The organism is Polynucleobacter sp. MWH-Svant-W18 (genome assembly GCF_018687495.1).
Classification (GTDB): Bacteria; Pseudomonadota; Gammaproteobacteria; order Burkholderiales; family Burkholderiaceae; genus Polynucleobacter.
In genome coordinates, this window is sequence record NZ_CP061293.1 from 1 (window position 1) to 112,982 (window position 112,982).

Consider the following 112,982-nt stretch of genomic DNA (forward strand, 5'->3'; position numbering starts at 1 on the left):
ATGAGCAACCTACAAAATCCTCCCGCCTTGAATTCAATTAGCCCCTTGGGTTTTTGGGATGGTGCCATTGGCACCCTTTCCCGCGAGCTGTCGCCCCAACAGTTTAAAACCTGGATACAGCCATTAACCCTTGTATCTTTCGATGAGAGTGATCACTCACTAACTGTTGGCGCCCCCAACAGATTTAAGTTAGATTGGATTAAAAAAACTTTCTCGGATCGTTTTCAAGAGCTCGCCTCCCAATATTTTGGTCTACCCATTAATGTCAATTTTGTGCTCGACGTTGAGGTGGGTGCGCCATCAACCACACTCCCAGCTGAGCCAGTTAGCCCCCCAGGTGAAGCCAGTGAGCTTGTTGAACCAAATCCCTTAGTTTCCGCCGAGGGCGACGCTTTTGAGATCGAGGATCACTCAAAACTCAACCCCAACTTGACCTTTGAAACCTTTGTTACCGGCAAAGCAAACCAATTGGCCAGGGCAGCATCGATCCAGGTGGCCCATAACCCCGGCAGCTCCTACAACCCCATGTTCCTTTACGGCGGGGTTGGTTTGGGCAAAACCCACCTAATTCATGCTATTGGTAACCATCTACTCAAAGAAAAACCCAACGCCAGAATTCGCTACATCCACGCAGAGCAGTATGTATCTGATGTGGTTCGAGCCTACCAACAAAAGGCGTTTGATCGCTTCAAGCGCTATTACCACTCCCTTGATCTATTGCTGATTGACGATATTCAGTTTTTTAGTGGCAAATCGAGGACCCAAGAAGAGTTTTTCTATGCGTTTGAGGCCCTACTAAGCAATAAGTCCCAGGTCATCATTACTAGCGACACCTACCCAAAAGAGATGGCGGGGATTGATGATCGCCTGATATCTCGCTTTGATTCTGGTTTAACAGTCGCTATTGAGCCGCCCGAGCTAGAGATGCGGGTCGCCATTTTGATGAAAAAAGCAATTAGCGAAGGCATCCCAATGAGTGAGGATGTGGCTTTTTTCGTGGCCAAGCATTTGCGCTCTAACGTCCGAGAGCTGGAGGGGGCGCTGAGAAAGATTTTGGCTTTTGTTCGTTTCCATGGCCGTGAGGTAACTATTGAGGTTGCTAGGACCGCCCTTAAAGACCTGCTATCCATCCAAAATCGTCAGATTTCGGTTGAAAATATCCAAAAAGCGGTTGCAGATTTCTACAGCATCAAGGTGGCCGACATGTACTCCAAAAAGCGCCCAGCCAATATTGCAAGACCAAGACAAATTGCCATGTTTATGGCAAAGGAATTAACCCAAAAGAGCCTTCCGGAGATTGGTGAGTTATTTGGTGGCAGAGACCATACAACTGTTTTGCACGCGGTTCGCAAAATAGCAGATGAGCGTTCCCACGATAGTCAACTAAACCATGAAATCCATGTGATTGAGCAAACCTTGAAGGCATGATTTTTGCCTGTGGATAAGTTTGTGGACAACCCTAAGGATAAGTTTGGGGATTGTGTGTGGATAAATTGTGGAAAGGTTCAGCTTCATGCAAAAATAGGGTATTGAAAAAAAGTTATCCCCGTTTTATGCAAGATTTATACAGTAGTTTTCCACAGGTTTTTTGTCTTCCAATGTGTTGATTTATAAGGTGTTTTTGAGTTATCCACGGAATTTAGAAGCCTTATTACTATTACTACTAAGATATATATAAAGGATTTAAAAGCAATGCAACTCGTTAACACTTCACGCGATAGCTTACTAAAACCCCTTCAGGTTGTTAGTGGAATTGTTGAGCGTAGACACACCCTGCCAATTTTGGCAAACCTCTTATTTAAGAAGGTGGGTGAAAAAGTGTCTTTCATTTCAACGGATATTGAAATTCAAATCACAACCAATGCAAATTTCGGTGTTGGAACGGAAGACGTAACAACCACCGTTGCTGCTAGAAAGCTACTTGATATCTTGCGCGCTCTTCCTGAGGGTCCAGTTTCTTTAAACCTAAAAGACAACCGCATGGTTGTTCAGAGTGGAAAAAGCCGGTTCTCACTGCAAACCTTATCTGCAACAGAGTTTCCAGTAATGCAAAGCGTGGGTGAGGTTACCGCTGCCTGGAAAATGTCTCAAAAGAGTTTTCGTCAATTGGTCAGTCAAGTGCACTTCTCCATGGCCCAGCAAGACATTCGCTATTACTTAAATGGGATGCTTTTGGTTGTTGAAGGAAAAGAGGTTGTTGCTGTTGCAACGGACGGCCATCGTTTGGCGTTTTCTCAAGTTGAATTAACTGAAGCGCCATCTGGTTCCGGACAAAGACAAGAAATTATTATTCCTCGCAAAACAATCCTAGAGTGCCAGCATTTATTAGAGGATTCTGATGAACCTCTTGAAATTAGCTTAACTGCAAATCAAGTGAAGTTTGCATTTGGTGATATCGAATTAATTTCCAAATTGGTCGAAGGTAAATTTCCAGACTTCCAACGTGTAATTCCAAAAGGACATAAAAATACATTGGTTGTTGGGCGTGACGTGTTGCAAGCAGCGCTCCAACGCGCAGCTATTTTGACCACCGACAAATTCAAAGGCGTTCGCTTCTCTTTATCACCTAATCGCATCACAGTTCAATCTACTAATGCTGAGCAAGAAGAAGCTCAAGAAGAAATCGAAACCGAGTACAGCGGCGATGCTGTCGAAATTGGTTTTAATGTCAGTTATTTACTGGATGTTTTATCAAATCTAAAGAATGACAAAATTCAAATTAGTTTGGGTGATGCAAATAGTAGTGCTGTGATTACTCTGCCTGGCTCAGAGAGCTTTAAGTATGTTGTGATGCCAATGCGTATTTAACTTAGAAAAAAATGACAGAAGAAAAAAAGGTAGTAGAGCAGTACGGCGCTGCATCGATTCAAATATTAGAGGGTCTCGAAGCTGTTCGTAAACGCCCAGGCATGTACATTGGAGACACTTCCGATGGAACGGGTTTACATCATTTGGTTTTTGAGGTCTTGGATAACTCCATTGATGAAGCTCTAGCTGGGTATTGTTCTGAAATTACCGTAGTTATTCAGACAGACAACTCCATCTCGATTGTTGATAACGGGCGCGGAGTACCGACCGGCATTAAATACGACGATAAGCATGAGCCGAAACGCAGCGCAGCTGAAATTGTCATGACTGAGCTACATGCCGGAGGCAAGTTCGATCAAAACAGTTACAAAGTCTCCGGTGGTTTGCATGGCGTAGGCGTTAGTTGTGTAAACGCGCTATCAAAGTGGCTGAAATTAACTATTCGCCGTGATGGTAAGACGCACTACATGGAGTTTGAGCGCGGCGTAATTAAAAACCGCAACATTCAAGAGGAAAACGGCGTTGCTACCTCACCAATCACTGTTACTGGCGATACAGAGCTCTCTGGAACTGAAGTTCACTTTTTGGCTGATGAGGATATTTTTGGAAATGTAGAGTTTCATTATGAAATTCTGGTGAAGCGGATTCGCGAACTTTCTTTCTTAAATAATGGCGTACATATTAAGTTGATAGACCAGCGTACAGGCCAAGAAGAAGACTTTGCATTCTCCGGTGGAGTTAAAGGATTTGTTGAGTACATCAATCAAACCAAAAATGTTTTGCATCCCAATATTTTTTATGCAGAAGGCGTCCGTCCGTCTGATTTGGGTGGGCAAATTACTGCAGAAGTTTCAATGCAGTGGAATGACAGCTTTAGTGAGCAAGTGCTTTGTTTCACCAACAACATTCCCCAAAGAGATGGCGGCACTCATTTAACAGGCTTGCGCGCAGCAATGACTCGGGTTATCAATAAATATATTGATGAGAATGAGGTTGCCAAAAAAGCGAAGGTTGAGATCTCTGGCGATGACATGCGCGAAGGCTTAGCTTGTGTTTTATCTGTCAAAGTTCCTGAGCCAAAATTTTCAAGCCAAACAAAAGACAAGTTGGTCTCCAGCGAAGTTCGCGGCCCAGTAGAGGAGATTGTTGCTGAAGCTCTGAGCGCATATTTGCAAGAGCGCCCAGCAGACGCCAAGATTTTGTGTGGAAAGATTGTTGACGCAGCGCGCGCTCGCGAGGCTGCGCGCAAGGCGCGTGATATGACGCGCCGCAAAGGCGCATTAGATGGCCTAGGCCTTCCTGGAAAGTTGGCGGATTGCCAAGAAAAAGACCCAGCCAAATCAGAATTGTTTATTGTTGAGGGCGACTCCGCAGGCGGTTCTGCAAAGCAGGGTCGTGATCGTCGCTTCCAGGCAATCCTTCCCTTAAAAGGAAAAATTCTCAACGTTGAGAAGGCGCGCTTTGACAAGATGTTGGCAAGCCAAGAGGTGGTTACATTAATTACCGTTCTCGGAACGGGTATTGGCATCGAAGAATATAAGGCTGACAAGCTTCGCTATCACCGCATCATCATCATGACCGACGCGGACGTAGACGGCAGCCACATTCGCACGCTTTTATTAACCTTCTTCTATAGGCAGATGCCAGAGTTGATTGAGCGTGGGCACATTTACATTGCGCAACCACCGCTTTATAAGGTGAAGTTCGGCAAGAGCGAGCAATACATTAAGGATGATGCTGAGTTAAATCGGTTGTTACTAAAAATTGCTCTCGAAACAGCATCACTACAAACACCATCAGGCGAGATTATTGAGGGTGTGGCACTCAATGAGCTGGCTAAGCACTACCAAGTTATACAGTCAATTGTGGATCGCTTATCGCGCACCATAGACGAAGACGCATTGCGAGCCATTGCCTCTGGCACACAACTGAATCTCGATACAGAAAAGTCTGCAAACGAGTCCGCTGACCGTTTAAGACAAGCTCTAGCAGACTCTTTAAATCCTTTGGCTTTACCGCCAGAGATTATTGTGCAAAAAGAAGATCGCACAGAGCGGTTTAGGTTGTTGTTGTCTCGTAGAATTCATGGAAATCTGAAGCTGTCTTCAATCAACTCAGATTTTGTGCACGGGGATGATTATCAAAGCCTGGCAAATGCGGCCGCTGTTTTGTCAGGCAAGGTTTTGCCGGGCTCAAAAGTACGCCGTGGTGACCCCGATAAGAATCCTAAAGAACAAACCATTAATGATTTTAGGGCCGCCTTCTCTTGGTTGTTATCTGAAGCAGAGCGTGTTCTCAGTCGTCAGCGCTACAAAGGTTTGGGTGAGATGAATCCATCTCAGCTTTGGGAAACCACCATGGATGCCAACTCCCGCACCTTGTTGCAGGTAAAGATTGAAGACGCGATTGCTGCTGACCAGGTGTTCACCACACTCATGGGCGATGAGGTTGAGCCTCGCCGTGCCTTTATTGAAAAGAATGCCCTTATTGCACGCAACCTAGACGTTTAAATAATGAAATCCAAAAAATTGTCTCCCCCGAAGGTGGACCGCTCCGCCATAGTTGTTAAGTCTTCACCCATTCATGGCAAGGGCGTATTTGCAGCAAAGCCAATTAAAAAGGGCCAAGCAATTATTGAGTACAAGGGTGAGCGTATTAGTTGGAAGCTCGCTGAAAAGCGTCATCCACATGATCCTAAAGATCCAAACCATACTTTTTATTTTTCATTAGACGATGGTCGCGTAATTGATGCCAAGTATGGCGGGAACGCAGCCCGCTGGATTAATCATTCTTGCAAACCCAGTTGCGAAACGCGCGAAGATAACTACAACGGCAAACCACGCGTATTTATTTATGCAAAGCGTTCTCTTAAGGTTGGGGAAGAGCTGTTTTACGACTATTCCTTAGATGTTGAGGGGCGCGTTACCAAGAGCATGAAAAAAGACTACGAGTGTCGTTGTGGCGCAAAAAAATGTCGCGGCACAATGCTTGCAGTTAAAGAAAAGTAAGCCTCTTGTCCCCCATGTTGTATGTCAGCATCCAAGAGCTTGAGGCCGCAATTAACTACTGGCGCAGCCAATCACCTGCAGAGGGTGAGGAGTTAAGTTTGTGTCCCGAAGCATCCGCTTTAGCAAAGCCTTATGCCCTCATGATTGTTCAGGGCGCCCAAAGAATTCCCATGGATGTTTTGGATGAGCTGGCCAGAACCGCAATTCAGACTTTTTCGAAAACAAATCAAAACAAGTAAACCACTTTAGGGTTATCGCTATACAGGGTGAAACCTTCTTGGGTTATTCTCAAAGTCTTGCCTCAGTTTGGGGTTAGAGGGCGTCAGATTGCAAGAAACAATATTAAAAACAATTGGGCTCGGGAAATCTTTTAAAGGATTTTCTGCGGTTACTGATGTGAACCTGGATGTGGCTAGGGGCACTATTCATGCATTAATTGGCCCCAATGGTGCAGGCAAGACAACCTGTTTCAACTTATTAACCAAATTTTTAGAGCCCAGCAGCGGCCAGATTTTGTTTAATGGTTTTGACATTACCAAAGAGGCGCCAGCACAGATTGCCCGTCGCGGCATTATTCGCTCATTCCAGATTTCAGCCGTCTTTCCGCACCTTACGGTTTTAGAGAATGTGCGTGTTGCACTGCAGCGAGGTTTGGGTACGGAGTTCCATTTTTGGAGATCCGGAAATTCTCTAAATGTTCTGAATGAGCGAGCCCATGAGTTATTAAATGAAGTGGGTTTAGAGGGTTTCGCCAATGAGGAAACCCTGAATTTGGCCTATGGACGTAAGCGGGCGCTGGAAATTGCTACCACCTTGGCGATGGAGCCCGAGTTAATGCTCTTGGATGAGCCTACACAAGGCATGGGACACGAAGATGTAGAGCGCGTTACTGAATTAATTGATCGTGTTGCTAAGGGCCGAACCATCTTAATGGTTGAACATAATATGAAGGTGGTTTCTTCAATTGCGGATCGCATCACCGTTTTGCAGCGCGGCTCCGTTTTAGCTGAGGGCTCCTATCATGAGGTGTCAAATAATCCTTTAGTAGTTGAGGCCTACATGGGTAGCCATGGAGGAGACGTATTATGACCATGGCACTCGAGGTCAAGAATTTAGAGTCTTGGTATGGCGAATCCCATATATTGCACGGCGTTAATTTTGCTGTACGCGATGGCGAGGTAGTGACCTTGCTAGGTAGAAATGGTGCGGGTCGAAGTACCATCTTAAAAACAATTTTAGGATTAACAAGTAAGCGAACCGGATCGGTCCAAGTGTATGGGGCCGAAACCATTTCAATGCCTACTTATAGGATAGCGCGCCTTGGCGTTGGGTTTTGCCCTGAAGAGCGCGGTATTTTTGCTAGCCTTAGCGCCGAAGAAAATCTATTGCTATTGCCGGAGATCGCACCTGGTGGCATGGGCTTGGATGAGATCTATGAGATGTTTCCCAACCTTTACGAAAGACGCAATAGTCCTGGCACTCGTCTATCTGGCGGCGAGCAGCAGATGCTGGCAATGGCTCGCATTCTTAGAACGGGCGCCAAACTGCTTTTATTGGACGAGATCACCGAGGGCTTGGCGCCAGTAATCGTGCAAAAGCTAGGAGAGGTGGTGACCAGCTTGCGCAATAAGGGCTTCACGATTGTCTTGGTTGAACAAAATTTTCGCTTTGCTGCACCTTTGGCTGATCGCCATTATGTGGTTGAGCACGGGAAGGTAGTTGAGGTTGTAAATCAAAATGAGCTTGCTGAAAAGGCGGCGCTATTAAATGAGTACCTTGGTGTTTAGTGGTTTTCTATAGGAGATAGAAATGAAGTTAAAGCAAATAACCGCTTGTCTGGTCGCGGCAACCATGTTCGGTTCAAATCCAGTTTTTGCACAAAGTGGCTCTAAAGTCAGTGGCGATGTTGTAAAGATTGGTGTGTTGACCGACCTTTCTTCAACTTATTCTGACTTGGCTGGTCCAGGCGCGGTGATTGCTGCCAAGATGGCAATTGCCGATTTTTCTAAAGACGGCACTGTTATTGGCAAAAAGATTGAGCTTGTGAGTGCCGATCATCAAAACAAAGCAGATATTGCGGCAAACAAGGCGCGCGAGTGGTACGACAAAGACGGTGTAGACGTGATTGTTGAGTTGGTGTCGACCAACGTTGCGTTGGCTGTGATGGAGGTTGCAGAACAAAAGAACAAAATTACTCTGGTTTCTGGTGCTGGTTCACTAACAATTACCAATGAGAAATGTACGGCCAATAACGTACATTGGGCTTATGACACCTATGCTCTTTCCAATGGCACTGGCAAGGCGGTAGTGAAGCAGGGCAAAAAGAATTGGTATTTCATTACTGCCGACTATGCTTTTGGCGCAGCGCTTGAGAAAGATGCTACTGCCGTTGTAACGGCCAATGGCGGTAAGGTTTTAGGCACTAGCAAGCACCCATTCCCCAACAGTGATTTCTCTTCTTACCTTCTGAAAGCGCAGGCTAGCGGAGCTGATGTGGTTGCTTTGGCTAATGCTGGACAGGACACCATTAACACCGTTAAGCAAGCTTCAGAGTTTGGAATTAACAAAAAGCAAACGGTTGTGCCATTGTTAATGTTTATTTCTGATGTGCACTCTTTGGGTCTCCCAGCAGCGCAAGGAATGTATCTTACAGAGGGTTTTTATTGGGACAAGGATGACAAGACTCGCGCATTTTCAAAGCGCTTTATCTTGCAACATAAGCGTATGCCAACCATGGTTCAGGCAGGCGTTTATTCCTCTGTTCTTGCGTACTTAAATGCCGTTCAAAAGGCTGGCACTGACGATACTCAGGCTGTAATGAAGGCGCTCAAGTCAACCAATATCGACGATGGACTCTTTAAAGGCAAGATTCGTGCTGATGGCAAGTTTGAGCACGATATGTATTTGCTTGAGGTGAAAAAACCAGCGGACTCTAAGAGCCCTTGGGATTACTACAATGTGCGCGCTACGATTCCAGCAGCCGAAGCCACTTTGCCGCTTTCCCAATCAAAGTGCAAGCTGGTTAATAAGTAAGTTACTTAGAAATTAAGAATGTTTGAACTTCTCGGAATTACCCCTCAAGGGCTGGTAGCCCAGCTCTTGGTGGGGCTGATTAATGGCTCGTTTTATGCCATATTGAGTTTGGGATTGGCCATTATTTTTGGCCTTCTCAACATCATTAATTTTGCCCACGGTGCACAGTACACCATGGGTGCATTTATTGCGTGGATTGGTCTAACGCAAATTAGTCAGTGGCTGGGCTTTCCAGGTTTATCGATTAACTATTGGTTTGCTTTAATTATTGTGCCGCTAGTATTGGCGGGCTTCGGTTTAATTCTTGAGCGCACCATGTTGCGTCGCCTGTATCACTTGGACCACTTGTATGGCCTATTGCTGACCTTTGGTTTGGCTTTAATTATTGAGGGCATGTTCCGCCATTGGTATGGGATTTCTGGTGAAAGCTACCCGGCCCCAGAGTTTCTTCAAGGCGCAATTCCCTTAGATTCCATTGGCATCATCTTGCCGAAGTATCGTGTTTGGGTGGTGGTAATTTCTTTGACAGTATGCTTTTCGACTTGGTATGTGATTGAGCGAACCAAGCTTGGCGCTTATCTGCGCGCGGGCACTGAGAACCCAAAATTACTGCAAGCATTTGGTATTAATGTTCCTTTGATGATTTCTTTGGCCTATGCCTATGGCGTTGGTCTTGCTGGGTTTGCTGGTGTTTTAGCGGCCCCAATTTTCCAAGTAAACCCATTAATGGGCTCTAACTTAATCATTGTGGTTTTTGCTGTGGTTGTGATTGGTGGCATGGGCTCAATCATGGGTGCCATTTTGACCGGTCTAGGATTGGGCTTAGTTGAGGGCCTGACCAAAGTGTTTTACCCAGAAGCTTCTGGAGTAGTGATTTTTGTGATTATGGCAATCGTTTTATTGCTCCGGCCCGCTGGGCTCTTTGGGCGGGAAAAATAATGATGAATCCAAAAATAAAACTGCTTTACGGCATCTTGGTTTTAATCGCCCTTTTATTGCCTTTCCAGGATTTCATTTATTTGGTGTTTGCAATGAAGGTGTTGTGCTTTGCCCTTTTTGCTTGTGCCTTTAATTTATTGCTCGGCTTCACCGGCCTCTTGTCCTTTGGTCACGCTGCTTTCTTTGGAGCTGCCGCTTACATCACTGCCTATCTTTGCAAAGAGTCCGGCCTTTCCCCCGAGCTTGGAATTCTGTTGGGTGTATTGGGGTCGGGCGCACTCGGCTTTTTAATCGGCGCTCTTGCGATTCGTCGTCAGGGTATTTATTTTGCGATGGTGACATTGGCACTTTCACAAATGATTTATTTCTTGGCTGTGCAGTTGCCATTCACCGGTGGTGAAGATGGAATTCAGGGTGTACCGCGAGGAATGCTGTTTGGTCTCATAGACCTCAAAAATGATGTCGCTATGTACTACTTTGTTTTGGCAGTCTTCTTATTTGGCTTCGTACTGATTATGCGTGCCGTCAATTCCCCATTTGGTCAGGTTTTGAAGGCCATTCGTGAAAACGAACCGCGTGCAATTTCCTTGGGTTATGACGTTGACCGCTTCAAACTAATGTCCTTTGTGATTTCAGCTGCACTAGCAGGCTTGGCGGGTTCTATGAAATCACTCGTCTTCCAGTTGGCTACATTGACCGATGTTCATTGGCATATGTCTGGCGAAGTGGTCTTGATGACCCTGCTTGGTGGTATGGGAACCATTCTCGGTCCAGTAGTGGGCGCTGGCATTGTGGTTGGTCTGCAAAACTATCTTGCCAACATTGGCTCTTGGAGCACGATCGCAACAGGATTTATTTTTGTGATTTGTGTTTTGGCATTTCGTCGTGGTGTGGTTGGTGAAATTGCTGCGCACTTCAAAAACAAAAACTAATATTCTTTCCCTTTTTATTATTTGGGTTTAGTGCTACGTGAATTTTCAATACTGCACACGCATTTAAACAAAAGAGACACTCATCGAATTTTCTATTTTTATCTGGCCCTTGCTTTTGGCAACGGCATTCTTTGCCGGTCTAGTGGATGCAGTGGCCGGCGGTGGCGGACTCATTCAGGTGCCTGCCTTGTTTGCGGCCTATCCTAATGCGCAACCGGCAACCCTGTTGTGCACCAATAAAGTAGCTTCTATTGGCGGAACTCTAAATGCCGCCCGAAAATTTTTGCATCACGTTTCTTTGCCTTGGGCAATTGTGTTGCCTGCAATTATTGCTGGATTTTTTGGCTCGCTTTTGGGCGCGAATGCCGTTAGCAATTTTCCTGCTGAGCCTTTACGCAAAGCTCTGCCATTTGTTCTTTTACTCCTATTGCTTTACACCTGGTTTCAGCCATCTCTTGGAGAGGCGCATGCGCCCCCTCTTGGCAAAAGCCGCTTTCAGCAATGTAAAGGTGCTCTGCTCGGATTAACTATTGGTTTTTATGATGGCTTCTTTGGTCCGGGAACAGGAAGTTTTTTGCTGTTTGGTTTTGTAAGGTTGTTTGCATTTGATTTTTTGCATGCGTCTGCCGCGACCAAGTTGGTCAACATTGCAACAAACCTAGCCGCAATTTTGATGCTGGCAAGTCTGGGTCAAATTAACCCTCCCCTTGGGATCGCCATGATGGTTGCCAATATTGCTGGCAGTCAGCTTGGTAGCCGCTTGGCAATTCAGCATGGCAGTGGTTTTGTTAGAAAGGCTTTTTTGGTAGTGGTTAGTCTGCTGATTCTGAAGTCTGCATGGAACGCCTATTTTCTGAATTAAATCAGTAGCTTAGAAAAGCTCCCTGGTACTTCATGGCTTTTTTGCCACTTTTGTTTCACGTGAAACAAACAAAATGCTATGATCATCGCCCTATCTGAGGGAATTCATGCGTTATTCCAAAAGTTTCGATGTCATCGTAGTGGGCGGCGGTCATGCTGGGACTGAGGCCGCCCTCGCATCGGCACGCATGGGTTGTGAGACCTTATTAATTACCCATAGTATTGAGAATTTAGGCGCCATGAGTTGCAATCCCTCTATTGGAGGCATTGGCAAGGGGCATCTCGTTAAAGAAATTGATGCCATGGGCGGCGCAATGGCGGCTGCTACTGATGAGGCAGGCATTCAGTTTCGTATTCTGAATTCGAGTAAAGGCCCTGCGGTGAGAGCAACTCGCGCCCAAGGCGATCGTATTCTCTATAAGGCGGCAATACGCCGCCGCCTTGAAAATCAACCCAATCTCACCTTATTCCAGGCTGCGGTAGATGATTTGCTAGTAAAGGGTGACGAGGTTCAAGGTGTGCTGACCCAAATGGGTCTGGAGTTTATGGCCAAAAAAGTGGTTTTAACGGCTGGAACTTTCTTAGACGGCAAGATTCACGTTGGTTTGAATAACTATGCAGGTGGCCGTGCTGGCGACCCTGCGGCAGTTTCTCTGTCGGCGCGCTTAAAGGGGCTTAAGCTACCCCAAGGTAGGCTTAAGACTGGTACTCCACCTCGCATTGATGGCAGAACGATTGACTTCTCTGTCATGCTCGAGCAGCCTGGCGTTTTGGATCCTATCCCCGTATTTTCTTATTTGGGGCGTCCTGAGCAGCACCCCAAGCAAGTGCCTTGCTGGATTTCCCATACAAATGAAAAGACCCATGACATTATTCGTGGCGGTCTAGACCGCTCTCCTATGTATACGGGCCTTATTGAAGGGGTTGGCCCACGCTACTGCCCTTCTATTGAAGACAAAATTCATCGCTTTGCCTCTAGAAATAGCCATCAGATCTTTCTAGAGCCGGAGGGATTAACAACCAATGAGTTTTACCCCAACGGAATTTCTACCAGCCTTCCTTTTGATGTCCAGTGGGATTTGGTGCGGAGCATTCGTGGCTTAGAGTCCGCGGTAATCGTTCGCCCAGGCTATGCCATTGAATATGACTTTTTTGATCCACGCCAATTACGCCATAGCTTAGAAACTCGGGCCATTGGCGGTTTGTATTTTGCTGGCCAAATTAATGGAACTACCGGCTATGAGGAGGCGGCCGCCCAAGGAATGTTGGCAGGAATTAATGCCGGATTGGCCGCACAAGGCAAGGAGCCATGGTTACCCAAACGTAGCGAATCCTATATTGGCGTGCTCGTGGATGATTTAATCACCCGAGGGGTACAAGAGCCCTATCGGATGTTCACCAGCCGAGCAGAATACCGCTTAAGTTTGCGCGAAGATAACGCTGATATGCGCCTTACTACTATTGGTCGTGAGCTTGGCTTGGTGGACGACTATCGTTGGGAGGTTTTCTGCAGAAAGCAAGAGGCTGTTTCACGTGAAACATCTCGTTTGCAAGATATCTGGATTGGCCCTAAGCATGAGGCTGCACCATTGGTTGCAGAACTTTTGGGCCAGGATTTATCCCACGAGTGCAATTTAACTGAGCTGTTACGACGCCCAGGCGTCACTTACGAGGCAATCACCTCTTTAGGCGGTGGGTTGTGGTCACCTGGAAGCTTGGATGACGATATTGGGCTTGCCTCTCAGATAAGCGATCAAGTAGAAATTTCAGTGAAATATCAAGGCTATATTGACCGCCAAGCGGTTGAAATTGGACGCCAAGCCCATAATGAGGCCTTCCCTCTCCCTGAGTCCTTGGATTACACAGAAGTGTTAGGTTTATCTAAAGAGGTTCAACAAAAACTCAATTTACATAAGCCTGCCACCTTGGGTCAGGCAGGCAGAATTTCTGGGGTAACTCCAGCTGCATTGTCGCTGCTTTTAGTGCACCTTAAAAAGGGTTTGGGTCGCACCCAAGAAACCGCATGACCGAGGCCCTACTTTCTTTGGGAATAGAAGAATTAGGCCTCAATTTAAGTGGTGCCAATATTGCGGATTTAGAGCTTTTTTTACAGGAAATGGGGCGTTGGAATCAGGTCCATAACCTGACCTCAATTGAGAACGAGCAAGACTCCGTACGACTACATCTCATTGATTCTATTGCAGTTTTGCCTGTTTTAAGACGCTTTCTAAAAATGCCTGATCCTAAAATTGCCGATCTTGGATCGGGCGGCGGCTTGCCGGCGATTCCTATTGCGATTGTTCAGCCGGAGTGGCAAATTTCGCTGATTGAGGCCATCCGTAAAAAGACAGCATTTCTGCAGCATGTGCGCGGCAAACTGAAGCTTAAAAACATAGAAGTATTGAGCGAGCGAGTAGAAAATGTTGCGTTGCAACAACCTGCTCAATTTGATGCAGTGATTTCACGTGCATTTACTAACCTCGCACGGTTTTTAGAGCTCTCGCTACCTTTAATTAAACCGGGCGGCCTGGTATTCGCAATGAAATCTAAGCGAGCTGACGAAGAAATGGCTGATGTATCTATGGATGATTGGCAGTTGCTTGCTGATGAAGCCTTAGTTATTCCCAATCTCTCTGCGGAGCGACGCCTATTGGTGCTGACCCCCATGAGAAAATCCATCCCTTCCTTTTAAGCAAAATCCAAAGTACCCATGGCAAAAATATTCTGTATCGCAAATCAAAAAGGTGGCGTTGGTAAGACCACTACTGCAGTGAATTTAGCTGCCGGATTGGCTGGGCTTGGGCAAAGAGTGCTATTGGTGGACTTAGACCCTCAGGGCAATGCCACTATGGGCTCTGGGGTTGAAAAGGCAGATCTGACTCAGAGCGTTTACCAAGTATTGATTGGTTTGGCTGCGGTGAAGGATTGTGCGCAACGTTGCGAAAGTTCTGCTTACGATGTGCTTCCTGCAAATCGAGATTTGGCTGGCGCTGAAATTGAGTTGGTGGATATAGATGAACGCGAGTCTCGCCTGAAAGACGCGCTTGCAAAAGTTGCCAACGATTACGATTTTATTTTGATTGACTGCCCGCCTGCTTTATCTCTATTGACGCTCAATGGATTGTGCGCAGCAAACGGCGTAATTGTTCCAATGCAGTGCGAATACTTTGCGCTTGAAGGATTGTCTGATTTGGTGAACACCATCAAACAAGTTCACGCAAATCTTAATCCCGACTTAGTCATCATCGGTTTGTTGCGCGTGATGTTTGATGCGCGCATGACACTGCAGCAACAGGTCTCCGATCAATTGCTCGAGCACTTTGGAGATAAGGTATTTAAGACCATTATTCCGCGCAATGTACGCCTTGCAGAGGCCCCATCTTATGGGCTCCCTGGGGTAGCTTTCGATAAGTCATCGCGTGGTGCAAAAGCCTATTTAGAGTTTGGTGCCGAGATGGTTGAGCGCATTAAACAAATGTAATTTTTAAGAAGATAAAAGATCATGGTTGCTATCAAGAAAAAAGGTTTGGGCAGAGGATTAGAGGCGCTCTTGGGGGAAAAACCTCAGGAAGCAAATTCCTCAACAGAAATCAATCGTTTGCCCTTAACTGCACTACAGGCTGGTAAATATCAACCACGACAAAAGATGGAGGCGGGCGCACTTCAAGAGCTAGCCGACAGCATTCGCGAGCAAGGCGTTATGCAGCCCTTATTGGTTCGCTTGGTGAGCGTAGGCAAGTACGAAATTATTGCTGGTGAGCGCCGTTTTCGCGCAGCCACAATTGCAGGATTAAAAGAAGTTCCAGTATTGGTCTCTGAGGCTGATGATCAGGCAGCGGCTGCGATGGCCCTGGTTGAAAACATGCAGCGTGAGGATTTAAACCCGCTCGAGGAGTCGCAGGGTTTGGCGCGACTGATTGAGGAGTTTGGTTTTACGCATGAGCAGGCTGCAAAGGCGGTTGGCAAGTCGCGCAGTGCCATCACCAATTTATTGCGCTTAGCCCAGCTCGCAAAACCAGTGCAAGCAATGCTTTTAGCGGGCGATATCGATATGGGCCATGCCCGTGCCTTATTGCCATTGCCTGGGGCTAGCCAGGTTGCCTTAGCCCAAAGAATCGCCGCGCAGGGCTTGTCGGTCCGTGAAGCAGAGAAGATGTCAGCAGCATTGGCTATTGCTGGCGGGCAGATTGGAGATAAAAAATCTAAATCCAAGGCTGGTGCTAGCAGCCCAAGTCGCGACCCCGATACGCGCCGCCTTTCTCAAGAAATCGCGGATTTAATTGGTTTAAACGTGGAATTTAAGTTCAAAGGTAAGGGTGGCGAGATTCGAATTGGCTTTAGTCAGTTTGATGAGCTTGATTCCTTATTAAAAAAGTTGGGTATTGAGTCCTAAATTGTTCAGAAATATCCCCCCAAACCCTTTGACATATTGCAGTGCACACACTAAACTTTCGAGGCTAAATTGATTCCTACAAAAAATCAATTTTCCGAGGTAAATGAATGGGATGAGCCCGAAGAAGAGGTGTATCGGGCAATCAGTAAAGAGGAAATGATTGCGCTGCAGCAAAGCAACGCAACAAAGTACCCCGCCCTCTCCCCTTGGAAAATTGTTTTAGTCCAAATCGCTGTTACGGCAGTCAGTATGGTGGTTTGGTCAATTTTTGGGGGGCCGGTAGGGGTAAGCCTTTATACTCAGTCGGCGTTTTTAGGTGGTTTAATTAGCGTCTTGCCTACAGCATTGTTTTTAACAAGACTAGAGCTGGCAAAAAAATCGCAAAGATTGAATCCAGGAAGATTTTTGGCGGCATTAGTTTCAGGCGAATTTATCAAAATTGTCGTGAGTCTGATGTTGTTTGTAGGGATTGCATATTCTTTCCCTGGCGTGCTTTGGGTCCCTTTGCTGGTGACTTATCTGCTTGCCTTGAAGTGCGTATGGCTAGCGTGGTTGTGGCGTTAAGAAGTGAAAATTGTGATTGAAACAAAGGACTAGTTAAGAGATGTCTAGCGAAGTAAACCAAGCCCACGGGGCAGCCGAGCCAATGACGCCGACAGCGTACATTTCTGAGCATTTACAAAACCTCAACAATAGTGGTGGAGCACAGACATCCATCATCGATTTCAGCATCATCAATTTAGATACTATTTTTTGGGCCTCCCTTATGGGTTTGCTCGCTGTATTCATTTTGTTAATCGCAGCGCGTCGCGCAACCCCGGGTGTGCCAGGTCGTTTCCAGTGTTTCATTGAAATGATGGTGGAAATGGCTGAGACACAATCCAAAAGCATTGTTCATGGCGACCGTTCATTTATTGCGCCACTCGCCCTTTTCGTATTCTTTTGGATCATCCTCCTCAATACCTTGGACTTAATTCCAGTGGATTGGGTGTTAGGTGTAAATCAATTCATTGAGAGTTTCGGTGTACATGTGCCTCATCACAAGGTTGTACCAACGACAGATCTCAATGCCACCATGGGTTTGTCGCTTTCTGTATTGCTGCTTGTGTTTTATTACAGTTTCAAGGTCAAGGGTTTTGGCGGTTTCTTGCACGAGCTGATTTCTGCCCCGTTTGGCGCGAAGTGGTACTTGGCCCCATTTAACCTTGCTTTGAACATCATCGAATATCTTGCTAAAGGCGTTTCATTAGGAATGCGACTTTTCGGCAATATGTATGCGGGTGAACTGGTCTTCTTATTGATCGCATTGCTCGGTAGCGTATGGACATTTAGTTTTGATTTATCCCTGTTTGGATTGGTGGGTCACGTTATTGCTGGATCAGCTTGGGCCATCTTCCACATTTTGGTTATTTTGTTGCAAGCCTTTATTTTCATGATGTTGACCTTGGTTTACATCGGGCAGGCGCATAGCCATCACTAAGATTTTTATTTTTAACTTATCTCTTTAACTTCAGGAGTCAGCAACATGCAAGCATTTCTCGCAACTATTCAAGGTTCAACAGCTATCTGTATCGGCATCATCATCGGCCTCGGCGCGATCGGCGCTTGTTTGGGTATCGCATTGATGGGTGGTAAATACATCGAAGCTTGTGCACGTCAACCAGAATTGATGGAGCCACTCCAAACTAAGATGTTCCTTTTGGCTGGTTTGATCGACGCGGCTTTCTTGATCGGCGTTGGTGTTGCAATGTTGTTTGCTTTCGCAAACCCACTGCTCGCAGTTATTAAGTAATTGTTTTGGCGTGGATGACCATCAGGTCATCCAACTGTTCTCAACAATACTGAAAGGAATATCGTGAATCTGAACGCGACCCTATTCGCGCAAATGATCGTTTTCTTCGTCTTATGGTGGGTTGTTGCACGTTTTGTGTGGCCACCGCTAGTTAAGGCGTTAGATGAGCGTTCAAGCAAAATTGCCGATGGCTTGGCTGCTGCCGAGCGCGGAAAAGAAGCACTCGCATTGGCAAGCAACGAAGCAGAGCAAGAATTAACTAAAGCACGCCAAGAAGGTGTTCAACGAGTTGCTGAAGCTGAAAAACGTGCACAAATGTCGGCCGATGAAATTCGTGCTAACGCACAAGCTGAAGCAGCGCGCATCATTTCTCAAGCAAAGCAAGATGCAGACCAGCAAGTTACCCGAGCACGCGAAGTATTGCGTGCCGAAGTAGCTGTACTTGCTGTTAAGGGCGCTGAGCAAATTTTGCGTCGCGAGGTTGATGCAAAAGCGCACGGCCAATTACTTGATCAATTAAAGGCAGAACTTTGATATGGCTGAATTAGCCACAATTGCACGTCCTTACGCCGAAGCGCTGTTTCAAAGTGCCAAGCCATCTGAGCTTGCTAGTTGTTTGGAGCAATTAAACGAATTGGCTCAGCTTGCTGCTTTGCCGGAAGTTGCTGCTTTATCAAACAACCCAAAAGTATCTGCTGATGATTTGAGCAAGTTGTTGTCTGGCATGGTGAAGAGCAAACTTGATCCTAAGATTGCAAGCTTTTTGAATCTTGTGAATCAAAATCACCGCTTGGCTGCCGTTCCAGAAATTGCACATCAATTTGAGGCAATGAAGGACAAGAGCGAAGGTGCAGCAGAAGTAATGATTACCAGTGCATTCCCTTTAGAGGGTTCTGCACTTAAAGATTTGTTGTCAAGTTTGAAGAAGCGCTTTGGGGGTAAAGAATTGCGCCCAACTATTCAAGTTGATCCAGCATTGATTGGCGGTGTCCGCATTCAAGTTGGTGATGAAGTAATGGATAGTTCTGTGAAGGCACAGTTAGCTCAAATGCAAGCAAGTCTTGGCGCATAAGTTATCCCTATTAAGAACATACGAAATAAGACCCAGGAGTAAGTAATGCAACTCAACCCTTCCGAGATCAGCGAACTGATCAAAAGCCGAATTAGCGAAATGGGCGTTGACTCCCAAGTTCGCAACGAAGGCACTGTAATTTCAGTGACCGACGGTATTTGCCGCGTACATGGTTTGTCTGGTGTGATGCAGGGCGAAATGTTGGAGTTTCCTAACAACACCATCGGCCTCGCCTTGAACCTTGAGCGCGATTCTGTTGGTGCCGTAGTGTTGGGTGAATACACCCACATTAAAGAAGGCGATCCAGTGAAATGTACTGGCCGCATTTTGGAAGTTCCAGTTGGACCAGAGTTGCTAGGTCGCGTTGTAAATGCATTGGGTCAGCCAATTGATGGCAAAGGCCCAATCAACACCAAGTTAACTGACTTCATTGAAAAAGTCGCTCCTGGCGTTATCGCCCGTCAATCTGTTAGCCAGCCAGTACAAACTGGTTTGAAGGCGATTGATGCGATGGTTCCAATTGGCCGTGGTCAGCGTGAGTTGATCATTGGTGACCGTCAAACTGGTAAGACAGCAGTTGCGGTTGACGCGATCATTAACCAAAAAGGTAAAGGCGTTTATTGCGTTTATGTAGCGATTGGTCAAAAAGCTTCTACGATTGCAAACGTTGTTCGCAAGCTCACAGAATTGGGCGCGATGGATTACACCGTGGTTGTGGCAGCAAGTGCTTCTGAATCTGCAGCGATGCAATATCTTTCTGCATACGCTGGTTGCACCATGGGCGAATACTTCCGCGACCGCGGTGAAGATGCTTTGATTGTTTACGATGACTTGACCAAGCAAGCGGTTGCTTATCGTCAAATCTCCTTGTTGCTCCGCCGCCCACCAGGCCGCGAAGCTTATCCTGGCGACGTGTTCTACCTCCACTCACGCTTGCTCGAGCGCGCTGCTCGCGTAAATGCTGAGTACGTTGAGAAGTTCACCAACGGTGCAGTAAAAGGCAAAACAGGTTCATTGACTGCATTGCCAATTATTGAAACTCAAGCTGGTGACGTTTCTGCATTCGTTCCAACCAACGTGATTTCGATTACTGACGGTCAGATCTTCTTGGAAACTGACTTGTTTAACGCTGGCGTACGTCCTGCGATTAACGCCGGTATTTCTGTTTCCCGCGTTGGCGGTGCTGCACAAACTAAAGTGATTAAGAAATTGTCTGGCGGTATTCGTACCGACTTGGCGCAATATCGTGAATTAGCAGCATTTGCTCAGTTCGCTTCTGATCTTGATGAAGCAACCCGCAAGCAACTTGAGCGTGGTCGCCGTGTTACTGAATTGTGTAAGCAAGCTCAATACAAGCCACTCCAAGTTTGGGAAATGGCTGCTTCACTCTACGCCGTGAATAACGGTTACTTCGATGACCTCGAAGTAAAGAACGTATTGGCCTTCGAAAAAGGTTTGCAAGATCATTTGAAATCTAAGTACGCTGACTTGGTTGGACGTATCGAAGAGACCAAAGACTTGAGCAAAGATGACGAAGCTGCTTTGCGCGCTGCGATTGAGGATTACAAGCGTTCTGCCTCTTTCTAAGAGGGTTCGCATAAATCATGGCAAGCACAAAAGAGATACGATCTAAGATCAAGAGCGTGCAAAACACGCGCAAGATCACGAAGGCAATGGAAATGGTCGCCGCATCCAAGATGCGTCGCGCCCAGGAGCGTATGCGCAATGCGCGTCCATACGCTGAAAAAATTCGTGAGATTGTTGCCAACCTTTCTAAAGCCAATCCTGAGTTCCGCCCTGCTTATATGGCAACTCGCGAGGTTAAGAAGGCCGGCACGATTTTGGTAACAACAGACAAAGGCTTATGCGGTGGATTGAATACCAACGTTTTGCGTTTGATTGCTAACCAAGTGCGCGATTTTCAAGAAAAAAATATTGAGGTTGCGTATACCGCAATTGGTTCAAAAGGCCTGCAATTTTTGAATCGCTCAAAAGCGAAGTTGATTTCTCAGACCATTCAAATTGGCGATACACCGCATTTGGATGTTTTGATTGGCGCAATTACCGCCCAGTTAGAGGCGTTTGAGCGCGGTGAAATTGATGCAGTGTATTTGGCATACACCCGCTTTGTAAATGCAATGAAACAAGAGCCGGTTTTAGAAAAGCTGTTGCCTTTGGAGCCAGCTGATCTGACTCCTGAAGATAAATCAGGACCATCTTGGGACTATATTTACGAGCCGGACGCAGAGTCTATTTTGAATGGCCTTTTAAAGCGTTATGTGGAAGCAATGATTTATCAAGCGGTTGCTGAAAATATGGCTTCTGAGCAATCTGCGCGCATGGTCTCAATGAAGGCCGCTTCAGATAACGCGAAGAACGTGATCGGTGAATTGCAATTGGATTACAACAAAACACGACAGGCTGCTATTACCAAAGAGTTGTCAGAAATTGTTGGTGGAGCGGCTGCGGTTTAAGCGGTCTGCATATTAGAAATACGAAAGAATTTAGGAATTAAAAGCGGAGAAAGCGATGAGTAACGGAAATATCGTGCAATGTATCGGTCCTGTTGTGGACATTCAGTTCCCACGCGACAAAATGCCAAACATTTATGATGCGTTGACATTAGTTGATAGCGGTGAAAAATCATTTGCTGAAAAAGGTTTGACCTTTGAAGTTCAGCAACAAATTGGTGATGGCGTAGTTCGCGCGATTGCTATGGGCGCAAGCGATGGTCTGCGTCGTGGCATGGAAGTGAAATCTACAGGTAAGCCAATTTCTGTTCCTGTTGGGCCAGCGACTTTGGGCCGCATTATGGACGTTTTGGGTCGCCCAATTGATGATGCAGGTCCGATTGCTACTGAAGAGCGTCGCGCTATTCACCAGCCAGCACCAAAGTTTGATGAGCTTTCACCTTCTGTTGACTTGTTAGAGACCGGTATTAAGGTTATCGACTTAGTTTGCCCGTTTGCTAAAGGCGGTAAGGTTGGCTTGTTCGGTGGCGCGGGTGTTGGTAAGACCGTGAACATGATGGAATTGATTAACAACATCGCTAAGCAACACTCTGGTTTGTCAGTGTTCGCTGGTGTTGGTGAGCGTACTCGTGAAGGTAATGACTTCTACCACGAGATGAAAGAATCTAACGTTATTGACAAAGTAGCAATGGTGTTTGGTCAGATGAACGAGCCTCCTGGTAATCGTTTGCGCGTTGCCTTGACTGGTTTGACAATGGCAGAAGCATTCCGTGACGAAGGTCGTGACATTTTGTTCTTCGTTGACAACATCTACCGCTATACATTGGCTGGTACTGAAGTTTCTGCGTTGCTCGGTCGTATGCCTTCTGCTGTGGGTTACCAGCCTACATTGGCTGAAGAGATGGGTAAGTTACAAGAGCGTATTACCTCTACAAAGACCGGTTCCGTTACCTCTATTCAGGCCGTTTACGTTCCTGCAGATGACTTGACCGACCCGTCTCCAGCGACAACCTTCTTGCACTTAGACTCCACAGTTGTGTTGTCACGTGACATCGCTGCATTGGGTATTTACCCAGCGGTTGATCCATTGGATTCAACTAGCCGTCAGCTCGACCCACAAGTGGTTGGTCAAGAGCACTATGAAGTTGCTCGTGATGTGCAGATGACATTGCAACGCTACAAAGAATTGCGCGACATTATTGCGATTTTGGGTATGGATGAATTGTCACCAGAAGACAAATTGGCTGTATCACGTGCTCGTAAGATTCAACGTTTCTTGTCACAGCCTTTCCACGTTGCAGAGGTGTTTACTGGTTCACCAGGTAAATATGTGCCATTAAAAGAAACCATCCGCGGCTTCAAGATGATTTGTAGCGGTGAGTTGGATCACTTGCCTGAGCAAGCGTTCTACATGGTGGGTTCAATTGATGAAGCCATTGAGAAGGCGAAGAAGCTTTAATCGCTTCAATCTAGGGAAATTATGTCAAGCATACATGTCGACGTAGTGAGTGCCGAGCAGTCCATTTTTAGTGGAGAGGCTAAGTTTGTAGCCCTTCCAGGTGAAAGTGGTGAGCTCGGTATTTTGCGTGGCCACACCCCACTCATTACACGTATTCGTCCGGGCTCTGTTCGTATTGAAAAAGCGGATGGCGACGAAGAGTTTGTGTTTGTTGCGGGCGGCTACCTAGAAGTTCAGCCAGATCGCGTTACTGTATTGGCTGACACAGCTATTCGTGGTCACGATCTCGATGAAGCTAAAGCATTAGAAGCAAAGAAACGTGCAGAAGAGGCCATGCAAAATCGTGGCACTGACTTTGATTTGGCCCTGGCCCAATCTGAGTTTGCAATGGCCGCTGCGCAGCTGGCTGCAATTGCCCGTTTCCGTCGTAAAAAGTAAAAACCGGTCATCTCCTTGTTGTTAAATGATCGGTTTTTAAAGGCCTGCCTGGGCGAAGCGGTTGATCAAACACCGCTTTGGCTCATGCGCCAAGCCGGTCGCTATCTCCCTGAATACAACGCCACTCGCGCTAAGGCGGGAAGTTTTTTGGGGCTCGCAAAAAATCCTGCATACGCCACTGAAGTAACACTTCAACCTTTGGATCGCTATCCATTAGATGCAGCGATTTTGTTTTCTGATATTTTGACTATCCCAGATGCAATGGGATTGGGCCTCAAATTTACCACTGGAGAAGGACCGAGTTTTGACCGCCCTTTGCGTACAGAGGATGAGGTTAAAAAATTACGCGTTGCTGATATGGGCGAGCTCAAGTATGTATTTGATGCCGTATCAGAAATTCGTAAAGCGCTGATTCAAGATGGTAAGCAACGCGTTCCACTGATTGGCTTCTCTGGGAGCCCATGGACATTGGCGTGTTACATGATTGATGGTTCTAGCTCGGATGATTTTCGTCATGCTAAAACCATGATGTTTAGTCGCCCTGACCTCTTGCAACATATTTTGGATATCAATGCTCAGTCCGTTGCAATGTATTTAACTGAGCAAGTAAAAGCTGGTGCACAAGCGCTCATGATTTTTGATACATGGGGAGGAATGCTTCCAGATGGTTGGTATCAAAAGATGTCTTTAGCTTCTATGCAAAAAGTGATCGCGCTATTGCCGCGTGAATATGAAGGCAGAGAAATTCCTGTGATCATGTTTACCAAAGGCGGTGCGATTTGGTTAAACGATATGGCCCAAGTAGGTGCCGATGTCATTGCAATTGACTGGACGATATCGCTTAGCCGCGCTCGTAAACAATTGCTTGAATTAGGCAAGCCTTTGGCCCTGCAGGGTAACCTGGACCCCCTTATTCTGTTTTCTGAGCCAAAACAGATTGCCCAGCAGGCAAACCTCTTGCTTGAAGATTTGGCCGGCGCTCCAAGCCTAAAACTAGGCTTGCATCCACTTGATGGACATGTCTTTAATTTGGGGCATGGAATTTCTCAATTTACCCCTCCTGAAAGTGTGACCGCACTAGCTGAAACAGTGATTGAGAGATCGCGAGCACTTAGATCAAAGCAATAATCCCAAGTGTTTGCTAACTTAGTCTGAAATTTTTCATGAAAGTTATGCACAGACAGCTGGGAAATTCAAAATTCATGAGGATTGCGAATAAAGGTAAACATTAACTTTCGAAAAGCACTATAAGTTACTGATTTATATAATAAATATCAAAAAAGCTCAAAAAGAGTGCAGAAATAGATCGCTGTTAAATTAGCTTATAAATCAGAATCATTGGATGATATCCACAGACTTATCCACAAGCAAAATAGAAGATTGAAGTAAAAAATGCCTTCACCGATAGTGGTTCAAGTAGTTATCGATAAGCCCTTGGCTCAGGGCTTTGATTACTTGTGGGATCCTCAGGCTCTTGGGCTATCCCCAGAGATTGGTCACATCGTCGAGGTACCCTTTGGGCGCTCAACTTTGGTGGGAGTAGTTATAAAAGTAAGTACTCACTCTGATTTTGAAATAAATAAATTAAAGAGCGTAATTCAGGCAGCGCCACTTCCTCCGTTAGATTCCTCGGCATTGAGGCTAATGGGCTTTGCAAGCCAGTATTACATTCATGGGCTAGGTGAAACCATCATTCCCACTATTCCAAAGATGTGGAAAACGCCGGCAGGCTGGCAAAAAAATATCGAGAAGCTTGCGCCAAGCGAATCCAAAAAAATAAAGAAAAAGAAAAATGAAGAACTTAAGCGTAGCGAAGGATTTATTAGCGAATCCGAATTAAACGAAGCCCAAGAGTCTGCATTAAAAACCTTGCGAGCCAATTTGGCTGATGGCGAATTTAAGGCTGCCCTACTTCAAGGCCAAACCGGAAGTGGAAAAACAGCAGTATTTTTAAATTGGTTGAGTACTGCGCTCAAAGACGAAGATGCCCAAGCGCTCATCTTAGTGCCAGAAATTAACCTAACGCCTCAATTAGAGCGCAGAGTACGCGCATATTTTCCAGATAAGAAAATGGTTGTACTGCATAGCGGCGTCAGCGAGAAGAAACGGGGTATTGCATGGTTTGAGGCGGTAACCGGCAAAGCAAAAATTATATTGGGCACACGCTTGGCAGCGTTGACACCGATACCAAACCTTCGGGCCATCGTTGTTGACGAAGAGCATGACCCATCCTATAAGCAACAAGATGGAATCCGTTACTCTGCTAGAGATTTGGCAGTCTGGCGCGCGCATGATTTAAAGATTCCAATACTACTGTCTTCGGCAACACCATCGCTTGAAACCTGGATGGCTGCTAAATCGGGGCGCTATCAACATCTTCGCCTGGATCAGCGAGCCCAAGGTGCTGGTTTGCCAAAAGTGCATTTAATTAATATGCGAGATCCACAAAATCAATTTAGCCCTGGAGATCAAGATAAGCCTATAGCCAAAATTTCACTAAGTAAGCCGCTAGTGAATGCAATTAATAGAAATCTGCAAGATAAAAAACAAAGCCTCGTATTAATTAACCGCCGAGGCTATGCACCGGTATTGAGTTGTAGCGCTTGCTCCTGGCTATCAAAATGCCAGCAGTGCAGTTCTTATATGGTGATGCATAAGGCTGGAGCTTTAAGCAGAAAGCCACTATTGAGCTGCCATCATTGTGGTCTTGTAAAGCAAATTCCCGGTCATTGCCCCGATTGCGGGAATGCCGATTTAAAGGCGCTCGGACAAGGGACTCAAAAGCTTGAGGATGCTATTGAAGAGGTCTGGCCAAGCGCGAGAGTGCTGAGGGTTGATACAGACTCCAGTCGAAGAGGTAAAGGCGCAGAAGAGCTATTCCAAGAAATTCATGATGGCAATGTGGATATCGTGGTTGGTACCCAAATGATTGCCAAAGGTCACGACTATCAAAACATTGGATTAGTCGCAGTGTTAGATGCAGATAGCCGGCTTTTTTCTCAAGACTTTCGTGCGGCCGAAAGATTATTTGCACAGCTTGTTCAGGTTGCAGGACGGGCTGGCAGAGCAAGTAAAGATGGTGAAGTCAGTGGAGACATTTATATAGAAACGCAGTTCCCCGAATCAGCCGTTTTTCAATATTTATTACGTCATGATGTCGATGGATTTTTATCCCATATTGCTAGTGAGCGGGATGAAGCTAAATTGCCCCCATTCTCATACCAAGGCCTTGTTCATGCAGAAGCAAAGAGCTTAGATAAAGCCATCCAATTTTTAACTAATCTAAAAGGCCGATTAAAAGCTCGAGGCCTTATTGCATCTAGATTGCGAGTTTATGACCCTGTTCCAAAAAGCATGGTGCGAGTTGCTGGAGTAGAGCGCGCTCAACTAGTGGTGGAGTCAGATGATCGTAGGCAATTACAGGACGTACTGGAGGCGATTGATCTTGATTTACGAGACGGCTCGCAGGGGCGAATTAGCAAGGTGGAGCGTATTCGCTGGTTGATTGAGCGAGACCCAATTTCAATTTAACGCTCAGGCTCCTGGCCCAGAGGTGTATTGATCCAAACTCAAGAGTTGATTGAAGTCTGCTGCAAGGCTTTCGTCAGATGCCGGCTTGATTTTAAATAACCATACTGCATACGGTTTTTCATTGACCAACTCTGGTGATACGTCAACTTGCTCGTTAAGCTCAACAATTTCGCCGCTAATGGGCGCATGAATATCGCTGGCAGCTTTTACGGATTCAATCACAGCAATCGCTTCACCTTGCTTTACTTGTTGACCCAACTTAGGCGCTTGAAAGAACATCACATCACCTAGGGCTTCTTGAGCGTGATGACTAATGCCAACCCATACCAGGCCATCATCTTCCGGGTCAGCCCACTCATGAGTTTGTGCAAACTTAAATTTGTCTTGAGTATTCACGATGGGTATTTCAATAAGGATTGAAACAAATACCAATACAGTTGAGAGCGCTCATGTGCGCTCGCTGCAAATTAGGCTTTGGCTGAGCCGGTGCGATGTGTGCGATTGTATAAGCAGCTAGCACAAATCCAGCGTTGCTTACGATTGCTCGTTGGAATCCATGTGCCACCTTCAAGTCGTTTTTCCCGACTGCAAGAAGAGCAAAATTTAAGGCTCTGTGAGGTTTCTTGGGTAGGGGCTGGAGTCGAGGTAGTCATGGGCAATCCGGGTAAGGCAAATCTTGTACAGAAGATCTATTTTACCCGTTTTGTCCCGCTGGGGCTGGGCTCAGGACAACTTTGACCGATTCAGCCGTTTTATTGCCATCAAAATCGAGCCAAGCCTTATTTTCAAAGTCATAGAGTTTGCACTTGCGAGCAGTATCGAAATACCAGTCCCAAGAGAACTTTTGGACAAAAATACGCTCTGGAAGGATGGTTTCAAGGGTATTTTGGGCTTCTTGGAGGCGATAGAGGGGAACGCTCATATCGACGTGATGGGCAGTATGCTCCATGATGTGGTGCATCAAAGAACCCCAAATCCAGTTAAAAGTCAGGTGCACGGTGGTTGATACAAAAGGCTGGGCGCGTAGCCATTCAGACTTTTTGTCATACCAAGATACTGATGGATGGGTGTGGTGAACGTAGACCACAAATCCAATCATGCCGTTCCAAAACAAGAAGGGCACTGCAAAGCCTGTAATGAGTCCAAGCCAAACTGATTGGCCAGTTGCGATAGCGCCAGCGATAAGGCAGCCAATCCAAACAATCGCGAAGGCAGTAACCAGTAAGTTATCTTTTAAGAAGATCGGACGATCGCCCGGCTTATTTTTGGCATTCGGAAAGTACTCGCGTCTCCACCAAATTTCAATAAGGTAATAGAAAACAGGTCCCCAACCGCTACGATAGAGGCGCTCTAGGGCCTTGCGCCATGCAGGGAGGGCGTCATACTCTGCTTTGGACAAAGGCGCCCAAACAAAGTCAAAACCTTTTAAGTTGGTTTGTCCGTGATGCACCACGTTATGGCCTACATCCCACAGGCTATATGGTGTGAGTGATGGCAGAAATGCTATGCGACCTAGAACTTTGTTGAGTTCGCGATTCGGTGTAAAGCTTTGATGGCAAGCATCGTGACCCAAAATAAAGATGCGGCCCGTTACAAAACCAGCAACAAGTCCAAAAATGATTTTTAGCAGCAGGTTTTCAACAAACACGGTTCCTGCAATGCAAGCAAGCCATAAGCAGGCATCAACGATGAGAAGCATGATGGCGCGCCCTGTCTCACCTTGTGCCATCGGAATTAACCAGCTCCGAATAATTTTTCGGTGTGGCAATGGTGCCTCTGGAGGGAGGGGATTAGTCAGGGATGGCTCTGAAAGGGCTGAATTTAGATGTGTAGACACGATAAGAATCAATAAGTTAGAACCAAATGATAGTGGGTTTTGTTTTTTTATGCATGACGTAGGTCAAAAACCCCTTTTGTTTTGGTGCGCCCGGCAGGAATCGAACCTGCGACCCTTGGCTTCGGAGGCCAATACTCTATCCACTGAGCTACGGGCGCTCGCGAAAACTGCTTACCCCTCTATTGTAAGTGCCTAAGCCCCTACTCTCTAGTTATAATCTCGTCAAAACAACCCTAAAACCCGTCAAAAGATAAATTCCTATGAGCAATGAGCACGGAAATCTAATTAAGTCCCCAAAACAACTAATCATCATGGTGTTTGCCAGCTTTTTTGTGCCCCTGATCATTATTTTGTTGTTAATGGTGTTTGTGAACAACGGTAAACGTGGCGATTCAACAGCTTCTGCAGATGAATTGATTAAGCCAGTTGCGCAGTTAAATGTGCAAGATGCGAGCGCTCCAGCAGATCCTAAAGCTCCGGATGCCAAATAAACACTTTTAGTGTTCAAAAAAAGCTGGCTATATGCCAGCTTTTTTATTCCTAATCTTTAGCTTCTTTCGCATCCAAAGCAATTTGATAAGCCTCTTTTTTGCTAAGACCTAAGACTTGAGATAGTACGGCTGCAATTTCTTTGCTGCCTAAGTGGGGACTCAAAGCACTTGCCCACAACATCAGTGACGCTTGCTCTAGAGGCTCATCAGGGCTGGCTTGGCGAGCCGCAACAAGAATGACAAACTCTCCCTTGAGGCTTTCTGCGTTTTCTAACCATGTGGCAATTTCACCCGCCTGAAGCGCAGCAAGCTGTTCAAATTTTTTGGTTAATTCACGACAAATAAACACCTGACGATCGGCCTCGAGTGCATTTGCAAGTATTAATAGTGTTTCGCGAATGTGATGCGGTGATTCAAAAAAGATACTGGTTTTTTTGCTTGTAGAGATATCCTGCAGCCAAGCATCTCGCTCTTTAGTTTTGTACGGCCAAAAACCTAAAAATTGAAAGCGCCCTTCTGAGTTCAGCATGACCGAGCCTGATGCAGAGATCGCACAAGAGACTGCGCTTGCGCCCGGAACAGGGATTACCCGAAAACCTGCCTTTTGAACTTCGTGTACTAGACGTGCGCCAGGATCAGATACGCCTGGAGTGCCTGCATCTGAAATATAGGCCCAGCGTTGACCCTTATTCAGAGACTGAATGACGGTTTGGGCGCCCCCTACTTCGTTGTGCTCATGTAAGGCCAAGCATTTTTTATGAATGCCGAATTGCTGTAACAGTGCCGCACTGTGCCTAGTGTCTTCACAGGCAATACCGTCAACCGCATTCAATACATGTAATGCGCGCAAGGTGATATCACCCAAGTTACCAATGGGTGTTGCGACCATGTATAGGGCTCCAGCAGGCAAATCCTGCTGTTTCAAAAAATCAAATGAGCCTATTTCCATGGGGCTATCTTCTGCGTAAGATTCATCATAGGTAAGAGGATACGTTGCTTTAGAAATTACAACTACTTTGGCGCATAATATTGCTATGGATAAAGACACTATTGAGCGTTTACGGCAGCGCGCATCCCAGCATTTTTTAGACAGCATCGCCGTTAAGCAAGAGGCGGAGAAGGTTCTCCCAGAATCAGTTGCTCGCGGAGTTTTAGCAATTGCGGAATGCTTGCGTTCTGGCGGTAAAGTGATGGCGTGCGGCAATGGTGGGTCTGCTGCAGATGCCCAGCATTTTGCTGCTGAGCTGATTGGTCGATTCGAGCGAGAGCGTGAAGAGTTAGCGGCTATTGCGCTGACAACAGACTCATCGATTTTGACGGCAGTTGGAAATGATTACAGCTATGACGACATTTTTAGTAAGCAAGTCCGCGGCCTTGGAAAAAAAGGCGACATTCTTTTAGGAATTTCAACCTCAGGAAATTCTAAGAATGTAGTTAAGGCAATCGAGGCAGCCAAGAAAATTGGCATCAAGATCATTGCATTTACTGGCAACGGCGGCGGAAAAATTGCCACGCTCTTAGATCAAGATGATGTTCATTTGTGCGTTCCATCTACACGCACTGCACGCATTCAAGAAACCCATTTGGTTTTATTGCATGGTCTGTGCGATGGTGTTGATCACGTTTTATACGACTAAATATTTTTTCAATCCATTTTAGAAATTTTACAAATGCACACACGCGCCTTTCTTAAATTATTCTTCGTAATTACCATAGCCGCACAATTATCTGCTTGCGCCGTGATCGCAATTGGAGGTGTTACAGCGGGTGCAGCGGTGATGGCTGATCGTCGCAGTCCGGGTGTGCAAGCAATTGATAAAGGTATTGAGTTGGAGGCGAGCAGTGCTTTAAGTAAACGTTTTGGAGATAACGCCCATATCAATGTTGCCTCATTTAATCAAAAAGTATTGCTTACTGGTGAAGCGAAAGATGCTGACATCAAGAATGAGGCCGGCGCTTATGTGAAGGCAATGAAGAATGTGCGCTCTGTCTATAACGAATTAGTCGTTGGCCCTAATAGCAGTTACTCAGAACGTGCTAACGACTCTTACTTAGAATCTAAGATCAAGACACAAATGATCTTCACAGAAAAATTGCCATCAAATTCAATGGACATTGTTGCCGAAGGAAGCAGTATTTATTTGTTGGGAATCTTGACTCAGAACGAGGCGGACCTAGCAAAGAAAATTGCTAGCAATGCGAGCGGCGTAAAAAATGTTTATGTCTACTTTGATATCATTTCTGAGGCTGAAAAAGTCCGCCTAGAAAAACAAGGCAAGGCAGATCAATCACAACCTGACAGCCCGCCTAAATACCAATAATTTTTTTTCTGAAAAGAATTGATGTACACGTGGAGTAAATGTATTCGTATGCTGCTTTCATGCGCAGCATTCGTGCTGTTTTTGCAAAAAGCATACGCAAGCAATGAAGATCAAAAAGCATATGCTGTTGCCAAACAAAATGCCTGCTTAGGCTGTCATGCAGTCAACAAAAAAATTGTTGGGCCTAGCTTTGAATCGGTCGCACAAAAATATCAAAGTCATTCGAATGCACAAGCATTTTTGAAAAATAAAATTGCTAAGGGCGGTGCTGGTTCGTGGGGTGTGGTGCCCATGCCCGCGAATGCGAAATTAAGTGATGCTGATCTATCGCTATTGACAGGCTGGATACTGCGGGGCGCTCCAGCTAGTAACTAAAAGTAACTAGGGTGCAAGCCCTGGTCGACCCAAGAACCACCACCAGGCTTGATTTGAGCGCTTGAGGTTTGCTTTCCATGCGTAATCTAGGTCTGCCCACTGTTCATTTGCAGCTTCTTGAACAATGGTTGCAGGGCTTGCTGGAGGCAATTTTAGATAGGCATCTGCATCGCCGTAAGCATATTCAACGGCCATTCCGGCTTTTTGTGCCAAATGCATCATTGCTTTGTTATTTGACAGGCAATGAACATAAAGGATTTCAACGCGCGTATTGCGTGAATGAACCGCTGAGCGTTGTAAGAGCGCAGTGCCAAGGCCTTGTGCTCGCCCTTCTGGCAAAACAGAGACACCAAATTCCGCAGATCGGGTTTTGCCTTTAACATGAGGCAGATACGCCAGGTGCGCCATACCAATGAGCTTTAAATTTAAATCAAAGATTCCAAAAATAGCGTCTTTGTTGAAATTTAGACCCGCTACATAGCTGCGAATCACTTCATCTGGTGTTTGGGTGCCGAAACGTAAGCGACGATCTTCGTCGTCAAGCTGTAGAAAGTGCTGCAGAATTTCTTCCCTATGTCCTGCATGGAGTTCACGCACAGGAACAGCTTGCCCAGCCAAATAGGGCTTAAGGGGTAAGTGCTTGCTCGCTAATTTAGTGTGCATAGCAACATTTTAGCAGAATTAATGAAAAGTTTCAGGGTTTTCCCTAGGGTGTGGCTTATATGCAAATACAGCATCGAAAATGCGGTTTTGGGTTTTTCTCCCTCACAAAAATCTTCCAAAAACTCAAATTTTTTTAAAAAGAGCCAATTTTTTTTAAAATTTATCCCATTGATTTCATTGCATTTATTTTCAATGTCAGAAAAAACTTCCGCTTTTTTAGGAAAAAGAGTGCGGAAGGTGTTGACAACCCTATTCGGGTATGTCATAGTCTCGCTTCTTCGCTGAATGTTTTTGAAAAACGATTCAGCCCTCTTTAAAAATTAGTCAACCGATAATTGTGGGTACTAGGCGAAAGCATCCAGTCCTTCGGGACAGATGTAAACAAATAGTACTCATAGACAGTAAAAAGATTTGGTTTTATTACCAAGTCAATTTCTTGAATGAGTGCGACGATCCGCAAGGATCACAGGAATTGAACTGAAGAGTTTGATCCTGGCTCAGATTGAACGCTGGCGGCATGCCTTACACATGCAAGTCGAACGGCAGCACGGGTGCTTGCACCTGGTGGCGAGTGGCGAACGGGTGAGTAATACATCGGAACGTACCTTATCGTGGGGGATAACGCAGCGAAAGCTGTGCTAATACCGCATACGCCCTGAGGGGGAAAGCGGGGGATCGAAAGACCTCGCGCGATTAGAGCGGCCGATGCCTGATTAGCTTGTTGGTGGGGTAAAAGCCCACCAAGGCGACGATCAGTAGCTGGTCTGAGAGGACGATCAGCCACACTGGGACTGAGACACGGCCCAGACTCCTACGGGAGGCAGCAGTGGGGAATTTTGGACAATGGGGGCAACCCTGATCCAGCAATGCCGCGTGAGTGAAGAAGGCCTTCGGGTTGTAAAGCTCTTTTGTCAGGGAAGAAACACCGGCTCTAACACAGTCCGGGAATGACGGTACCTGAAGAATAAGCACCGGCTAACTACGTGCCAGCAGCCGCGGTAATACGTAGGGTGCGAGCGTTAATCGGAATTACTGGGCGTAAAGCGTGCGCAGGCGGTTATACAAGACAGGCGTGAAATCCCCGGGCTTAACCTGGGAATGGCGCCTGTGACTGTATAGCTAGAGTGTGTCAGAGGGGGGTAGAATTCCACGTGTAGCAGTGAAATGCGTAGATATGTGGAGGAATACCAATGGCGAAGGCAGCCCCCTGGGATAACACTGACGCTCATGCACGAAAGCGTGGGGAGCAAACAGGATTAGATACCCTGGTAGTCCACGCCCTAAACGATGCTGACTAGTTGTTCGGGATTTACATCCTGAGTAACGTAGCTAACGCGTGAAGTCAGCCGCCTGGGGAGTACGGTCGCAAGATTAAAACTCAAAGGAATTGACGGGGACCCGCACAAGCGGTGGATGATGTGGATTAATTCGATGCAACGCGAAAAACCTTACCTACCCTTGACATGTCACTAACGAAGTAGAGATACATTAGGTGCTCGTAAGAGAAAGTGAACACAGGTGCTGCATGGCTGTCGTCAGCTCGTGTCGTGAGATGTTGGGTTAAGTCCCGCAACGAGCGCAACCCTTGTCTTTAGTTGCTACGCAAGAGCACTCTAAAGAGACTGCCGGTGACAAACCGGAGGAAGGTGGGGATGACGTCAAGTCCTCATGGCCCTTATGGGTAGGGCTTCACACGTCATACAATGGTGCATACAGAGGGTTGCCAACCCGCGAGGGGGAGCAAATCTCAGAAAATGCATCGTAGTCCGGATCGTAGTCTGCAACTCGACTACGTGAAGCTGGAATCGCTAGTAATCGCGGATCAGAATGTCGCGGTGAATACGTTCCCGGGTCTTGTACACACCGCCCGTCATACCATGGGAGTGGGTTTTGCCAGAAGCCGTTAGCCTAACCGCAAGGAGGGCGACTGCCACGGCAGGGTTCATGACTGGGGTAAAGTCGTAACAAGGTAGCCGTATCGGAAGGTGCGGCTGGATCACCTCCTTTCTAGAGAAAAGATGCTGAAGCTATAGTGCCCACACTTATCGGTTGACAATAAAAGCCACGGGTCTGTAGCTCAGCTGGTTAGAGCACTGTGTTGATAACGCAGGGGTCGTAGGTTCAAGTCCTACCAGACCCACCAATCAGCAGTGATATGGACTTAGTGGACGTTGGGGGATTAGCTCAGCTGGGAGAGCACCTGCTTTGCAAGCAGGGGGTCGTCGGTTCGATCCCGTCATCCTCCACCAACATCTAAATGTCAAAACTAAGCGATTTAACGATTGTTTAGTTTTGCCATTTATGGCTGTTCTTTAAAAATTTGAGTAAGCAAAGTGTCAAATGTTTCTTTGAGAGGACATTTGATAATGTAATAAGGGTAAAGATTGAATCATCAATCAGTAATATCAAACGAGTTTTACAAAGTTCTTAACAAGTACTTACAGTTTGGATTACGGCAAACATGTCAGAAGTAGAAGTAAAACCTGTAACAGGTACTAGCAATGGTGCTCGTTATAGGATCAAGTGAATAAGTGCACATGATGGATGCCTTGGCGATTACAGGCGACGAAAGACGTTATAACCTGCGATAAGCCCCGGGGAGCTGGTAAATAAGCTTTGATCCGGGGATTTCTGAATGGGGAAACCCACCACTTTTGTGGTATCCATACCTGAATACATAGGGTATGAGAAGCGAACCTTGTGAACTGAAACATCTAAGTAGCAAGAGGAAAAGACATCAACCGAGATTCCCAAAGTAGTGGCGAGCGAAATGGGAAGAGCCTTCTAGTGATAGCTCAGTAATTAACAGAATGGAATGGAAAGTCCAACAATAAAGGGTGATAGTCCCGTATGTGAAAATTATTGAGTGGTACTAGGCTAGAGACAAGTAGGGCGGGACACGAGAAATCCTGTCTGAATATGGGGGGACCATCCTCCAAGGCTAAATACTCGTAATCGACCGATAGTGAACAAGTACCGTGAGGGAAAGGCGAAAAGAACCCCGGGAGGGGAGTGAAATAGATCCTGAAATTGTGTGCATACAAACAGTAGGAGCCTCGTAAGGGGTGACTGCGTACCTTTTGTATAATGGGTCAGCGACTTACATTCAGTAGCAAGCTTAACCGAATAGGGAAGGCGTAGCGAAAGCGAGTCCGAATAGGGCGCTAGTTGCTGGGTGTAGACCCGAAACCAGTTGATCTATCCATGGCCAGGTTGAAGGTGCGGTAACACGTACTGGAGGACCGAACCCACTAACGTTGAAAAGTTAGGGGATGAGCTGTGGATAGGGGTGAAAGGCTAAACAAAACTGGAAATAGCTGGTTCTCTCCGAAAACTATTTAGGTAGTGCCTCGTGTATCACTGTAGGGGGTAGAGCACTGTCATGGTAGTGGGGTCCATTGCGGATTACTGCGCCATAGCAAACTCCGAATACCTACAAGTGCAAGCACGGGAGACAGACATCGGGTGCTAACGTCCGGTGTCAAGAGGGAAACAACCCAGACCGCCAGCTAAGGTCCCTAATATATGCTAAGTGGGAAACGAAGTGGGAAGGCTAAAACAGTCAGGAGGTTGGCTTAGAAGCAGCCATCCTTTAAAGAAAGCGTAATAGCTCACTGATCGAGTCGTCCTGCGCGGAAGATGTAACGGGGCTAAGCATATAACCGAAGCTGCGGATCACAGCAATGTGATGGTAGGAGAGCGTTCTGTAAGCCTGTGAAGGTGTCTTGTAAAGGATGCTGGAGGTATCAGAAGTGCGAATGCTGACATGAGTAGCGATAAAGGGGGTGAAAAGCCCCCTCGCCGTAAGCCCAAGGTTTCCTGTTCAACGTTCATCGGAACAGGGTGAGTCGGCCCCTAAGGCGAGGCAGAGATGCGTAGCTGATGGGAACAAGGTTAATATTCCTTGACCATTGTTAGATGCGATGGGGGGACGGATCGCGGAAAGTTGTCCGGGTGTTGGAAGTCCCGGTTCTTGCGTTGGAGATGGCTATTAGGTAAATCCGGTAGCGTAATTCAAGGGCGTGAGACGAGCGAATTTATTCGCGAAGCAATTGGAAGTGGTTCCAAGAAAAGCCTCTAAGCTTCAGTCTAACAAGACCGTACCGCAAACCGACACAGGTGGGCGAGATGAGTATTCTAAGGCGCTTGAGAGAACTCAGGAGAAGGAACTCGGCAAATTTGCACCGTAACTTCGGGATAAGGTGCGCCCTTGTAGTTTGACCGTGAACAACGGAAGGACGAAAGGGTTGCAATAAAAAGGTGGCTGCGACTGTTTAATAAAAACACAGCACTCTGCAAACACGAAAGTGGACGTATAGGGTGTGACGCCTGCCCGGTGCTGGAAGATTAAATGATGGGGTGCAAGCTCTTGATTGAAGTCCCAGTAAACGGCGGCCGTAACTATAACGGTCCTAAGGTAGCGAAATTCCTTGTCGGGTAAGTTCCGACCTGCACGAATGGCGTAACGATGGCCACACTGTCTCCTCCTGAGACTCAGCGAAGTTGAAATGTTTGTGATGATGCAATCTACCCGTGGCTAGACGGAAAGACCCCATGAACCTTTACTGTAGCTTTGCATTGGACTTTGAATCGGTCTGTGTAGGATAGGTGGGAGGCGTTGATAACAGGATGCTAGTTCTGTTGGAGCCAACCTTGAAATACCACCCTGATTTATTTGAGGTTCTAACCTTGGCCCGTTATCCGGGTCGGGAACAGTGCATGGTAGGCAGTTTGACTGGGGCGGTCTCCTCCCAAAGTGTAACGGAGGAGTACGAAGGTACGCTTGGTACGGTCGGACATCGTACCTAAAGTGCAATGGCAAAAGCGTGCTTAACTGCGAGACCGACAAGTCGAGCAGGTGCGAAAGCAGGTCATAGTGATCCGGTGGTTCTGTATGGAAGGGCCATCGCTCAACGGATAAAAGGTACTCTGGGGATAACAGGCTGATACCGCCCAAGAGTTCATATCGACGGCGGTGTTTGGCACCTCGATGTCGGCTCATCTCATCCTGGGGCTGTAGCCGGTCCCAAGGGTATGGCTGTTCGCCATTTAAAGAGGTACGTGAGCTGGGTTTAAAACGTCGTGAGACAGTTTGGTCCCTATCTGCCATGGGCGTTGGAGATTTGACGGGGGCTGCTCCTAGTACGAGAGGACCGGAGTGGACATTCCGCTGGTGTACCTGTTGTTTCGCCAGAAGCATCGCAGGGTAGCTATGAATGGAAGAGATAACCGCTGAAAGCATCTAAGCGGGAAACTTGCCTGAAGATGAGATCTCCCGTAGGTTTAACCTACATAAAGGGTCGTTGAAGACCACAACGTTGATAGGTCGGGTGTGGAAGTGCAGTAATGCATTAAGCTAACCGATACTAATTGCCCGTTAGGCTTGATCCTATAACCAGCACTATTGTGTTGGATGTTTGCCAGATTTAATCTGCATCCTTATTACATGCTTACTCAAATGGAGTTGTTGATTTATCAGCAACTCAACCCTCTACGCCCGGTGACCATAGCGAATTGGAACCACTCCTTCCCATCCCGAACAGGACAGTGAAACGATTCTACGCCGATGATAGTGCGGATTACCCGTGTGAAAGTAGGTAACTGCCGGGCACCAATGCGACGCCCAGACCCTTTTAGGTCTGGGCGTTTTTACTTGTGCAAAGCGTTTTGAGAGATTGACAGAAACTCCGTTTGGAGTCAGAATATTGGGTTCGCGGAGGGGTGTCCGAGCGGCTAAAGGAGGCAGACTGTAAATCTGTTGGCTATGCCTACGTAGGTTCGAATCCTACCCCCTCCACCAGATGTGCGGGATTAGTTTAATGGTAAAACAGCAGATTTCCAATCTTCGGTCAAGAGTTCGATTCTCTTATCCCGCTCCAGAATTTGTAGCAAAAAGATTGGCCCATGTGGCTCAGTGGTAGAGCACTCCCTTGGTAAGGGAGAGGTCGGCAGTTCGATCCTGCCCATGGGCACCAGGTTCAAGTTTGATTAATTGTGTATTTCGAGTTTTGGTTTAAGAGTTAACTAAAGGCAGACAAAAATGGCAAAAGAAAAGTTCGAGCGGACAAAACCGCACGTAAACGTAGGCACCATCGGTCACGTTGACCACGGTAAAACGACTTTGACAGCAGCAATCGCAACCGTGCTCTCAAAAGCATTTGGTGGCGAAGCTAAAGCATACGATCAGATCGATGCTGCTCCAGAAGAAAAAGCCCGCGGTATTACGATTAATACAGCGCACGTTGAGTATGAGACAGCGAATCGTCACTACGCTCACGTAGATTGCCCAGGACATGCTGACTACGTTAAGAACATGATTACTGGTGCTGCGCAGATGGACGGCGCAATTTTAGTTTGCTCTGCTGCTGACGGCCCAATGCCACAAACGCGTGAGCACATCCTCTTGGCACGCCAAGTTGGTGTTCCTTACATCATCGTATTTTTGAACAAGTGCGATATGGTGGATGATGCTGAGTTGTTAGAACTCGTAGAAATGGAAGTTCGTGAACTTCTGTCTAAATACGACTTCCCAGGCGATGACACACCAATCGTGCAAGGTTCTGCGAAGTTAGCCCTTGAAGGCGACGAAGGTCCATTGGGTAAAGAAGCCATCATGAAGTTGGCTGAAGCATTGGACTCTTATATCCCAACTCCAGAGCGTGCTATTGATGGCGCGTTCTTGATGCCAGTAGAAGACGTGTTCTCTATCTCCGGTCGCGGCACTGTAGTGACTGGTCGTATTGAGCGCGGTATCGTTAAAGTAGGCGAAGAGATCGAAATCATCGGTATCAAGCCAACACTCAAGACTACTTGTACTGGTGTTGAAATGTTCCGCAAATTGCTCGACCAAGGTCAAGCAGGCGATAACGTTGGTATCTTATTGCGCGGTACAAAACGTGAAGAAGTTGAGCGCGGCCAAGTATTGGCTAAGCCAGGTTCAATCACTCCACATACTCACTTTACAGCCGAGGTTTATATCTTGGGTAAAGACGAAGGTGGTCGTCATACTCCGTTCTTTAACAACTATCGTCCCCAGTTCTACTTCCGTACAACGGACGTAACAGGTTCAATCGAGTTGCCAAAAGACAAAGAGATGGTGATGCCTGGTGATAACGTCACCATTACCGTCAAACTCATCGCTCCAATCGCGATGGAAGAAGGTTTACGTTTTGCGATCCGTGAAGGTGGCCGTACTGTTGGCGCCGGCGTGGTTGCAAAGATTTTGGCTTAAGTAGTAAGTAATACGTTTTTATAAAGGGGTGTAGCTCAATTGGCAGAGCGTTGGTCTCCAAAACCAAAGGTTGGGGGTTCGATGCCCTCCGCCCCTGCCACGATTTGAACTGAAAGTGATATGTCTCAACAAACTGTAGGTCACTCTGAAGAAAAGAGCAGTTGGGTCTCCGGACTCGCTGCTTTAATTGTCGTTGCTGCGTTAGTGCTTTACTACACGCTCATCGATCAATCTTTATTAGTGCGCCTGGGCGTTTTGTTTGGTGGCATTGCAGCTGCAGTTTTGATTGTGGCGATTTCACCGGATGGGCGTCGTTTTATCGCCTACGCAAAAGATTCTTGGTACGAAGTAAAAAAGGTTGTTTGGCCGACTCGTAAAGAGACTACCCAAATGACTCTAGTCGTATTTGGCTTTGTCCTGATCATGTCCCTGTTTTTATGGATTGCAGACAAATTGATTGAATGGCTAGTTTTTTCAGTCTTCTTAGGCTGGAAGTGAGTAAAAAATGATTGATTCTGAAGTAGCCGCAAATCCACAAGCTACCGGCAATATGCGCTGGTACGTTATTCACGCTTACTCCGGCATGGAAAAGAGCGTCAAAAAAGGTCTTGAAGAGCGTATTGCACGTTCTGGCATGCCTGAGAAATTTGGCCGTATTTTGGTTCCTTCCGAAGAGGTTGTGGAGATCAAATCTGGCACAAAATCAGTGACTGAGCGCCGTTTCTTCCCAGGATATGTCCTGATTGAGATGGAAATGACCGATGAAAGCTGGCATTTAGTGAAAAACACGCCAAAAGTAACCGGTTTCGTAGGTGGTGTACGTAACCGCCCAAGCCCGATTTCTACTGCTGAAGTCACCAAAATCATGGATCAAATGCAGGCAGGGGTTGATAAACCGAAGCCTAAGACCCTGTTTGAGGTGGGTGAGATGGTTCGCGTTAAAGAAGGTCCGTTCACTGATTTCAATGGAAACGTTGAAGAAGTGAATTATGAGAAGTCAAGATTACGCGTTTCTGTTACAATATTTGGCCGCGGTACCCCAGTTGAGCTGGAGTTCGGCCAAGTAGAAAAGATGTAAAAACAAGGACTTAGTCCGGTTTTGCAGTGCGGTAGTTTGTACTAAGTGGTTATTTAGTTTTTGTAATTAACCGAGGAGCGGAGCTAGAAAGCCAAAAACTAGCGAAGCGTTTACTCAACGGCGGTCTTTCCTAATGAGGTAAGGCGCGCTTTAAGGAGCACACATGGCAAAGAAGATTATTGGCTTTATTAAGCTGCAGATCCCTGCAGGTAAAGCAAATCCATCACCACCCGTAGGTCCAGCATTGGGTCAACGCGGTCTGAACATTATGGAATTCTGTAAGGCGTTTAATGCTCAAACTCAGAGCATGGAACCTGGTCTGCCAATTCCAGTCGTGATTACAGCGTTCGCTGATAAGAGCTTCACATTCATCATGAAGACTCCCCCAGCAACCATCATGATTAAGAAGGCTGCGAAGATCGAAAAAGGATCACCACGTCCTCATACCGATAAGGTAGGAAAAATTACTCGTGCTCAAGCAGAAGAAATCGCTAAAGCAAAAATGCCAGATTTGACAGCAGCCGATATGGACGCAGCTGTTAGAACAATCGCTGGTAGCGCCCGTTCCATGGGCATCACTGTGGAAGGTCTCTAATCATGACTAAGTTATCTAAACGCGTTAAAGCAATTCAATCTAAAGTTGATCGCAACAAGTTCTACCCATTAGAAGATGCATTGAACCTCGTTAAAGAGTGTGCAACTGCAAAGTTTGATGAGTCTATCGACGTTGCTGTTCAATTGGGTATTGATGCTAAGAAATCTGACCAAGTTGTGCGTGGCGCAGTAGTGCTCCCAGCTGGTACAGGTAAGCATGTTCGTGTGGCTGTTTTTGCCCAAGGCGAGAAGGCTGAACAAGCCAAAGCTGCTGGCGCAGAAATCGTTGGCATGGAAGATCTTGCTGAACAAATTAAAGGCGGCAAAATTGATTTCGATATTTTGATCGCATCACCAGACACAATGAAAATTGTTGGTACCTTAGGTCAAGTATTGGGCCCACGTGGTTTGATGCCAAATCCAAAGGTTGGAACAGTTACACCTGACGTTGCTACTGCAGTGAAGAACGCAAAAGCTGGTCAAGTGCAGTTCCGTGTGGACAAAGCCGGTATCGTGCACGCAAGCATTGGCCGTCGTTCATTCGAGCCAGCTGCATTGAAATCCAACTTGCTCGCATTGCTTGAGGCTTTGAATAAAGCAAAACCTCCTGCATCTAAGGGTATTTATTTAAAGAAGGTTGCCGTAAGCAGCACCATGGGTGCAGGCGTGCGCGTTGACCAAGCATCGTTACAGGCAGCTCAATAAGTAGCTTGTAACAAAAAAGAACTTTGGGTCGACTCCTGCTCTTTGAGTGAGAGTCGAACATCAAAGACCGTTGGTGAATTAGTTGCTTATACAGAGTTAATTCTTAATCGTTACGAAAGTAATAGCCAGCGCAGATGGCGACCCTGAAAAGATTTTCACAAGAATCTTTGTGAACAAATGATCAGACGCTGGTGTGTAACCCCAACTGGAAACAGTTGGTTTTTATGGAGTTAAACCGTGCCTTTGAATGTACAAGACAAAAAAGCGATTGTTGCTGATGTCGGCGCTCAATTGGCTGGAGCTCAAACTGTCGTGCTCGCTGAATACCGTGGTATTCCAGTAGAGCAGTTGACAAAGCTACGTGCTAGCGCACGTGACCAAGGTGTCTATCTTCGCGTTTTGAAGAACACATTGGCACGCCGTGCTGCACAAGGCACACAGTTTGAACCTCTTGCTGATTCGATGGTTGGCCCCTTGATTTACGGCATCTCTGCTGATCCGATTGCTTCGGCAAAAGTATTGCAGGGCTTTGCTAAGACTCAAGATTTGCTAGTCATTAAAGCTGGCTTATATAACGGCAAGTTGTTAGACGTTGCAGGCGTAAAAGCCCTCGCAACAATTCCAAGCCGCGACGAGTTGTTATCTCAGTTGTTAGGTGTGATGTTGGCACCTGTTTCTGCGATGGCTCGCGTATTGGGCGCAGTAGCAGCACAAAAGGCAGCTGGAGCTCCTGCTCCGGTAGCAGCACCTGCAGTAGAAGCAGCAGCCCCAGCAGAAGTCGTTGCTGAAGCCGCCGCTCCAGAAGCAGCCGCTGAGCCTGCAGCCGCAGCCCCAGAAGCTGGAACAGAAGCAAAAGAAACCCCTGCCGCTGAATAAGCGACAGATTAACTATTTAAGTATTAGGAGCTAAAAATGGCGATTACTAAAGAAGAAATCATTGAAGCAGTAGGTAGCATGTCCGTTATGGATTTGAACGACTTGGTTAAAGCGTTCGAAGAGAAGTTTGGCGTATCAGCCGCAGCGATGGCTGTTGCTGGTCCTGCCGGTGCAGGCGGTGGCGGTGCTGCTGCAGAAGAGCAAACAGAATTCACTGTGAACTTGCTTGAAGCTGGCGCAAACAAGGTTTCAGTAATTAAGGCAGTTCGCGAAATTACTGGTCTTGGCTTGAAAGAAGCTAAGGACTTGGTTGACGGTGCACCGAAGCCAATCAAAGAAGGCGTTGACAAGAAAACTGCTGAAGAAGCTAAGAAGAAGCTTGAAGAAGCTGGCGCTAAAGCAGAACTCAAGTAATACAAACTCCGCTAGCGCTTCTCAAAAAGGAGCGTTAGCTATGTTGGGTTTGACCATTAGTGGTCAAACCCGATTTCATTTCTGATTGAAATCGGGTTTGCCTTCTGATACGACTGCAGAATGCAAGTTTGGTCGGGCACTAGATCCATGCGATTTAGTGTTGTCCGCCAGTGATTGGTAGTGGCCAATCGCCAAATCTTTGTACAGTCGCTGAATTCGGAGATGAAATGAACTATAGCTTCACCGAACGCAAGCGAGTCCGTAAAAGCTTTGCTAAGCGAGTAAATAACCACCAGGTTCCGTACCTGATCGCAACGCAGCTGGAATCCTACGCTAAATTTTTACAGGCTGATAAGCCGGCAATGTCTCGTCTTACTGAGGGACTTCAAGCAGCCTTTACATCAGCATTCCCAATTGTGTCTAACAACGGCTATGCACGTATGGAATACGTGTCCTACCAGTTGTCACAACCACCGTTTGACGTCAAAGAATGTCAACAACGTGGTTACACATATCACTCAGCCTTACGCGCTAAAGTTCGCTTGATTATTTATGATCGCGAAGCGCCGACTAAGGTTAAAGAGGTAAAAGAGAGCGAAGTCTACATGGGTGAAATTCCACTCATGACAGAAAACGGCTCTTTTGTGATCAACGGTACTGAGCGCGTGATCGTTTCTCAGTTGCACCGTTCCCCAGGCGTGTTCTTTGAACATGACAAGGGCAAGACACATAGTTCCGGTAAGTTGCTATTCTCAGCACGCATCATTCCTTACCGTGGTTCATGGCTCGATTTCGAGTTTGATCCAAAAGATATTCTCTATTTCCGCGTTGACCGTCGTCGTAAGATGCCTGTCACTATTTTGCTCAAGGCAATTGGTTTAAACAACGAACAGATTCTTGCAAACTTCTTCAACTTCGATCATTTCTCATTGACCGCTAATGGCGCATCAATGGAATTTGTTCCTGAGCGTTTGCGTGGCCAGTTGGCCAACTTTGATGTGCTGGATAAGAATGGCGTAGTCGTCATTCAAAAAGACAAGCGTATTAATGCAAAGCATATTCGTGAACTCGAAGCTGCTAAAACAAAAACAATTGCTGTACCAGATGATTATTTAGTTGGTCGTGTCGTTGCGCGCAATATTGTTGATCCAGATTCTGGTGAAATCTTGGCTTACGCTAATGATGAAATCACTGAAGAGTTGTTGACTACATTGCGTGATGCAGGCATCAAGCAATTGGAAACCATCTACACCAATGATTTGGATTCTGGTGCGTATATTTCACAGACATTGCGTACTGATGAAACTGCTGATCAAACAGCAGCACGTATCGCCATCTACCGCATGATGCGTCCTGGTGAGCCTCCAACAGAAGATGCTGTTGAAGCCTTGTTCCAGCGCTTGTTCTACAGCGAAGATACATACGATCTATCTCGTGTTGGCCGTATGAAGGTTAACAGCCGTTTGAACCGTCCAGAAATGGAAGGCCCAATGGTTCTGTCAAACGAAGATATTCTTGACACCATTAAGTCCCTCGTAGATTTGCGTAACGGTAAAGGCGAAGTGGACGATATCGATCACTTAGGTAATCGTCGTGTACGTTGCGTTGGCGAATTGGCTGAAAACCAATTCCGTGCTGGTTTGTCACGTGTTGAGCGTGCGGTTAAAGAACGTCTCGGCCAAGCCGAAACAGAAAACCTCATGCCGCATGACTTGATTAACAGCAAGCCAATCTCATCTGCGATTCGTGAGTTCTTCGGTTCTTCACAGCTGTCCCAGTTTATGGACCAAACCAACCCACTTTCAGAAATCACGCACAAGCGTCGTATTTCTGCATTGGGGCCTGGTGGCTTGACCCGCGAGCGCGCAGGCTTCGAAGTGCGCGACGTGCATCCAACCCACTACGGACGTGTTTGCCCAATCGAAACTCCAGAAGGACCAAACATTGGTTTGATCAACTCACTCGCGCTATTTGCACGTTTGAATGAGCATGGTTTCTTAGAGACTCCATACCGTAAAGTTTCCAATAGCAAGGTAAGCGATGAAGTGGTTTACCTCTCTGCGATTGAAGAAGCTAAGTATGTCATTGCTCAGGCGAATGCAACGATCGACAAAAACGGTAAGTTGGCTGACGAATTGGTTTCTGCTCGTCAAGCTGGTGAAACCATGATGGTTAGCCCAGAGCGCATCGATTTCATCGACGTTGCTCCTAGCCAGATCGTTTCTGCCGCTGCCTCTCTTGTTCCATTCTTAGAGCACGATGATGCAAACCGTGCGTTGATGGGTGCGAACATGCAGCGTCAAGCAGTTCCTTGTCTGCGTCCAGATAAGCCATTAGTAGGTACAGGTTTAGAGCGTATTGTTGCCGTTGACTCTGGCACTGTTGTATTAGCAAACCGCGGCGGTATCGTGGACTACGTTGATGCAAACCGTGTTGTGATTCGTGTAAACGATGATGAAACTGCAGCTGGTGAAGTTGGTGTAGATATTTACAACCTCATCAAGTACACCCGTTCAAACCAAAACACCAATATCAATCAACGTCCAATCGTGAAGGTTGGTGATCGTGTTGCACGCGGCGACGTAGTTGCTGACGGCGCATCAACTGATTTGGGTGAATTGGCTTTGGGTCAAAACATGACTGTGGCATTTATGCCATGGAACGGTTACAACTTCGAAGATTCAATCTTGATCTCTGAAAAAGTTGTTGCTGATGACCGTTACACCTCTATTCATATTGAAGAGTTGTCGGTTGTTGCGCGTGATACCAAGCTGGGTTCAGAAGAAATTACTCGCGATATCTCCAACTTGGCAGAGTCACAACTCTCCCGTTTGGATGAGAGCGGTATCGTTTACATCGGTGCTGAAGTTGAAGCTGGTGACGTATTGGTTGGTAAAGTAACTCCAAAGGGTGAGACCACTCTCACGCCTGAAGAGAAGCTCCTCCGTGCGATCTTCGGTGAAAAAGCATCTGACGTTAAAGATACTTCTTTGCGCGTTCCATCAGGAATGATCGGTACTGTGATCGATGTTCAAGTCTTCACACGTGAAGGTATTGAGCGCGATGCACGTGCACAGTCCATTATTCAAGAAGAATTACAACGCTATCGTTTGGACTTAAACGACCAGTTGCGTATTGTTGAAGGCGATGCCTTCATGCGTTTAGAAAAGCTGTTGATTGGCAAAGTTGCTAACGGCGGCCCTAAGAAATTGGCTAAAGGCACAAAGATCGACAAGGAATACCTTGCTGATTTGGATAAATACCATTGGTTCGATGTTCGTCCTGCAGATGATGAAGTTGCCTCACAAGTAGAAGCAATTAAATCTTCTATTGAAGCGAAACGTAAACAGTTTGACGAAGCTTTTGAAGAGAAGCGCACCAAACTTACCCAGGGCGATGATTTACAGCCTGGCGTAACGAAGATGGTTAAGGTGTACTTGGCAGTGAAGCGTCGCTTGCAGCCTGGTGACAAGATGGCTGGTCGTCACGGTAATAAGGGCGTGGTTTCTAAAATCGCTCCTGCCGAAGATATGCCATTTATGGCTGACGGACGTCCAGTAGATATCGTCTTGAACCCATTGGGTGTTCCTTCCCGTATGAACGTTGGCCAGATTCTGGAAACCCACTTAGGTTGGGCTGCCCAAGGTATTGGTAAGCGTATCGACGAGATGGTTCGTGAACAAGCTAAGCAAGCTGAACTGCGTAAGTTCTTAAAACAGCTTTATAACGAAACCGGCCGCATTGAAGACATCGACAACTTCACTGATGAGCAAATTACTGTTTTGGCTGAAAATCTCCGCCAAGGCTTGCCATTTGCAACCCCAGTGTTTGACGGTGCTACTGAGGCGGAAATCGCACGTATGCTCGAGTTGGCATATCCAGAAGATGTTGCGACATCTTTGAAGATGACACCATCACGTCAGCAAATGATTCTGTGCGACGGCCGCACTGGCGATCAGTTTGAGCGTCCAGTAACTGTTGGCGTAATGCACGTCTTGAAACTCCACCACTTGGTTGATGACAAGATGCATGCTCGTTCAACTGGACCTTACTCTCTGGTAACGCAACAGCCATTGGGCGGTAAAGCCCAGTTTGGTGGTCAGCGCTTTGGTGAGATGGAAGTTTGGGCCCTCGAAGCATACGGCGCTTCATATGTCTTGCAGGAAATGCTGACAGTGAAGTCCGATGACGTCGCAGGCCGTACCAAGGTTTACGAAAACATCGTCAAGGGCGAGCACACGATTGATGCTGGCATGCCCGAATCCTTCAACGTGCTGGTAAAAGAAATCCGTTCGTTGGGTATTGACATTGACATGGAGCGCAACTGATATGAAAGCATTGCTCGATTTATTTAAGCAAACGCAGGGTGATGAGCAGTTTGATGTCATCAAGATTGGCCTTGCATCTCCTGAGAAGATTCGTTCATGGTCTTTTGGTGAAGTACGCAAACCTGAAACCATCAACTATCGGACTTTTAAGCCCGAGCGTGATGGTTTGTTCTGCGCCAAGATTTTTGGACCAACCAAAGACTACGAGTGCTTATGCGGCAAGTACAAACGCTTAAAGTTCCGTGGCGTCATCTGCGAGAAGTGCGGGGTTGAAGTAACCCTCGCCAAGGTACGTCGTGAGCGCATGGGCCACATTGAGTTGGCAGCCCCTGTAGCGCACATCTGGTTCTTGAAGTCCTTGCCATCCCGTTTGGGCATGGTTCTCGATATGACCTTACGTGATATCGAGCGCGTTCTTTACTTTGAAGCATATGTAGTGGTTGATCCTGGCATGACTCCTGAAGGCGCAATGAAGCGCGGTCAGATCATGTCTGAAGACGAATACATTGCCAAGACTGAGGAGTATGGTGATGGTGCATTTACAGCCATCATGGGCGCCGAAGGTATTCGTGATCTCTTGCGTTCGATTGATATCGATCGTGAAGTAGAGACCATTCGTGCTGAATTGAAAGCCACTGGTAGCGATGCCAAGATCAAGAAATACGCCAAGCGCTTAAAAGTGCTCGAGGCGTTCCAGACTTCAGGTATTAAGCCTGACTGGATGATCATGGAAGTATTGCCAGTATTGCCACCTGAATTGCGCCCATTGGTGCCATTGGATGGCGGTCGCTTTGCTACTTCTGATTTGAACGACCTCTATCGTCGTGTGATCAACCGTAACAACCGCTTGAAGCGTTTGTTAGAGTTGCGCGCACCAGAGATCATCGTTCGTAACGAAAAACGGATGTTGCAAGAAGCGGTTGACTCATTGCTCGACAACGGTCGTCGCGGTAAGGCTATGACTGGCGCTAATAAGCGTCCTCTCAAGTCCTTAGCTGAGATGATTAAAGGTAAGAGCGGTCGTTTCCGTCAAAACTTGTTGGGTAAACGGGTTGACTACTCTGGTCGTTCAGTCATCGTGGTTGGCCCTACATTGAAATTACATCAGTGCGGCTTACCAAAATTGATGGCTTTGGAATTATTCAAGCCATTCATTTTTAACAAGCTTGAGACTTTAGGAATTGCAACCACGATTAAGGCTGCGAAGAAAGAAGTTGAAAGCCAGACTCCAATCGTTTGGGACATTCTCGAAGAAGTCATTCGTGAACATCCAATCATGTTGAACCGTGCGCCTACATTGCACCGTCTCGGTATTCAGGCTTTCGAGCCAATGCTGATTGAAGGTAAAGCGATCCAATTGCACCCATTAGTCTGCGCGGCATTTAACGCTGACTTTGACGGTGACCAAATGGCGGTTCACGTTCCTTTGTCGCTCGAAGCGCAAATGGAAGCACGTACATTGATGTTGGCTTCGAATAACGTATTGTTCCCAGCTAACGGCGAACCATCAATCGTTCCTTCACAGGACGTGGTGTTGGGTCTGTACTACGCTACACGTGACAAGATCAACGGTAAAGGCGAAGGCATGGTTTTCGCCAACATTACTGAAGTAGTACGCGCATACGAAGCAGGTCAAGTCGAATTGGCTTCTCGTGTTGCAGTGCGTATTACTGAGTATGAGATCGTGGATAAGAAAGCAGAAGGCGATGCGCGTTTTGCTGAGAAGACCAAGATCTATCAAACATCAGTTGGCCGTGCCATCTTGTCTGAGATTTTGCCAAAAGGCATGTCTTTCGAGGAAATTAACAAGCCTTTGAAGAAAAAAGAGATCTCACGTTTGATCAACACATCATTCCGTAAGTGCGGTTTGCGTGAAACAGTGATTTTTGCTGACCGCCTCTTGCAGTCTGGTTTCCGTTTGGCAACAAATGCTGGTATCTCGGTTGCGATTGACGATATGTTGATCCCAAGCTCTAAAGAGCGCATCATCACCGAGGCTTCTGCCAAAGTTAAGGAGTATGACAAGCAGTTCATGTCAGGCCTCGTAACTAATCAAGAACGTTATAACAACGTGGTTGATATTTGGGGTGCCGCAGGCGACCAAGTTGGTAAGGCGATGATGGATGAGTTGTCACACGTTGACGTACTCGACCGTAACGGTAAGACTGTTCGTCAAGAATCCTTTAACTCCATCTACATGATGGCGGATTCTGGCGCACGTGGATCTGCAGCGCAGATTCGTCAGTTGGCTGGTATGCGTGGTTTGATGGCTAAGCCTGATGGCTCCATCATTGAAACCCCAATTACTGCGAACTTCCGTGAAGGTTTGAACGTATTGCAGTACTTCATCTCAACCCACGGTGCTCGTAAAGGTCTGGCTGATACCGCGTTGAAGACAGCGAACTCTGGTTACTTGACACGTCGTTTATGCGACGTAACTCAAGACCTCGTGGTGATTGAAGAAGATTGCGGCGCAACTTCTGGTGTAACGATGAAGGCGCTTGTTGAAGGCGGCGAAATTATCGAAGCATTGCGCGATCGTATTTTGGGTCGTGTATGTATCGGTGACATCGTTCATCCTGACACACAAGAAGTCATCGTTCCTAATGACACATTGCTCGACGAAGATCATGTTGATCAAATCGTGGCATTGGGTATCGATGAAGTTAAAGTTCGCACAGTATTGTCATGCTTAACTCGCTTTGGCTTGTGCGCTAAGTGCTACGGACGTGATCTCGGTCGCGGTGGTTTGGTGAACGTTGGTGAAGCAGTTGGTGTTATCGCTGCTCAGTCCATCGGTGAGCCAGGCACACAGTTGACTATGCGCACCTTCCACATTGGTGGTGCAGCGTCACGTGCCTTGGTTGCAAGCAATATTGAAGCTAAGTCTAACGGTGCTTTGAAGTTCTCCGGCACGATGCGTGTTGTGAAGAACGCGAAGGGTGAGCAGATCGTGATTTCACGTTCTGGTGAGGCCTTGATCGTTGATGAGAATGGTCGTGAGCGCGAGCGTCATAAAGTACCTTACGGTGCAACGCTCATGTTGAAAGAAGATGCAGCGGTTAAGGCTGGCGCAAGTTTAGCGACTTGGGATCCATTAACCCGCCCGATTATTTCTGAGTACGCTGGTATTGCTCGCTTCGATAACGTTGAAGAAGGCGTGACCGTTGCTAAGCAGGTTGACGAAGTGACTGGTCTTTCCACCTTGGTGGTAATTGACGGTAAGCGTCGTTCTGCAGCAAGCAAAGGCGTTCGCCCAATGATCAACTTAGTTGATGACAAGGGTAACGAAGTCATGATCGCTGGTACTGATCATCCGGTAAACATTGGCCTCCAAGTAGGTGCTTTGATTACAGTTAAAGATGGTCAGAAAGTTGAAGTCGGTGAAGTATTGGCTCGTATTCCAATCGAATCACAGAAGACTCGCGACATTACCGGTGGTTTGCCACGCGTTGCAGAATTGTTCGAAGCTCGTTCACCTAAAGACGCAGCTGTCTTGGCAAAAGTGACTGGAACAGTTTCCTTTGGTAAAGAAACCAAAGGTAAACAACGTTTGGTCATTACCGATATGGATGGCGAAGCTAATGAATTCTTGATTCCTAAAGAGAAGCAAGTTCTCGTTCATGATGGTCAAGTTGTGAACAAGGGTGAGATGATTGTGGAAGGCCCTGCTGATCCACATGACATCTTGACTCTCAAAGGCATCGAAGAGTTAGCAATTTACATCGTTGACGAAGTTCAAGACGTTTATCGTCTCCAAGGTGTGAAGATCAATGACAAGCACATTGAAGTCATCGTGCGTCAGATGTTGCGTCGTGTTCAGGTGACTGATCCAGGCGATACATCCTTCATTACTGGTGAGCAGGTTGAGCGTTCTAAGCTGTATGACGCAAACGATGCCGTGATTGCCCAAGGTAAGCACCCAGCTCAGTTCGATAACGTGTTGCTCGGTATTACTAAGGCATCCTTGTCGACTGACAGCTTCATTTCAGCGGCTTCTTTCCAAGAAACCACCCGTGTATTGACCGAAGCCGCAATTATGGGCAAGACCGATACACTCCGTGGCCTCAAGGAAAACGTCATTATTGGTCGCTTGATCCCTGCTGGTACCGGCTTGTCTTACCGCCGTGCACGCAAGGTCAGAGAGCAATTTGAACGTGATCGCGCTCAAATGATCGCTGCCGAAGAAGAGGCAATGGCTAGCATGCCTGTAGAAATTGAGGCTGAAGTCGTCGCTCCTGCTGGGGAGGCGGATCCGAGCTAATTTGGTAATTCTGGCCAGAAATGGCCAGTTTTTTCCTTCGAGGTTGACGGAAAAGGCTGGCCAAGCTAGAATGCTTAGTTCTACTGATTCAGAAGAAGGTCTTTTTGACCTAGAAATACTCTAAGTCATTGATTTTCTTGAAGAAAGCAACAAAGAAGTACTAACCGAGCTATTTTATGCCAACAATTAATCAATTATTACGCAAGCCAAGAACAAGGCTTACCGTTAAAAGCAAGAGCCCTGCGCTGCAAAACAGTCCGCAGCGCCGTGGTGTATGTACACGTGTGTACACAACCACTCCTAAAAAGCCTAACTCTGCGCTGCGTAAAGTAGCTAAAGTTCGCTTAACCAATGGTTTTGAAGTGATTTCATACATTGGCGGTGAAGGTCATAACCTCCAGGAACACTCAGTTGTGTTGATCCGCGGTGGTCGTGTAAAGGACTTGCCAGGTGTGCGTTACCACATCGTTCGCGGTTCTTTGGACTTGCAAGGTGTTAAAGATCGTAAGCAAGCCCGTTCTAAGTACGGTGCCAAGCGCGCTAAGAAAGCTGCTTAATTTTTTAATAATTAAGCGGTAAAAGTTTTTGCAGTAAGTCATTTTTGCCAGACTTTAAAGGCAAGTAAGTGGTTGTTCCGTCTGGGAATTTTCTTGGATAGTAGGGCAACCGGAGTGGGTGATTCAAGTGAAGCACCCCTAACTGAACTGAAGGAGTAGTTATGCCACGTCGTCGTGAAGTTCCCAAACGGGAAATTTTGCCGGATCCAAAATTCGGCAATGTAGAAGTCGCTAAATTCATGAACGTCCTCATGTTGGACGGTAAGAAATCGGTTGCAGAGCGTATCGTTTACGGTGCCTTTGATCACATCGAGAAAAAAGCAAATAAAGAACCACTCGAAATTTTTTCAACAGCCATGGGCAACGTTAAGCCAATGGTTGAGGTAAAGAGCCGTCGTGTTGGTGGTGCTAACTATCAAGTTCCAGTTGAAGTTCGTCCATCACGTCGTTCCGCTTTGGCAATGCGCTGGTTGCGCGAAGCCGCTAAGAAGCGTGGCGAGAAATCGATGGCTCAACGTTTGGCCAATGAATTATTAGAAGCTGCAGAAGGTCGCGGCGGAGCAATGAAGAAGCGTGAAGAAGTTCACCGTATGGCAGAAGCTAACAAAGCTTTCTCACATTTCCGCTTCTAATCGAATAGTCAAGAAAAGGCATAAACAGTGGCACGTAAAACCCCCATCGACAAATACCGCAACATCGGTATTTCTGCGCACATTGACGCAGGTAAGACAACAACTACAGAACGCGTTTTGTTCTACACCGGTGTTAACCACAAAATCGGTGAAGTGCATGATGGCGCGGCTACCATGGACTGGATGGAGCAAGAGCAAGAGCGTGGTATCACGATTACTTCCGCTGCTACAACCACTTTCTGGAAGGGTATGGCAGGCAATATGCCTGAGCACCGTATCAACATTATTGATACCCCAGGACACGTAGACTTCACGATTGAAGTTGAGCGTTCAATGCGCGTTTTGGATGGTGCTTGCATGGTTTACTGTGCGGTAGGCGGTGTACAGCCACAATCTGAAACTGTTTGGCGTCAAGCGAACAAGTATCAAGTTCCCCGTTTGGCATTCGTAAACAAGATGGACCGTACTGGTGCGAATTTCTTCAAGGTCTATGACCAGATGAAGACTCGCCTCAAAGCGAACCCAATCTTGATTCAAATTCCAATCGGCGCCGAAGAAAACTTCAAAGGCGTTGTGGATTTGGTGAAGATGAAGGCCATCTATTGGGATGAGGCTTCACAGGGCACCAAGTTTACCTACGAAGACATTCCTGCAGAGTTGCAAGCTTCCGCTGAAGAGTGGCGCGAGAAGATGCTCGAAGCTGCTGCAGAGAGTTCAGAAGAATTGATGGAAAAATATCTCGGCGGCGAAGGCTTGACCGAAGACGAAATTAAAGCAGCATTGCGTCAACGTACTATCGCCAATGAAATCGTTCCAATGTTGTGCGGAACTGCGTTTAAGAACAAAGGCGTTCAGGCGATGTTGGATGCGGTGGTTGAGTTGTTGCCATCCCCATTAGATGTGCCACCAGTTCCTTGTGAATTGGAAGACGGTACCCCTGCAGAACGTAAAGCTGCTGATGATGAGAAATTCTCTGCATTGGCATTTAAGATCATGACTGACCCATTTGTTGGTCAGCTCATCTTCTTCCGCGTTTACTCAGGCGTAATGAAGTCTGGAGACACTATCTACAACCCAATCAAGGGCAAGAAAGAGCGTGTTGGCCGTTTGTTGCAGATGCATGCAAACCAACGTGAAGAAATTAAAGAAGTTTATGCAGGCGATATCGCTGCTGCAGTTGGTCTGAAAGACGCAACTACTGGCGAAACATTGTGTGATCCAGATAGTATTGTGATTTTGGAGCGCATGGTATTCCCAGAGCCAGTGATCTCTCAAGCAGTTGAGCCAAAGACAAAAGCCGACCAAGAAAAAATGGGTCTTGCTTTGAATCGCTTGGCACAAGAAGATCCATCTTTCCGTGTAAAGACTGATGAAGAATCAGGCCAAACTATTATTTCCGGTATGGGCGAGCTCCACTTGGAAATTTTGGTTGACCGCATGAAGCGTGAGTTCAGCGTTGAAGCAACTGTTGGTAAGCCACAAGTTGCTTATCGTGAAACGATTCGCAAGGTTTGCGAAGAGATTGAAGGTAAGTTCGTTAAGCAGTCTGGTGGTCGTGGTCAATACGGTCACGTGGTATTGAAGTTAGAGCCACAAGCCCCAGGCAAAGGTTTTGAATTCGTTGACGCAATTAAGGGTGGTGTGGTTCCACGTGAATACATCCCTGCAGTTGAAAAAGGCATTATCGAAACATTGAACTCTGGTATTTTGGCTGGTTATCCAGTGGTAGATATCAAAGCGACATTGTTCTTCGGTTCATACCATGACGTTGACTCTAACGAAAACGCATTTAAGATGGCAGGCTCAATGGCGTTCAAGGACGGTATGCGTAAAGCATCTCCGGTGTTGCTTGAGCCAATGATGGCTGTTGAAGTAGAAACACCAGAAGATTTCATGGGCAACGTAATGGGCGACCTCTCATCACGTCGCGGTATTTTGCAAGGTATGGATGACATTCCAGGCGGCGGCAAGATTGTTCGCGCTGAAGTGCCATTGGCAGAGATGTTTGGTTACTCAACTGGCTTACGCTCGTTGACCCAAGGTCGCGCTACTTACACCATGGAATTTAAGCATTATTCCGAAGCACCAAAGAACGTTGCTGAAGCAGTCATGGCTGCTAAAGCGAAGTAATTTATCCACATTAATTTTGAATATTGACTAGCTAAAGAAGGCAGACAAAAATGGCAAAAGAAAAGTTCGAGCGGACAAAACCGCACGTAAACGTAGGCACCATCGGTCACGTTGACCACGGTAAAACGACTTTGACAGCAGCAATCGCAACCGTGCTCTCAAAAGCATTTGGTGGCGAAGCTAAAGCATACGATCAGATCGATGCTGCTCCAGAAGAAAAAGCCCGCGGTATTACGATTAATACAGCGCACGTTGAGTATGAGACAGCGAATCGTCACTACGCTCACGTAGATTGCCCAGGACATGCTGACTACGTTAAGAACATGATTACTGGTGCTGCGCAGATGGACGGCGCAATTTTAGTTTGCTCTGCTGCTGACGGCCCAATGCCACAAACGCGTGAGCACATCCTCTTGGCACGCCAAGTTGGTGTTCCTTACATCATCGTATTTTTGAACAAGTGCGATATGGTGGATGATGCTGAGTTGTTAGAACTCGTAGAAATGGAAGTTCGTGAACTTCTGTCTAAATACGACTTCCCAGGCGATGACACACCAATCGTGCAAGGTTCTGCGAAGTTAGCCCTTGAAGGCGACGAAGGTCCATTGGGTAAAGAAGCCATCATGAAGTTGGCTGAAGCATTGGACTCTTATATCCCAACTCCAGAGCGTGCTATTGATGGCGCGTTCTTGATGCCAGTAGAAGACGTGTTCTCTATCTCCGGTCGCGGCACTGTAGTGACTGGTCGTATTGAGCGCGGTATCGTTAAAGTAGGCGAAGAGATCGAAATCATCGGTATCAAGCCAACACTCAAGACTACTTGTACTGGTGTTGAAATGTTCCGCAAATTGCTCGACCAAGGTCAAGCAGGCGATAACGTTGGTATCTTATTGCGCGGTACAAAACGTGAAGAAGTTGAGCGCGGCCAAGTATTGGCTAAGCCAGGTTCAATCACTCCACATACTCACTTTACAGCCGAGGTTTATATCTTGGGTAAAGACGAAGGTGGTCGTCATACTCCGTTCTTTAACAACTATCGTCCCCAGTTCTACTTCCGTACAACGGACGTAACAGGTTCAATCGAGTTGCCAAAAGACAAAGAGATGGTGATGCCTGGTGATAACGTCACCATTACCGTCAAACTCATCGCTCCAATCGCGATGGAAGAAGGTTTACGTTTTGCGATCCGTGAAGGTGGCCGTACTGTTGGCGCCGGCGTGGTTGCAAAGATTTTGGCTTAAGGAAGTAGAAGTAAATAACATTTAGCGGTTTGCTAACCGGTGACATCAGTGCTGCTGATGTCACCGTGCTCTTTAGATGTATAACGTGGCAGCACCACATCGCTCTTTGGAATTAATATGCAAAACCAAAAAATTCGTATTCGCCTTAAAGCATTTGATTACCGTCTGATCGATCAGTCTGCAGCTGAAATCGTTGATACAGCTAAGCGCACTGGCGCAGTTGTGAAGGGCCCAGTACCTTTGCCAACTCGTATCGAGCGTTTTGACATCTTGCGTTCACCACACGTGAACAAGACATCCCGTGATCAGTTGGAGATCCGTACCCATCTTCGCTTGATGGATATCGTTGATCCTACAGAGAAAACTGTAGATGCTTTGATGAAATTAGACCTCCCAGCAGGTGTGGACGTCGAAATTAAGTTGCAATAATTGGTTGTTTCTAGTCTTTTTGCTTGTCAAGACTGGTTTTTCAGGATAGAATCTAAGGCTTCGCTCAATTATTTGGGCGAAAACCATAGTTTTAGCAGCATGTAAAACGTTGTAAGTTATTGATTTAGAAGTACTTTTACTTGTAAATCACTTAAATTAATTTTGCCGACCAATCGAAGTCGGCGTGGAGCATGAATATGAGCTTAGGCTTAATCGGCCGCAAGGTCGGCATGACCCGTCTATTTACGGACGAAGGGGATTCAATTCCTGTGACCGTAATCGACGTGAGCGACAACAGAGTCGCTCAAATCAAGACCCAGGCAACTGATGGCTATGATGCTATCCAGTTGGCGCATGGCACACGTAGAGCTACTCGCGTTACTAAGGCAATGGCTGGTCACTTCGCTAAAGCTGGTGTGATGGCTGGTAACGGGCTGAACGAATTCCAATTAGACGCAGCAAAAATTGCAGAAATGACACCAGGACAAGTTATTCCTGCTGACACTGCATTTACTGCTGGTCAAAAAGTGGACGTGCAAGGCGTGTCTATTGGTAAAGGTTACGCAGGTACTATCAAGCGTTACCACTTTGCTTCTGGTCGCGCATCACACGGTAACTCTAGATCACACAACGTACCAGGTTCTATTGGTATGGCACAAGATCCAGGTCGTGTTTTCCCAGGTAAGCGCATGACTGGCCACCTTGGTGACGTTACCCGTACTGTCCAAAATTTAGTCATCGCACGCATTGATGCAGAACGTAATCTCATCATGGTTAAAGGCGCTATTCCAGGTGCCCCAGGCGGTAAAGTGATTGTTACTCCAGCGGTGAAAACACCGTTGAAGAAGAAATAAGGAGAGCGAATATGGAACTTAAGCTTCTCCAAGATAACGGTACTTTAGGTGCAGGCGTTCAAGCTTCACCAGAAGTATTCGAACGTGAATATAACGAAGCATTGGTACACCAAGTTGTAGTGGCCTACCAAGCAAATGCACGTAGCGGTAACCGTGCACAAAAAGACCGTGAGCAAGTTAAGCACACAACCAAGAAGCCTTGGCGTCAAAAAGGTACTGGTCGTGCACGTGCTGGTATGAGCTCTTCCCCGCTGTGGCGTGGAGGTGGTCGTATATTCCCGAATTCTCCTGAAGAGAATTTCAGCCAAAAAGTAAATAAGAAAATGTACCGCGCTGGTATGAGATCTATTTTGTCTCAGTTAGCCCGCGAAGGTCGTTTGAATGTAGTTGATCAATTTTCTCTTGACGCTCCAAAGACTAAAGTTTTAGCTGACAAAGTGAAAGCAATGGGCTTGGATTCAGTCTTGATCATCGTTGATCAGGTTAGCGAGAATTTATACTTGGCATCACGTAACTTGCATAAAGTTGCCGTGGTTGAGCCACAGCACGCTGATCCATTAGCTTTGGTTCAATACAAAAAAGTATTGGTAAGCAAAGCTGCGATCGCAAAAATTGAGGAGTTGCTGAAATGAGCCAAGTCCGTAAAAATGATCACAACCTGATGAAGGTTCTGCTTGGTCCGGTTATCTCTGAAAAAGCCACTATGGTTGCAGAGAAAAACGAACAAGTAGTTTTCCAAGTTGCTCGCGATGCAAACAAGACCGATGTAAAACAAGCAGTTGAATTGCTCTTTAAAGTGCAAGTTGACTCTGTTCAAATCGTGAATCAAAAAGGTAAGCCTAAGCGCTATGGCCGTTTTGAAGGTCGTCGTGACCACACTAAGAAGGCCTATGTGAATTTGAAACCAGGTCAAGAAATTAACTTTGAAGCGGAGGCGAATTAATCATGCCTTTGATGAAGACAAAACCGACCTCACCAGGTCGTCGCTCAATGGTCAAGGTGGTCAATCCTGACCTCCATAAAGGCAAGCCTTTTGCACCATTGTTAGAGCCACAGTTTCAAAAAGCGGGCCGTAACAATAACGGTCACATCACTACCCGTCACAAAGGTGGTGGTCATAAGCATCACTATCGTGTTGTTGACTTTAAACGCAACGACAAAGATGGTATTCCAGCAAAAGTTGAGCGCTTGGAATACGATCCAAACCGCAGTGCAAATATTGCATTGATCGTGTTTGCGGATGGTGAGCGCCGCTACATTCCTGCTGCTAAAGGTATGACTGTTGGTCAAGCCATCATGAATGGTTCTGAAGCGCCAATCAAATCTGGTAATAACTTGCCAATTCGCAATATTCCAGTTGGTAGCACGATTCACTGTGTTGAAATCCTCCCAGGTAAAGGTGCACAAGTTGCCCGTTCCGCTGGTGGTTCAGCAGTATTGTTAGCTCGTGAGGGCGTATACGCTCAAGTGCGTTTGCGTTCTGGTGAAGTTCGCCGTGTTCTGATTGAGTGCCGCGCCACTATTGGTGAAGTTGGTAATGAAGAGCACAGCTTGCGTCAAATTGGTAAAGCAGGTGCAAATCGCTGGCGTGGTATTCGCCCAACCGTTCGCGGTGTGGCAATGAACCCAGTAGATCACCCACACGGTGGTGGTGAAGGTAGAACTGGCGAAGGCCGTGTACCTGTATCTCCATGGGGTACTCCAACCAAAGGTTATCGCACACGTCGCAATAAGCGCACAACTTCGATGATCGTTCAACGTCGTCAAAAACGTTAAGCGATAAGGATAAATAGATATGACACGTTCAGCTAAAAAAGGCCCATTCTGCGACGCCAGCTTAGTAAAAAAAGTTGAAGTTGCACAAGCCAACAAAGACAAAAAGCCGATCAAAACTTGGTCACGCCGTTCAACAATTCTTCCAGACTTTATTGGTCTGACAATTGCTGTTCACAACGGTCGTCAACACGTTCCGGTTTATGTATCAGAAAACATGGTGGGTCATAAGTTAGGCGAATTTGCCTTGACCCGTACTTTCAAAGGTCACGCTGCTGACAAGAAAGTTGTGAAGAAGTAAGGGGATGATGATGGAAGTTAAAGCTATTCACAAGAGCGCCCGCATTTCTGCGCAAAAGACACGTTTGGTCGCTGACCAAATTCGTGGTTTGCCGATTGCTCGCGCATTAAACATTTTGAATTTCAGCCCCAAAAAAGCTGCCTTCATTGTGAAAAAAGTAGTTGAATCAGCGATTGCAAATGCTGAACACAATAAAGGCGCTGACATTGATGAGCTCAAGGTATCAGCAGTAATCGTTGATAAAGGTACATCCTTGAAGCGCTTCACTGCACGTGCTAAGGGTCGTGGCAATCAAATCGAAAAACAAACTTGTCACATTAGCGTGACCTTGAGTAACTAAGGAAAGATATGGGCCAAAAGATTAACCCCACCGGATTCCGACTCGCGGTAACGAAGAATTGGACATCACGTTGGTATGCAAACAATACTGACTTTGCAAAGATGCTCAAAGAGGACGTAGATGTCCGTAGCTATTTGAAGAAGAAGTTGAAGAATGCATCCGTTAGTAAAGTTGTAATCGAGCGTCCTGCTAAGAACGCACGTATTACTATCTATAGCTCACGTCCAGGCGTTGTAATTGGTAAAAAAGGCGAAGACATTGAAGTTCTCCGCCGTGAATTGCAAAAGCGTATGGGTGTTCCAGTTCACGTGAACATTGAAGAAATTCGTAAGCCGGAAGTTGACGCGCAATTGATCGCTGACTCTATTACTCAACAGTTAGAGAAGCGCATCATGTTCCGTCGTGCGATGAAGCGGGCAATGCAAAGCGCCATGCGTCTTGGCGCACAAGGTATCAAGATCATGTCTTCAGGTCGTTTGAACGGTGCAGAAATTGCTCGTCGCGAATGGTACCGTGAGGGTCGTGTTCCACTTCATACATTGAAGGCTGATATCGATTACGCAACATCAGAAGCAGAAACAACATACGGCATCATCGGTGTAAAAGTTTGGGTTTATAAAGGTGACACATTAGGTCGCGGTGCAGAAGCTCAAGTAGCCGCTCCATCTGCTGAACCTGCTGCCGAAGAAAAGAAAACTCGTCGCGCACCAAGCAAGACAGCGGCTCGTAAACCAGCTGCTGCCACAGACAAGCCATTAGTTGCTGCCAAACCAGCAGTGAAGCGTGTTCGTAAGGTTGAAACACCTGCCGCAGATACGCAGAAGTCAGGAGAGTAAGCATGCTACAACCAAAGCGTCGTAAGTATCGTAAGGAACAAAAAGGCCGTAACACTGGCGTGGCAACACGCGGTAGTTCTGTAGCCTTTGGTGACTTTGGATTGAAGGCCGTTGGCCGTGGCCGTCTGACTGCTCGTCAAATTGAGTCAGCACGTCGCGCAATGACCCGTCACATTAAACGTGGTGGCCGTATTTGGATTCGTATTTTCCCAGATAAGCCAATTTCACAAAAACCTGCTGAAGTACGTATGGGTAACGGTAAAGGTAATCCAGAGTACTACGTAGCTGAAATTCAACCAGGCAAAGTGCTTTACGAGATGGACGGTGTAGATGAGACTTTGGCGCGCGAAGCTTTCAAGCTTGCTGCTGCTAAGTTACCTTTGCAGACCACTTTCGTGATTCGCCACTTAGGTTGATCGGGATAGAGATTATGAAAAATAAAGAATTAGCATCTAAAGATCTGAATGGCTTAAATGCAGAATTAACAGAGCTCTTAAAGACCAACTTTAAGCTCCGTATGCAAAAGGGCACTCAGCAACTCACTAATACCAGCCAATTGGGTAAAACTAAGCGCGATATCGCTCGTGTAAAGACTTTTATTGCCCAAAAGACTGCACAGAAATAAGGAAAAAGGGATATGACAGAATTATCTAAACCCTTGCGCCGCACCCTAGTGGGCCGCGTTGTTAGCGACAAAATGCAGAAAACTGTGACCGTGTTGGTTGAGCGTCAAGTGAAGCATCCCGTGATTGGTAAGTACGTTGGCCAGTCCAAAAAGTACCATGCACATGACGAAGCTGGCACATACAAGATGGGTGATACCGTTGAAATTGCTGAATCAAAGCCAATTTCACGTACTAAATCTTGGGTTGTGACCCGTTTGGTTGAGGCCTCTAAAGGTATTTAAGTATTTTTTAGGGGATTTGGCGAAATATCTTCCCAAATCCCTGTTTTACGTAGTAGAATAGAAGGCTTCTCTGGTTTTATTGGAGAAGCAGTGTTTTTCATTAATTCCGGGTTTTAGCTTTCGTTAAAGCCCATAGACGGAACCAAGACTGTTTGCCTTTGGCTAATAAGTTGGGGATTAGAAATGATACAAACCGAAAGTAGATTGCAGGTCGCCGATAACACAGGCGCCAGTGAAGTTTTGTGCATCAAGGTATTGGGCGGCTCTAAGCGTCGTTACGCCAGTATCGGTGATGTCATCAAAGTCAGCGTTAAGTCAGCTGCTCCACGTGGCCGTGTAAAAAAAGGTGATATTTATAACGCTGTTGTAGTGAGAACAGCTAAGGGTGTTCGCCGTCCAGACGGTTCATTGATTAAGTTCGATGCAAACGCTGCGGTATTGCTCAACGCTAAGTTAGAGCCAATTGGCACACGTATCTTCGGACCAGTAACACGCGAATTGCGTACTGAGAAGTTCATGAAGATCGTTTCTCTCGCCCCCGAAGTGATTTAAGAGGCTGATATGAAAAAGATTCGTAAAGGTGATTCCGTAGTTCTGTTGACTGGCCGCGATAAAGGCAAGCAAGGAACTGTAACGGCCGTTCTCGAGAACAAATTAGTGATCGAAGGCGTAAATATTTATAAAAAGAGCGTTAAGCCAAACCCAGCTGCAGGTGTAACCGGCGGCATGATTGACAAGACTATGCCTGTTCACATTTCTAATGTGGCTTTGGTTGACGGTAACGGTAAACCATCACGTGTTGGTATCAAACTCGTAGATGGCAAAAAGCAACGTTTCCTCAAAACCACTGGCGCAACTTTAAGCGCATAAGGGGCACGGAGAAATTATGAGCACACGTTTCCAAGAACATTACCAAGCAAAAGTCGTTGCTGATTTGATCGCCAAATTTGGCTACAAGTCTGTAATGGAAGTTCCACGTATTACTAAAGTAACCCTGAACATGGGCCTCGGTGATGCAGTGAACGACAAGAAAATTATTGAAAATGCAGTAGGCGATTTAACTAAAGTTGCGGGTCAAAAGCCAGTTGTAACTAAAGCTAAAAAAGCGATTGCGGGTTTCAAAATTCGTCAAGGCTACCCAATCGGCGCCATGGTGACATTGCGTGGTCAACGCATGTATGAATTTTTAGACCGTTTTGTGACTGTTGCATTGCCACGAGTACGTGACTTCCGCGGTATTTCTGGTAAAGCATTTGATGGCCGTGGTAACTACAACATCGGCGTTAAAGAACAGATCATTTTCCCTGAAATTGAATACGACAAGATTGATGCCCTCCGTGGTCTCAATATCAGTATTACGACGACTGCTAAAACCGACGAAGAAGCAAAAGCTTTGTTGGCAGCATTCAAATTCCCTTTCCGCAATTAAGAGGCTAACGTGGCAAAACTATCCCTAATTGAGCGCGAGAATAAGCGCGCTAAAACTGTAGAGAAGTACGCTGCCAAGCGTGCTGAACTGAAAGCGATCATTGCTGATCAATCACGCAGCGATGAAGAGCGCTATGAAGCTCGCTTGAAACTACAGGCACTTCCACGTAACGCAAGCCCGATTCGTCAAAGAAATCGTTGTTCATTAACCGGTCGCCCACGTGGCACATTCCGCAAGTTCGGTTTGGCTCGTAGCAAGATTCGTGAAATCGCCTTCCGTGGCGAAATCCCCGGTTTAACCAAGGCCAGCTGGTAAGCGGCGAAAGAATTAGGAGAACTCATGAGTATCAGCGATCCAATCGCCGACATGTTGACCCGGATCCGCAATGCGCAAGCAGTGCAGAAGCCACTAGTCACTATGCCGTCGTCAAAAGTAAAAGTAGCCATCGCAAAAGTTTTGCAAGATGAAGGCTATATCGAAAGTTTCGAAATCAAAGGTGAAGCAGCTAAGCCAGTGCTCCACATTGATCTCAAATACTATGCAGGCCGCCCTGTTATTGAGCGTATTGACCGTGTATCTACACCAAGTCTACGTATCTATAAAGGCCGTCATGACATTCCAGAAGTAATGAATGGCTTGGGCATTGCAATTATTTCAACCCCTCAAGGCGTAATGACCGACCGTAAAGCACGTGCAACAGGCGTGGGCGGCGAAGTTATTTGCTACGTAGCTTAAGGAGCGAAATATGTCCCGCGTAGGTAAATCACCAATTACAGTTCCTAAAGGAGCTGAAATCAGCATCAATGGTGCAAACATTACTGTTAAAGGCCCATTAGGCACATTGACACATAACTTGCATCCGACTGTTGGTTTGAAACAGGAAGATGGCGTATTGACAGTGGTTGTAAACAGCGACTCACCAGAAGCTGGTGCACAGTCAGGTACAGCACGCGCTTTGGTAAACAACATGGTTGTTGGCGTAACTACTGGCTTTGAGCGCAAGCTCAGCTTGGTAGGCGTTGGTTATCGTGCTGCTGCTCAAGGCGAAACATTGAAGTTGCAGTTAGGTTTCTCACACGACATTATTTACAACCTACCAAAGGGTGTAAAAGCGGAGACTCCAACTCAAACTGAAATCATTATTAAAGGTTCCAACAAGCAGCAAGTTGGCCAGGTCGCAGCTGAAGTTCGCGCCTATCGTTCACCAGAGCCATACAAAGGTAAGGGTGTTCGCTACGTGGATGAGGTTGTGCATCTGAAAGAAACTAAGAAGAAGTAAGCGAGATTAGAAAATGAATAAAGACGAATCCAGACAAAGACGTGCTCGGCAGACTCGCATTCGCATTGCCGAAGCATTGGCAAATCGCTTAACAGTTATCCGTAGCAATTCACATATTTCTGCTCAGGTATATAGCCCATGTGGAACAAAAGTTGTTGCAGCTGCTTCAACTATGGAAAAAGAATTGCGCCAAGCGATCAAAAACGGCGGCAACGCTGATGCGGCTAAACAAATCGGCAAGTTGGTTGCTGAGCGCGCTGTTAAGGCAGGCATTGTTGATGTTGCTTTTGACCGTTCCGGTCATCGTTACCACGGCCGTATTAAGGCCTTAGCTGAAGCTGCGCGTGAAGCCGGCCTGAAGTTCTAAAAGGGTTTAGGAAAAAACATGGCAAAAATGCAAACTAAGATGCAAAACGAAGAGCGTGATGATGGTCTTCGCGAGAAGATGATCGCTGTTAATCGTGTAACTAAAGTGGTTAAGGGTGGCCGTATTCTCGGTTTCGCTGCACTTACTGTAGTTGGCGATGGCGATGGCCGCATCGGTATGGGTAAAGGCAAATCAAAAGAAGTTCCAGTTGCCGTTCAAAAAGCAATGGATGAAGCTCGTCGCAAGATGATCAAGGTTTCCTTACGTAAGGGCACCTTACAGCACACTGTTACTGGTCAGCATGGCGCGTCACGCGTTTTGATTTCTCCAGCTAAAGACGGTACTGGAATTATTGCTGGCGGCCCAATGCGCGCGATTTTCGACGTAATGGGCGTAACGAACGTTGTTGCTAAGTCACTTGGGTCTACAAACCCTTACAACTTGGTTCGAGCAACGATTGATGGTTTGAGCAAGATGAGTACTCCTGCTGAGATTGCTGCTAAGCGCGGCAAGTCAGTCGAAGAGATTCTCGGCTAAGACTAAAGATTAGGAATCTACAAATGACAACATCTAACTCCAAAGTCAAACTGCAATTAGTTCGCAGCTTGATTGGCACACGCGAAAGCCACCGTGCAACTGTACGTGGTTTAGGCCTAGGTCGTATCAATTCAGTTTCTGAATTGGAAGATACACCAGCGGTTCGCGGCATGATTAATAAAGTTTCTTATCTAGTTAAAGTTGTTGGCTAACTAGCAAGTAAATAGGCGAAGAATATGGAACTCAATACACTCAAGCCCGCAGAGGGCTCCAAGAAAAACCGTCGTCGCGTAGGTCGCGGCATTGGTTCTGGTCTTGGTAAAACTGCTGGCCGTGGTCACAAAGGTCAAAAATCCCGTTCTGGCGGATTCCACAAAGTGGGCTTCGAAGGCGGTCAGATGCCGATGTACCGTCGTTTGCCAAAACGTGGATTCGTGTCTTTGACACGTCGTCACGTTGGCCAAATTACCTTGAATGACTTAGCCAAAATCAATCTGCCAGAAGTGGACTTGTTGGTTTTGAAAGCGCATGGTTTTGCTGGTGAGCAAATCAATGCTGTGAAGGTTGTGAAGACTGGCGAACTCAAGATTGCTGTAACCCTCAAAGGTATTACAGCTACCGCTGGCGCTAAAGCAGCTATTGAAGCAGCTGGCGGCAAATTGGTTGAGTTGGCTTAATAGAATCTTTTATTCAATATGGCATTAGCACCTACCAATAACACAAGTACTGCAACAGGAGGCAAGTTTGGCGAATTACGTCAACGCTTGATTTTCTTGGTGCTGGCTTTGCTCGTGTTCCGTTTAGGTGCTCATATTCCTGTTCCAGGCATTGATCCAGACCAATTGGCGCAGTTATTTGCTGGTCAAAAAGACGGTATCTTGGGAATGTTTAACCTATTCTCAGGCGGTGCTTTATCTCGCTTCACCGTTTTTGCTTTGGGAATCATGCCTTACATTTCTGCATCAATCATCATGCAGCTAATGACGATTGTTGTGCCTTCACTCGAGTCTTTGAAAAAAGAAGGCCAAGCTGGTCAGCGCAAAATTACCCAGTACACCCGTTATGGCACTGTATTCTTGGCTACTTTCCAGGCTTTAGGAATTTCTGTTGCCCTGCAAGCACAGCCAGGTTTAGTAGTGCATCCAGGCTTGATGTTTGAATTGAATACAGTGGTTACTTTAGTTACTGGCACCATGTTCTTGATGTGGCTTGGTGAGCAAATTACTGAGCGTGGTTTGGGTAACGGTATCTCCATCATTATTTTCGGCGGTATTGTTTCTGGCCTGCCAAATGCATTGGCTAGTCTGTTAGAGTTGGTGCGTACCGGGTCAATGAACATTGTTTCTGCACTATTGATCGTTGTGATTTGCGTAGCAGTGACTTATTTTGTGGTGTTTGTAGAGCGTGGTCAGCGCCGTATCTTGGTGAACTACGCTAAGCGTCAAGTTGGCAACAAGATCTATGGCGGTCAGTCCTCTTATTTCCCATTGAAGTTAAATATGGCAGGCGTTATTCCTCCTATTTTTGCTTCTTCTATTATTTTGTTCCCTGCAACGATTGCTGGCTGGTTTACATCCGGTGAGCCAAGAAATATTTTTAGTCGCATCATTAAAGATTTGGCAGCTACTTTGGCCCCAGGTCAGCCTGTGTACACCATTTTGTATGCTGCAGCGATTATTTTCTTCTGCTTTTTCTATACCGCCTTGGTATTTAACAGCCGTGAAACAGCAGATAACTTGAAAAAGAGTGGCGCATTTGTTCCAGGAATTCGTCCCGGTGATCAGACGGCGCGTTACATCGACAAGATCTTGGTGCGTTTGACTTTGGCTGGTGCAATTTATATGGTTTTGGTTTGCTTGTTGCCAGAATTCTTAGTGTTGAAGTACAACGTGCCGTTTTATTTCGGTGGTACTTCACTGTTGATTATTGTTGTTGTTGCGATGGATTTTATGGCTCAAGTTCAGTCATATGTCATGCAGCAACAGTACGGCTCTTTGATGAAAAAAGCCAACTTTAAGATGGGCGCCTAACTGAATGTCTAAAGACGATGTAATTCAGATGGCGGGGGAAGTTGTAGAGAATTTGCCGAATGCGATGTTTCGCGTGAAGCTTGAAAACGGACATGTGGTTCTAGGGCACATTTCCGGAAAGATGCGGATGCATTACATCCGTATTTTGCCGGGAGATAAGGTAACAGTGGAGATGACTCCTTACGACCTTACGCGCGCCAGAATCATTTTCCGAGCGAAGTAAAGATTAAGTAGTACCTATTTTTAAGAGGTGAGTTATGAAAGTTTTAGCATCCGTTAAGTGTATTTGCAGAAATTGCAAGATCATTAAGCGCAAACGCGTTGTGCGCGTGATCTGTTCTTCAGATGCACGTCATAAGCAGCGTCAAGGCTGATCTGGTTAATTAAGAGGAAATCTCATGGCACGTATCGCTGGGGTAAATATCCCAAATCATCAACATACTGTTATCGGTTTAACAGCAATTTTTGGAATTGGCACAACTCGTGCACGCAAAATTTGTGAAACCACAGGTGTTGCTATCGACAAAAAAGTAAAAGACCTGACTGACGGCGACTTAGAAAAGTTGCGTGATGAAGTTGGTAAGTTCATTACCGAAGGTGACCTTCGTCGTGAAGTAACTATGAGCATCAAGCGTTTGATGGACTTGGGTTGCTATCGTGGCGTGCGCCATCGTAAGGGCTTGCCTGTTCGTGGTCAACGTACTAAGACGAATGCGCGTACCCGTAAGGGCCCACGTAAGTCTGGCATCGCACTGAAGAAATAATCAAGAAAGTTTATTGACATGGCAAAACAACAATCCGCTTCCGCTGCTTCACAGCGCGCTCGCAAGAAGGTTAAAAAGAACGTTGCTGACGGCATCGCACACGTTCATGCTTCTTTTAACAACACCATTATTACGATCACTGATCGTCAAGGAAATGCGCTTTCATGGGCAACTTCTGGCGGTCAGGGCTTCAAAGGCTCACGTAAATCAACGCCATTTGCTGCTCAGGTAGCTGCAGAGGTTGCTGGTAAAGCTGCTGTTGAATGCGGTATCAAGAATTTGGAAGTTCAGATCAAGGGCCCAGGTCCAGGTCGCGAATCTGCGGTTCGTGCATTGAACTCATTGGGTATCAAGATCACTGAGATTCAAGACGTTACCCCAGTTCCACACAATGGTTGCCGTCCTCCTAAGCGTCGTCGTATCTAAGCTAGGAAGTTGGTAGCACAAGTTTTGTAGTTTTTTATTAAAAGCCCACTGTTCATCTGAATTAAAGGGTGAACTCACCGCCGGTCGTAAGACTGCGGCAAAGAAAGGAAAGCATCGTGGCACGTTACTTAGGGCCTAAGGCCAAATTAGCACGTCGGGAAGGTACCGACTTATTTTTAAAGAGCGCACGTCGCGCCCTGTCAGACAAGTGCAAGTTAGATACTAAGCCTGGTCAACATGGTCGTACATCTGGCTCAAGAACATCGGATTACGGTAATCAATTGCGTGAAAAGCAAAAGGTTAAACGTATCTATGGCGTATTAGAGCGTCAATTCCGTCGTTACTTCGCAGAAGCTGAGCGTCGTAAGGGCAATACTGGCGAAACTTTGCTCCAGTTGCTAGAGTCACGTCTCGACAACGTGGTTTATCGCATGGGCTTTGGTTCAACTCGCGCAGAAGCACGTCAGTTGGTTTCTCACGGTGCGATTACCTTAAATGGTAGCGCTGTGAATATTCCATCCATTCAGGTTAAACCTGGTGATGTAGTTGCGATCCGCGAAAAAGCGAAGAAGCAGGCGCGTATTGCAGAATCACTCAATTTGGTTCAGCAAATGTCTGCAGTTACCTGGGTTTCAGTTGATGCAGCCAAGCTGGAAGGAACATTTAAGCAAGTGCCCGACCGCGAAGATATCAGCGGTGAAATTAATGAAAGTTTGATCGTCGAATTGTATTCACGCTAATTAGGCACTCTCAAGGAAAAAATATGCAAACAAATTTGCTCAAGCCAAAAATTATTTCTGTTGAAGCGCTTACCGCCAACCAAGCTAAGGTTGTTATGGAGCCGTTCGAGCGTGGCTATGGCCACACACTCGGAAATGCATTACGTCGCGTACTCTTGTCTTCAATGGTTGGTTATGCACCAACTGAAGTAGCGATTGCAGGTGTAGTTCATGAATATTCCACTTTAGATGGCGTTCAAGAAGATGTTGTTAATCTCTTGCTCAACCTCAAAGGTATCGTATTTAAGTTGCAGTCACGCGATGAAGTCACTATCAATTTGCGTAAAGAAGGCCCAGGCGTCGTTACAGCAAAAGATATCGATCTTCCACATGATGTAGAAATCATGAACCCTGATCATGTCATCGCGCATTTGTCGGCTGGTGGCAAGTTGGATATGCAGATCAAGGTTGAAAAAGGCCGTGGCTATGTTCCAGGTAACGTACGTCAGTACAACGACGAAACTACTAAGATCATTGGCCGTATCGTGTTGGATGCTTCTTTTAGCCCAGTTAGCCGTGTTAGCTATGCTGTTGAGTCTGCTCGTGTTGAGCAACGTACCGACCTCGATCGTCTCGTAATGACTATTGAAACCAACGGTGTGTTGTCTCCTGAGGAAGCGATTCGTCAGGCAGCTAGCATCTTAGTGGATCAGTTGGTAGTATTCGCAGCTCTTGAGAGCAGCGAAGTTTCTGGTGATTTAGCACCAAATCGCTCTTCAATGGTTGATCCAATGTTGATGCGTCCGGTTGATGATCTCGAGCTCACAGTTCGCTCTGCAAATTGCTTGAAGGCTGAGAACATTTACTACATTGGTGACTTGATTCAACGTACAGAGAATGAATTGTTGAAGACGCCTAATTTGGGTCGTAAGTCTTTGAATGAAATCAAAGACGTATTGGCTGCTCGTGGTTTAAGTCTTGGCATGAAACTCGAAAGCTGGCCTCCAGCCAACCTCGAGAAATAATTAGAAAGGAAGCATCATGCGTCACGGAAACGGCTTACGCAAACTAAACAGAACATCTTCACATCGCTTGGCGATGCTGCGCAACATGTCCAATTCTCTTTTGGAGCACGAAGTGATTAAAACCACTTTGCCAAAAGCAAAAGAATTGCGCATGGTTGTTGAGCCTTTGATTACCTTGGGTAAAAAAGATAACTTGGCAAACCGTCGCTTGGCATTCAATCGCACTCGTGATCGCGATATCGTGACCAAACTCTTCACTGAGCTCGGCCCACGTTACGCAACACGTCCAGGTGGCTACCTTCGTATTTTGAAGTTTGGCTTTCGTCATGGCGACAATGCTCCAATGGCATTAGTAGAGCTGGTTGATCGTCCAGAAGCTGAAGAAACAGCAGTAGTAGCTGAAGAGGCTTAAGTCTCACAGCCGCATATAAAGCCAGGCTTCGGTCTGGCTTTTTTCATTTACGGGTTATAAATACGCTATGCCTCACGCTCCCTCTGTTAATTCCAATAAGCTTTTAGTGGTCGTTACGAGCCTTCCAAATATGGAGTCCGCTAGCACCATAGCTCGAGCCCTAGTAGAGGCTCAGCTCGCAGCCTGCGTACAGATAACCGAAGGGATATCTTCCATATATCGCTGGGAAGGCAAGGTGTGCGAAGAGCAGGAGGTTCTTTTATCTGCCAAGACAGTAGCGCACCGATGGGACGAGATTTGCATCTTTATTAAAGATAGTCATCCCTACGATCTACCTGAAATTTTGGCATTTTCCCCAGAGCAATACGATCAGCAATATGGTGAGTGGGTACAAGCTGAGGTAAATTCGAAAGCATGAGAATGCAATCTTTTCTGAAAACCGTTATCGCATTGCTCGTGCTGTTATCGGCACAAGTTTTCGCTGCACCGGATTTCCTGCCCCCAGAAAAAGCATTCCGAGTCGAAGCTACTTGGTTAGAAAATTCCAATCAAATTGAACTGGAATTTATGCCTTCCAAAGGCTACTACATCTATCAAGAATCACTTCAATTCGAGGCGGGTACTGAGGCTGGAAAGCTATATAAAATAAGGCCTGCACTGCCAGTGGGGATTGAGAAGTTTGATGAAACTTTTCAGAAAAAACTACAAATCTACAAGCAGCCTTTCATAGTGTTGCTAGATGTTAAAACCATTACTGGCAAGCCTATTCATGTTGATGTGGCCCTACAAGGTTGCGCAGAAGCTGGTATCTGCTATCCGCCAATGACATTGAAATTTTTATTAGCGGCTCCTGGGGTTAAGGCAGCGCCGATACCAGAAGCATTGGATGGTTTGCAAAACAACGCAGATCAGAAAGTGACCCAATTTAGTGTGTTTGATCTTTGGCGTGAGCGAGATGATGTCAATGCTATTGGCCGCTTTTTAGAAGGTACATCTACCACTTATTTATTCTTAGCCTTTTTTATTTTGGGTCTCGCTTTAGCGTTTACCCCCTGTGTTCTACCAATGCTACCCATTCTATCGAGTGTGATTTTTGGAACCCAAGATGGCAAAGCAATTTCCAAGAGACGCGCCAGTATCCTGGCACTCGCATATGTGCTTGGCATGGCTTTAGTCTATGCCTTGGCAGGAACCTTGATGGCAGCTTTGGGCGGTAGTGTGCAAAGGGTGCTCCAAAGCCCACTAGCACTTGCCGCTTTTGCCATACTGCTTTTGATCCTCTCAGGTAGCTTATTTGGGCTCTATGAGCTACGTTTGCCCCACTCATGGCACCAGCATATCGATAGACTCGCGGGGCGCCAAAAGGGCGGTAGCGTGTTTGGGGCATTTGCCTTGGGTGGAATTTCCACTTTGGTGGCTAGCCCGTGCATTACGGCCCCACTTGCAGGTGTGTTGGCCTTTATTGCCCAGACTGGGTCAATCAGCCTGGGGGCAGGATTGCTCTTTGTAATGGCGCTGGGCATGGGTCTGCCACTCCTATTGATTGCGATCGAGGCACGTATTTTGATTCCATCTACAGGCATGTGGATGGTTTGGTTACAGCGTACCTTAGGCATCCTATTGGTGGCAACGGCAGCTTGGATTGCATCGCCATTAATTCTGAAAAATGAGCCGATTGGATCAGTCAAAACAATCAATGGGCAGAGAATTCATCAAGTTGGAGAATTATCTTTTCTGGTGATTCATACGCCTGCAGAGTTAGACACACAACTCAGTAGGGCTAAAGCAGAGGGCAAGTTTGTCCTGCTGGATTTTTATGCAGACTGGTGCATTAGTTGCAAAGAAATGGAAGTCAATACTTTTGCAAACCCTCAAGTTGGGGCTGAACTAAAACAATTTGTTTTATTGCAAGCAGACGTCACTAGCAATAGTATCGATAACCAAGCGTTACTCAAACGTTTTAGACTATTTGGGCCGCCGGGTATTGTGATTTTTAATCTCAACTCAGATGAGTTAAAAGATCAACGAGTGATTGGCTATATGCCACCGCAGCGTTTTATTGAACGCTTAAAACAGGTAGTAGCTATTAAAAGCAACTAGACAGATTTACTTAGTTGCTTTTAATAAACGCGCTGCTTCAAGCGCAAAGTAAGTCAAAATGCCATCAGCCCCAGCCCGCTTAAATGCCAGTAACGATTCCATCATTACTGCGTCATGATCTAACCAGCCATTCTGTGCAGCCGCTTTAATCATGGCGTATTCACCGCTGACTTGATAGGCGTATGTTGGGTAATTAAAAACATCCTTAACGCGCCGTACGATATCTAAATAAGGCATACCAGGCTTGACCATTACCATGTCGGCACCTTCACTAATATCAAGTGCAACCTCCCGCAAAGCCTCGTCGCCATTGGCGCAATCCATTTGATAGGTTTTCTTGTCCGCCTTGCCGAGATTTTTGGCTGAACCTACTGCATCCCGAAATGGACCATAAAATGCAGACGCATATTTTGCCGAATAGGCCATGATGCGCGTATGAATGAGATTCTGTTTCTCTAGCGCTTCGCGAATTTTTCCAATGCGACCATCCATCATGTCAGAGGGTGCAACGATATCTACCCCTGCTTCTGCTTGAGTCAATGCTTGTTGTACCAGGATTGCAGTGGTTTCATCATTTAAGATGCGCCCATCTTTGTCCAGCACGCCATCTTGACCATGGCTCGTGTAGGGGTCGAGTGCGACATCGGTCATGATTCCTAAGTTTGGGAAATGTTTTTTAAGTGTGCGCACCGCATTTGGAACGAGCCCATCAGAATTAAAGGCTTCTTTACCATCCGGCGTTTTTAAGGCGGCATCAATCACTGGAAAGAGGGCAAGAACTGGGATTCCTAAATCAACACATTCTTGTGCAACATCTAAAAGTAGGTCTAAAGACATCCGTTTCACACCAGGCATCGAAGCCACTGCCTCAGATTGACCTTTGCCCTCTAGCAAGAAGACGGGATAAATCAAATCGTTTGGCGTAAGGCTGCTTTCTTGCATGAGACGGCGTGACCAGTCATCACGACGCATCCGGCGAGGGCGGTGTATTGGAAAGCTGAGCAAGGTATTAGTTGATGATTTCTTCTTCATGGGTTTCTGCTTCAAATAGCCATTTAATAATTAAATTATCTGCCTCTTCTAGGCCAATGCGTTTAGTGCTGGAAAATAATTGTGCTGTCAGCTGTTTAGACTCCCCTGTGCCATCTGGTAAAGCTGGGTCATATTGTTGCAACTGTTTACGAACTGCCTCTAAGGCATGCTTGCACTCGCTCTTATTGAGCTTGTCGCATTTACTGAGCAAAATATGGATGGGTTTACCGGTTGGGACAAACCATTGGATCATTTGCTCATCTAGATCGGTAATGCCACGTCTGGCATCCACAATGAGGACCATGCCAACCAATTGCTCTCGCTCCTGAAGATAGTCGCTCAGAAGGCTATTCCAGTGATATTTGGTCTCATGGTTTACGGCAGCGTATCCATATCCTGGCAAGTCCACTAAATAGGCCAAAAGGTCATCTTTGGCAAAAAGACCGAAATAGTTAATGTGCTGGGTGCGGCCAGGGGTTTTGCTGGCAAAAGCGAGTCTTTTTTGGTTGCAAAGGACGTTTATTGCACTAGATTTGCCGGCATTTGAGCGCCCAGCAAAGGCCACTTCACGCAGGGGTGTGGCTGGCAGACAATGGGTGTCATTGACTGTGGTTGCGAATCGGGCTTGAAAGAGTTTAGACATGTCCAGAAGCTATTGTAAAATCACGCAAAATCATGAAATATCTCATGGTGTTGGGTAAAAAGGTTGTAAATGCAGGGCCCAAACACTTTTAGGAATTTTTGCCAAGGTAAACATAATGCGTCAAACCTCCCAAATCTCCAAATTCACTAGCTTGCGTGCTGGTTTTGCGGTTCTCTCTATTTTCGCTCTGATCGGTATTTCTGGTGCAGTAATTGCTGCTGATGCTGATCCGATGGCACCTGCGGCCAAGGCTGAAGTTCCTGGCAAGCCAAAGGCTGATGCTGTTGCTGGTGAGGCGCTTTACTCTAATGGCGACGCAAGTCGCGGCGTGACTGCTTGTATTACTTGCCACGGCCCTAAAGGCCAGAGTGCAATTGGCACATGGCCAAAATTATCAGCACAACATGCTGCTTACACGGCTAAGCAATTGAGAAACTTTAAAGAGGGCTCTCGTGCTAATCCAATCATGATGGGAATGGCAGCTACTTTGACAGAGCAAGATATGGTGAATATTGCAGCCTTCTTGAGTAAGCAGCCCGTCTCCCAAGGCGTTGCTCAAAACAAAGAAACCATTCAGTTGGGCCAGAGCATTTATCGCGGTGGTATTGCAGCTAAAGGCGTACCAGCTTGTGCAGGCTGTCATAGCCCTAATGGCGCTGGAATTCCGGCTCAATACCCACTCTTAGGCGGCCAATGGGCAGACTACTCTTACGCGCAGTTGGTGGCGTTCAGCAACGGCACTCGTAAGAATGGCCCAATGATGACAACCATCGCTACGAAATTGTCAGATCAAGAGATGAAGGCAGTGGCAGATTACATTGCTGGCTTGCATTAATCAGATAGCGACTTTAAATAAAAACCCCGCTCAAGTAGCGGGGTTTTTATTTATCTGCAAGTTTTCTGAATTACTCCGGCAAAACATTCTCACTTGCAAACAAGTCAGCTATTTTTTCACGAGCTCGAATGACGTAAACATTTTTTCCGTCAACCATAATCTCGGCGGGTTTAGGGCGCGTGTTGTAGTTAGATGCCATCACAAAGCCATATGCGCCTGCAGACAGAATTGCTAAAAGATCTCCCTCTTCGACAGCGAGTTTTCGATCTCTTCCCAACCAATCCCCTGATTCACAGACTGGTCCGACTACGTCGTAAGTTAAGGCCTTGGCATCTTTGCTCCGAACCGGAACAATCCCATGATGGGCTTCATATAAGGCTGGACGCATGAGTTCAGTCATTGCTGCATCAACGATGCAAAAATTCTTCTCGGCACCTGGTTTAAGGTATTCCACTTTGGTGAGAAGCACACCTGCATTGCCCACCAAGGATCTACCTGGCTCAAGCACAACATCAAGGTGCGCAAAACCTCGCTCTGCTACATGGTTCAAAAGAGTATTAGTGAATTCAGTAATATCAGGCGGTGTTTCATCACCATAGGAAATTCCAAGGCCCCCACCTAGGTCCAAGTGGTGAATCACGATGCCTTCCCTTTTAAGGTGCTCAACTAAATCTAACACTTTATCGAGTGCATCTAAGTACGGTGCAGTTGTTGTGATTTGAGAGCCAATATGACAATCAATACCAACAACATCAATTTGTGAAAGCTGGGATGCTTCGCGATAGGTTTTTAATACTTCGTGATACGCAATGCCAAACTTATTTCCTTTGAGGCCTGTAGAGATGTAAGGGTGCGTTTGTGCATCCACATCTGGATTGACGCGCAATGAAATTGGAGCGCGGCAGTGAAGCTTGACGGCGATCCGATTGATATTGTGAAGTTCTGCAATGGATTCCACATTGATACATTTGACACCAGCGTTTAGGGCTTGGGCAATTTCTTCAGAGGATTTTCCGACACCAGCAAACACTAGGCTTTTGGGGTCTGCACCGATAGCTAGTGCACGCGCTAATTCACCTCCGCTCACTAGGTCAAAACCTGCCCCTAGTTTTTTAAAGCAATCAATTACTGCTAGATTGCTATTCGCTTTCATTGCGTAATGAACTCGAGCGCGACGTTTGCCTTTGCTATCAATACAGGCTTTGTCATACGCTTGGTAGGCCTCAGTCAGTGCCTTTTTACTGTAAACATACAGTGGGGTGCCAAATTCGTTTGCGAGATCCGCGAGCGGAATTTCTTCAGCGAACCAATTGCCACCCTGCTCGCTAAAGCCTGATAGTTTTGGAAGAGGAGTTGCTTTGCTTGTCATTGCTTTGCCGGTGATGGATTGCTAGTACTAGCAGGAGTTTGAGGTGGATAGAGCTTACCTTGAGGTTCGGGCTCAGTAGGGGCTGGCGGCACAGGGGGCACATTGGGCATAAAGAGTGGTCCCCTAACCCCACATCCAGAAAGGGCTATTAGGAGGCTAATGCACAGGGCTCTATTGAGAATCGCTATCATGAATGTCTCTAAAACGAATGATTGAATATAGCATGCAGGACTCCAATATGAATCTAAATAATTTGAGTGTTGAAGCCATTGATGACAAGCAGTTTCACCAGTTAGGCAGCAATTTATTGCAGTCAATCGAACTTGCTCTAGAGACTGCTGATGACCAATTGGATCTTGATCTCGATATTGAGCGTCAAGGGGGTAATGTGATCAACATTCGTTTTCGGGATAAAAGTGTGATTGTGGTCAATACCCAGCCACCGCTTCATGAAATCTGGGTGGCCGCCAAATCAGGTGGATATCACTATCGTTGGGCGGGTACTATGGCTAAGCCTTTGTGGCTCGATACCAAAACCGGTAAAGAACTGTTAAGCGATTTGACTGAATTTGCCAGTGATCAGGCTGGTCAAGCCCTCAAAATTCAGCTGATCTAAGCCGCTCCAGTAGCGGCGAGGGTTTCTAGAACTACTGTATCGGGTACGCTTTTGATTTGGGCTTTGCCAATCTTTTCTAGAAGTACATAACGAATTTGTCCGCCCTCAGTTTTTTTATCAACTTGCATTAGCTCCATATAGCGAGCAGCGCCAAATTGAGGTGGAACAATAGGCAAGTTCATGGACTGAATAATCTTGGTGAGCCGATCGAGTTCAGCCTTGCTGATCTGATTTAGTCGGTGCGATAAATCAGCTCCCATCACCATGCCGCAGCCAACTGCCTCACCATGGAGCCAAGTGCCATAACCCATACCAGCTTCAATTGCATGTCCAAAGGTGTGGCCAAAATTCAGGGTGGCACGAATGCCGCCCTCTCTCTCATCAGCAGATACAACTGCAGATTTAATTTCACAAGATCGCAGTACGGCGTGCCCTAAAGCAGTTGTGTCACATGCTAATAAGGCCGCTGCATTGGCTTCAATCCAATCTAAAAATGAGGCATCAGCAATCGCACCATGTTTTACAACTTCAGCAAGGCCGGCGGATAGCTCTCTAGGCGGCAAAGTTTTGAGCGTGTTTAAATCGGCAATGACGGCCACAGGCTGATGAAAAGCGCCAATCATGTTTTTACCTAAAGGATGATTGATGCCAGTTTTTCCTCCAACCGAAGAATCTACTTGAGAAAGCAGGGTGGTTGGAACTTGAATGAAGCGAATGCCGCGCATGAAGCTAGCAGCCGCAAACCCTGTCATATCGCCGATAACACCGCCACCTAAAGCAATTAACAGGGTTTGGCGATCTGCTCCAAATTTTAGGAGGTCATCAAAAATGAGCTGAAGATTTTTCCAGTCCTTATAAGACTCTCCATCAGGCAGGGTAATCGTTCTCACAGGCTTGCCAAAGGTTTCTAAAGTCTTGGTGAGGCGAGCTGCATAAAGAGGTGCAACCGTAGTATTGGTAACGATGTAGATTGAAGTTGCTTTTTCGCAGGCAACAAATAGACTTGCTTGATCAATGAGATCAGTGCCAATATAAATTGGGTAGCTGCGGTTGCCAAGATCAACTTCTAGTGTTTTCATCATAGTGCCAATATATTTAAGCGGAAAGTTCGAGTTGCATGATTAAGGTGTTGACTAATTGATTGACACTAGGTTTGCCAGTTTCAATCACATGATCGGCGATTTCACGATAAAGTGGGTCGCGTATCGCATATAAATTTTCAAGAATTTTTTTGGCATCACCATTGCGTAAAAGAGGGCGACCTTCCCCGCCTTTAGTGCGATGCCACAGTTCGGCCGGATTGGCATGCAAATAAATTACGATGCCACGCTCTTTAAGTGCTTGTCGATTTTCAGGAAGCAAAATAGCGCCACCGCCAGTAGCCAAAACAATGTCATGTTCAGCGGTAATCTCACGAATGGCTTGAGCCTCTCGTTTACGAAAACCCTCCTCACCTTCCATTTCAAAAATGACAGGAATTTTGACACCACAACGCTCTTCGATCACATGATCGGCGTCTAAAAATCGGCGCCCGAGTTTCTTTGCCAACACTTTACCTACGGTCGACTTCCCGGCGCCCATCAGGCCGATCAGAAAAATATTGTTTTTCGAAGAATTCACCCTTTGATTTTATTAGGGTTTATCGAGGACGGTAGGCGTTAAGAAGACCAGCAGCTCAGTTTTATCTTGTAATTTAGATTTATGGCGAAATAAATGCCCTATTAGAGGAATATCACCCAGAAGTGGGATTTTTACTTCATCTTCCCGTTCGGTGGTCTGAAAAATTCCGCCGATTATGGCTGTCCCGCCATTTTCAACGGTGACCTCAGAACTCAGGCTTTTGGTATCAATCGCGTACCCTTGCTCTGTTTTCATGCCAATAGTGTCTTTATTGATGCCAACTAGCATAGAGATTTTTCCATCTGGATGAATTTTGGGCAGAACTTCAAGGCGCAAATTGGCTTTTCTAAATTGAAGTTTGCTGCCATTTTGGGAGGTAGTTTGATAGGGCAGTTCAGTACCTTGTTCAATCGTGGCCTTGACCTGATCGCCAGTCATGATGCGTGGGTTCGAGAGAATTTTTCCTTGCCCATCCGATTCAAGAGCTGAGAGCTCCATTTGCAGAAGTCGACTGCCATTTCGGGAAACTAGGGTGGCTGCGATGGTAGCTGGATGAAAGCCGTTTAAACCTGCTCCAGCGAGATCCATATTGCCAACAACTTTTTGGTTGGGGGTATTTTGAGCGTTTGCTTGATAACCCAGTTTGACTCCAAGTTCACGGGCAAAGCGTTTGTCCGCCTCCACAATACGTGCCTCAATCAAAATTTGCCGCGGGCTATTGATGTGGTCGCCACCAAAAGGCAGCGCCGCATCCTCGCGCCGGTGTTTTTGAAATGCTTGAATTTCTGCATGTGGACCAATCCAATAGATATCTCCATTGCGGACTAATCGCAGACCTCTGCTAGCAAGAATGGAGTGCAAAGCGGTTTGCCATGGCGTATTTATTAGGTCAATCGTAATGCGCCCCTTGATGGATTCACTTAATAAAAAATTGCTGCCCCCTAATTTGGCAAGCGCTTGCAACAGTTCCACAAGCTCAATATTGTTAAATTGCAAGCTGACAGGATCTTCGGGAGAGAAATTTCCAGAAGTATTGGCGCCGACCGGATTTACTGAAAATGTAAGAAATAGGAGGAGCCACGTAACGAATCTTTTAAAAACTTTAGGCATGCAGTTACGGTCCAGATAAGTTCGGATTAGTGGATTTGAGAACGAGTGTTTTTCCTAGGGGATGGGTTAGGGTGACAAACTCTTTTTCGATTTGCGTTAAACGCCAGTCCCCTAAAACAAGAGCGCCTTTTTGAAACGCCCCATTCTTTTTGCCGGTATGAAAAAACGCTTGGTGAGACCCCCGAATTTGAGCCGTGCCTAAAAAGCGCCAATTTTTGAGTTCAGACTCATGGGGGGTGGGCTGAGGCTTGGGATTTCCTTTGAAAAGAGGCTTATTTTCTTTTAAAAAGTGAATGCTTACTTCTAATAAATCTATTTCCTCATATAGATTATCCTCGATATTTTGTAATTCTGTACGCAATAGACCTAATTCCTTTTGGAGCGCAGAAATTTGATTTTGCGATTCCTGAATGAGAGACTCTGAGCGGGATTCGATGGACTCAAAGGCAATAAATAGAGCGAGAGAAAGGCCAATCAAACAAAGGCCAATCCCGATAAACGGTCCCAATTTTTGAACTTGAGGTCCAGCAGTAAGAGCGCTCAAAGCATCGAGGGGCTGACGCACTTTGGATGGATTTTTAGGCTGTTGATGGGCGGTTTTGGGCGCGGGTGTTTTACGGATCCCATGAGGATCAGGAATTGCTGGATCATCCCCAAGCTCACTCAAAATTTCATCAAAGGATTGCGGAGATATGTGGCGAGATGGCATGCCACCATTTTTCTGGACCTAGACTTGTAGGGCAATCAGAATACTTTGAATTGAGCGTCAGAAAGGCGGCAGAAATTGACTCTTACAGGGTTTTTGGAGGATTTAGTTAAATTGCTTAAGCACCCTATAATTCGAACATATGGCCTTACCTCCAAATGACAAGCCAACGCCAAATCAGCGGCCAATTCGTCAGTTCAATAGACGTCCAGGTCAGCCTCGCTTTGATCCAGGTACGCCACGTAAATCTTCCAGTAGTCCGCTGATCAAAGCAGTTTTAATTATTGGCGTAGTGATTGCCGTGATGGTGATGGTATTGGTGGGCTATGCATTCTTAGTGGCGAAGCCTAATTTGCCAAAAATTTCTGCTTTAACAGATTACAACCCTAAAACTCCTCTGCGTATTTATACGGCAGATAAGGTGCTCATTGGTGAGTTTGGCGAAGAGCGTCGCAGAGTCATTCCGCTTGCAGAGATACCCTTGAGTATGCGCAATGCTGTATTAGCAATTGAGGATGATCGTTTCTATTCTCATGGCGGAGTTGATTACGTTGGAATTTTGAGGGCCACGGTTACCAATTTGCGCGGGCACTTATCGCAGGGCGCCTCAACGATCACGATGCAGGTGGCTCGAAACTTTTTTTTAAGTAACGAGAAAACCTTTAGTCGAAAAATCTATGAAGTCTTATTGGCTTGGGAAATTGAGTCGCAGCTAACGAAAGACAAGATTCTAGAAATCTATATGAATCAGATCTTTTTGGGTCAGCGGGCTTATGGATTCTCAAGCGCAGCCCAAATCTATTTTGGCAAAGAGTTAAAAGACATCACGATTGCAGAGTCCGCAATGTTGGCAGGCTTGCCAAAAGCACCGTCTGCCTACAACCCCGTTAGCAATTTCCGACGGGCCAAAATTCGTCAAGAATATATTTTGCAGCGTATGCGCGATCTTGGATATATCTCTCCTGACGAGTATCAAAAGGCTATGACTGAAGAATTGCATATTCGTGGCCTGGGAAATGAGTTTGCTGTGCGCGCTGACTTCCCTGCAGAAATGGTGCGTCAGTTATTGTTTGCGCAATATGGTGAAGCTATTTATTCCCAAGGTATTGATGTTTATACAACCATACTGAAGGCTGACCAAGATGCAGCCTACAAAGCAGTGCGCCGAGGAATTTTTGAGTATGACTTACGACATGCTTACCGTGGACCAGAGGGATTTATTGAGCTTCCTGAGGATCCAGTAAAACGTCAGCGCGCCATTGATGAAGCTTTACTGGCTTATCCGCAATTAGATGATTTGCAGTCTGGCGTTGTCTTAGATGTAAAGCCAAAAGAAATGCAGGTGATGATTGCCACGGGCGATACGATCACCCTCAAAGGTGAAGGCATGAAATTGGCAGCTGCATCATTAACCGATAGCACTCAACCTAAGAAAAGGTTGCGTCCAGGTGCGGTTGTCAGGCTCTTATTGGATGGTGGGGTTTGGAAGTTAGCCCAGTTACCTCAGGTGGAGGCCGCATTTGTTTCTATGAATGCAGATACTGGAGCGATCCTGTCCTTGGTTGGTGGCTTTGACTTCCGTCGCAATCAATTTAATCACGTCACTCAAGCCCTGCGTCAACCAGGCTCATCCTTCAAGCCATTTATTTATGCTGCCGCTATTGAAAAAGGCTTCACACCGAGCACTATGGTGAACGATGCTCCTCTATCGATTGGCAGTATGGAGACGGGTAGCCAAGCCTGGGAACCAAAGAACTACGATGGTAAATACGATGGCATGATGCGTTTACGGAATGCTTTAGCAAAATCAAAGAACTTGGTTTCAGTTCGCATCATTCGAGCAATTGGCCCTTCATACGCACAGGAATACATTCAACGTTTTGGTTTTGAGCCAGAGAAACATCCGCCGTATTTAACAATGGCGCTTGGTGCAGGTTCAGTTACTCCATTGCAAATGGCCTCAGCCTACAGCGTGTTTGCTAATGGTGGCTACCGCGTCGATCCTTTCTTGATTAACAAGATGATCGATTCAAAAGGCGTTGTGATTTTTGAAGCCAAGCCAGCCACTGTGGGTGATGGCGCACCGCGAGTGTTAGATGCCCGCACAGCCTTTGTGATGGACAGCATGCTGCAAGAAGTTACTAAGACTGGTACCGCCGCATCTGCTCGTGCAAAGCTTGGGCGTGCTGATATTGCGGGTAAAACTGGTACGACTAATGAATCACACGACGCGTGGTTTGCGGGCTATAACCCTAAAGTGGTCGCTATTGCATGGATTGGTTTTGATAAACCAGCAAGCCTAGGTGATCGTGAAACAGGCGGTGGCCTAGCTCTGCCAATGTGGATTTCTTATATGTCTGTTGCTTTGAAAGAGATTCCACAAGAAACTCGTGCGGTGCCAGAGGGTGTCACGCAGGTTGACGGCGATTGGTTTATTCCAGAGTTTGCTCGCGGCGGTACACGCGACCTACAGTAGTTCGTTGCCAACATGGCTAGGCAAGCACGCACTGTTATCCCTGGTCAAGTCATGCATGTGATGGTCCGTGGCAATAATCGGGAAACCCTTTTCTTTACTCCAGAAGATCGACGTACCTATCTCGAATGGTTGCGAGAAGCAGCCAGACAGTTTGGCTGTGCAGTACATGCATTTGCATTAATGCCCAATCATGTTCATCTCTTGTTGACACCGCAAAACGAAGACTCGCTTGCCAAAACTATGCAGTCTCTAGGTCGACGCTATGCTCAATACTTCAATCAGCAGCATCAACGTTCGGGAACTATTTGGGAAGGACGCTACCGCTCCTCTCTGATCGATCCAGATTATTTTTTGCGCTGCATGCGTTATATAGAGCTCAATCCTGTCAGGGCAGGCTATGAATCTAGCCCTCAAGATTCGACATGGACCAGTTTTGTAAGCCATATCGGGGGAAATTCTGAGCCCTGGTTGGTAGATCACCAGCATTTTTGGAAATTAGGTAATACACCCTTTGAGAGGCAAATGGCGTGGGCGCATTTTGTAAAGGAGGGCGCTCCCCACTGGGAAGATCGTCAAATCACTGAATCCCTACTGCGCTCCAAGCCTTGGGTGAGCGATATTTACGCCAAAAGACTCTTTAAAGATAATCCGCAGATAGCTCAGATCCGACATCGTGGGCGCCCTAGAAAGATAAGCTCTTTAAATTCAGCAACTTAGAGAGATAGTTCGAGTCAGAGACCGTGAGTGTTACATGACTCTGTCCCTTTTTCGATAATTCATTTTGGTGCGGTGGCAAAATAAATGGGACAGACTCATTTTATTTCTATTGCATCGACATGGGTATTCACCTATATTTGATCCTCCAAAAGTACTCAGGCCTTTGTCGCCACTCGGAAATACTATGACTACACAATTGAATACCGATCTTCGCCCAATCGCTCAAGGTCTTTATGACCCTAGCAATGAACATGATGCATGCGGCGTAGGATTCGTTGCACATATTAAGGGTAAGAAATCCCACGAGATAGTTGCTCAAGGTTTGAAGATCCTGGAAAACCTCGACCATCGCGGCGCGGTTGGCGCCGATCCTTTGATGGGTGATGGTGCAGGAATATTGATTCAGATACCTGACACTTTGTATCGAGAGGAAATGGCCAAACAAAGTGTGACATTGCCACCTTTAGGTGAGTACGGTGTCGGCATGATTTTCTTACCTAAAGAGCACGCATCCCGTTTGGCATGTGAACAAGAGTTAGAGCGCACTGTGCGTTTGGAAGGTCAAGTAGTGCTCGGGTGGAGAGATGTTCCGGTAGATGTGAAATTGCCGATGTCACCAACAGTACAAATGACTGAGCCATTTATTCGCCAAATTTTTATTGGCCGCGGTCGCGACATCATGACAACTGATGCGCTTGAGCGCAAGTTGTATGTCATTCGTAAAACAGCAAGTCATGCGATCCAAGATTTACATTTGAAGCATGGCAAAGAATATTTCGTCGCGTCTATGTCTGCGCGAACCATTGTTTATAAGGGTTTGCTGTTAGCGAATCAAGTAGGTGCCTATTACCAAGATTTGCAAGACAAGCGGACTGTATCAGCGCTCGCCTTAGTGCATCAACGCTTCTCTACCAACACATTCCCTGCATGGGAATTGGCGCACCCATATCGCATGATTGCGCACAACGGTGAGATCAATACGGTTAAAGGTAACGTCAACTGGGTAAACGCACGAGAAGGCGCCATTAGTTCACCAGTTCTTGGCGATGATTTAAAGAAACTTTGGCCTTTAATTTATCCAGGTCAATCAGATACTGCCTGTTTTGATAACTGTTTAGAGTTATTGGTAATGTCCGGTTATCCATTGGCCCAAGCAATGATGATGATGATTCCTGAGGCATGGGAACAGCATGCATTGATGGATGACAACCGCCGTGCTTTCTATGAATACCATGCAGCCATGATGGAGCCATGGGATGGTCCTGCTGCCATGGCATTTACAGATGGTCGTCAAATTGGGGCAACTTTGGATCGCAATGGTTTGCGCCCTGCACGTTATTACGTGACGGATGATGACTTGGTCATCATGGCATCTGAAGCGGGTGTATTGCCTATTCCAGAGAGCAAGATTGTTCAAAAATGGCGCTTGCAACCCGGCAAGATGTTCATGATCGACATGGAGCAAGGCCGCATTATTGATGACGTTGAACTCAAAAATGCTGTTTCTAAAGCCAAGCCTTATAAGAGCTGGATCGATGCTGTACGCGTCAAGTTAGACGAAGTTGATGCTAGCAAGGCTGACTTAGTAGATGAAAAAAATACGATTCGCCCAGCAGCTAAATTGTTAGATCGCCAACAAGCATTTGGATACACCCAGGAAGACATTAAGTACCTGATGGCCCCAATGGCGATGAACGGTGAAGAGGCGATTGGCTCCATGGGCAATGACAGCCCATTGGCAGTTCTGTCCAATAAGAACAAGCCTTTGTATAACTACTTCAAACAATTGTTTGCACAGGTTACCAATCCCCCGATTGATCCAATCCGTGAAAATATGGTGATGTCTTTGGTGTCATTTATTGGGCCAAAACCCAATTTATTAGATACCAACAACATCAACCCGCCAATGCGTTTGGAAGTGAGTCAGCCCATTTTAGATTTTGATGATATGACGAAGATTCGTCATATTGGTCACTACACCAATGGCAAGTTCCGCTCATATGAATTGGATATTTGTTATCCAGCAGTTTGGGGTAAGGCTGGTATTGAAGCGCGTTTAGCATCACTGTGTGCTGAAGCAGCAGATGCGGTTCGCTCTGGTTACAACATTCTGATCGTGAGTGATCGTCAGGTAGATGAGAAGCATGTGGCGATTCCTGCGCTATTGGCAACTTCAGCAATCCATCAGCATTTAGTACAAAAAGGTCTGCGTACTAGCGTTGGCCTCGTTGTGGAAACCGGTAGTGCGCGTGAAACACATCACTTCGCACTCTTGGCTGGCTATGGTGCAGAAGCCGTTCATCCATACCTTGCCATGGAAACTTTGACCGAGATGGCTAAAGGCTTGTCGGGCGATTTATCTGGTGAAAAAGCTGTTAAGAATTTCATCAAAGCGGTTGGCAAGGGCTTGCAAAAAGTGATGTCTAAGATGGGCATCTCTACTTACATGTCTTATACCGGCTCACAGATTTTTGAAGCCATTGGTTTGAACCACGACATCATTGATCAGTACTTCAAAGGTACGCCATCTAACGTGGGTGGTATTGGTGTATTTGAAGTTGCTGAAGAAGCCTTGCGTATGCACACTTCTGCCTTTGGTAATGATCCAGTGTTGACCAATATGCTCGATGCTGGCGGTGAATATGCTTTCCGTATTCGTGGTGAAAACCATATGTGGACTCCAGACACAATTGCGAAGTTGCAACATTCCACACGCATTGGTGCCGACAAGGGCTATCAGACTTACAAAGAGTACGCCAATATCATCAATGATCAAACTAAGCGTCAAATGACATTGCGTGGCTTATTCGAGTTCAAGATTGATCCAGCAAAAGCAATTCCATTGGATGAAGTAGAGTCCGCTAAAGAAATCGTCAAACGTTTCGCAACGGGTGCGATGTCCTTGGGTTCTATCTCTACTGAAGCGCACGCTACTCTGGCGATTGCCATGAACCGTATCGGTGGCAAGTCCAATACCGGTGAGGGCGGCGAAGATCCTAACCGTTATGTGAATGAGCTTAAAGGCATTCCAATTAAGAAGGGCGAAACCCTCGCAAGCGTCTTGGGAAGTGATGTGGTTGAAGCCAATATTCCTTTGTTGGATGGTGACTCATTGCGTTCCAAAATTAAACAAGTTGCCTCAGGACGTTTCGGCGTTACGACTGAATATTTGCGTTCTGCCGATCAAATTCAGATCAAGATGGCTCAGGGCGCTAAGCCTGGCGAAGGTGGTCAATTGCCTGGAGGCAAAGTTTCTGACTACATCGGTAAGTTGCGTTTCTCAGTCCCGGGCGTAGGTTTGATTTCGCCTCCTCCGCACCATGACATTTACTCGATTGAAGATATCGCTCAGTTGATTCATGATTTGAAAAACGTCAATCCAAAAGCCGACGTTTCTGTGAAGCTGGTCTCTGAGGTTGGTGTTGGTACAGTTGCCGCTGGTGTTGCCAAAGCGAAAGCAGATCACGTAGTGATCGCTGGCCATGATGGCGGTACGGGCGCATCCCCACTTTCATCGATTAAACATGCCGGCTCTCCTTGGGAACTCGGTCTTGCTGAAACACAGCAAACCTTAGTACTCAACGGCCTGCGTAGCCGTATTCGTGTTCAGGCTGACGGTCAAATGAAGACGGGTCGCGATGTGGTGATTGGTGCCTTGTTGGGCGCTGATGAGTTTGGTTTTGCGACCGCTCCATTGGTGGTCGAGGGTTGCATCATGATGCGTAAGTGTCATTTGAATACTTGTCCTGTTGGTGTGGCCACTCAAGATCCAGAGCTACGTAAAAAGTTCTCTGGTAAGCCAGAACATGTTGTGAACTTCTTCTTCTTTATTGCTGAAGAGGCGCGCGAGATCATGGCGCAATTGGGCATCCGTAAGTTTGATGATTTGATTGGCCGCGTTGATTTGTTAGATACCCGTAAAGGCATTGAGAACTGGAAGGTTCACGGTTTGGATTTCAGCAAGATTTTTGCTGAACCTCAAGTAGCTGCTGAAGTTCCACGCTATCAGGTTCTGACACAGGATCACGGTTTGGGAAATGCGCTCGATAATATTTTGATTGAAAAGAGTGAGCCTGCACTGGAGCGTGGCGAGAAAGTGTCTTTCATTGTTCCAGTGAAAAACGTCAACCGCACTGTGGGCGCGATGCTCTCTGGTGAGTTGGCGCAGCGTTATGGCCATGCAGGCTTGCCTGATGACACCATTCATATACAGCTCAATGGCACTGCCGGCCAAAGCTTTGCAGCTTTCTTAGCTCGGGGCATTACCTTAGATTTAGTAGGCGATGGTAATGACTATGTTGGTAAGGGCTTATCTGGTGGTCGGGTGATCGTTCGTGCTCCGCATGAGTTCCGTGGTGATACTTCACAGAACATCATTGTGGGTAATACTGTCCTCTATGGTGCAATTGCCGGTGAAGCATTCTTTAATGGCGTTGCTGGTGAGCGTTTTGCAGTTCGCAACTCCGGGGCAACTACCGTTGTTGAGGGTGCTGGCGATCACGGTTGCGAATACATGACTGGTGGCACCGTAGTTGTATTGGGAACCACTGGCCGTAACTTTGCTGCCGGTATGAGTGGTGGTATTGCTTATGTCTATGACGAAGACGGCATGTTTAGTAAGCGTTGCAACACCAGCATGGCAACTTTGGAAAAGGTTCTGCCTTCAGCTGAGCAAATCGCCAAGATGCCAAAGTCTGAATGGCATGCTCCAGTCGATGTTAAGGATGGCGGCGAACGTTTAACCGATGAGCAAATTCTGAAGAGCTTGATTGAACGTCATTTCCGCTATACCGGCTCAGAGCGGGCAAAAGCCCTCTTGGCCGATTGGGAAAATGCACGCGGTCGTTTTGTGAAGGTTCTTCCAACGGAGTACAAGCGTGCTTTAGGTGAGTTGTGGGATAAAGCGCAAAACAAAACTGTTGCTGCTTAACTGATGCTGACATTAAGAAAAGATACTAAGGATTAGATATGGGTAAGGTCACTGGATTTATGGAATTTGAGCGCGTCGACGAAACATACGAAGCGCCCGTGAAACGTCTCCACCACTACAAAGAGTTTGTTGCAGCCCTAACTGACGAAGAAGCTAAGATTCAAGGCGCTCGCTGTATGGATTGCGGTATTCCGTTTTGCAATAACGGTTGCCCAGTGAATAACATCATTCCCGACTTCAATGATTTGGTGTTTCATAACGATTGGAAAAATGCTTTAGACGTTTTGCAATCGACCAATAACTTCCCTGAATTTACTGGCCGTATTTGTCCAGCACCTTGCGAAGCTGCTTGTACCTTAGGCATTAATAATGACGCTGTTGGTATTAAATCCATTGAGCACGCGATTATTGATAAAGGCTGGGAGAGCGGTTGGGTTAAACCACAGCCACCTAAAACGAAGACCGGAAAAAAAGTCGCAATTGTCGGTGGCGGCCCTGCAGGTATGGCAGCTGCACAACAGCTGGCTCGCGTTGGTCACGATGTCACCGTCTTTGAAAAGAACGACCGTGTTGGCGGCTTACTGCGCTACGGCATTCCTGATTTCAAGATGGAAAAGTGGTTGATTGATCGTCGCGTAGAGCAAATGCAAGCTGAGGGCGTGAAATTCGAAACCGGTGTTTTTGTTGGTAAAGAAGCGATTGGTGCTGAAGTAAAAAATTACTCTAATAAGACTGTGTCCCCTGAGCAGTTGATGAAAGATTTTGATGCAGTAGTGATCAGTGGTGGCGCTGAACAACCACGCGATCTCCCAGTACCAGGCCGCGAACTCTCCGGAGTGCACTATGCATTAGAGTTTTTGATTCCACAAAACAAAGAGAATGCTGGTGATTTCAAAAATGAAATCCGCGCTACTGATAAGCATGTTGTTGTTATTGGTGGTGGCGATACGGGTTCTGATTGTGTGGGCACCTCAAATCGTCATGGCGCTACAAAAATTACTCAGTTTGAGTTACTTCCACAACCTCCAGAAGTGGAGAATAAGCCTTTGGTGTGGCCATATTGGCCAACCAAGCTACGCACCTCTTCTTCTCACGAAGAAGGCTGTGATCGCGATTGGTCTGTCGGCACAAAACGCTTTGAAGGTAAAAACGGCAAAGTAGAAAAACTCATTGGCGTGCGTTTGGAGTGGAAAGACGGCAAGATGGCTGAAGTTCCCAATTCTGAATTTGAGATCAAGGCAGATTTAGTGCTTTTAGCGATGGGATTTGTCTCTCCAGTGCAACAAGTTCTCAATGCTTTTGGTGTAGAGAAAGATGCTCGTGGCAATGCCAAAGCCACTGTAGATGGCCAAAATGCTTATCAAACAAACGTTCCAAAGGTATTTGCGGCTGGTGATATGCGTCGTGGACAGTCTTTGGTGGTTTGGGCAATTCGTGAAGGGCGTCAATGCGCCCAGGCAGTAGACGAGTATTTGATGGGGTCATCTGTTTTACCCCGATAATATCGGGGATATGAACATTGCCCACTCACACTCTTTGGATGCAAGTACGCAAACAGCAGGAGAGGTAGTCGTCTCCATTAAAGACGTTAACTTTTCTTATGCTGCAGGGGAGCGACAGATTCTGTCGGGGCTCAATATGGAGTTTCGGCGTGGTCAAGTAGTTGCCGTGATGGGTGGCTCTGGGTGTGGCAAGACAACCATTCTGCGTTTAATTGGCGGTCAAAATATTGCCCAATCTGGCGAAGTGTTATTTGAAGGTCAAGACATTGGCAAGATGACCACTGATCAGTTGATGGCATCACGTCGCCGTATGGGAATGTTATTTCAGTTTGGCGCATTGTTTACGGATTTGAGTGTCTTTGAGAATGTCGCTTTTCCTTTGCGCGAGCACACTGACTTAAGTGAAGAACTATTGCGCTCACTGGTGTTGATGAAATTAAATGCCGTTGGCTTGCGTGGTGCTCGTGATTTAATGCCTTCACAGATTTCTGGGGGAATGGCGCGACGAGTTGCCTTAGCAAGAGCCATTGCTTTAGATCCTCCACTCATCATGTACGACGAGCCGTTTGCTGGCTTGGACCCTATCTCCTTGGGTATTACAGCTCGGTTGATACGGGATTTGAATAATGCACTTGGCGCCACCAGTCTGTTAGTGACGCACGATGTTGAGGAGACCTTTGAGATTGCAGACTACGTGTACTTTATTGCTAATGGCAGTATTGGTGCGCAAGGCACGCCAGAGGAATTAAGTCGTTCAACAGATCCGTTTGTCAGACAGTTTTTAGATGCAGCACCTGATGGACCAGTGCCATTTCACTATCCAGGACAAAGCTTGGCAGAAGATTTTGGAGTAAGTGTTTGATGAATGCACTTCTCAATTTTTTTGGCGACCTTGGATTTTTCATTCGCAGTAATTTAGCGAGTCTTGGGCTTGCTGCCCGCATGTTCGTAGCAGTGATTTGGCGTTCAGGATTTTTATTAAAACGACCGCGTTTAGTGGTGGATCAAATTCTGTTTGTTGGAAATCACTCTTTTGTGATCATTGCGGTATCGGGCTTGTTTGTCGGCTTTGTCTTAGGATTGCAGGGCTATTACACCTTGAACCGTTATGGCTCTGAGCAGGCATTAGGTTTATTGGTAGCGCTTTCTTTAACTCGCGAGTTAGGGCCTGTCATTACTGCTTTATTGTTTGCTGGGCGCGCAGGCACTTCCTTAACTGCAGAAATCGGGTTGATGAAGGCTGGCGAACAATTGAGCGCAATGGAAATGATGGCTGTGGATCCACTAGGTCGTGTGATTGCTCCTCGATTATGGGCGGGCATTATTTCAATGCCGATTTTGGCAACGATCTTTACGGCAGTGGGTGTCATGGGCGGCTATTTTGTCGGAGTTCCACTGATTGGGGTCGATTCTGGGGCGTTCTGGTCTCAGATGCAGGGAGGAGTAGACCTCTTTTCTGATATCGGCAACGGCTTAATTAAAAGCATGGTTTTTGGTGTGGCAGTGACATTTATTGCTCTCTATCAAGGCTATGAGGCTAAACCGACGCCTGAGGGCGTTTCACAAGCGACCACCCGTACGGTGGTGATTTCTTCTTTATCGGTTTTAGCGTTGGATTTCTTGCTAACCGCAATGATGTTTTCAAATTAGAAAGAATAAACTGGGGCCCTTATGAGAAAAAGTGCAATTGATATTTGGGTAGGAATTTTTGTTGCCATTGGATTGTTGGCCGCGTTATTTCTTGCATTGAAAGTGGGCAATATGAATGCGGTGTCATTTGCACCGACATACAAAATTTCTGCACGCTTTGACAATATTGGTGGTTTGAAGCCACGCGCACCAGTCAAAAGTGCTGGAGTAGTGGTCGGTCGAATTGCCAGCATCTCTTTTGACGATAAGACCTATCAAGCAACAGTAGTGATGACCATTGAAGACGCCTATAAATTTCCCAAAGATTCATCCGCCAAGATTTTGACATCCGGTCTGCTGGGCGAACAATATATTGGTCTTGAGGCGGGTGGCTCGGATGATATGTTGGTGAATGGCGAAAAGATTGCTCAGACTCAATCAGCCATTGTTTTGGAAAACTTGATTAGCCAGTTTCTCTACAACAAGGCAGCAGATAGCGGTCAAGACAAGGGTGCAGCAAAATGAGTTTGTGGGTACTAGGTCTGCAGCATAAGCTTAAGCACATAGTGCTCCTGGGTTTTGCTGCTGTTCTAGTAGGCTGTGCCTCGATTCCTGCTGGCGTAGAGCCCTCGCCACACGATCCCTGGGAGCCCTTTAATCGCTCTGTCTTCGAGTTCAACGAAGGTTTGGATGCTTATCTTCTGAAGCCGGTAGTTGCTGGGTATCGATTTGTGTTGCCTGAGTTTGTGCGTGAAGGTATCTATAACTTCTTTAGTAATTACAACGATATCTATACGGCACTATTTAATCTCTTACAAGGCAAGCCTGATTACGCTTTCAGTGATTTGATGCGTGTCGTAGTAAACACTACTTTTGGTTTAGGCGGTTTGATTGATATGGCTACTCCCGGTGGTCTTGAAAAGCATAAAGAGGATTGGGGCCAAACTTTAGGCGTCTGGGGTGTTCCTGCAGGTCCATATGTTGTCTTGCCATTCTTTGGGCCAAGTAACGTGCGCGATACTTTCGGTACAGTGGCAGATCTAGAGTCCGATTACCTATTTAGCATCATGCCCAATGTGGCACTTCGAAATAGCATTACTGGGCTGCGCGTAGTAAATGCTCGTAATACCTATTACGAAGCGGGTGATTTGTTGGATGGTGCTGCGATTGATAAATACAGCTTCATGCGGGATGCCTATATTCAGCGGCGCGAGTATCAAATCAATGAGGGGCGCGATGATGAAGAGCCTCCAATGCCGGTATATGAAAACCCCTACGAATAATTGATATAACGAGAAGGGGCTAAAATGAGTCCCAGTCTAGATAAAGATAGCGAGATAGTGGATATGAAAAGTTACCAAAGCATTTTCAGATTTTTAGTATGTGGCTTGCTGTCCATCTCTAGTGCAGTCTTTGCTCAAACTCCAGATCAAACAACCACTCCAGATGCCTTGATCAAAATGGTCGTCACCGACGTGATGGCCTCAGTCAAAGCAGACCCAGATATTCAAAAGGGCAATATTCCTAAAATTGTTGAGTTAGTCGACAAGAAAATTGTTCCCTATACCGATATGCGTCGTACTACCGAAATGGCCATGGGTCCAAATTGGAAGAAGGCAACTCCTGAGCAACAAAACCAGTTGGTTTCAGAATTTAAAAACCTCTTGATTCGCACTTACTCAGGCGCGTTAAGTCAGCTGCGCGATCAGACAGTGCAATTCAAACCACTTCGTGCTGCACCTGACGATAAAGAGGTAGTTGTAAAAACGGTTGTACTTGGGCGCGGAGATCCAGTCCCATTAGATTACCGTCTTGAGAAAACTGACAAAGGCTGGAAAGTCTACGACATGAACATCATGGGTGTTTGGTTGGTAGAGGCTTACCGCAACCAGTTCACCAACCAAATTAGTCAAAACGGTATTGATGGTCTAGTGAAATTCTTGCAAGACCGCAATAAGCAGCTAGCTAGCGCTAAGCCTACGAATTCTTAATTGATCACTTTCAATATCTAGCAATGCCATTCTTTTTGCCAAAAACAGTAACGCAAGAAAATGCATTGCAGCTTGAGAAAGGGGGCTTGTTAAATCTAGCAAGCCTACAAATGGTTGACTGTTCAGCATTGAAGGATTTTGATTCTACGGTGCTGACGGTTTTATTGGCTTGGCAAAAAAAGCTTCAAAGCGATGGCCATTCTCTTGTAGTAGAGCATGCACCCGAGAAATTGAAAGTACTTGCTGGCCTGTATGGTGTTTCTGCATTGCTAGGTTTGTAACGGCATGCATCCTGCAATCTCTGTCAAAAATATATCTAAACATTACGGGGCACTTCAAGCCCTAGATGATGTTTCTTTAAATATTGAACAGGGCGAATTTTTTGGTTTACTTGGCCCAAATGGTGCTGGTAAGACCACCCTAATTTCCATTTTGGCCGGCTTAGTGACCCCAGATAAGGGTCGTGCCGCCATCATGGGCGCCGATGTGCAAAAAGCATTTCGTGAGGCGCGTCGTATGTTGGGTGTGGTTCCACAAGAATTGGTATTTGATCCCTTTTTTACTGTACGTGAGACTTTACGTTTTCAGTCAGGTTATTTTGGCATTCGCAATAACGATGCCTGGATTGATGAGATTATGTCCAACCTCGATCTCACCTCCAAAGCAGACAGTAATATGCGCTCCTTGTCAGGTGGTATGAAGCGGCGAGTTTTAGTTGCTCAGGCATTAGTGCATCGCCCCCCAGTCATTATTTTGGATGAGCCAACTGCAGGGGTAGATGTTGAGCTACGTCAGTCTTTGTGGCAATTTGTCAGCAGACTCAATCAAGATGGACACACCATTGTTTTGACGACCCATTATTTAGAGGAGGCTGAGGCCCTATGTCAGCGGATTGCCATGCTCAAGCAAGGCAAGATTGTTGCTCTTGATACAACCTCTAACTTATTGGCTCGCTATGGCTCAGTCAAAAAAGATGGTGAGGGCAAGACGGATTTGGAAGAAGTTTTTGTCAACATCATGTCTGGAGGCGCCTTATGAAGCATGGGCTCAATACACCTCCCCTGGAGTACGGCAGCGGCTTCCCTACCTTGCTCAGCAAAGAAATCAAACGCTTTTATAAGGTAGGGTTTCAAACGGTTGCTGCCCCAGTACTAACCGCTATTTTGTATCTCATGATTTTTGGTCATGTACTCGAAGGTAAAGAGGTTTATGGGCGCTTAAGCTACACCGCGTTTTTGATACCGGGCTTAGTGATGATGAGTGTTTTGCAAAATGCTTTTGCCAATGCTTCCTCATCTTTAATTCAATCTAAGGTTACGGGTAACCTAGTGTTTGTCATGCTTGCCCCCTTGAGTCACTTTGATTTTTATGCTGCTTACGTATTGGCGGCAGTATTTCGGGGTGTGGTGGTAGGTTTCGGTGTCTTTTTAGTAACAGCTTGGTACGGCATGCCCGCAATTGAGTATCCGTTGTGGATTTTGATCTTTGCTTTTTTAGGAGCCGCTATTTTGGGGAGCCTCGGCCTCATCGCTGGCATTTGGGCAGATAAATATGATCAACTTGCCGCTTTCCAGAACTTTGTGATCATGCCAGCCACGATGTTGTCAGGGGTCTTTTATTCCATTCATTCCTTACCAGCAGCATGGCAAGTCGTCTCGCATTTCAACCCTTTCTTTTACATGATTGATGGTTTCCGTTTTGGTTTCTTTGGGGTATCTGATATTTCCCCATGGAATAGTTTGGCAATCGTTGCTTCCTTTTTTGTGGTGGTAGCGGCAATTGCCCTACGCTTGTTGCAAAAGGGCTATAAGCTCAGGCACTAGGATTGATAGGAGAAATGATGTTACCGACCCCAGAACAAATTGAGAACTATATCAAGCAAGGCATTGAGTGCACGCATATTCAGGTAGAGGGTGATGGCCAACACTTTTTTGCAACCATTGTGAGCCCCCAGTTTGAAGGCAAGCGTTTGGTGCAGCGTCATCAACTGGTCTATGGTGCAATGGGCGATCGCATGAAAGCTGAAGTGCATGCTTTATCAATCAAGGCTTTTACACCGGAAGAATTTGCTCAGAATTCTGCTGTATAAATTTTATTAAATACCCCGTTTTTATTGGAATTGCTTCATGGATAAATTACGAATGCTTGGCGGCTCACCACTGAAAGGTGAGGTGATCATCGCAGGCGCTAAAAATGCAGCACTCCCAATTTTGTGCGCGTGCCTACTAACGGATGAGCCGGTGGTATTGCGTAATGTGCCTGATTTGCAAGACGTGCGCACTATGCTCAAACTGTTGCAAGAAATTGGTGTGACCGTCAGCTTTCCAGATCCAGCAGCCCGCAGCCATTTGATATTGAATGCCGCAGTGATTAAGAGTTCAGAGGCAACGTATGAGATGGTGAAAACCATGCGAGCCTCCATTTTGGTGTTAGGCCCGCTTTTGACTCGTATGCATAACGCCAAAGTATCTTTACCTGGTGGGTGTGCTATTGGTGCCCGCCCGGTAGATCAGCATATCAAGGGTCTCAAAGCGATGGGGGCCAACATCAAGATTAAGAGCGGCTACATTCAGGCAGAGACTCAGTCGCCAGCGGATCGCTTAAAGGGTGCTTCAATTTTGACTGACATGATTACAGTCACTGGTACAGAAAATTTACTGATGGCTGCCACCTTGGCGTCGGGGACGACAATTCTGGAAAACGCAGCACGTGAACCTGAGGTTGGCGACCTTGCTGAATTGCTCGTGAAGATGGGCGCCAAAATTACTGGCATTGGTAGCGATAGATTAGTGATCGAAGGCGTTGAAAGGCTGCATAGTGCTGAGCACTCCGTTATTCCGGATCGTATTGAAGCAGGCACATTCTTATGCGCAGTTGCTGCGGCTGGTGGCGATGTGCTAGTGAAGCATTGCCGTCCCGATACCTTAGATGCTGTGATGGTCAAGCTCAAGGAAGCAGGATTGCAAATGGAAGTTGGTTCGGATTGGATTAAGGCTTCTATGCAAGAACGTCCAAAGGCAGTGAGTTTCCGCACCTCTGAGTACCCTGCGTTCCCAACTGACATGCAGGCACAGCTGATGGCTGTCAATGCAGTAGCAAACGGTAGCTCTACGATTACAGAAACGATTTTTGAGAATCGGTTTATGCACGTTCAAGAGCTCAATCGTTTGGGTGCAGACATTGCAATTGAAGGTAATACGGCAATTGCGCAGGGTGTGGAAAAGCTTTCTGGCGCCATTGTGATGGCGACCGATCTGCGCGCTTCCGCAAGCTTGGTCATTGCTGGCTTGGCTGCCCAAGGTGAAACTCAAGTGGATCGGATCTACCATTTGGATCGTGGCTATGACCGTATGGAGCAGAAATTGACGCTGTTAGGCGCTAAGATCGAGCGCATTAAGTAAGCCTGATGGATAATTAGTCCATGAAATTGACTTTAGCCCTCTCTAAAGGGCGTATCTTCGAAGAGACTGCTGAGATCTTATCCAAGGTCGGCATTGTGCCGAAGGAAGATCCTGAGAAGTCCCGCAAACTCATTATTGAGACCTCCAATCCTGATGTTCGTTTGATCATTGTGCGGGCCTCAGACGTGCCTACTTATGTGCAATTTGGTGGGGCTGATTTTGGTGTAGCAGGCTTAGATGTGCTTATGGAAAAAGGCACCGATGGCCTCTATGTGCCATACGATCTGAATATTGCCAAGTGCCGTATGTCAGTGGCTGTGCGCGAAGGTTTTGACTACGCAGCAGCTGTCAAACAAGGCTCACGTTTAAAAATTGCAACCAAGTATGTCAATTGCGCTCGTGAACACTTTGCGAATAAAGGCGTACACATCGATACGATTCAGCTCTATGGATCGATGGAGCTGGCTCCACTGGTGGGTTTAGCAGATGCGATTGTGGACCTGGTATCAACCGGTAATACTTTGCGTGCCAATGGCCTGGTTGAGGTTGAGCCGATTGCTGATATCAGTGCACGTTTGGTGGTAAATCAAGCTTCTTACAAGCGTAAGCGTGCTCAGCTGCAACCGATTTTCGAGTTGCTCAAGTAAGCACCAAAAGAACGCAACACATTCCAAATGTCCGCAAAAATTAACGTCAAGCGCCTCAATAGTCAGGATGCGGGTTTTAAAGAAACCTTGCACTCTAGTCTTTCATTACCGATGGCTGATGATGAAGCGATTGATAGCGCTGTCGCAAAGATTCTTCTGGCGGTTAAAGAGAAGGGTGATGAGGCTGTTCTGGATTTCACGAAACAGTTTGATCGTCTAAATGCGACTAAGGTTTCTGAATTAGAGATTTCCCGGCAAGATTTAGAGCAAGCTTATAAGACCTTATCAGCCGAGCAAAAGAATGCCTTAGACATTGCCGCCCAGAGAGTACGTGCATATCATGAGAAGCAAAAAATGGAAGCAGGTTGCCACTCTTGGGAATATGAAGAGGCAGATGGCACGCGTTTAGGTCAAAAAGTGACTCCATTGGATCGCGTTGGTATTTATGTACCTGGTGGTAAAGCAGCTTATCCATCCTCTGTTTTGATGAATGCCATCCCTGCAAAAGTGGCCGGTGTTGAGCAAGTCATCATGGTGGTGCCAACCCCAGATGGTGCGCGCAACCCATTGGTGTTGGCTGCTGCTTATTTGGCCGGTGTTGATCGTGTCTTTACGATTGGTGGCGCTCAGGCAGTAGGTGCTTTGGCTTATGGAACCAAGACAATCCCAGCCGTAGATAAGATTGTTGGTCCAGGCAATGCCTATGTTGCCGCTGCAAAGCGCAGAGTATTTGGCATTGTGGGCATCGATATGATCGCTGGTCCTTCAGAAATTCTGGTGCTATGCGATGGCTCAAGCAATCCCGATTGGGTTGCAATGGATTTGTTTTCACAAGCAGAGCATGATGAGCAAGCCCAATCCATTTTGCTGTGCCCTGATGTTGCTTTTATTGAGCAAGTGCAAGCCAGTATCAATAAGCTGCTTCCGGAGATGCCCAGAGCAAAAGTCATTGAAACCTCTCTCGTAAATCGTGCACTTTTGATTCAGGTGAGCAGTATGGATGAGGCCTGCGAGATTGCTAATGCAATCGCAGCAGAACACTTAGAGATTTGTGCGGCTGAACCCCGGAAGTGGGCGGAGAAGATTCGTCATGCAGGCGCAATCTTTATGGGTAACTACACCAGTGAATCCCTAGGCGATTACTGTGCAGGACCGAACCATGTCCTCCCTACAGCTCGTACAGCACGCTTTTCATCGCCATTGGGTGTCTATGACTTTATCAAGCGTTCCAGCATGATTGAAGTGAGTGAAGCTGGAGCCCAAACCTTGGGTGCGGTAGCGAGCACGCTTGCCCACGGTGAGGGGTTACAAGCCCATGCCCGCGCAGCTGAAATGCGCCTGAAAAGCTAAAGTTTTGACTGTATGGAGAACTTCGATCTTCCGATAAGAATTATTTGTGCAACTAGAATTGGCCAAAATGAATTTTTAAGCAAAACAGCCACAGGGAAAAGCATCAAAAACTTTATCAATGTATCAAAGGTAGAGGTTAGGCTATATGCAAATAATTCAACACCATTAGGTATTTTATATAACCAAGCTATTGAGGAGTCTAAGGAATCTCCTGCAATTTTAATTTTTATGCATGACGATATCTGGCTCGGAGATTATTTTTGGGCCCAAAGAATACGAGATGGTTTAAGTCATTGGGACATTATTGGTTTGGCAGGAAATAAGCGACGAGTTTCTGGTCAACCATCGTGGGCATTTGTGAATGACAAATTTCAGTGGGATGAGGCTAAAAATCTGAGTGGAGCCGTCGGGCATGGCAATGTATATCCACCTATGGCCGTTACCCCCTTTGGCCCGATTAATCAAGAATGTAAATTAATGGATGGGTTATTTCTAGGCGTAAAAAGCGAGACGTTATTAAAGAGTGGGCTGAGATTTGATGAGCAGTTTAAATTTCATTTTTATGATTTGGATTTCTGTAGACAGGCAGAGGTATTAAATCTAAAAATGGGTACTATCGGGCTAGCAGTAGCACATGAAAGTGGTGGAAATTTTAATAGTGATGCTTGGAAATTGGCTTATCAATACTACTTGCATAAATGGAAAGAGTAGCCGCACACTAAAATTTGAGTTAGGTCAAGATAGAATTTCTTTTAAAGCGGCGACGAGTTCGCCGCTTTGTTCATCTGTGCCAATCGTGATTCGTAAAAAATTGTCGATGCGTGGCAATTTAAAGTGACGCACGATAATGCCGCGATCTCGTAATGCTTGATAGAGCTCTGCGCCAGAATGCTTTGGGTGGCGAGTGAAAATAAAGTTAGCAGTTGAGGGTAGAGTTTCGAATCCGAGGACACTGAGTTCACTGACTAACTTGGTGCGCGTATTGATCACCTTGGCAGAGGTTTCCTCTAGATGGGCCTGGTCTTCAATTGCAGCAATGGCGCCTGCCTGCGCTAAGCGACCCAAGGGATAAGAGTTAAAGCTATTTTTGACTCTCTCTAAGCCTTCTATTAAAGCGGGGTGTCCGACCGCAAAACCAACCCGCAGACCTGCTAATGCGCGGGACTTAGAGAGTGTATGAATTACCAAGAGATTTTCTGGGCAAGAGGCACCTCGCAGTAGTGGAATGCAAGACTGCGTGCCGTAATCTACATAAGCCTCATCAATCACTACTACTGAGTGTTTGTTTTGAGTGAGCAGAGTTTCAATTTCAGAGCGGGCTATCGACCTACCCGTTGGCGCATTGGGATTGGGAAAAATAATCCCCCCATTAGGTTTGTTGTAGTCGCTGATATTGATCTCAAAATTTCCTCCGAGAGGAATGGTTTTATGTTCAATGCCAAATAGCTTGCAGTAAACCGGATAAAAGCTATAAGTCACATCAGGAAATAAAACGGGTTGGCTGTGTTTTAAGAGTCCAGCAAACACATGTGCCAGAACTTCGTCTGAGCCATTTCCCAAAAAGACTTGTTTTGGATCTAGTTCATGCAGTTTGGCAATCGTCTGTTTCAGTGCAACACCTTCGGGATCTGGATACAGGCGCAAATCTTCAGTGTTTTGGGATTGAATTGCGGCAAGCGCTTTGGGTGAAGGGCCGTAAGGGCTTTCGTTGGTGTTGAGCTTCACCAGCCGCTGCATTTGCGGTTGCTCCCCAGGAACATAAGGGGTCAAAGTTTGAACAACAGGGCTCCAAAAACGGCTCATGAGGGTACTCAGCTCAAAAATCAGTAAGAAAGTGAAGCAATAACGGCATTTAAATCTCTGCTAGGAATGATATTATGAGGCTTCAATCAACACTTCGCCTCGCGGCGCAACGAAGCATGCGGCAAGCCGACGTTACCCGAAACACTTCGGAAACCAAAATTCAAATTTCCATCAATTTAGATGGTACTGGTAAGGCTGAGCTAGCCTCCGGTGTCCCTTTTCTAGACCATATGTTGGATCAGATCGCCCGTCACGGCATGATCGATCTCAAGGTGGTTGCCAATGGCGACACTCATATTGATGATCATCACACCGTTGAAGATGTAGGAATTACATTGGGTCAAGCTTTTGCTAAGGCAGTAGGTGATAAAGCGGGCATTACCCGTTATGGCCACTCCTATGTTCCTTTGGACGAAACACTTTCACGTGTCGTGATTGATTTTTCAGGTCGTCCCGGCTTGGAATTTAATGTGCCATTTACCCGTGCGCGTGTGGGTGACTTTGACGTTGATCTCAGTATTGAGTTCTTCCGTGGTTTTGTGAACCACGCTGGAGTGACTTTGCACATCGATAATCTGCGCGGTATTAATGCGCACCACCAAATCGAAACGGTCTTCAAAGCCTTTGGCCGTGCCTTGCGCATGGCTCTGGCTATTGATCCACGAGCATCCGGTGCAGTTCCCTCCACTAAAGGTAGTCTCTAATCTAGACACCCTATAGTTGCTCTGTAGACAATTGCGAAAGACAGGCTAAATTGGCGCAAACCATTGCGATCATCGATTACGGAATGGGAAATCTTCGTTCCGTATATCAAGCATTTCATCATGTAGCGCCTGATGACAATGTCTTGATTGCCCATCATCCCGACGAAATTCGTTCTGCTGATCGCGTGGTTTTGCCTGGTCAAGGAGCAATGCCAGACTGCATGAAGCACTTGAAAGAATCCGGTCTATTGGATGCTTTATTAGAGGCCTCTAAAAATAAACCCCTTCTTGGAGTATGTGTAGGCGAACAAATGCTGTTTGATCAAAGTGCCGAAGTACGTCTATCTGAAAACGCGCAGTGGACCCCCTGTTTGGGCTTGATTCCGGGCGAGGTTCGCCGTTTTGAGCTAGCAGGTAAGAAACAGGCGGACGGCTCTGTTTATAAAGTCCCCCATATGGGCTGGAATCAGGTTCGTCAGGATAGTAAGCACTCTCTTTGGAATGGCATTCCTGACTTAACAAGCTTTTATTTCGTCCATAGTTACTATGTTGTACCGCAGCGCAAAGAGGATATTGCTGGCTCAACGGAGTATGGAGACTGGTTTACATCTGCAGTAGCGCGAGATAATATTTTTGCGACACAATTTCATCCAGAAAAAAGTGCAGAATACGGATTAAAGCTTTATCAAAATTTTGTTTCTTGGCAACCTTAATACTTTCTTAACCTTTAGCCCTTAGTTATGCTGCTGATTCCTGCAATTGATCTCAAAGACGGCCACTGTGTTCGCCTTGAACAAGGTGATATGGATAGGGCGACGATTTTTTCTGAGGATCCTGGCGCGATGGCAGCCCATTGGATTAGTAAAGGTGCGCGGCGCTTACATTTAGTCGATCTAAATGGTGCCTTTGCAGGCAAGTTAAAAAATGAAGCAGCGATTAAATCCATTCTTAAAGCAGTTGGCGATGAAATTCCAGTTCAGCTGGGCGGCGGTATCCGTGATCTCGAAACCATTGAGCGCTTATTGGATGACGGCATTAGCACCGTCATTATTGGTACTGCCGCAGTAAAAAATCCCGGTTTTGTCCAGGACGCTTGCACTGCATTCCCCGGCCATGTCATGGTGGGCTTGGACGCCCGTGATGGCAAAGTTGCTACTGATGGCTGGAGCAAGATTACTGGTCATGAAGTGATTGATCTTGCCAAGAAATTCGAAGATTGGGGTGTTGAGGCCATTATCTATACCGATATTGGGCGCGATGGCATGCTTAAGGGCGTCAATATTGAAGCGACTATCAAGTTGGCTCAGGCGATTCGGATTCCGGTCATTGCCAGTGGCGGCCTTTCAAACAATCACGATATCGAGGTGCTTTGTAAGGCGGAAGAAGAGGGCGTCATGGGTGTCATTGCTGGCCGCTCTATTTACGCTGGCGATCTGGATCTCGCAGCTGCACAAAAATATGCTGATGAGTTAACACTCAAGTATGCAAAGAAAATTAGCTAGTGTTAACCAAGCGAATTATTCCTTGTCTCGATGTCACTGCAGGGCGCGTTGTTAAAGGTGTGAACTTTGTAGGTTTGCGCGATGCAGGCGACCCTGTAGAAATCGCTAAGCGCTATGACACGCAAGGTGCAGACGAATTAACTTTTCTCGATATCACCGCAACTTCAGATGGTCGCGATTTAATCTTGCACATCATTGAAGATGTGGCATCACAAGTATTTATCCCCTTGACTGTGGGGGGTGGCGTGCGCGCTGTAGCAGATGTGCGACGCTTACTCAACGCTGGCGCAGATAAGGTGAGTATGAATTCCTCGGCAGTCGCTAATCCCGATTTGGTTTCTGATGCTGCCGCCTATTACGGCTCACAGTGCATCGTAGTTGCTATCGATGCCAAGCAAACCGCTGCTGGGAATTGGGAAGTCTTTACCCATGGCGGTAGAACCGCTACTGGCATGGATGTGGTGGATTGGGCTATTGAAGTTACCAAACGCGGCGCCGGTGAAATTTTGCTCACCAGCATGAATCGTGACGGCAGTAAAGATGGCTTTGACTTGGCCTTAACTGCCGCAGTCAGTGATGCCGTTTCTGTCCCGGTCATCGCTTCGGGGGGTGTCGGCAACCTGCAGCATTTAGTCGACGGCATTACCAAAGGCCATGCAGATGCTGTATTAGCAGCGAGTATTTTTCACTATGGTGAATACACCGTGGGACAAGCAAAAGAATATATGGCAGCCCAAGGGATCCCGGTTCGTATTTAGCTGTATTTCCTGATTCGCTGTAAAGTTCATCTATGAGCAATCCACAAAGTACTTTTACCCCCCTGCAATCTTTGCAAGCCGGTGCTTGGCTAGATGCCGTCGCTTGGAATGAGCAAGGCTTGGTGCCGGTTATCGCGCAAGAGTTTGGGAGTAAGGACATCTTGATGATGGCTTGGATGAATCGCGATGCCTTATTAGCGACTTTGCAGCTGGGTGAGGCAGTCTATTGGACACGCTCACGTCAAAAGCTGTGGCATAAAGGTGAAGAGTCTGGCCACACTCAGAAGGTAAAAGAGATTCGCTTAGATTGTGATGGCGATACGATTTTGCTGATGGTTGAGCAAAAAGATGGTATTGCTTGCCATACCGGTGAACATAGCTGTTTCTTCTTGCAATGGGATTCGAATAAATCTGCCTGGGTAGATGAATCTCAGAAGTGAACTCAGTAAAAAGACATAAAATCTAGCCATGACTAGTTCAGTAAATAAACCGAGCAATGTAGATTCCGCATTTGCGCATTTAGCGGATGTGGTGGATCAACGTCGTGATGCCTTTAAGGCAGGCCAAGCCGATCCTAAAACTTCATATACCGCCTTGCTCTTTTCTAAGGGTGATGATGGGATCTTGAAAAAGATTGGTGAAGAGGCAACAGAAACGGTGATGGCGGCTAAGGATGCCCGCAGCGCAAATTTGGCGCCTGAGCAGCAAAAGCAGTTTGTGGGTGAAATGGCCGATCTTTGGTTTCATTGCCTGATTGCATTGTCACAATTTCATTTGCGCCCAGAAGACGTGATCGCCGAATTAGATCGTCGCCTTGGAACCTCTGGAATAGAAGAAAAAGCCGCCAGAAAAGCATCTGGTCAGGAGTAAATTGGCATGTCACACGATCCCAATTGCCTCTTTTGCAAGATTTCACAAGGTTTGATCCCCTCACAGAAGGTTTATGAGGATGAGGAGATCTATGCCTTTAAAGATATCAATCCAGCAGCACCAGTACATTTTCTGATGATTCCTAAGAAGCATATTCCCATGCTGGAGTCAGCGGAAAGCATAGACGCCCCTTTGCTGGGTAGAATGATGGAATTAGCACCCCGTCTTGCCAAAGAACAGGGCTGCCGTCCAGGCAAGGATGGAGGCTTTAGATTGATGGTGAACAATGGTGCGGATGGAGGGCAGGAGGTTTATCACCTGCATTTGCATGTGATGGGCGGTCCGCGCCCCTGGAAAAAATAATCCAAGGAGATTAAAAAATGGGCTCATTTAGCATTTGGCACTGGTTAATTGTTTTGGTCATCGTGATGTTGGTATTTGGTACCAAGAAATTACGCAACATCGGTCAAGATTTAGGTGGCGCCGTAAAAGGTTTTAAAGATGGTATGAAAACATCTGAAGAACCAAAAGAGCAGATCCAACAAGGTGCTTCAACAGTCGATAAAACCGTTGATGTGCAGGCCAAAGACCTCAACAAATAATTATTGATAGCGCAATCGAAATTCATGCAGTTTTCAGAAGACTGGTTTAAATGATTGATCTCGGAGTTTCAAAACTTGCGCTTATCGCAGTGGTTGCTTTAGTTGTTGTAGGTCCAGAACGCTTGCCAAAAGTGGCGCGCATGGCTGGTAATTTATTCGGCCGAGCGCAGCGCTATATGGCTGAAGTGAAATCTGAGGTCAATCGCCAGATGGAGATTGATGAGCTCAAAAAATTCCGTGAAGAAAGTACTGCGGCGCTCAAGGAAGTGGAGAGCAGCATTCATTCCACTGTTCAAGAAGCCAACACCAATCTGAGTGATCAAGCGGACATCTTTGAAACTTCTTTTGAGAAACCGCCACTTGACGAAAAAGAAGTGCTACGCAAATCCAAGCGCCAAGGCCGAAATAGCTGGGGCGTGAGGCGCGCAGCTCGGCCAATGTGGTTTAAGCGCTCAACAGGACTGCGTACTCGCGTGCAGTCTGGCGCTGCTCGGATGAAGCGCTTTCATCACAGCACTAATAAATAAAAGCCGAATAAGACCCTTGCATGACTGATAGCCACTCAACTGAAGACTCTGGTTTACAAGAATCATTTCTGTCGCACTTATATGAGCTGCGCGATCGTGTCATTAAGGCAGCGCTGGCAATTATTGTGGTGTTTATAGGCTTAGTCTATTGGGCGCCGGATATTTTCCATTTATTTGCTCAGCCATTATTGGAAGCTTTGCCTGCGGGCGGCAAGATGATCGTGACCGATGTCACCGGCTCTTTCTTTGTACCGATGAAGGTCACCATGCTGGTTGCTTTCATTATTGCGCTCCCAATCGTGATGTACCAGTTGTGGGCGTTCATAGCCCCAGGTTTGTATCTACATGAGCGCAAGTTAATCTTGCCATTGGTAGTCAGCAGCTACACCTTGTTCATCATCGGCATGGCATTTGCGTATTTCTTGGTATTTCCGACAGTATTTAAATTCATGGCAAGTTATAACGCTCCCTTGGGCGCCGAGATGTCGACCGACATTGATAACTATTTAAGTTTTGCCATGACCACTTTCTTGGCTTTTGGTATTACTTTTGAAGTGCCCGTAGTAGTAGTTGTCCTAGTGCGCATGGGAATTGTGCCTTTAGCCAAGCTGAAAGAGATTCGTCCTTATGTGATCGTGGGTGCTTTTGTGATCTCGGCAGTAGTGACTCCGCCCGATGTGCTTTCTCAACTGCTGTTAGCGGTTCCAATGACTTTGTTATATGAGTTGGGCTTATTAGTTGCGCGCTTCTATACCCCTAAGCCTGCGGATGAAGAGGTCAATTTAGAAAATTAAGCTAGCTCGGCATTCATCTGAGGTTTTGGCGCCTTGGCGAAGGTGGTCATTAGCCAATCAGTAACGCGATCAAAGCGATAACGTCTTTGTCGTAAGTTGCCTTCGATTTCTAAATCAGAACTAGCAAACACTTTGCCTGCAGCTAATAAAGCACGACGCTGCTGAATAGTCTCGATCTGAATCAATCTTGGCAAGATCTTAGGTAACTCCCAGCGAATATCCACTACAACACAGTGCTCATGTTGTAGCTGGCCTACCTCACAGAGCAACAACTCCGCCTTACTGAAATGAAATTGATTGGCAATCACAATGCGATGGCATAGCAATAACCAGTCTTCATCTAGTTGGTGCTCTGCATGGTGATTAATAGCTTGCTCGGCCTGAAGTGCAAGCTCGTGCCAATCATTTTTCTGAGGATCCGGGCAACTCTCTAAAATTTTTCCGAACAATTCTTTGGCTTCTGCAATGCCTTGCTGGTGGGCTTGCCATACCCAGTAGGAGGCTTGCAAGCCACGAACTTTTTCATCAGACTTTTCTCGTTTACGCCAGAGGTTGGCGCCTTTGCGCAGTTGCGCTTGAGCATGGCCAAGATCGGCAGCCCTATCAAAACAACGATCACTCTCCGTGGCACTGTAGCCAGAAAACTGCGGGCGACGATAAATTTCCCCGAGGGAGTACCAAGCATCACGATCACCATCTTTGGCTGCAAGCTCTAACCAATAAGCCGCCTTTTTAAGTGAGGCATTGGATTTAGTATCCCCGCCATCTAATTGGGCAAGCCGAAGCCCTAAGGTCAATCTTGCAATGGTGAGTCCAAGCTCAGCAGCTTGTAGCAAAGCCCCTTCATTTTTATCATCAAGCCAAGAGATCCATAAAGACGATAGCGCTGCATTTTTCGGTTGGAGTTTGATGAGCAGCTCTTTAGCTGCTGATGTAAATGGAGAGTCGGTCTCAGCGAGCTCCTGTAAAAATTGTTTTGCAATTTTTTGCAGACCTTTTAAATCCAGTCCAGCAATTGCTTCAAGAGAGCTTGAAATATTTTTGCCTTTGAGAAACTCCATGAGTTGAGCTTGAATTTCTTGGTGGTCTGGGTTGATCAAGAGGTTAGCAAGCTGCCACTTGGCAGCTAAATGGATTTGTGTTTCAGCTTTGCTGTGAGCCAATTGCCAAAATGAGGTCCAGCCAAAGCCAAACGCTGGAGACTGAAAGGTTTGAGCTAGGGGAATTCGGGCTATTTGAGCCAAAATCTCAGAAATAGGCCCTGAACCAGCCTGCTTATCTTTAAGCTCTTGATTTGTAATAGAAAAATAGGATTTCTCGAGCCAAATGAGTGCGTTTGCAGGCTGAATAGGGGTTTTAAACGCCCCTGTTAAGTAGGCGTCTGCCAGCTTTTGTTGCGCTAATACATCACCTAAGCGGGCTGAACTGAGGATTTTTAAGAATTCGCGGCTTGCCATGTGACAATTTTGTCATCTAGAGGCCATAAAAGACAGGAATCTGAATCCTTGTTGCCGAGATACAACGAAGAAAACCAAAAAACTACCTTTTGACAAGCAAAAAGAGGTCCTAAATACCCTTACCCCCAGTCTGTGAGGGCAAAACCAGCAAAATTCATTGGTCCCAGTTTTATTTGGGCATTACTTTTAATTTTTGGAGATTTAAAGAATGAAAAAATCACTACTAGCAGTTGCAGCCTTAGGTGCTTTTGCATCTGCTGCTCAAGCTCAATCTAGCGTAACCGTTTACGGTATTTTGGACGTTGGCTATATTGGTTCAAATACTAGCGCTCAAAATGCTGGCACTAACAAAGTTATCAAGCAAACTACCAGCGCATTCAGTGACAGTGCTGAGAGCACATCCCGCCTTGGTTTCAAAGGTACTGAAGATTTAGGTGGCGGTTTGTCTGCATTCTTCACCATTGAGACTGCTGTTTCACCAAACGCTTCAACTGCTATCTCTAGCTCTACAACTTCTAACCGTCAAGTATTTGCTGGTTTGAAGAAGAGCGGTATCGGTGATTTCGCGGTTGGTACACAGTACACACCAATTCACAATGCTGTTTCAGCTACTGACCCTGGCATGACTAACAACGTTGGTGGTAACGTTGTTTATGACCGTGTATTCTCAAGCACAGCTTCTTCTTCACCAAACGGTAACAACTCTGGATATACAGTTCGCGTTGCTAACGCCTTGACTTTGAATACTGAAAAAATGGCTGGCTTTCAAGTTCATGGAATCTTGATTCAGAACAATGCTAACGCTACACAAACTGCTACATCAACTTCTACGGCTAACGGTGGTATCAACAACCAAAATGGTTGGGGTATTGGCGTTGACTACGCATGGCAAAAGTTGTTTGTAACTGCCAACTACCAGTCTTTGACATCTAAGCAAACAGCTAACACTACAGTTCCTACTGTTGCTAGCGTTTGGGGTGTAGGTGGTGCGAACTCTGCTGGTTATAACATTCAAGACAACCAACAGTACTATGCTGCAACTTATGACTTTGGTATCTTGAAGGCATATGCTCAGTACGTAAACCGTAAAGCTAGTAGCCAAATTAGCAACAACTACTACGTAAGCCGTTCTGCTGAGCAGATTGGTGTTCGTAGCTACATTACTCCAACTATCGAAGCTTGGGTAAGTGGTGGTTTGGGTAAAACAGCCGCTTACGGCGCGTCAGTTCCATCCGCATCATTTAATGCATGGCAGCTTGGTTCAAACTACTGGTTGAGCAAGCGTACTAACCTCTATGCAATTTATGGTCAAGCGTCAACATCAAACTTTTCAACAAGCTCATCTGTAAACATGAGCAGCTTTAACGGCAATTCATACGCTGTTGGCTTGCGTCACACTTTCTAATTTAACGCTAGCGTAAGCTAGCTGACAATTAGTAAGACTAAAAACCCACTGTGTAAAAACAGTGGGTTTTTTATTGCCTTGAATTATGCCGACTACCTTTTCCTAGTTTGAGGGAGCCAAGGTGCGTAAATGGGCAATCACTTGGTTCATGACAGATTCCCAATCGCCCGCTTTGGGCTGATTGATGATTTTGGCTTCTGGGTACCACCAAGTTTTGTTTTGATCAATTTGCCAGCGCCAACAGGAGTCAAAGCGATTTAAGAGCCAGAAAGGCTTACCCAATGCTCCTGCAAGATGGGCTATCGATGTATCAACGCAGATTATTAGATCCAAGCAATCCACTAGGGCAGCCGTATCTGAGAAATTAGAAAGCTGATCTCCCAGAATGGTAAGGTTATCGCTTGGCCATAGTGCATCTCTTAGTTGAGTTAATTCAGATTCAGCCGGCTCTCCTTTTTGGAGGCTAAAGAATTGGATTTCATCGACTTCTTGTAATTTTGCGATTTCGGCAAGTGGAAGATTCCTCCTAGCGTTAACACCCCAGCATTCTGGCTGATTAGGACGAAAGCCTCCGTTCCATACGATTCCTACTTTCAGTTTGTTCGCGCCTGCCATTTCTTTTTGCCAAGCTATTCTTTTGTCAACGTTTGAGAGCAAATAGGGAGAAAAAGTTGGAAGCGCGAAATTACTGCTCGAGAATAAATATGGAAGACTAAGCAGGGGAATTTGATGCGTAATATTGGGCGGCGCTTTAGTATCAATAGCGATCACGCTATCAAGGTATGCTTGCTCGCTCAGTAAATCTATTAAAGGTTGTTGTGTCGCCAAGGTGAAGTGAGCACCCAATTCTTTTAAGGCTGGTAAGTATCTGCAGAATTGAAGGGTATCGCCTAAACCTTGCTCGGACCAAATTAAGATGCGTTTATTTTTAAGATCATCTAGGCTGCTCAAGAGTGGCGTGTCATTAAAAAATCTTTTTGGTGCATTTTGCCGCAGCCACCGATTTTCATAATTTCTCCAGCCGCGTTCGTAGTCGCCGAGCGCTAGCTGCAGAAGAGATTGATTGTAGAGCGTATCCTTATCGTCCGGAGCGATTTGCAGAGCCTTGTCAAATAATTGGGCAGCTTCGGTATGCCTCTTTAGACTAATCAATAGGTTGCCCTTGTTAGTGAATGCCTCAACATATTGGCTATTAAGCTCTATTGCTCGATCAAAACAAGTTAAGGCTTCCGTTGGATTATTCATGGCTTCAAAAGTTACCCCTTTGTTGAGCCAAATGTATGAGTTATCTGGATCTAATTCCTGAGCTCTACTTAAATGCTTGAGTGATCGACCATATTCACCAAGATTATTCAAACAAGAGCCGAGATTCATTTGTGCTTCAAAAGAGTTCGGATCGATTACACATGCCTGCTCAAAATATTTTTCTGCAGTTTGGTACTGAAATAGTGAGGCGTGAGCGAGTCCGAGATTATGAAGTGCCTCAAATAGAGGACCATGTTTTGATAATATTTGCTGATAAAGGTTGATTGCTCTATTTGTCTGGCCAGACTCCAAGTAAAGGTCACCAAGCATCAATAATATATTTGGAGGGGAGCTTTCATCACAGATCTTCTGTAAAAGAGCGATTGCCGCAAGATCATTATTGAGATGGGTATAGATTTTTGCCAGTAGCTCATAAGCTTGTGGGTTATCTGAGTCCACGCGGATCATTTCTTCAAGTAGCTCTTTTGCTGAATCAATCAACCCTTCCTTCAGCCAATATTTAGCTAACTCTAGGTTTTGAGCTGCCTTATTCATGGCTGAACTTTGGTTTGGGTCTTTTCCCAATCAGCACCTTCAGCACAAGCTCTTTATTTTTACGCAGAAGACTAAATGTAGCCTCAGTGCCTGGTTTTAGTTCGGATACCTTGCTGAGCAGCGCTCGAACGTCCCTAATGCTTTGGCCATTGACCCCTGTTAGAACGTCTCCAGGTCTGATTCCTGCTCGATCTGCTGGCCCTCCCTCGAGGACTCCTGATAACAGTACACCTTGTGATTGTTTGGCAATGCCAAGCGATTCTGCAAGTTCCTCGGAAAGGTTTTGAGGTTCAACCCCAATCCAGCCCCGAGTCACACCCCCATTGTTGATGATGGACTCCATAACTTGTTTTGCAAGATTTACAGGAATAGCAAATCCAATGCCCATCGACCCGCCATTGTTTGAGTAAATGGCCGTGTTAATACCGATGAGATTGCCGCGGGTATCAATCAACGCCCCACCAGAATTTCCTGGATTAATTGCTGCGTCCGTTTGAATAAAGTTTTCAAAAGTATTGATTCCAACATGATCACGGCCAAGAGCAGAAACAATACCAGAGGTAACAGTTTGACCAACCCCAAAAGGATTGCCAATTGCCAGCACGACATCACCTACATGCACGGACTCAATTCTTGCAAAAGTGATTGGTGGTGGTAATTGTTTGGCCTCAATTTTTAACACGGCAATATCCGTTTCAGGATCGCTGCCAATCATTTTTGCTTTCACTTTTCGACCATCAGAAAGTGCAACATCAATATCTGTTGCATCACTAATCACGTGATGGTTGGTAAGAATGATTCCCTCAGGGCTCACTAAAACCCCAGAGCCTAGGCTGGAGCTGGGTTCTTCGTCTGGTGGCTGTTCACCAAAAAAGAATTTAAATAAAGGGTCAGAGGAGTTTGGCTTGCCCCCTTTACGCGCTTTGGGTTTGGTGGAATTCTTGCTACTGAAAATATTTACCACTGCTGGCGCTGATTTCTTCACTGCATCATGGTATGAACCAGGACTTAGGGTGTCACCCTCAGCCACCCCTTCTTTAAGAGTAACATTGCTCACTATCGAGCCAACACTTTCATCAGATAACCAATTTGGTTTTAGAGTGACGACAATGAATAGTGCCGCAAGAAGAATGGTTACGGCTTGTGCAAACAATAACCATAGGCGCTTAAACATTTAGCAGTTC

120 protein-coding genes, 7 tRNA genes, 3 rRNA genes and 1 pseudogene are annotated in these 112,982 nt (G+C 46.3%); 113 read left to right on the forward strand and 18 right to left on the reverse strand.

Features of this window, described 5'->3' with window-relative positions; all coding sequences use genetic code 11:
• The 26 genes from dnaA to priA all read left to right on the forward strand — a co-directional run bounded on the left by dnaA (position 1) and on the right by priA (position 26,737).
• Positions 1-1,428: a chromosomal replication initiator protein DnaA gene (gene dnaA, locus C2757_RS00005; RefSeq protein ID WP_251366753.1), complete on the forward strand. Its 1,428-nt coding sequence runs from the start codon at positions 1-3 to the stop codon at positions 1,426-1,428.
• Positions 1,429-1,692: 264 nt separating this feature from the next.
• Positions 1,693-2,808, forward strand: coding sequence for a DNA polymerase III subunit beta (gene dnaN, locus C2757_RS00010; protein ID WP_215374573.1), 1,116 nt, complete (start codon positions 1,693-1,695; stop codon positions 2,806-2,808).
• A gap of 11 nt (positions 2,809-2,819) precedes the next feature.
• Positions 2,820-5,318, forward strand: coding sequence for a DNA topoisomerase (ATP-hydrolyzing) subunit B (gene gyrB / locus C2757_RS00015; RefSeq protein ID WP_215374576.1), 2,499 nt, complete (start codon positions 2,820-2,822; stop codon positions 5,316-5,318).
• Positions 5,319-5,321: 3 nt separating this feature from the next.
• Positions 5,322-5,816 (forward strand): SET domain-containing protein, encoded by a 495-nt coding sequence (locus C2757_RS00020; RefSeq protein WP_215374579.1) that lies wholly within the window; start codon positions 5,322-5,324, stop codon positions 5,814-5,816.
• 14 nt (positions 5,817-5,830) lie between these two features.
• Positions 5,831-6,055, forward strand: a complete 225-nt coding sequence (locus C2757_RS00025) for a DUF3717 domain-containing protein (RefSeq protein ID WP_371817043.1) — start codon at positions 5,831-5,833, stop codon at positions 6,053-6,055.
• Positions 6,056-6,143: 88 nt separating this feature from the next.
• Positions 6,144-6,905, forward strand: coding sequence for an ABC transporter ATP-binding protein (locus tag C2757_RS00030; protein WP_215374584.1), 762 nt, complete (start codon positions 6,144-6,146; stop codon positions 6,903-6,905).
• Positions 6,899-7,603, forward strand: coding sequence for an ABC transporter ATP-binding protein (locus C2757_RS00035; protein WP_215376684.1), 705 nt, complete (start codon positions 6,899-6,901; stop codon positions 7,601-7,603). Before C2757_RS00030 ends, C2757_RS00035 begins: the two co-directional genes overlap by 7 nt.
• Before the next feature lie 22 nt (positions 7,604-7,625).
• Entirely contained in the window at positions 7,626-8,849 is a 1,224-nt protein-coding gene (locus C2757_RS00040) for an ABC transporter substrate-binding protein (RefSeq protein WP_215374587.1), read from the forward strand.
• Between the two features lie 18 nt (positions 8,850-8,867).
• Positions 8,868-9,788, forward strand: coding sequence for a branched-chain amino acid ABC transporter permease (locus C2757_RS00045; RefSeq protein WP_215374590.1), 921 nt, complete (start codon positions 8,868-8,870; stop codon positions 9,786-9,788).
• A gap of 2 nt (positions 9,789-9,790) precedes the next feature.
• On the forward strand, positions 9,791-10,720 hold the full coding sequence (locus C2757_RS00050) for a branched-chain amino acid ABC transporter permease (RefSeq protein WP_215376687.1): 930 nt from the start codon (positions 9,791-9,793) through the stop codon (positions 10,718-10,720).
• Positions 10,721-10,829: 109 nt separating this feature from the next.
• Positions 10,830-11,582, forward strand: a complete 753-nt coding sequence (locus C2757_RS00055; RefSeq protein WP_371817019.1) for a sulfite exporter TauE/SafE family protein — start codon at positions 10,830-10,832, stop codon at positions 11,580-11,582.
• A 106-nt stretch (positions 11,583-11,688) separates the two neighbouring features.
• Positions 11,689-13,608 carry a tRNA uridine-5-carboxymethylaminomethyl(34) synthesis enzyme MnmG gene (mnmG, locus tag C2757_RS00060; protein WP_215374593.1) on the forward strand — a complete coding sequence of 640 codons (1,920 nt, stop codon included), beginning with the start codon at positions 11,689-11,691 and terminating at the stop codon, positions 13,606-13,608.
• Positions 13,605-14,273, forward strand: coding sequence for a 16S rRNA (guanine(527)-N(7))-methyltransferase RsmG (gene rsmG / locus C2757_RS00065; RefSeq protein ID WP_215374596.1), 669 nt, complete (start codon positions 13,605-13,607; stop codon positions 14,271-14,273). The genes mnmG and rsmG overlap by 4 nt, the downstream gene beginning before the upstream one ends.
• Before the next feature lie 18 nt (positions 14,274-14,291).
• A complete protein-coding gene (locus C2757_RS00070) occupies positions 14,292-15,062 on the forward strand; it encodes a ParA family protein (protein WP_215374598.1) in 771 nt (256 codons plus the stop codon).
• Positions 15,063-15,083: 21 nt separating this feature from the next.
• The gene (locus C2757_RS00075; RefSeq protein ID WP_215374601.1) at positions 15,084-15,974 is read left to right on the forward strand and encodes a ParB/RepB/Spo0J family partition protein; all 891 of its coding nucleotides are present in this window, start codon (positions 15,084-15,086) and stop codon (positions 15,972-15,974) included.
• A gap of 69 nt (positions 15,975-16,043) precedes the next feature.
• Positions 16,044-16,538 (forward strand): ATP synthase subunit I, encoded by a 495-nt coding sequence (locus C2757_RS00080; RefSeq protein WP_215374612.1) that lies wholly within the window; start codon positions 16,044-16,046, stop codon positions 16,536-16,538.
• A 40-nt stretch (positions 16,539-16,578) separates the two neighbouring features.
• Complete coding sequence (gene atpB, locus C2757_RS00085; RefSeq protein ID WP_215374614.1) at positions 16,579-17,454, forward strand: F0F1 ATP synthase subunit A; 876 nt, start codon at positions 16,579-16,581, stop codon at positions 17,452-17,454.
• Between the two features lie 45 nt (positions 17,455-17,499).
• Positions 17,500-17,766, forward strand: coding sequence for a F0F1 ATP synthase subunit C (gene atpE / locus C2757_RS00090; RefSeq protein WP_011901869.1), 267 nt, complete (start codon positions 17,500-17,502; stop codon positions 17,764-17,766).
• Between the two features lie 63 nt (positions 17,767-17,829).
• The gene (locus tag C2757_RS00095; RefSeq protein WP_215374616.1) at positions 17,830-18,300 is read left to right on the forward strand and encodes a F0F1 ATP synthase subunit B; all 471 of its coding nucleotides are present in this window, start codon (positions 17,830-17,832) and stop codon (positions 18,298-18,300) included.
• A gap of 1 nt (position 18,301) precedes the next feature.
• Complete coding sequence (locus C2757_RS00100) at positions 18,302-18,838, forward strand: F0F1 ATP synthase subunit delta (RefSeq protein WP_215374618.1); 537 nt, start codon at positions 18,302-18,304, stop codon at positions 18,836-18,838.
• 45 nt (positions 18,839-18,883) lie between these two features.
• Positions 18,884-20,425 carry a F0F1 ATP synthase subunit alpha gene (atpA, locus tag C2757_RS00105; protein ID WP_215374619.1) on the forward strand — a complete coding sequence of 514 codons (1,542 nt, stop codon included), beginning with the start codon at positions 18,884-18,886 and terminating at the stop codon, positions 20,423-20,425.
• 17 nt (positions 20,426-20,442) lie between these two features.
• Positions 20,443-21,312, forward strand: a complete 870-nt coding sequence (atpG, locus tag C2757_RS00110; RefSeq protein ID WP_215374622.1) for a F0F1 ATP synthase subunit gamma — start codon at positions 20,443-20,445, stop codon at positions 21,310-21,312.
• 55 nt (positions 21,313-21,367) lie between these two features.
• Positions 21,368-22,768, forward strand: a complete 1,401-nt coding sequence (gene atpD, locus C2757_RS00115) for a F0F1 ATP synthase subunit beta (RefSeq protein ID WP_071467468.1) — start codon at positions 21,368-21,370, stop codon at positions 22,766-22,768.
• Between the two features lie 21 nt (positions 22,769-22,789).
• The gene (locus tag C2757_RS00120) at positions 22,790-23,206 is read left to right on the forward strand and encodes a F0F1 ATP synthase subunit epsilon (RefSeq protein WP_215374625.1); all 417 of its coding nucleotides are present in this window, start codon (positions 22,790-22,792) and stop codon (positions 23,204-23,206) included.
• Between the two features lie 9 nt (positions 23,207-23,215).
• On the forward strand, positions 23,216-24,334 hold the full coding sequence (gene hemE / locus C2757_RS00125; RefSeq protein WP_215376693.1) for a uroporphyrinogen decarboxylase: 1,119 nt from the start codon (positions 23,216-23,218) through the stop codon (positions 24,332-24,334).
• Positions 24,335-24,598: 264 nt separating this feature from the next.
• The gene (gene priA / locus C2757_RS00130) at positions 24,599-26,737 is read left to right on the forward strand and encodes a primosomal protein N' (protein ID WP_215374628.1); all 2,139 of its coding nucleotides are present in this window, start codon (positions 24,599-24,601) and stop codon (positions 26,735-26,737) included.
• Positions 26,738-26,740: 3 nt separating this feature from the next.
• Here priA and gcvH read toward each other — a convergent pair whose 3' ends face one another.
• From gcvH to C2757_RS00145, 3 genes are all read right to left on the reverse strand, one after another.
• Positions 26,741-27,136, reverse strand: coding sequence for a glycine cleavage system protein GcvH (gcvH, locus tag C2757_RS00135; RefSeq protein WP_215376696.1), 396 nt, complete (start codon positions 27,134-27,136; stop codon positions 26,741-26,743).
• A 295-nt stretch (positions 27,137-27,431) separates the two neighbouring features.
• Complete coding sequence (locus tag C2757_RS00140; RefSeq protein ID WP_215376699.1) at positions 27,432-28,466, reverse strand: fatty acid desaturase; 1,035 nt, start codon at positions 28,464-28,466, stop codon at positions 27,432-27,434.
• 190 nt (positions 28,467-28,656) lie between these two features.
• A tRNA-Arg gene (locus C2757_RS00145) sits at positions 28,657-28,732 on the reverse strand.
• Positions 28,733-28,834: 102 nt separating this feature from the next.
• On the opposite strand from C2757_RS00145, the gene C2757_RS00150 reads away from it, so the two are divergent.
• Positions 28,835-29,065 carry a hypothetical protein gene (locus C2757_RS00150; protein WP_251366755.1) on the forward strand — a complete coding sequence of 77 codons (231 nt, stop codon included), beginning with the start codon at positions 28,835-28,837 and terminating at the stop codon, positions 29,063-29,065.
• A 49-nt stretch (positions 29,066-29,114) separates the two neighbouring features.
• On the opposite strand, the gene rsmI is transcribed toward C2757_RS00150, so the two are convergent.
• Entirely contained in the window at positions 29,115-30,014 is a 900-nt protein-coding gene (gene rsmI / locus C2757_RS00155) for a 16S rRNA (cytidine(1402)-2'-O)-methyltransferase (RefSeq protein ID WP_215374631.1), read from the reverse strand.
• Positions 30,015-30,099: 85 nt separating this feature from the next.
• Here rsmI and C2757_RS00160 point away from each other — a divergent pair, with 85 nt between their 5' ends.
• The 3 genes from C2757_RS00160 to C2757_RS00170 are packed head-to-tail and all read left to right on the forward strand — an operon-like array spanning position 30,100 to position 31,761.
• Complete coding sequence (locus tag C2757_RS00160) at positions 30,100-30,702, forward strand: phosphoheptose isomerase (RefSeq protein ID WP_215374634.1); 603 nt, start codon at positions 30,100-30,102, stop codon at positions 30,700-30,702.
• A gap of 33 nt (positions 30,703-30,735) precedes the next feature.
• A complete protein-coding gene (locus C2757_RS00165; protein ID WP_215374636.1) occupies positions 30,736-31,386 on the forward strand; it encodes a BON domain-containing protein in 651 nt (216 codons plus the stop codon).
• Between the two features lie 48 nt (positions 31,387-31,434).
• Positions 31,435-31,761 carry a c-type cytochrome gene (locus C2757_RS00170; RefSeq protein ID WP_215374639.1) on the forward strand — a complete coding sequence of 109 codons (327 nt, stop codon included), beginning with the start codon at positions 31,435-31,437 and terminating at the stop codon, positions 31,759-31,761.
• 6 nt (positions 31,762-31,767) lie between these two features.
• Here the strand turns inward: C2757_RS00170 and C2757_RS00175 are convergent, their stop codons facing one another.
• On the reverse strand, positions 31,768-32,424 hold the full coding sequence (locus tag C2757_RS00175) for a GNAT family N-acetyltransferase (protein WP_215374642.1): 657 nt from the start codon (positions 32,422-32,424) through the stop codon (positions 31,768-31,770).
• Positions 32,409-32,690, reverse strand: coding sequence for a hypothetical protein (locus tag C2757_RS00180; protein ID WP_215374644.1), 282 nt, complete (start codon positions 32,688-32,690; stop codon positions 32,409-32,411). Before C2757_RS00180 ends, C2757_RS00175 begins: the two co-directional genes overlap by 16 nt.
• 208 nt (positions 32,691-32,898) lie before the next feature.
• Between C2757_RS00180 and C2757_RS00185 the strand changes: the two genes are divergently transcribed.
• The 53 genes and pseudogenes from C2757_RS00185 (at position 32,899) to dsbD (ending at position 73,002) form a co-directional block, all read left to right on the forward strand.
• Positions 32,899-34,431, forward strand: a 16S ribosomal RNA gene (locus C2757_RS00185).
• A gap of 59 nt (positions 34,432-34,490) precedes the next feature.
• Positions 34,491-34,567, forward strand: a tRNA-Ile gene (locus tag C2757_RS00190).
• 30 nt (positions 34,568-34,597) lie between these two features.
• Positions 34,598-34,673, forward strand: a tRNA-Ala gene (locus tag C2757_RS00195).
• 268 nt (positions 34,674-34,941) lie between these two features.
• Positions 34,942-37,815: ribosomal RNA gene (locus tag C2757_RS00200) — 23S ribosomal RNA — on the forward strand.
• Between the two features lie 105 nt (positions 37,816-37,920).
• A 5S ribosomal RNA gene (gene rrf, locus C2757_RS00205) occupies positions 37,921-38,034 on the forward strand.
• Together the 16S, 23S and 5S rRNA genes with 5 tRNA genes alongside form the textbook arrangement of a ribosomal RNA operon.
• 105 nt (positions 38,035-38,139) lie before the next feature.
• A tRNA-Tyr gene (locus tag C2757_RS00210) sits at positions 38,140-38,224 on the forward strand.
• Positions 38,225-38,229: 5 nt separating this feature from the next.
• A tRNA-Gly gene (locus C2757_RS00215) sits at positions 38,230-38,303 on the forward strand.
• A gap of 21 nt (positions 38,304-38,324) precedes the next feature.
• A tRNA-Thr gene (locus C2757_RS00220) sits at positions 38,325-38,399 on the forward strand.
• A gap of 65 nt (positions 38,400-38,464) precedes the next feature.
• On the forward strand, positions 38,465-39,655 hold the full coding sequence (gene tuf / locus C2757_RS00225; RefSeq protein ID WP_215374647.1) for an elongation factor Tu: 1,191 nt from the start codon (positions 38,465-38,467) through the stop codon (positions 39,653-39,655).
• A gap of 24 nt (positions 39,656-39,679) precedes the next feature.
• A tRNA-Trp gene (locus C2757_RS00230) sits at positions 39,680-39,755 on the forward strand.
• A 20-nt stretch (positions 39,756-39,775) separates the two neighbouring features.
• Positions 39,776-40,153, forward strand: coding sequence for a preprotein translocase subunit SecE (gene secE / locus C2757_RS00235; protein WP_215374649.1), 378 nt, complete (start codon positions 39,776-39,778; stop codon positions 40,151-40,153).
• 7 nt (positions 40,154-40,160) lie between these two features.
• Complete coding sequence (nusG, locus tag C2757_RS00240; protein ID WP_087908791.1) at positions 40,161-40,733, forward strand: transcription termination/antitermination protein NusG; 573 nt, start codon at positions 40,161-40,163, stop codon at positions 40,731-40,733.
• A gap of 163 nt (positions 40,734-40,896) precedes the next feature.
• Entirely contained in the window at positions 40,897-41,328 is a 432-nt protein-coding gene (gene rplK / locus C2757_RS00245; RefSeq protein WP_011901890.1) for a 50S ribosomal protein L11, read from the forward strand.
• Between the two features lie 2 nt (positions 41,329-41,330).
• The gene (gene rplA / locus C2757_RS00250; protein WP_215374652.1) at positions 41,331-42,032 is read left to right on the forward strand and encodes a 50S ribosomal protein L1; all 702 of its coding nucleotides are present in this window, start codon (positions 41,331-41,333) and stop codon (positions 42,030-42,032) included.
• A 237-nt stretch (positions 42,033-42,269) separates the two neighbouring features.
• A pseudogene (gene rplJ, locus C2757_RS00255) lies at positions 42,270-42,785 on the forward strand (50S ribosomal protein L10); the annotation flags it as partial.
• Between the two features lie 159 nt (positions 42,786-42,944).
• The gene (gene rplL, locus C2757_RS00260; RefSeq protein WP_068947688.1) at positions 42,945-43,322 is read left to right on the forward strand and encodes a 50S ribosomal protein L7/L12; all 378 of its coding nucleotides are present in this window, start codon (positions 42,945-42,947) and stop codon (positions 43,320-43,322) included.
• Between the two features lie 227 nt (positions 43,323-43,549).
• Positions 43,550-47,650 (forward strand): DNA-directed RNA polymerase subunit beta, encoded by a 4,101-nt coding sequence (rpoB, locus tag C2757_RS00265; protein WP_215374657.1) that lies wholly within the window; start codon positions 43,550-43,552, stop codon positions 47,648-47,650.
• A 1-nt stretch (position 47,651) separates the two neighbouring features.
• Positions 47,652-51,914 carry a DNA-directed RNA polymerase subunit beta' gene (gene rpoC / locus C2757_RS00270; protein ID WP_215374659.1) on the forward strand — a complete coding sequence of 1,421 codons (4,263 nt, stop codon included), beginning with the start codon at positions 47,652-47,654 and terminating at the stop codon, positions 51,912-51,914.
• Between the two features lie 176 nt (positions 51,915-52,090).
• Positions 52,091-52,471 (forward strand): 30S ribosomal protein S12, encoded by a 381-nt coding sequence (gene rpsL, locus C2757_RS00275; protein WP_068947691.1) that lies wholly within the window; start codon positions 52,091-52,093, stop codon positions 52,469-52,471.
• A gap of 161 nt (positions 52,472-52,632) precedes the next feature.
• Entirely contained in the window at positions 52,633-53,103 is a 471-nt protein-coding gene (rpsG, locus tag C2757_RS00280; RefSeq protein ID WP_068320103.1) for a 30S ribosomal protein S7, read from the forward strand.
• A gap of 27 nt (positions 53,104-53,130) precedes the next feature.
• The gene (fusA, locus tag C2757_RS00285; protein WP_215374662.1) at positions 53,131-55,233 is read left to right on the forward strand and encodes an elongation factor G; all 2,103 of its coding nucleotides are present in this window, start codon (positions 53,131-53,133) and stop codon (positions 55,231-55,233) included.
• A 50-nt stretch (positions 55,234-55,283) separates the two neighbouring features.
• Positions 55,284-56,474: an elongation factor Tu gene (tuf, locus tag C2757_RS00290; protein WP_215374647.1), complete on the forward strand. Its 1,191-nt coding sequence runs from the start codon at positions 55,284-55,286 to the stop codon at positions 56,472-56,474.
• A 117-nt stretch (positions 56,475-56,591) separates the two neighbouring features.
• Positions 56,592-56,903: a 30S ribosomal protein S10 gene (gene rpsJ, locus C2757_RS00295; protein WP_011901899.1), complete on the forward strand. Its 312-nt coding sequence runs from the start codon at positions 56,592-56,594 to the stop codon at positions 56,901-56,903.
• A gap of 197 nt (positions 56,904-57,100) precedes the next feature.
• Positions 57,101-57,757, forward strand: coding sequence for a 50S ribosomal protein L3 (rplC, locus tag C2757_RS00300; protein ID WP_215376702.1), 657 nt, complete (start codon positions 57,101-57,103; stop codon positions 57,755-57,757).
• Positions 57,758-57,768: 11 nt separating this feature from the next.
• Entirely contained in the window at positions 57,769-58,389 is a 621-nt protein-coding gene (gene rplD, locus C2757_RS00305) for a 50S ribosomal protein L4 (protein WP_215374664.1), read from the forward strand.
• Entirely contained in the window at positions 58,386-58,700 is a 315-nt protein-coding gene (rplW, locus tag C2757_RS00310; protein ID WP_215374667.1) for a 50S ribosomal protein L23, read from the forward strand. Before rplD ends, rplW begins: the two co-directional genes overlap by 4 nt.
• A 2-nt stretch (positions 58,701-58,702) precedes the next feature.
• Positions 58,703-59,533: a 50S ribosomal protein L2 gene (gene rplB, locus C2757_RS00315; protein WP_068947694.1), complete on the forward strand. Its 831-nt coding sequence runs from the start codon at positions 58,703-58,705 to the stop codon at positions 59,531-59,533.
• A gap of 19 nt (positions 59,534-59,552) precedes the next feature.
• Entirely contained in the window at positions 59,553-59,831 is a 279-nt protein-coding gene (rpsS, locus tag C2757_RS00320; RefSeq protein ID WP_087908800.1) for a 30S ribosomal protein S19, read from the forward strand.
• Between the two features lie 7 nt (positions 59,832-59,838).
• Positions 59,839-60,171: a 50S ribosomal protein L22 gene (gene rplV, locus C2757_RS00325; RefSeq protein WP_215358374.1), complete on the forward strand. Its 333-nt coding sequence runs from the start codon at positions 59,839-59,841 to the stop codon at positions 60,169-60,171.
• Between the two features lie 8 nt (positions 60,172-60,179).
• Positions 60,180-61,007, forward strand: coding sequence for a 30S ribosomal protein S3 (gene rpsC / locus C2757_RS00330; protein ID WP_215374669.1), 828 nt, complete (start codon positions 60,180-60,182; stop codon positions 61,005-61,007).
• A gap of 2 nt (positions 61,008-61,009) precedes the next feature.
• On the forward strand, positions 61,010-61,423 hold the full coding sequence (gene rplP, locus C2757_RS00335; RefSeq protein ID WP_071464443.1) for a 50S ribosomal protein L16: 414 nt from the start codon (positions 61,010-61,012) through the stop codon (positions 61,421-61,423).
• A 14-nt stretch (positions 61,424-61,437) separates the two neighbouring features.
• Positions 61,438-61,632, forward strand: a complete 195-nt coding sequence (gene rpmC, locus C2757_RS00340; protein ID WP_215374672.1) for a 50S ribosomal protein L29 — start codon at positions 61,438-61,440, stop codon at positions 61,630-61,632.
• A 12-nt stretch (positions 61,633-61,644) separates the two neighbouring features.
• Entirely contained in the window at positions 61,645-61,914 is a 270-nt protein-coding gene (gene rpsQ, locus C2757_RS00345; protein ID WP_011901909.1) for a 30S ribosomal protein S17, read from the forward strand.
• 183 nt (positions 61,915-62,097) lie between these two features.
• Positions 62,098-62,466, forward strand: a complete 369-nt coding sequence (gene rplN, locus C2757_RS00350) for a 50S ribosomal protein L14 (RefSeq protein ID WP_011901910.1) — start codon at positions 62,098-62,100, stop codon at positions 62,464-62,466.
• A gap of 9 nt (positions 62,467-62,475) precedes the next feature.
• Positions 62,476-62,784 carry a 50S ribosomal protein L24 gene (rplX, locus tag C2757_RS00355; protein ID WP_015420242.1) on the forward strand — a complete coding sequence of 103 codons (309 nt, stop codon included), beginning with the start codon at positions 62,476-62,478 and terminating at the stop codon, positions 62,782-62,784.
• 16 nt (positions 62,785-62,800) lie between these two features.
• Complete coding sequence (gene rplE / locus C2757_RS00360) at positions 62,801-63,343, forward strand: 50S ribosomal protein L5 (RefSeq protein ID WP_015420243.1); 543 nt, start codon at positions 62,801-62,803, stop codon at positions 63,341-63,343.
• Positions 63,344-63,352: 9 nt separating this feature from the next.
• Positions 63,353-63,658 (forward strand): 30S ribosomal protein S14, encoded by a 306-nt coding sequence (gene rpsN, locus C2757_RS00365; protein WP_071464445.1) that lies wholly within the window; start codon positions 63,353-63,355, stop codon positions 63,656-63,658.
• A gap of 24 nt (positions 63,659-63,682) precedes the next feature.
• A complete protein-coding gene (gene rpsH / locus C2757_RS00370; protein ID WP_068947700.1) occupies positions 63,683-64,078 on the forward strand; it encodes a 30S ribosomal protein S8 in 396 nt (131 codons plus the stop codon).
• A gap of 10 nt (positions 64,079-64,088) precedes the next feature.
• Positions 64,089-64,622, forward strand: coding sequence for a 50S ribosomal protein L6 (gene rplF, locus C2757_RS00375; protein WP_215374674.1), 534 nt, complete (start codon positions 64,089-64,091; stop codon positions 64,620-64,622).
• Positions 64,623-64,635: 13 nt separating this feature from the next.
• Entirely contained in the window at positions 64,636-64,989 is a 354-nt protein-coding gene (gene rplR, locus C2757_RS00380; protein ID WP_215374677.1) for a 50S ribosomal protein L18, read from the forward strand.
• Between the two features lie 18 nt (positions 64,990-65,007).
• Positions 65,008-65,526 carry a 30S ribosomal protein S5 gene (gene rpsE, locus C2757_RS00385; RefSeq protein WP_068947703.1) on the forward strand — a complete coding sequence of 173 codons (519 nt, stop codon included), beginning with the start codon at positions 65,008-65,010 and terminating at the stop codon, positions 65,524-65,526.
• Between the two features lie 23 nt (positions 65,527-65,549).
• A complete protein-coding gene (rpmD, locus tag C2757_RS00390; protein WP_215374680.1) occupies positions 65,550-65,738 on the forward strand; it encodes a 50S ribosomal protein L30 in 189 nt (62 codons plus the stop codon).
• Positions 65,739-65,762: 24 nt separating this feature from the next.
• Positions 65,763-66,203 (forward strand): 50S ribosomal protein L15, encoded by a 441-nt coding sequence (gene rplO / locus C2757_RS00395; RefSeq protein WP_215374683.1) that lies wholly within the window; start codon positions 65,763-65,765, stop codon positions 66,201-66,203.
• Positions 66,204-66,221: 18 nt separating this feature from the next.
• Entirely contained in the window at positions 66,222-67,556 is a 1,335-nt protein-coding gene (secY, locus tag C2757_RS00400) for a preprotein translocase subunit SecY (RefSeq protein ID WP_215374686.1), read from the forward strand.
• 4 nt (positions 67,557-67,560) lie between these two features.
• Entirely contained in the window at positions 67,561-67,779 is a 219-nt protein-coding gene (gene infA / locus C2757_RS00405) for a translation initiation factor IF-1 (protein ID WP_068320132.1), read from the forward strand.
• 34 nt (positions 67,780-67,813) lie between these two features.
• On the forward strand, positions 67,814-67,930 hold the full coding sequence (gene rpmJ, locus C2757_RS00410) for a 50S ribosomal protein L36 (RefSeq protein ID WP_012357167.1): 117 nt from the start codon (positions 67,814-67,816) through the stop codon (positions 67,928-67,930).
• Between the two features lie 24 nt (positions 67,931-67,954).
• Positions 67,955-68,320 (forward strand): 30S ribosomal protein S13, encoded by a 366-nt coding sequence (gene rpsM / locus C2757_RS00415; protein WP_215374689.1) that lies wholly within the window; start codon positions 67,955-67,957, stop codon positions 68,318-68,320.
• Positions 68,321-68,338: 18 nt separating this feature from the next.
• A complete protein-coding gene (rpsK, locus tag C2757_RS00420; RefSeq protein ID WP_011901923.1) occupies positions 68,339-68,746 on the forward strand; it encodes a 30S ribosomal protein S11 in 408 nt (135 codons plus the stop codon).
• 116 nt (positions 68,747-68,862) lie between these two features.
• On the forward strand, positions 68,863-69,486 hold the full coding sequence (gene rpsD, locus C2757_RS00425; RefSeq protein ID WP_215374691.1) for a 30S ribosomal protein S4: 624 nt from the start codon (positions 68,863-68,865) through the stop codon (positions 69,484-69,486).
• A 23-nt stretch (positions 69,487-69,509) separates the two neighbouring features.
• Positions 69,510-70,490: a DNA-directed RNA polymerase subunit alpha gene (gene rpoA, locus C2757_RS00430; RefSeq protein WP_215374694.1), complete on the forward strand. Its 981-nt coding sequence runs from the start codon at positions 69,510-69,512 to the stop codon at positions 70,488-70,490.
• Between the two features lie 16 nt (positions 70,491-70,506).
• Positions 70,507-70,902: a 50S ribosomal protein L17 gene (rplQ, locus tag C2757_RS00435; protein ID WP_215374697.1), complete on the forward strand. Its 396-nt coding sequence runs from the start codon at positions 70,507-70,509 to the stop codon at positions 70,900-70,902.
• A 67-nt stretch (positions 70,903-70,969) separates the two neighbouring features.
• Complete coding sequence (gene cutA / locus C2757_RS00440; RefSeq protein ID WP_215374700.1) at positions 70,970-71,320, forward strand: divalent-cation tolerance protein CutA; 351 nt, start codon at positions 70,970-70,972, stop codon at positions 71,318-71,320.
• Positions 71,317-73,002 (forward strand): protein-disulfide reductase DsbD, encoded by a 1,686-nt coding sequence (gene dsbD, locus C2757_RS00445; protein WP_215374702.1) that lies wholly within the window; start codon positions 71,317-71,319, stop codon positions 73,000-73,002. The genes cutA and dsbD overlap by 4 nt, the downstream gene beginning before the upstream one ends.
• A gap of 6 nt (positions 73,003-73,008) precedes the next feature.
• On the opposite strand, the gene hemB is transcribed toward dsbD, so the two are convergent.
• Together hemB and yihA are read right to left on the reverse strand one after the other, a co-directional pair.
• Positions 73,009-74,034 (reverse strand): porphobilinogen synthase, encoded by a 1,026-nt coding sequence (hemB, locus tag C2757_RS00450; RefSeq protein WP_215374704.1) that lies wholly within the window; start codon positions 74,032-74,034, stop codon positions 73,009-73,011.
• A complete protein-coding gene (gene yihA / locus C2757_RS00455; protein ID WP_215374707.1) occupies positions 74,012-74,677 on the reverse strand; it encodes a ribosome biogenesis GTP-binding protein YihA/YsxC in 666 nt (221 codons plus the stop codon). Before yihA ends, hemB begins: the two co-directional genes overlap by 23 nt.
• A gap of 115 nt (positions 74,678-74,792) precedes the next feature.
• Between yihA and C2757_RS00460 the strand changes: the two genes are divergently transcribed.
• Positions 74,793-75,512 carry a cytochrome c gene (locus tag C2757_RS00460; RefSeq protein WP_215374710.1) on the forward strand — a complete coding sequence of 240 codons (720 nt, stop codon included), beginning with the start codon at positions 74,793-74,795 and terminating at the stop codon, positions 75,510-75,512.
• Between the two features lie 70 nt (positions 75,513-75,582).
• Here the strand turns inward: C2757_RS00460 and lysA are convergent, their stop codons facing one another.
• Complete coding sequence (gene lysA, locus C2757_RS00465; protein WP_215374712.1) at positions 75,583-76,881, reverse strand: diaminopimelate decarboxylase; 1,299 nt, start codon at positions 76,879-76,881, stop codon at positions 75,583-75,585.
• Positions 76,878-77,072, reverse strand: coding sequence for a lipoprotein (locus C2757_RS09065; RefSeq protein ID WP_371817020.1), 195 nt, complete (start codon positions 77,070-77,072; stop codon positions 76,878-76,880). Before C2757_RS09065 ends, lysA begins: the two co-directional genes overlap by 4 nt.
• A gap of 47 nt (positions 77,073-77,119) precedes the next feature.
• On the opposite strand from C2757_RS09065, the gene cyaY reads away from it, so the two are divergent.
• Complete coding sequence (gene cyaY / locus C2757_RS00470; RefSeq protein ID WP_215374715.1) at positions 77,120-77,497, forward strand: iron donor protein CyaY; 378 nt, start codon at positions 77,120-77,122, stop codon at positions 77,495-77,497.
• Here the strand turns inward: cyaY and aroB are convergent.
• The 4 genes from aroB to C2757_RS00490 are packed head-to-tail and all read right to left on the reverse strand — an operon-like array spanning position 77,494 to position 80,936.
• Positions 77,494-78,576 (reverse strand): 3-dehydroquinate synthase, encoded by a 1,083-nt coding sequence (aroB, locus tag C2757_RS00475; RefSeq protein ID WP_215376705.1) that lies wholly within the window; start codon positions 78,574-78,576, stop codon positions 77,494-77,496. The genes cyaY and aroB overlap by 4 nt on opposite strands.
• A gap of 16 nt (positions 78,577-78,592) precedes the next feature.
• Positions 78,593-79,117: a shikimate kinase gene (locus tag C2757_RS00480; protein ID WP_215374718.1), complete on the reverse strand. Its 525-nt coding sequence runs from the start codon at positions 79,115-79,117 to the stop codon at positions 78,593-78,595.
• A 12-nt stretch (positions 79,118-79,129) separates the two neighbouring features.
• Entirely contained in the window at positions 79,130-80,227 is a 1,098-nt protein-coding gene (locus tag C2757_RS00485) for a type II and III secretion system protein (protein ID WP_215374721.1), read from the reverse strand.
• A 4-nt stretch (positions 80,228-80,231) separates the two neighbouring features.
• Entirely contained in the window at positions 80,232-80,936 is a 705-nt protein-coding gene (locus tag C2757_RS00490) for a hypothetical protein (RefSeq protein WP_215374724.1), read from the reverse strand.
• 139 nt (positions 80,937-81,075) lie between these two features.
• On the opposite strand from C2757_RS00490, the gene C2757_RS00495 reads away from it, so the two are divergent.
• From C2757_RS00495 to C2757_RS00575, 17 genes are all read left to right on the forward strand, one after another.
• Positions 81,076-83,409 carry a penicillin-binding protein 1A gene (locus C2757_RS00495; RefSeq protein WP_215374727.1) on the forward strand — a complete coding sequence of 778 codons (2,334 nt, stop codon included), beginning with the start codon at positions 81,076-81,078 and terminating at the stop codon, positions 83,407-83,409.
• Positions 83,410-83,421: 12 nt separating this feature from the next.
• Positions 83,422-84,126: a transposase gene (locus C2757_RS00500; RefSeq protein ID WP_215374730.1), complete on the forward strand. Its 705-nt coding sequence runs from the start codon at positions 83,422-83,424 to the stop codon at positions 84,124-84,126.
• 184 nt (positions 84,127-84,310) lie between these two features.
• A complete protein-coding gene (locus C2757_RS00505) occupies positions 84,311-89,056 on the forward strand; it encodes a glutamate synthase-related protein (protein WP_215374734.1) in 4,746 nt (1,581 codons plus the stop codon).
• A 38-nt stretch (positions 89,057-89,094) separates the two neighbouring features.
• On the forward strand, positions 89,095-90,558 hold the full coding sequence (locus C2757_RS00510) for a glutamate synthase subunit beta (RefSeq protein WP_215374737.1): 1,464 nt from the start codon (positions 89,095-89,097) through the stop codon (positions 90,556-90,558).
• A gap of 10 nt (positions 90,559-90,568) precedes the next feature.
• Positions 90,569-91,420: an ABC transporter ATP-binding protein gene (locus C2757_RS00515; RefSeq protein WP_215374740.1), complete on the forward strand. Its 852-nt coding sequence runs from the start codon at positions 90,569-90,571 to the stop codon at positions 91,418-91,420.
• Positions 91,420-92,208: a lipid asymmetry maintenance ABC transporter permease subunit MlaE gene (mlaE, locus tag C2757_RS00520; RefSeq protein ID WP_215374743.1), complete on the forward strand. Its 789-nt coding sequence runs from the start codon at positions 91,420-91,422 to the stop codon at positions 92,206-92,208. Before C2757_RS00515 ends, mlaE begins: the two co-directional genes overlap by 1 nt.
• 21 nt (positions 92,209-92,229) lie before the next feature.
• The gene (gene mlaD / locus C2757_RS00525; RefSeq protein ID WP_215374746.1) at positions 92,230-92,712 is read left to right on the forward strand and encodes an outer membrane lipid asymmetry maintenance protein MlaD; all 483 of its coding nucleotides are present in this window, start codon (positions 92,230-92,232) and stop codon (positions 92,710-92,712) included.
• Positions 92,709-93,470: a VacJ family lipoprotein gene (locus C2757_RS00530; RefSeq protein ID WP_215374748.1), complete on the forward strand. Its 762-nt coding sequence runs from the start codon at positions 92,709-92,711 to the stop codon at positions 93,468-93,470. Before mlaD ends, C2757_RS00530 begins: the two co-directional genes overlap by 4 nt.
• Positions 93,471-93,533: 63 nt before the next feature.
• Positions 93,534-94,178 (forward strand): phospholipid-binding protein MlaC, encoded by a 645-nt coding sequence (locus C2757_RS00535; RefSeq protein WP_215376707.1) that lies wholly within the window; start codon positions 93,534-93,536, stop codon positions 94,176-94,178.
• 23 nt (positions 94,179-94,201) lie between these two features.
• Positions 94,202-94,459: a lipid asymmetry maintenance protein MlaB gene (locus C2757_RS00540; protein ID WP_215374751.1), complete on the forward strand. Its 258-nt coding sequence runs from the start codon at positions 94,202-94,204 to the stop codon at positions 94,457-94,459.
• A gap of 4 nt (positions 94,460-94,463) precedes the next feature.
• Positions 94,464-95,216 (forward strand): ABC transporter ATP-binding protein, encoded by a 753-nt coding sequence (locus C2757_RS00545; protein ID WP_215374754.1) that lies wholly within the window; start codon positions 94,464-94,466, stop codon positions 95,214-95,216.
• Positions 95,213-96,001 (forward strand): ABC transporter permease, encoded by a 789-nt coding sequence (locus tag C2757_RS00550; RefSeq protein WP_215374757.1) that lies wholly within the window; start codon positions 95,213-95,215, stop codon positions 95,999-96,001. Before C2757_RS00545 ends, C2757_RS00550 begins: the two co-directional genes overlap by 4 nt.
• Positions 96,002-96,018: 17 nt before the next feature.
• Entirely contained in the window at positions 96,019-96,267 is a 249-nt protein-coding gene (locus C2757_RS00555) for a BolA family protein (RefSeq protein WP_215376710.1), read from the forward strand.
• 37 nt (positions 96,268-96,304) lie between these two features.
• Positions 96,305-97,579 (forward strand): UDP-N-acetylglucosamine 1-carboxyvinyltransferase, encoded by a 1,275-nt coding sequence (gene murA, locus C2757_RS00560; protein WP_215374760.1) that lies wholly within the window; start codon positions 96,305-96,307, stop codon positions 97,577-97,579.
• 20 nt (positions 97,580-97,599) lie between these two features.
• On the forward strand, positions 97,600-98,226 hold the full coding sequence (hisG, locus tag C2757_RS00565; RefSeq protein ID WP_215374763.1) for an ATP phosphoribosyltransferase: 627 nt from the start codon (positions 97,600-97,602) through the stop codon (positions 98,224-98,226).
• Positions 98,227-98,253: 27 nt separating this feature from the next.
• Complete coding sequence (gene hisD / locus C2757_RS00570; protein WP_215374766.1) at positions 98,254-99,576, forward strand: histidinol dehydrogenase; 1,323 nt, start codon at positions 98,254-98,256, stop codon at positions 99,574-99,576.
• A gap of 12 nt (positions 99,577-99,588) precedes the next feature.
• Positions 99,589-100,287, forward strand: a complete 699-nt coding sequence (locus C2757_RS00575) for a glycosyltransferase (protein ID WP_215374768.1) — start codon at positions 99,589-99,591, stop codon at positions 100,285-100,287.
• Between the two features lie 24 nt (positions 100,288-100,311).
• Here the strand turns inward: C2757_RS00575 and hisC are convergent, their stop codons facing one another.
• The gene (hisC, locus tag C2757_RS00580; RefSeq protein WP_215374771.1) at positions 100,312-101,379 is read right to left on the reverse strand and encodes a histidinol-phosphate transaminase; all 1,068 of its coding nucleotides are present in this window, start codon (positions 101,377-101,379) and stop codon (positions 100,312-100,314) included.
• Positions 101,380-101,495: 116 nt separating this feature from the next.
• Between hisC and hisB the strand changes: the two genes are divergently transcribed.
• Genes hisB through tatC form a run of 10 tightly spaced genes read left to right on the forward strand, consistent with a single transcriptional unit; the run spans position 101,496 to position 107,136 of the window.
• Positions 101,496-102,083 (forward strand): imidazoleglycerol-phosphate dehydratase HisB, encoded by a 588-nt coding sequence (gene hisB / locus C2757_RS00585; RefSeq protein ID WP_215376713.1) that lies wholly within the window; start codon positions 101,496-101,498, stop codon positions 102,081-102,083.
• A 50-nt stretch (positions 102,084-102,133) separates the two neighbouring features.
• Entirely contained in the window at positions 102,134-102,796 is a 663-nt protein-coding gene (gene hisH, locus C2757_RS00590; protein ID WP_215374773.1) for an imidazole glycerol phosphate synthase subunit HisH, read from the forward strand.
• Between the two features lie 27 nt (positions 102,797-102,823).
• Positions 102,824-103,585, forward strand: coding sequence for a 1-(5-phosphoribosyl)-5-[(5-phosphoribosylamino)methylideneamino]imidazole-4-carboxamide isomerase (gene hisA / locus C2757_RS00595; protein ID WP_215374775.1), 762 nt, complete (start codon positions 102,824-102,826; stop codon positions 103,583-103,585).
• Positions 103,585-104,343, forward strand: a complete 759-nt coding sequence (gene hisF, locus C2757_RS00600; protein WP_215374778.1) for an imidazole glycerol phosphate synthase subunit HisF — start codon at positions 103,585-103,587, stop codon at positions 104,341-104,343. The genes hisA and hisF overlap by 1 nt, the downstream gene beginning before the upstream one ends.
• Positions 104,344-104,375: 32 nt before the next feature.
• Positions 104,376-104,783 (forward strand): phosphoribosyl-AMP cyclohydrolase, encoded by a 408-nt coding sequence (hisI, locus tag C2757_RS00605; protein ID WP_215374780.1) that lies wholly within the window; start codon positions 104,376-104,378, stop codon positions 104,781-104,783.
• 28 nt (positions 104,784-104,811) lie between these two features.
• Positions 104,812-105,213, forward strand: a complete 402-nt coding sequence (locus tag C2757_RS00610; protein WP_215374783.1) for a phosphoribosyl-ATP diphosphatase — start codon at positions 104,812-104,814, stop codon at positions 105,211-105,213.
• 6 nt (positions 105,214-105,219) lie between these two features.
• A complete protein-coding gene (locus C2757_RS00615; protein ID WP_215374785.1) occupies positions 105,220-105,576 on the forward strand; it encodes a histidine triad nucleotide-binding protein in 357 nt (118 codons plus the stop codon).
• Between the two features lie 17 nt (positions 105,577-105,593).
• Positions 105,594-105,815, forward strand: coding sequence for a Sec-independent protein translocase subunit TatA (gene tatA, locus C2757_RS00620; protein ID WP_215374788.1), 222 nt, complete (start codon positions 105,594-105,596; stop codon positions 105,813-105,815).
• A gap of 50 nt (positions 105,816-105,865) precedes the next feature.
• Positions 105,866-106,342: a Sec-independent protein translocase protein TatB gene (gene tatB / locus C2757_RS00625; protein ID WP_215374790.1), complete on the forward strand. Its 477-nt coding sequence runs from the start codon at positions 105,866-105,868 to the stop codon at positions 106,340-106,342.
• Positions 106,343-106,362: 20 nt separating this feature from the next.
• Positions 106,363-107,136, forward strand: a complete 774-nt coding sequence (gene tatC / locus C2757_RS00630) for a twin-arginine translocase subunit TatC (protein WP_215374793.1) — start codon at positions 106,363-106,365, stop codon at positions 107,134-107,136.
• Here the strand turns inward: tatC and C2757_RS00635 are convergent.
• A complete protein-coding gene (locus tag C2757_RS00635) occupies positions 107,133-108,593 on the reverse strand; it encodes a tetratricopeptide repeat protein (protein WP_215374795.1) in 1,461 nt (486 codons plus the stop codon). The two genes, tatC and C2757_RS00635, sit on opposite strands and share 4 nt — an antisense overlap.
• Positions 108,594-108,801: 208 nt before the next feature.
• On the opposite strand from C2757_RS00635, the gene C2757_RS00640 reads away from it, so the two are divergent.
• Complete coding sequence (locus C2757_RS00640; RefSeq protein WP_215374798.1) at positions 108,802-109,998, forward strand: porin; 1,197 nt, start codon at positions 108,802-108,804, stop codon at positions 109,996-109,998.
• Between the two features lie 102 nt (positions 109,999-110,100).
• Here C2757_RS00640 and C2757_RS00645 read toward each other — a convergent pair whose 3' ends face one another.
• The gene (locus tag C2757_RS00645) at positions 110,101-111,798 is read right to left on the reverse strand and encodes a tetratricopeptide repeat protein (protein ID WP_215374801.1); all 1,698 of its coding nucleotides are present in this window, start codon (positions 111,796-111,798) and stop codon (positions 110,101-110,103) included.
• Complete coding sequence (locus C2757_RS00650; protein WP_215374804.1) at positions 111,791-112,972, reverse strand: Do family serine endopeptidase; 1,182 nt, start codon at positions 112,970-112,972, stop codon at positions 111,791-111,793. The genes C2757_RS00645 and C2757_RS00650 overlap by 8 nt, the downstream gene beginning before the upstream one ends.
• Positions 112,973-112,982 lie beyond the last annotated feature (10 nt).

What these genes read in the sequence shown, in the direction of transcription:
- C2757_RS00500 (WP_215374730.1), top strand. Translation starts at nt 83,422, where the DNA reads ATGGCTAGGCAAGCACGCACTGTTATCCCTGGTCAAGTCATGCATGTG.
- C2757_RS00175 (WP_215374642.1), bottom strand. Translation starts at nt 32,424, where the DNA reads ATGCACACTAAATTAGCGAGCAAGCACTTACCCCTTAAGCCCTATTTG.
- C2757_RS00515 (WP_215374740.1), top strand. Translation starts at nt 90,569, where the DNA reads ATGAACATTGCCCACTCACACTCTTTGGATGCAAGTACGCAAACAGCA.
- C2757_RS00615 (WP_215374785.1), top strand. Translation starts at nt 105,220, where the DNA reads ATGTCACACGATCCCAATTGCCTCTTTTGCAAGATTTCACAAGGTTTG.
- cyaY (WP_215374715.1), top strand. Translation starts at nt 77,120, where the DNA reads ATGAATCTAAATAATTTGAGTGTTGAAGCCATTGATGACAAGCAGTTT.
- C2757_RS00075 (WP_215374601.1), top strand. Translation starts at nt 15,084, where the DNA reads ATGGTTGCTATCAAGAAAAAAGGTTTGGGCAGAGGATTAGAGGCGCTC.
- hisI (WP_215374780.1), top strand. Translation starts at nt 104,376, where the DNA reads ATGAGCAATCCACAAAGTACTTTTACCCCCCTGCAATCTTTGCAAGCC.
- C2757_RS00025 (WP_371817043.1), top strand. Translation starts at nt 5,831, where the DNA reads ATGTTGTATGTCAGCATCCAAGAGCTTGAGGCCGCAATTAACTACTGG.
- C2757_RS00555 (WP_215376710.1), top strand. Translation starts at nt 96,019, where the DNA reads ATGTTACCGACCCCAGAACAAATTGAGAACTATATCAAGCAAGGCATT.
- lysA (WP_215374712.1), bottom strand. Translation starts at nt 76,881, where the DNA reads ATGACAAGCAAAGCAACTCCTCTTCCAAAACTATCAGGCTTTAGCGAG.
- secE (WP_215374649.1), top strand. Translation starts at nt 39,776, where the DNA reads ATGTCTCAACAAACTGTAGGTCACTCTGAAGAAAAGAGCAGTTGGGTC.
- gyrB (WP_215374576.1), top strand. Translation starts at nt 2,820, where the DNA reads ATGACAGAAGAAAAAAAGGTAGTAGAGCAGTACGGCGCTGCATCGATT.
- tatA (WP_215374788.1), top strand. Translation starts at nt 105,594, where the DNA reads ATGGGCTCATTTAGCATTTGGCACTGGTTAATTGTTTTGGTCATCGTG.
- rplB (WP_068947694.1), top strand. Translation starts at nt 58,703, where the DNA reads ATGCCTTTGATGAAGACAAAACCGACCTCACCAGGTCGTCGCTCAATG.
- rpsQ (WP_011901909.1), top strand. Translation starts at nt 61,645, where the DNA reads ATGACAGAATTATCTAAACCCTTGCGCCGCACCCTAGTGGGCCGCGTT.
- rsmI (WP_215374631.1), bottom strand. Translation starts at nt 30,014, where the DNA reads ATGGAAATAGGCTCATTTGATTTTTTGAAACAGCAGGATTTGCCTGCT.
- atpE (WP_011901869.1), top strand. Translation starts at nt 17,500, where the DNA reads ATGCAAGCATTTCTCGCAACTATTCAAGGTTCAACAGCTATCTGTATC.
- rplX (WP_015420242.1), top strand. Translation starts at nt 62,476, where the DNA reads ATGAAAAAGATTCGTAAAGGTGATTCCGTAGTTCTGTTGACTGGCCGC.
- hisG (WP_215374763.1), top strand. Translation starts at nt 97,600, where the DNA reads ATGAAATTGACTTTAGCCCTCTCTAAAGGGCGTATCTTCGAAGAGACT.
- rpsM (WP_215374689.1), top strand. Translation starts at nt 67,955, where the DNA reads ATGGCACGTATCGCTGGGGTAAATATCCCAAATCATCAACATACTGTT.
- C2757_RS00640 (WP_215374798.1), top strand. Translation starts at nt 108,802, where the DNA reads ATGAAAAAATCACTACTAGCAGTTGCAGCCTTAGGTGCTTTTGCATCT.
- murA (WP_215374760.1), top strand. Translation starts at nt 96,305, where the DNA reads ATGGATAAATTACGAATGCTTGGCGGCTCACCACTGAAAGGTGAGGTG.
- mlaD (WP_215374746.1), top strand. Translation starts at nt 92,230, where the DNA reads ATGAGAAAAAGTGCAATTGATATTTGGGTAGGAATTTTTGTTGCCATT.
- tatB (WP_215374790.1), top strand. Translation starts at nt 105,866, where the DNA reads ATGATTGATCTCGGAGTTTCAAAACTTGCGCTTATCGCAGTGGTTGCT.
- C2757_RS00020 (WP_215374579.1), top strand. Translation starts at nt 5,322, where the DNA reads ATGAAATCCAAAAAATTGTCTCCCCCGAAGGTGGACCGCTCCGCCATA.
- atpD (WP_071467468.1), top strand. Translation starts at nt 21,368, where the DNA reads ATGAGTAACGGAAATATCGTGCAATGTATCGGTCCTGTTGTGGACATT.
- C2757_RS00170 (WP_215374639.1), top strand. Translation starts at nt 31,435, where the DNA reads ATGCTGCTTTCATGCGCAGCATTCGTGCTGTTTTTGCAAAAAGCATAC.
- C2757_RS00645 (WP_215374801.1), bottom strand. Translation starts at nt 111,798, where the DNA reads ATGAATAAGGCAGCTCAAAACCTAGAGTTAGCTAAATATTGGCTGAAG.
- rpoB (WP_215374657.1), top strand. Translation starts at nt 43,550, where the DNA reads ATGAACTATAGCTTCACCGAACGCAAGCGAGTCCGTAAAAGCTTTGCT.
- C2757_RS00610 (WP_215374783.1), top strand. Translation starts at nt 104,812, where the DNA reads ATGACTAGTTCAGTAAATAAACCGAGCAATGTAGATTCCGCATTTGCG.
- rplE (WP_015420243.1), top strand. Translation starts at nt 62,801, where the DNA reads ATGAGCACACGTTTCCAAGAACATTACCAAGCAAAAGTCGTTGCTGAT.
- cutA (WP_215374700.1), top strand. Translation starts at nt 70,970, where the DNA reads ATGCCTCACGCTCCCTCTGTTAATTCCAATAAGCTTTTAGTGGTCGTT.
- rpoA (WP_215374694.1), top strand. Translation starts at nt 69,510, where the DNA reads ATGCAAACAAATTTGCTCAAGCCAAAAATTATTTCTGTTGAAGCGCTT.
- C2757_RS00535 (WP_215376707.1), top strand. Translation starts at nt 93,534, where the DNA reads ATGAAAAGTTACCAAAGCATTTTCAGATTTTTAGTATGTGGCTTGCTG.
- C2757_RS00495 (WP_215374727.1), top strand. Translation starts at nt 81,076, where the DNA reads ATGGCCTTACCTCCAAATGACAAGCCAACGCCAAATCAGCGGCCAATT.
- dnaA (WP_251366753.1), top strand. Translation starts at nt 1, where the DNA reads ATGAGCAACCTACAAAATCCTCCCGCCTTGAATTCAATTAGCCCCTTG.
- C2757_RS00150 (WP_251366755.1), top strand. Translation starts at nt 28,835, where the DNA reads ATGAGCAATGAGCACGGAAATCTAATTAAGTCCCCAAAACAACTAATC.
- rplF (WP_215374674.1), top strand. Translation starts at nt 64,089, where the DNA reads ATGTCCCGCGTAGGTAAATCACCAATTACAGTTCCTAAAGGAGCTGAA.
- atpA (WP_215374619.1), top strand. Translation starts at nt 18,884, where the DNA reads ATGCAACTCAACCCTTCCGAGATCAGCGAACTGATCAAAAGCCGAATT.
- rplV (WP_215358374.1), top strand. Translation starts at nt 59,839, where the DNA reads ATGATGGAAGTTAAAGCTATTCACAAGAGCGCCCGCATTTCTGCGCAA.
- rplR (WP_215374677.1), top strand. Translation starts at nt 64,636, where the DNA reads ATGAATAAAGACGAATCCAGACAAAGACGTGCTCGGCAGACTCGCATT.
- C2757_RS00160 (WP_215374634.1), top strand. Translation starts at nt 30,100, where the DNA reads ATGGATAAAGACACTATTGAGCGTTTACGGCAGCGCGCATCCCAGCAT.
- rpsK (WP_011901923.1), top strand. Translation starts at nt 68,339, where the DNA reads ATGGCAAAACAACAATCCGCTTCCGCTGCTTCACAGCGCGCTCGCAAG.
- yihA (WP_215374707.1), bottom strand. Translation starts at nt 74,677, where the DNA reads ATGTCTAAACTCTTTCAAGCCCGATTCGCAACCACAGTCAATGACACC.
- C2757_RS00040 (WP_215374587.1), top strand. Translation starts at nt 7,626, where the DNA reads ATGAAGTTAAAGCAAATAACCGCTTGTCTGGTCGCGGCAACCATGTTC.
- C2757_RS00650 (WP_215374804.1), bottom strand. Translation starts at nt 112,972, where the DNA reads ATGTTTAAGCGCCTATGGTTATTGTTTGCACAAGCCGTAACCATTCTT.
- rplL (WP_068947688.1), top strand. Translation starts at nt 42,945, where the DNA reads ATGGCGATTACTAAAGAAGAAATCATTGAAGCAGTAGGTAGCATGTCC.
- C2757_RS00165 (WP_215374636.1), top strand. Translation starts at nt 30,736, where the DNA reads ATGCACACACGCGCCTTTCTTAAATTATTCTTCGTAATTACCATAGCC.
- dnaN (WP_215374573.1), top strand. Translation starts at nt 1,693, where the DNA reads ATGCAACTCGTTAACACTTCACGCGATAGCTTACTAAAACCCCTTCAG.
- tuf (WP_215374647.1), top strand. Translation starts at nt 38,465, where the DNA reads ATGGCAAAAGAAAAGTTCGAGCGGACAAAACCGCACGTAAACGTAGGC.
- hisD (WP_215374766.1), top strand. Translation starts at nt 98,254, where the DNA reads ATGTCCGCAAAAATTAACGTCAAGCGCCTCAATAGTCAGGATGCGGGT.
- hisC (WP_215374771.1), bottom strand. Translation starts at nt 101,379, where the DNA reads ATGAGCCGTTTTTGGAGCCCTGTTGTTCAAACTTTGACCCCTTATGTT.
- rpsC (WP_215374669.1), top strand. Translation starts at nt 60,180, where the DNA reads ATGGGCCAAAAGATTAACCCCACCGGATTCCGACTCGCGGTAACGAAG.
- dsbD (WP_215374702.1), top strand. Translation starts at nt 71,317, where the DNA reads ATGAGAATGCAATCTTTTCTGAAAACCGTTATCGCATTGCTCGTGCTG.
- rplD (WP_215374664.1), top strand. Translation starts at nt 57,769, where the DNA reads ATGGAACTTAAGCTTCTCCAAGATAACGGTACTTTAGGTGCAGGCGTT.
- tuf (WP_215374647.1), top strand. Translation starts at nt 55,284, where the DNA reads ATGGCAAAAGAAAAGTTCGAGCGGACAAAACCGCACGTAAACGTAGGC.
- C2757_RS00070 (WP_215374598.1), top strand. Translation starts at nt 14,292, where the DNA reads ATGGCAAAAATATTCTGTATCGCAAATCAAAAAGGTGGCGTTGGTAAG.
- C2757_RS00505 (WP_215374734.1), top strand. Translation starts at nt 84,311, where the DNA reads ATGACTACACAATTGAATACCGATCTTCGCCCAATCGCTCAAGGTCTT.
- rplA (WP_215374652.1), top strand. Translation starts at nt 41,331, where the DNA reads ATGACTAAGTTATCTAAACGCGTTAAAGCAATTCAATCTAAAGTTGAT.
- C2757_RS00045 (WP_215374590.1), top strand. Translation starts at nt 8,868, where the DNA reads ATGTTTGAACTTCTCGGAATTACCCCTCAAGGGCTGGTAGCCCAGCTC.
- rplW (WP_215374667.1), top strand. Translation starts at nt 58,386, where the DNA reads ATGAGCCAAGTCCGTAAAAATGATCACAACCTGATGAAGGTTCTGCTT.
- C2757_RS00485 (WP_215374721.1), bottom strand. Translation starts at nt 80,227, where the DNA reads ATGCCTAAAGTTTTTAAAAGATTCGTTACGTGGCTCCTCCTATTTCTT.
- C2757_RS00490 (WP_215374724.1), bottom strand. Translation starts at nt 80,936, where the DNA reads ATGCCATCTCGCCACATATCTCCGCAATCCTTTGATGAAATTTTGAGT.
- priA (WP_215374628.1), top strand. Translation starts at nt 24,599, where the DNA reads ATGCCTTCACCGATAGTGGTTCAAGTAGTTATCGATAAGCCCTTGGCT.
- mnmG (WP_215374593.1), top strand. Translation starts at nt 11,689, where the DNA reads ATGCGTTATTCCAAAAGTTTCGATGTCATCGTAGTGGGCGGCGGTCAT.
- C2757_RS00575 (WP_215374768.1), top strand. Translation starts at nt 99,589, where the DNA reads ATGGAGAACTTCGATCTTCCGATAAGAATTATTTGTGCAACTAGAATT.
- C2757_RS00540 (WP_215374751.1), top strand. Translation starts at nt 94,202, where the DNA reads ATGCCATTCTTTTTGCCAAAAACAGTAACGCAAGAAAATGCATTGCAG.
- rpsG (WP_068320103.1), top strand. Translation starts at nt 52,633, where the DNA reads ATGCCACGTCGTCGTGAAGTTCCCAAACGGGAAATTTTGCCGGATCCA.
- C2757_RS00140 (WP_215376699.1), bottom strand. Translation starts at nt 28,466, where the DNA reads ATGGCACAAGGTGAGACAGGGCGCGCCATCATGCTTCTCATCGTTGAT.
- rplC (WP_215376702.1), top strand. Translation starts at nt 57,101, where the DNA reads ATGAGCTTAGGCTTAATCGGCCGCAAGGTCGGCATGACCCGTCTATTT.
- atpB (WP_215374614.1), top strand. Translation starts at nt 16,579, where the DNA reads ATGTCTAGCGAAGTAAACCAAGCCCACGGGGCAGCCGAGCCAATGACG.
- C2757_RS09065 (WP_371817020.1), bottom strand. Translation starts at nt 77,072, where the DNA reads ATGATAGCGATTCTCAATAGAGCCCTGTGCATTAGCCTCCTAATAGCC.
- C2757_RS00180 (WP_215374644.1), bottom strand. Translation starts at nt 32,690, where the DNA reads ATGACATACCCGAATAGGGTTGTCAACACCTTCCGCACTCTTTTTCCT.
- nusG (WP_087908791.1), top strand. Translation starts at nt 40,161, where the DNA reads ATGATTGATTCTGAAGTAGCCGCAAATCCACAAGCTACCGGCAATATG.
- C2757_RS00635 (WP_215374795.1), bottom strand. Translation starts at nt 108,593, where the DNA reads ATGGCAAGCCGCGAATTCTTAAAAATCCTCAGTTCAGCCCGCTTAGGT.
- tatC (WP_215374793.1), top strand. Translation starts at nt 106,363, where the DNA reads ATGACTGATAGCCACTCAACTGAAGACTCTGGTTTACAAGAATCATTT.
- rpmD (WP_215374680.1), top strand. Translation starts at nt 65,550, where the DNA reads ATGACAACATCTAACTCCAAAGTCAAACTGCAATTAGTTCGCAGCTTG.
- rplP (WP_071464443.1), top strand. Translation starts at nt 61,010, where the DNA reads ATGCTACAACCAAAGCGTCGTAAGTATCGTAAGGAACAAAAAGGCCGT.
- C2757_RS00460 (WP_215374710.1), top strand. Translation starts at nt 74,793, where the DNA reads ATGCGTCAAACCTCCCAAATCTCCAAATTCACTAGCTTGCGTGCTGGT.
- aroB (WP_215376705.1), bottom strand. Translation starts at nt 78,576, where the DNA reads ATGAAAACACTAGAAGTTGATCTTGGCAACCGCAGCTACCCAATTTAT.
- rpsS (WP_087908800.1), top strand. Translation starts at nt 59,553, where the DNA reads ATGACACGTTCAGCTAAAAAAGGCCCATTCTGCGACGCCAGCTTAGTA.
- C2757_RS00050 (WP_215376687.1), top strand. Translation starts at nt 9,791, where the DNA reads ATGAATCCAAAAATAAAACTGCTTTACGGCATCTTGGTTTTAATCGCC.
- hemB (WP_215374704.1), bottom strand. Translation starts at nt 74,034, where the DNA reads ATGAAGAAGAAATCATCAACTAATACCTTGCTCAGCTTTCCAATACAC.
- secY (WP_215374686.1), top strand. Translation starts at nt 66,222, where the DNA reads ATGGCATTAGCACCTACCAATAACACAAGTACTGCAACAGGAGGCAAG.
- C2757_RS00545 (WP_215374754.1), top strand. Translation starts at nt 94,464, where the DNA reads ATGCATCCTGCAATCTCTGTCAAAAATATATCTAAACATTACGGGGCA.
- C2757_RS00120 (WP_215374625.1), top strand. Translation starts at nt 22,790, where the DNA reads ATGTCAAGCATACATGTCGACGTAGTGAGTGCCGAGCAGTCCATTTTT.
- atpG (WP_215374622.1), top strand. Translation starts at nt 20,443, where the DNA reads ATGGCAAGCACAAAAGAGATACGATCTAAGATCAAGAGCGTGCAAAAC.
- rsmG (WP_215374596.1), top strand. Translation starts at nt 13,605, where the DNA reads ATGACCGAGGCCCTACTTTCTTTGGGAATAGAAGAATTAGGCCTCAAT.
- rplQ (WP_215374697.1), top strand. Translation starts at nt 70,507, where the DNA reads ATGCGTCACGGAAACGGCTTACGCAAACTAAACAGAACATCTTCACAT.
- mlaE (WP_215374743.1), top strand. Translation starts at nt 91,420, where the DNA reads ATGAATGCACTTCTCAATTTTTTTGGCGACCTTGGATTTTTCATTCGC.
- hisB (WP_215376713.1), top strand. Translation starts at nt 101,496, where the DNA reads ATGCGGCAAGCCGACGTTACCCGAAACACTTCGGAAACCAAAATTCAA.
- C2757_RS00530 (WP_215374748.1), top strand. Translation starts at nt 92,709, where the DNA reads ATGAGTTTGTGGGTACTAGGTCTGCAGCATAAGCTTAAGCACATAGTG.
- rplN (WP_011901910.1), top strand. Translation starts at nt 62,098, where the DNA reads ATGATACAAACCGAAAGTAGATTGCAGGTCGCCGATAACACAGGCGCC.
- rpmC (WP_215374672.1), top strand. Translation starts at nt 61,438, where the DNA reads ATGAAAAATAAAGAATTAGCATCTAAAGATCTGAATGGCTTAAATGCA.
- rpsJ (WP_011901899.1), top strand. Translation starts at nt 56,592, where the DNA reads ATGCAAAACCAAAAAATTCGTATTCGCCTTAAAGCATTTGATTACCGT.
- C2757_RS00550 (WP_215374757.1), top strand. Translation starts at nt 95,213, where the DNA reads ATGAAGCATGGGCTCAATACACCTCCCCTGGAGTACGGCAGCGGCTTC.
- rplO (WP_215374683.1), top strand. Translation starts at nt 65,763, where the DNA reads ATGGAACTCAATACACTCAAGCCCGCAGAGGGCTCCAAGAAAAACCGT.
- hisA (WP_215374775.1), top strand. Translation starts at nt 102,824, where the DNA reads ATGCTGCTGATTCCTGCAATTGATCTCAAAGACGGCCACTGTGTTCGC.
- rpsE (WP_068947703.1), top strand. Translation starts at nt 65,008, where the DNA reads ATGGCAAAAATGCAAACTAAGATGCAAAACGAAGAGCGTGATGATGGT.
- rpoC (WP_215374659.1), top strand. Translation starts at nt 47,652, where the DNA reads ATGAAAGCATTGCTCGATTTATTTAAGCAAACGCAGGGTGATGAGCAG.
- C2757_RS00100 (WP_215374618.1), top strand. Translation starts at nt 18,302, where the DNA reads ATGGCTGAATTAGCCACAATTGCACGTCCTTACGCCGAAGCGCTGTTT.
- rplK (WP_011901890.1), top strand. Translation starts at nt 40,897, where the DNA reads ATGGCAAAGAAGATTATTGGCTTTATTAAGCTGCAGATCCCTGCAGGT.
- infA (WP_068320132.1), top strand. Translation starts at nt 67,561, where the DNA reads ATGTCTAAAGACGATGTAATTCAGATGGCGGGGGAAGTTGTAGAGAAT.
- rpsL (WP_068947691.1), top strand. Translation starts at nt 52,091, where the DNA reads ATGCCAACAATTAATCAATTATTACGCAAGCCAAGAACAAGGCTTACC.
- C2757_RS00510 (WP_215374737.1), top strand. Translation starts at nt 89,095, where the DNA reads ATGGGTAAGGTCACTGGATTTATGGAATTTGAGCGCGTCGACGAAACA.
- rpsH (WP_068947700.1), top strand. Translation starts at nt 63,683, where the DNA reads ATGAGTATCAGCGATCCAATCGCCGACATGTTGACCCGGATCCGCAAT.
- rpmJ (WP_012357167.1), top strand. Translation starts at nt 67,814, where the DNA reads ATGAAAGTTTTAGCATCCGTTAAGTGTATTTGCAGAAATTGCAAGATC.